Raw genomic sequence first — 114008 nt, 5'->3', positions numbered from 1 at the left:
GTGCCCTTAACAACACGGTGCAATATCAATTGACCGGAGAAGGCGCGCGTGGCGATGACGGCCACTTCTATTACTTCTTGAACGAGCCGTTGCTCGACGAGGTCCGGTACCGTGTGCAACAAGCGGATTCCGGCAACGAAGTCGAAGCGATGACGGAGACGGAGCTCGAGTCTTATATGCTCGACCCGTCCGGCATCACATACGAAGCCCAATAAAAAAATGGTTTGCCCTCAGCGGGGCAAACCATTTTTTAGGTGCGTTCCATTGCGACAGTGAACGAATACGCATCGCCGCGGAACAAAGAACGACTGTATTCGAACATGTCGCCGTTCTCGAGATACGTCCGTTGGTCGATCAATAGGACGGGCGCGTTCGGGGAGATGGTCAACAGCTTCGCTTCAACAGGTCCGGCGCTTCGGGCTTCGAGCGTCTGTGTCGCGTTTTTCAAACGCAGGCCGGACTGTTCGGCGAACTCATAAATCGAGCCGACGGCATCCGTCTCGGTCAGTTCGGGCAACAAGGCGACCGGGATATAGGCGGTCTCTAAAGCGAGTACGTCCTCGTCGGCGAGTCGGAGACGCTTCATCTCATAGACCGGCGTACTGGCTGCGACATTCAATTTTTGCGCGATTTTATTCGAGGCCGGAATCGTGTCGAATGACAATAGACGGCTGAACGGACGCATGCCCCGGTGCTTGATTTCTTCTGAAAAACTCGTCAAACCGGACAACGCCATCGTGATCTTTTTACTGGCGACGAACGTACCACGTCCTTTTTGACGGCTCAAATAACCGGCGTTGACGAGGTTCGTGATCGCCTGGCGCACCGTCATCCGGCTGACGTTATACCGCTCCGAGTATTCCCGTTCAGACGGGATCGATTCGCCGGGTTGGAGCTCACCAGCATCTATTTGTTGCTTTAAATAAGCTTCGATTTGATAATAAATAGGTAGCGGGGACTTTTTATCAATCTGTAACATACATATCGCTCCTGACCTAAGGGTAAGTGTTACTTATTATAGACCAAATCAGACTAGTTGTCTGAACATATCATGCAGAAAAGGTGGCGACCAATATGAACTCATGGCAATTTGAAACGAAGGTGACAGCGCAGCGGGAAGATGAGCGGGGCACGTGGATCGCACTTGCAGAAACACATTTTTACGCGGAAGGTGGTGGACAACCGGCCGATACAGGGACGATTAGCGGACAAGCCGTTTTAGATGTACAACGTGACGACTCGACCGTGTGGCACCTCGTCAACGAGCCAATCGACGAAGCAACGGTAGTGATCGGTCAAATCGACGCAGCGACACGTCACGACCACTCGATCCAACATACGGCGCAACACGTGCTGACGGCCTTGCTTGAAGACCGATACGGTATCGAGACGCTCAGTTTTGGGATCAGTGCTGACGATTCATCGATCGAGATCGCGGCCGAATCGTTCGATTGGGAGTTAATCGAAACGTTAGAACGTGACGTTCAGCAGATCATCTTCGACAACCGACCGATTCACATTTTTGAATTACAGGATGACGAAGTCGAACATGACCGGTTACGTAAAGCGACGGATCGCACCGGCACGATTCGGATCGTCGAAATCGATGGACTCGATTATAACGCTTGCGGAGGGACGCATGTGTCGACGACCGGCCAGCTCGGGATCATTAAAGTGACCTCGATGAAAAAAGTACGGGGGAACGTTCGTTTGACGTATGTCGCAGGGATGCGGGCACTAACGGTCATCCAATCTTCGCGCACTGCGCTACGGGCGATCCATCAAACGTTGTCGACGACGAACGAGACGGTCGCGGCCCGTGTCGCCGAAGAGCGGACGGCGCGACTCGAACGTGAAAAAGAAGTGAAGGTGCTCGAGGCCCGGGTCGCCAAGGCAAAAGTCGCAGCATTCTTACAAGAGGACAATTACGTCATCACACACGTCGGCAAGACCGAGGCGGAGACGCTCACGACGATGATCGTCGAACGGATCGCGGCGACCGGACGGATTGCCGTCGGTGCCAATCATACCGGACAAAAACTGTTACTCATGCATGACGGGACGCATGACATCGCCATCGGCAAGTTTTTAAAACGGACGTTAGACGACCTTGGCATCGGTCGGGGCGGTGGCAGTCATAAACAAGCCCAAGCCCGCTTCGAATCGATCGTCGACCTAGAACGGGCCACGGCAGAAGTCGTCAAACGGCTACAGGAAGGAGTGGTGTCATGTTGACGATTGAACACGGCAACGACACGTCGCTCATCGAACGAGCCCGTTCCGTACGGGAGGTTGTCTTTATCGGCGAGCAAGGGATTGACCCGGCGCTCGAATATGACGACCTCGATCCAGTCTGTATCCATTTTGTCGGGATGATAGACGGGGAGCCCGTGACGACGGCACGGATGCGACCGATCGGAGACGGTGTCGGCAAAGTCGAACGCGTCGCCACGCTCGCATCGGCGAGAGGGAACGGATATGCGAAAAAGCTGATGCTCGAAATCGAGGATGTGGCGCGCGAGAGCGGGCTGCATGAGTTGAAGCTCGGCGCTCAACTGACGGCGCTCCCGTTCTATGAACGGCTCGACTATACGACGTTCGGTGACGAGTTTTTAGACGCCGATATCCCGCATCGGATGATGAAGAAGTCGTGGTGATTATTTTTAGAAAGTTTCTTTTTTTCTAAAAAAAGGTTGGCAAGCCGGGAAGCATTTGTTATAACTAAAACTAACAACTGACAGATAGAGGTTGCGAATGACATGAGTAAGCTTGATTGAAACGGACGCATTCCGGATCGAGCCGAAAGGGGAAATTCGCCGAAGTCAACGTTCGCATGCGTACGAACGAAGGCTGGGGTAGTCGTGAACAACGCCTACACTGCCATGGATGAAATGCCATGGAGCGCTATCTACGGAACGATTTTTTAATCGTTTTTCAACTGCGCGTACAAGCGGCAGACCGTAGGGAGAGTGCTTCCTACCGGTCTGCCGCTTTTTCTGTTGGTCGACATCATGAAAGTGGGGAACCTGATGACAACCGTACTAAAATTTGGAGGAAGTTCTGTTGCCACAATCGAACAGATTCAGGCAATTTCTGAATATTTACAGACACGAGTCGTCGCTGGCGAGAAACTCGTCGTCGTCGTCTCCGCGATGGGGAAAACGACCGATTCGCTCCTGTCACTCGCAAAACAAATTACAGAGCGTCCGATGATTCGTGAGCTCGACCGCTTGCTCGCCGTCGGAGAAGAACAGACAATCAGTCTACTCAGCATCGCCTTGAACTCACGAGGCGTCGCCGCCATCTCGCTCACGGGGCAACAGGCCGGGATCGACACGATGGGCATTCACACGAAAAGTAAAATCAAAGCGATCCGGAAAGAAGTGTTGGAAGAAAGGCTTAGAACGAATGACGTCGTCATCGTTGCCGGCTTCCAAGGCGTCAACGAGTTCGGGGATGTGACGACGCTCGGACGCGGTGGTTCGGATACGACAGCCGTAGCACTTGCCGCTGTCCTCAGTAAACGTTGTGAGATTTATACGGATGTCGCCGGTGTCTATACGGCCGACCCGCGTATCCATAAAACGGCACGGCGCCTAGATACCGTCTCGTATGACGAGATGATGGAAATGAGCGCGCTCGGATCTAAAGTGATGGAAATGCGTAGCGTCGAGCTGGCCAAAAAATATGATGTGAACATTTTTGTAGGGAAGACGCTATCGAGCGAAGGAGGAACATGGATCATGGATATGACACAGGCGATGGAACAAAAAGCGGTGACGAGCGTGAGCGTCGTGAAAAACGTGCTCAGCGTCTCGATCAAACATATTCCGCATTCAGTGGCAGGGGTTGCCGATATTTTCGAGAAGTTGTCACAGCGTCACGTCAATATCGACATGATCAGTCAGACAGCGTTCGACGGTGAAGTGTTCCTGTCGTTCACTTGTCCACTTGACGAGGAGGCGTTCCTCGAAGAAGCGCTCGCCGAACTGACGGAGGCGTTCCCACAAATTAAAATCGACCGTCATACCGAACATGCGAAAATCTCGGTCGTCGGCATCGGCATGCGCGACGCGACCGGTGTCGCAGCCGGATTGTTCGCCACGTTCCGTGAGAGCGGAATCCCGTTCTATCAAGTCACAACTTCAGAGATCAGCATCTCTTACACGATTAACGATCAAGACGTTGAAGCGGCGGTCGCGGCCATCGCGGAGCGTTTCCATTTATAAGGGGGAGTTACCATGTACAACGTTGCCGTCATCGGTGCTACAGGCGCCGTCGGTCAAAAAATGATCGACGTGCTCACAGAATATGAGTTTCCAATCAACGAACTATTACTATACGCGTCAGCCCGCTCGGCTGGGAAAACAGTCGAAGTGAACGGTCGCGCCGTCGTCATCCGTGAACTGTCGGACGCGATTTACGCAGACGCGATCGACATCGCCTTGTTCTCGGCCGGTGGTAGCATCAGTGAACAGTATGCACCGCGTTTAAGTGAACAAGGGGTCATCGTCATCGATAACTCGAGCGCGTTCCGGATGCAAGCAGGAATCCCGCTCGTCGTACCAGAAGTGAACCGAGTCGAACTGGGCCCGGACAAGATGCTCATCGCCAATCCGAACTGCTCGACGATCCAATCGGTCGTCGCCCTCGCACCGCTCGCAGAAGTGTACGGATTGACACGCGTCGCCTATACGTCTTACCAAGCCGTCTCCGGTTCGGGACAAAAAGGCATCGAAGACCTCGAACGGGGCGCCCGCGGTGAAGAGCCGCAAAACTACCCGTATCCAATCTACGATAACGTGCTGCCGCATATCGATGTCTTCCTCGAGAACGGCTACACGAAAGAAGAACAAAAGATGATCGACGAGACACGCAAAATTTTGAACGCACCAGAATTAGGTGTGACGGCGACGTGTGTCCGCGTCCCGGTCCGTAACAGCCACGCCGTCTCGATCACGGTCACGCTCGATCGTGAAGCGACGCTCGCGGAAGTGAAGGCGGTCCTCAGTGACGCGCCAGGCGTGGTCCTCATGGACAACCCGGGCGAACTCGTCTACCCGACACCACTCGATGCGAACGGGACGGACGAAGTGTACGTCGGTCGCGTACGTCGCGACGAGTCGCAACCGAACACGTTCCATCTCTGGTGTGTCGCCGATAACGTTCGCAAAGGGGCGGCAGCGAACGCCGTTCAAATCGCCCAGTGCATGATCGGGCAAGTCGCTACGAAATAAGGGGGAAATCATATGTTCACAGGAGTCGCTACAGCACTCGCTACACCGTTCCAAACGGACGGTCAGTTAAATCTAACAGCGTGGGAAGCATTGATTGAAGATCAAATCAAAGAAGGCGTCAGCGGTCTTGTCGTCGGGGGGACGACAGGCGAAGGGATGACGATCACGGACGAAGAGTTCGAGACGCTCCTCACGAAGGCGATCGAAGTCGCCGCCGGTCGTGCCGTCATCATCGCCGGGACAGGATCGAACAATACGGCGTTAAGTATCACGAAGACGAAACGGGCGGCAGAACTTGGTGCCGAGATGGCGATGGTCGTCACGCCTTACTATAATAAGTCGACCCAAGCGGGGTTGATCGCCCACTTCACGGCGATCGCCGACGCGTCACCTATTCCACTCATGCTCTACAATGTCCCGTCACGGACAGGCGTCGCCCTCGATCCGGCAACGGTCGGTGAACTCGCCGAACACCCACAGATTGCTGCGTTGAAAGAAGCGAGCGGGGACATCTCGGTGATGGCGCAGATGATGGCCCACTTGCCGGAAGGTTTCCCGGTCTACTGCGGAAACGACGACCAAATCCTGCCGTACATGGCATGGGGCGCCCAAGGTGTCGTCTCGGTGCTCTCGAACGTGTATCCGGGAGCGACGGTCGCGCTCGCCGAAGCGCTTCTCGCCGGAGATTTAGAGACGGCCCGCACATGGCAGATCCGCTTGCTTCCAGTCATCGATGAACTGTTCGCCGAAGTGAACCCGATCCCGGTCAAGGCGGCGTTAAACGCACGCGGCTTCGAATTTGGCTCGCCGCGCCTCCCGCTCGTTCCGATGAGCGCGACGGCCGAGGCACGTCTGTTGTCGGCGATGGAGCAGTTTAATGAGGTGAGACAGTGAACTTGTTAATTCACGGATACGGCGCGATGGGGCAGATCGTTGAAGAAGTCGCGCTCGCTCAAAACTTGAACGTCGCGGCCATCGTCTCACCGGCGGGCGGGGATCATCCCGTTTCACTGAAAGAAGTTGACGCCGCGATCGACGTCGTCATCGACTTCTCGAACCCGGCGCTGCTAGATGACGTGCTCGCGTTCGGGAAAGACAAGCAAATCCCGCTCGTCATCGCAACGACGGGCTTCTCGGAAGCGGAACTGGCAAAGATCGAGGACGCATCGAAACAGATCCCAATCTTTCAGTCGTATAACACGTCTTACGGGATTGCACTGTTGAAGCAGTTGCTTGACCAGCTCGTGCCGCTCACGCTTGGTTATGATATCGAAGTGATCGAAGCGCATCACCGTAAAAAAGTCGACGCGCCGAGCGGGACGGCTGAACTGCTCGCCCGTGCCATCGAGGCGAAGCGGGACGTGACGCCGGTGTACGAACGTGCGTCACACCGTGAGGCGAGAGGTGCCGACGAACTCGGCATGCACTCGGTTCGCGGCGGTACGATCTTCGGTGAGCATACGGTGCTCTTCGCCGGAGACGATGAAATGCTTGAATTAAAACATACGGCCTTGTCGAAACGCGTCTTCGCGAACGGGGCACTCGCTGCGGCGGCGACAATTCTCGACCGCCCGGCCGGATTATACAATTTAACGAACCTATACGAGGAGGCCACTCATGTTACTCACAAACGCTTATGAAATCGCACAATACATTAAAGATGCCAAGAAAGAAACGCCAGTCAAATTGTACGTCAACGGTCAGTTGGCAGGTCTAACAATCGAAGAAGCAAAAGCATTCGGAACAGACGAGTCGAAATTATTCCTCACGACGGCTGAACGTGCGGCTGCTTTCCTTGAAGCGAACGCGTCAGTCATAACCGACTCGCACCTCGAGTTCGACCGCCGCAACAGCGCCGTGCCGATGCTTGACACGACGAAGTTGAACGCCCGCATCGAACCAGGTTCGTTCATCCGTGACCACGTTCAAATCGGCAACAACGTCGTCGTCATGATGGGGGCGGTCATCAATATCGGCGCCGTCATCGGTGACGGGTCGATGGTCGATATGAACGCCGTCATCGGCGCCCGCGGCACACTCGGTAAAAACGTCCACCTTGGCGCTGGCGCCGTCGTCGCAGGTGTCCTCGAGCCGCCTTCAAAAGATCCGGTCATCATCGAAGACGGGGTCATGATCGGTGCAAACGCGGTCATCTTAGAAGGTGTCCGTGTCGGCGAGAATGCGGTCGTCGCAGCAGGAAGTGTCGTCACAGTCGACGTCCCGGCAGGAAGTGTCGTCGCCGGCACGCCAGCCCGCGTCATCAAGCAAAAAGATGAAAAAACAGCAGAAAAAACACAACTAGTGGATGACTTACGCTCCCTGTAACGTATAATAGACAGAAAATATCAAAAGTGAATGGGAGAGTTGAACAATGGAACAATATGGACAATGGATGTGGAAAGACGGGGCTTGGATCGAACCGAGTGACGCGAACACGAGTATCATGACGCACGCGATCCACTACGGTAGCGGGTTCTTCGAAGGAATTCGGGCGTATCACACAGAGGAAGGTCCAGCCATCTTCCGACTCCGTGAACACTTGGAGCGACTCGTTCGTTCGTGTGCTTACTATCACGTCGAACTACCGTACACGGTCGACGAGCTCGAACAAGCGACGATCGAATTGATCGAACGCAACGGCTTTGAAGCGTGTTACATCCGTCCATTCGTTTTCCTCGGCACACCTTGGCAGGCACTCATGCCGACGCAGGAAACGAAAGTACACGTTGCCATCTCATGCTGGCCGCTCGGCGAATATTTCAGCAAGACGGTCGGTATCCGGGCGAAAGTCGCGTCATACCGCCGTGTCTCGTCGACGATGATGCCGATGCAAGCGAAAGCGGCAGCCAACTATATGAACTCGCAACTCCTTAAAGGAGAAGCGGTCCGAGACGGGTATGACGAAGCGATCGCCCTCGACATGAACGGAAACGTCAGCGAGGCGAGCGTCGCCAACATCTTCCTCGTCAAAGGCAATAAAATCTTCACACCGTCACTCGACTGTTCTGTCCTCGACGGCATCACGCGTCAAACGGTCATCGATCTTGCCCGTGAAGAAGGGTTCGAGGTCATTGAGCGCCATATCGGACGTGACGAATTGTATGTAGCAGATGAGATCTTCTTAACGGGTACAGCAGCTGAAGTGACGAGTGTCATCGAAGTCGACAATATCTCGATCGGCGGCGGGGTTCAGACGGTCGCAACGACTATGCTCGCCCGTTACCGCGAGACCGTGACGGGACAAATCCCGGCACACCGCGATTGGATTACGTTCGTCAAAGAAGCAGTCAAAGAATAAAGGAGCAATGTGTATGGGAGTCACAATTGACTTAAACGCGATTCGCGAGAACAAACGTCGGATCGAGGCACTCGGCCGACCGGTGTTTGCCGTCGTGAAAAACAACGCCTATAACTTAGGGATGGAGCCAGTTGTGACGACATTGTACGCAGAAGGGGTGCGTCACTTCATGGTGACGACGCTCGACGAGGGGAGCGAGGTCCGGGTGCATGCGCCCGAGGCGAACGTCCTCGTCATGAACCCCGTTTACGAGTGGTCGGCCGTGCATCGTGACGGTTTAGACGTCGCCATCGGTTCGTACGATTGGCTCGTCTCACAACGCCATGAGCTCGACGGCGTCCGTCTTCATTTGAAGCTCGACGTCGGCATGAACCGGTTCGGTGCGAAGACGTTCGAAGAAGCGCTCGCCATCTTAGCGTTCTGCCAAGATGAAAAGCTCGACCTCGTCGGTTTATGCACACACTTTCCGCTCGCCGACGCCGATAACGCCGAAATCGAGCACAGCGTCCATGTCGAACGGTTTGCCGACTGGTCGACGCGTCTGATCGAACGGCATTCGTTTGAAGTCGTCCATGCCGCCAACAGCGCGGCGACGCTTCAAGCCGATCCGCGTCTCGGGCACTGCACGCACGTCCGGGTCGGAATCTTTCTCTATGGCTACTCATCGGTCGAGGCGGTCGATTGGCTCGTCCCGGCGTTTCATTGGGAGACGGAAGTCGTTGCCGTGCACGACATCGAGGCCGGCGCACACGTCGGCTACGGGACGGGCTACACGGCACCGTCGAAAGAGCGGATCGCCGTATTGTCAGTCGGATATGGCGATGGCTTGATGCGGGCCCGCCGGCATTTGCCGGTCCACATTAATGGACGGGCGTTCCCGTTCGTCAGCAATATTTTCATGAGCCACAGCTTCCTCCGTGTCGACGAGACGGTTCAAATCGGTGACCGGGTCGAGCTGTACGGTAATGAGACGAAGATCGATGACGTGACCCGGACCGGGCACGCCAACAACTCGGAACAACTATGCGCACGCTCATGGCGTGTCCCGCATCGCTTTGAAGGAGGCATTTTATGTACACCAGCAACCAATCCGTTTGTATGATCGAGGGCGTATCCGTCCAAGAACTTCAAGCGACGTACGGGACACCGCTCTATATCATGAGCGAGCCAGAACTTGAAACTCGGCTCGGGCTCGTCCGGAGCGCATTTTTAGATAAGTATCCGAACACGTACGCGCTCTATGCGTCAAAGGCGATGTCGATCGCGGCCGTGTATGAGAAAGTCATGACGGCGGGCTTGAGCATCGACGTCGTCTCACGCGGTGAGATGTTCGTCGCGCTCCATGCCGGTGTCCCAGCTGACCGGATTCACGTTCACGGGTCAAATAAGACGGTGCAAGACATCTCGTTCGCGCTCGAGAACGGCATCAGCCATTTCACGATCGACAACATGCGTGAGATCGGTCTGCTCTCGGGTCTCGCCGTAAAGCATGATGTCGATGTCGACGTCTTGCTCCGCATCGTCCCGCAAGTCGTCGGAGGCGCCCACGAGGCGATCCAGACGGGTGGGGTCGATACGAAGTTCGGTTTCCCGACGCATGACGACACGTATCTCGAAGCGGTCCGGGAAACACTCGCGGCGGAACGTCTTCATCTGAAAGGGATCCATTGTCACGTCGGGTCACAGATTCAAGAACCGACGCTGTTCATCAATACGGTCAAGACGATGGTCAACTTCATCGAGACGATTCGTCGGGAGACCGGCTTTACGGCTGATGTGTTGAACATCGGCGGTGGCTTCGGCGTCGCCTATCTCGAGACGGACGACCCGCTCGACTTTGCCGCTACGATGACGCAAGTGATGGATACGCTCGTTTCAGAAGTGGAGCGATTCGGTCTACCGCTCCCGAAAATTGGCATCGAGCCGGGACGTTGGCTCGTCGCCAACGCCGGTGCGACGCTGTATGAAGTCGGGACGGTCAAAGACGTGAGCGGTGTCCGCACATACGTCTCGGTCGACGGCGGCATGACAGACAACATCCGCCCTGCCCTCTATGATGCCGAATATGACGTCATTGCGGCGACGCGGATGGATGAAGCGAAGACGCTTGAAGCGAAGATCGTCGGGGCATGCTGCGAGTCGGGAGACATCATCTCGAACCGTTCGCTCATCCCGCCGGTCGAAGCCGGGGATCTTCTCCTCGTCAAAGCGACAGGCGCCTATAACTTCTCGATGGCGAGCAACTATAACCAAATGCTCCGCCCGGCCGTCGTGTTCGTGAAAGACGGGACACATCGTCTCGTCGTCCGCAGACAGACACTCGAAGACTTGGTCGCGTGTGAAGTGATTGGACAATCGACATAATTTTGTAGGTAGATAAAGAAAAGGGGTTCAGTCATAAACACGACTGAACCCCTTTTCGTATGAACGACCGATGCGACTTTATCGAGTCGATCTATCAGGTTAATCTAGTTGTGCGTTGACTTCCGCTTCATAACGATCAACGAGCTCGTTGTTGTCGTCTGTCTGGTACTTCTTTTCCAACTCAAGTTTCAACTTTAGCCAAATCGTATTCTTTTCATAAAGGTCTCGATCGAACTGATGATTTAGTTGTTGCAGCGACAAGCCGAGGGCGCTCGCGTAGGCGAGATGACTCGGTAAATCACTCCGGTCCGGTCCTTGTTGAATGTAACGGTCAATTTCTTCTTCCGTTACGTGAATGTTGTACTGCTCTTTTGCGACCATTTTCCATGCGATGTCATGCTTCATCGCTTCCGTTGAGAGCGTGATGACTTGTTCATCCGTCAAGTCGGTTTCATAATACAGTTTCTCTTGGGACAATGTCCGAATTACCCACTTTCGAAGCGGTTCCTCAACGTCGAACTTGTTTGCTTCGGTGATGACGTCGTCAAACAGTGCTTTATAATCGTCGAACGTGAAATCGTCTACGATTTGGCGTTGTTCTTCTTCGCTCTTCATGTCAATCGTCAAAGGTGACGATGTCGCGGATTGACATGCTGTTGTAAAGATGACGAGCGAGAGCGTACATAATAGAAACGATTTGAGTGGGGTCACGGTGATCCTCTCCTTATCTGCATCGTCTTCAAACATAGTACAAGTTTCAATCAAAAGAACAATCTAGTCATTTCTATATACGGGACGATGAGCTATCAAGTTCCCATGCTTTTCGGTCAAATTGCTACACGTGAGAACCGTTTTCACTTATGATGAAAAAGACTACATCAGGGGAAGTGATTTCTAATGGAGAAGACAGTCGGACAACAGTTGATCGAGTCGCGGCGGACGATTCGGATGTTTGTAGAGGAACCGCTTGATACGGCATTGCTGTATCAGTTGCTGACATCGGCCCACCAAGCGCCGTTTCATAACAAAGTCGAGCCGTGGAATCTTTATTTGTTCAATGGAGACGGGAAAGGCGTGTTGTTAGACGCGCTCGAACCGGCGTTTCAAGACGGTCCTGAGGCCAAGCGAGAGAAGATTACCGGACGGATCCGCAACGCGGCGGCGTGTGTGTACGTGACGACGAAGCCGTTTGAGACGGAGAAAGGGCAAAAGGATGCACTGCTCGCGACGGCGACGTTCATCCAGAACTTCCATTTGCTCTGTGCCGAGCAAAACATCGGGCTCGTCTGGCGGACGGGCGGTATCTTCGAAGACGCTCGCCTGCAGGAGATGATCGGGGCGGACGGGGAGACGTTCGTCGGTCTGCTCCAACTCGGACGATTTGAAGACGTTCCGCCGACGAAGGCGCGGCAGTCGCTTGATGCGTGTTTGACGATCTTCGAGTGAACATGAAAAAGCTCGAGCACGGCGTGGCCGCACTCGAGCTGGATGTATAAACAGGCTGAGACGTTTAAAAACGTCTCAGTTTATTTTTTGAGCTTGCCAGCAAGCCAGTTTTGAATGACATTCGTCGGAATCATGGTAATTATTTTCCCCCAGTTTGAGTTTCTTCTTCTATGTCATTATCCGATTGCATTCGTTCCCAAACCTCTCGATGTGTACCTTTTAGCGTATCATCGAACGAATCATCGATGTGAAGGCAATAGCTCGGGTTAATGGACGAGGCGTACAGGTCTAACATGAGTTGTGCATGGTTTGGATACATACAATTGGCCCCTTTCAACACGTCGGCTTGACTACATCCTCAGTATACAAGGGAAACATGAAGAAAAATCGGGGTAATCGTTAACAATTTATGAATCTTGTAAACGCTTTCACAAACTTTGTGTCGGTGTTAACGGTTCACACGTGTTCAAATACTGCTCGGCCCGCTTCGCATACTTGTTGACGGTCCGTTCCATGATGAAGCGGTCTTCGTCATTGAGCGGACGGACGACTTTGGCTGGGACGCCCATGACCATGACACCTTCCGGAATTTGCATATTCGGTGTGACGAGGGCGCCGGCGGCAACGAACGAGCCTTTCCCGACTTTGGCACCGTCAAGCACGGTCGCATGCATCCCGATGAGACAGCCTTCCTCGATCTCACACCCGTGAATCATCGCCATGTGACCGATCGAGACACGGTCATGGATGATTGTCGGTGATCCTTCGTATTGATGGATCATCGACCCGTCTTGAATATTGACGTAAGCGCCGATCTGGATCGGACCCTCGTCTCCACGGATGACGGTGTTGAACCAGACGCCGGAATGGGCTCCGATCGTGACGTCACCGATGACGTGGGCGCCAGGCGCGACGAATACCGTCTCGTCGACTTGTGGGATCAGGTCTCCTAATTTGTATTGCATATGTGTAACCCCTTTCAATTAGATATGCTTTCATTGTCGCACAACTACAAAAAGAAATTGCGCCCGAAAGATTATTCTTGATAAGATAGGTAAAATACGTTGCAAAAGGAGACAGACAGATGGAAAAACAATATTTGATCGACATTGCCGCCAAGAAAAAGAAAGCGGCGGTCGTCTTTAAGGACGTAGCGGTCATCGACGTCTATAGCCGCGAGACGATTCGCACCGATGTCGCCATCGACTCGGGCTATATCGTCGCCATCGGGGAAGGTTACGAAGGGGAGACGGAATATCATGACCCATCTTGGACGCTCGCTCCGTCATTCATCGACTCACACGTTCACATCGAGTCGTCGATGGTGCCTCCGCATGAGTTTGCGAAAGCGGTCCTGCCGCTCGGTGTGACGACCGTCATCGCCGACCCGCACGAGATCGCGAACGTCAACGGTGCGCTCGGGATCGAATATATGCTTGCCGATGCGAACGGGTTGCCGCTCGACGTCCGGATGATGCTCCCGAGCTGCGTCCCGGCGACGCCGTTCGAACATGCGGGCGCCAAACTGTACGCCGAAGACCTTGCGCCATTTTTAGGAGACCCAGGGGTGCATGGTCTCGGGGAAGTGATGGATTATCCATCGGTCGAAGCCGGAAGCGAGGACATGCTCCAAAAAATCGCACAAACGGAACTCGCGGGAAAAGTCGTCGATGGTCACGCGTCAGGTCTCAATCCTGATCAGTTAAACGTGTACCGGACAGCTGGCATCATGACCGACCACGAATGTACGACGGCAGAAGAGGCGATTGAGCGGGTCCGTCGTGGCTTTTACGTCCAGATTCGCGAAGGCTCGGTCGCGCGGAACGTCGAGAAAGTGAGTCGGGCCATCACCGAAAGTAATGCCCACCGCTTCTTGTTCTGTACGGACGACAAGCACCTCGATGATCTCGTGGCAGAAGGTGGTATCGACTATAACATCCGCATGGCAATCCGTCAGGGCGTCAAGCCGGAGACAGCATACGCCATCGCCAGCCTTCATGCGGCCGAAGCATACGGCTTGAAAGACGTCGGTGCGATCGCGCCGGGCAAGAAAGCGAACTTTGTTATCTTGTCAGACGTCGAATCGGTTAACATCGAAACCGTCTACGTCGATGGTGAAGTAGTCGCTCGAGCGGGGAAAGCCACGTTCGAGGCCGAAGGAATTGAAGTGCCGAAGCCGATGAAAGGTGAGCTCAAACTCCCGGACCTGACAACTGACTCGTTCCGCCTGCCGATCAAGGAAGAAGCGGTCGACGTGATTCAAGTGTTGCCGAACAGCCTGTTGACGAAGCGTGTCCGCCACGTCTTCAATCCGGATGAATCGGGCGCTGATCTTAACGAGGACATCGTGACGCTTGCCGTCATCGAACGGCATCATGGGACGGGCCATATGGCGCTCGCACCGGTGACGGGCTTCGGACTCAAACGTGGTGCGCTCGCAGCGACGGTCGCCCACGACAGCCATAACCTTGTCATCGCCGGTGTCAGCCCGGAAGACATGTTACTGGCTGCAGAGACGCTCGAGAAGGTCGGTGGCGGTGTCGTCGCCGTCTCGGAAGGGGAAGTGCTTGCTGTCTTGCCGCTCGAGATTGGGGGGCTCATGACGAGGCGTCCGTATCATGAAGTCGCAGACGTGCTCGAACAGCTGAACGACGCACTTGACGTCGTCGGGGCTCACCGTCACTTCAACCCGTATTTGACGATGTCGTTCCTGGCGCTTCCCGTCATTCCCGACTTGAAATTGACGGACATGGGACTGTTTGATGTGACGACGTTCTCATTTATCGAAAATTGACTCGGTCTAACGTATGATTTTCGTAAAGACCAACCCGAAACGATTGAATGCGTGCGCTTAAGTTGATATAGTTACAACAAGTTTCATCGGTACAAATTGAAAGGGGGGATATAACAGATGGAACAAGTTGCTTACAACCGGTCGTATGATGAACATGAGGATTTGATCAATTCTGTGTATCGTGCCTTCAAGGACCGATGTGAAGAATTGCCTAGCGAGACGCAGACGAAGCGACGGTTGCGCCGTCTTATTTTATTGACGATCAAAGATCATACGTCATCGCATGCCGAACGGTTCGTGCTTTATCATTTCTTTAGTGATTTCTTTAAAGCCGTTGAGTCAAACGACCAAGCCGCGCTCGCTGTATTAAAACAAATCGTCCGTGACTAAAAAAACTATTGATATGTTACTGTAACCTATGATAATTTAGACGTAACTTTAAATGAATATTCGTGCTATCGATGAGGTAGAGGTGCGATGCTGATGAGTAAGTAGTCCGAGGATGACAACGGTGAAGACTACAGAAAGGCAGAATCGCCGAAGTGTAAAGTCATGTCTCTGACTTTATGCTGGGCTGACGGGAAACACCCGTCAGACTGCCATACATATATTACGTATGGAGCGCTCCAAGTCGGCTAAGAAAGACGGAACATCCAGCGAGGGTGTCGGCTTTGTTGCCGATGCCCTCGCTTTGCGTTTTTTTAAGCATTGGGGGGCCTCATCTCAAACAGAAGAGGAGGAAATCAGCATGGTAGATTATTCAACATCGGTACTTTCGTTAGTACCGGCACTACTCGCCATCATTATGGCGATCACAACAAGGAAAGTCATTCCGTCACTCGGTGTCGGGATCATCGCAGGGGTCTTGCTCCTTCATAGCTTCAATCCGCTTGAATCGATTCAGTACTTATGGTCGAACGTCATCGCCTTGTTCTGGGCAGATGGGGCCATAAATGAATGGAACGTGCTCTTGATCGCGTTCTTGCTCTTGCTTGGTATTTTATCGTCAATCATCCAAACATCGGGCGGTGCTCGTGCGTTCGGTGAATGGGCGGCTTCTAACGTCAAAACGGCGCGCGGCGCGCGCCTCGTCTCGTTCGGTCTTGGAATCTTGATTTTCATTGATGACTATTTCAACAGTCTCGCCGTCGGAAATGTCAGCCGTCCGCTTACGGACCGGAAAAACGTTTCGCGTGCGAAGTTGGCTTACATCATTGACTCAACTGCCGCACCTGTCTGTGTCATCAGTCCGCTGTCAAGTTGGGGCGCTTATATCATCGCCATTATCGCAGGCATCTTAGCGAAGTACTCGATTGATAGTTACTCATCGTTCTCAGCGTTCATTCAAATTATCCCGATGAACTTTTATGCGGTGTTCGCGTTGATGTTGACAGCGTATGTCGCTTTCACAGGGCTTGCCATCGGACCGATGCGGACGCACGAGCTACGCGCGCTTCAAGGCGAGCTCTACGACGTGTCGAAAGGTGCGCCGATGGGAATGAGTGAAGACATTAAGGAGCATGATGGCGGGAAAGTCCGCGACTTGATCGTCCCAATCATCGTCTTGATCATCGCGACCGTCTCGGCCATGCTTTACACAGGTGGACAAGCGCTTGCTGCTGACGGTCAAAGCTTCTCGCTGCTCGGAGCGTTCGAATCGACGGACGTGACGCGTTCACTCGTTGCCGGTGCGGTCATCAGTTTGATCGTGGCGTTCTTGCTCCTCGTCGGTCGCAAGATTCCAGCTGTGGACTACGGTCATGCAGCGTGGGCCGGTATCCGGGCCATGTGGCCAGCCGTACTCATCTTGCTGTTCGCTTGGACGATCATTGCCGTCATCGGGGATATGAGAACTGGTGATTACTTGGCAAGCTTCGTCACAGATACGATCGCGGCGTCATACTTGCCGCTCATCTTGTTCGCGATCGCCGGTCTCATGGCGTTCTCAACAGGTACGAGCTGGGGGACGTTCGGTCTCATGCTACCAATCGGTGCTGATTTGATCATGGCAGTCGACCCAGAGCTGTTGCTCCCGACACTTGCCGCTGTGCTCGCAGGTGCCGTGTTCGGTGACCACTGTTCACCGATCTCGGATACGACGATCCTCAGTTCGACGGGTGCCGGGTCGCACCACATCGACCACGTGTTGACACAACTCCCGTACGCGTTGATCGCGGCAGGAGTGTCGGCGGTCGGTTACTTGGTTCTTGGGATCACAAGCTCGATGTGGATTGGATTCTTCGCGGCGTTTGCGACGTTCGTCGTCGCGCTGATCGTCGCTCAAGTCATCTCGAAGCGCGGCCAAGTGCCGGCAGAGATGCGTGCTGAGCGTGAAGCGTAAACAGCTCGTCCAACAATCCGAAAAGATGTGTGTCACGTGATTCGTGACACACATCTTTTTTGTATGGAATATAAAAACAAATCCTGCCGCTATGCGACAGGATTTGTTTTTTAGTTAACGTCCAACCACTTGAAGCTAGCGTCAGCTCCGAACGGATGGCGGTACATGTTTTGAATGTTTGAGCGTTCGAGGTAAGCTTCACCTTTTTGGTAGATCGGTGCGATCGCGAAGTCGTCTTCGAGCAGGATGCGTTCAGCTTCTTGCATCGTCTCCCAACGCTTCATTTGATCAGCTTCTTTCTTCGCACTTTGGATCAACTGATCGTACTCATCGTTCGAGTATGCCATCCGGTTGAACGGACCGTCTGTGATCCACATGTCGAGGTACGTCATTGGATCCTGATAGTCAGGGCCCCAGCCGGCAGCAGAGATATCATAGTCGCCTGCACCTTCAAGCTCGAGGAAGTTTTTGAACGGCTGTTGTTTGATGTTAAGCGTGAGTCCAGGCAAGTTCTTCTCGAGTTCACCTTTGATGTACTCGTTGACTTTCTTGAACGCTTCTTCATCACGTGAGAGGAACTCGAGTTCGATCGTCTCGACGCCGAGCTCGGCAAGTCCTTTATCCCAGGCAGCTTTCGCTTCGTCGACGTTGTAGCTTTGAAGATCAGGATACTTCTCGCGGAAGTCAGCTCCGTCTTCCGTGAACGTGAAGTCTTTAGCGACGATGAAGTTGGCCGGCTGTGAACCGTCTGTCAAGATGACGTCAGTCACGCCTTGCTTGTCGAAACCTTTCGCCAACGCTTCACGAATATTCACGTTTTGGAGTGCTTCATTCTTTTGGTTGAAACGAAGGAAGTTGATCCGTGCGTCAGCACGTGTTTTAAACTCTTCTGCTTCTTGGAATTGTGGAACGAATTCAGAAGATAAGAGTGTATAGTCGACTTCACCTGACTCGAACAAGTTGACGCCGGTCGCGACTTCTTTGACGACTTTGACGTTGATCGTGTCCATCTTGACGTTTTCAGCATCCCAGTAATCCGGGTTCTTTTTATAAACCCAACCTTCGTTGTCTTGCCAGCTATCAAGTACGTATGGGCCGTTGTAGAGCGTTTTATCGACGGCCGTCGCGAACGACTCGCCTTGTTCTTCGACGAACTCTTGTTTTTGCGGCATGTACGTCGGGAATCCTGTCAACCCGAGGAAGTATGGAGCCGGTGCTTCCAATTGAACTTCAAGCGTCTTCTCATCGACTGCTTTCGCACCGAGTGAATCGAGTTCAGCTTCGCCGCCGAGGATTTTGTTGGCGTTCTTCAAGTCTTGAAGGATGTATGCGTACTCTGCACCCGTTTCAGGGTTGAGGGCACGTTTCCAAGAGTAAACGAAGTCTTCAGCCGTTACTGGTGAGCCGTCTGACCAGTTGGCGTCACGTAATTTAAATGTGTATGTAAGACCGTCTTCCGAAATCTCGACGTCCTCAGCGATACCTGGTACTGGTTGGTTGTTCTCATCAAGACGATACAGTCCCTCGAAGACGTTGTTCGTCACGATGATCGATGTCGAGTCGGTCGTGAGTGTCGGGTCAAGCTGTGGCAAATCAGTTGCCGAAACGAGCGTGACTTCTTTTTTCGCGTCACTTGATGACGATCCATCCGACGAATCTGTTGCCTCTTCTCCACCGCCACACGCTGCTGTAGCAAGCAAAGCGACACCCGATAAAGCTAACCATTTTTTATTCCGCATTGTCTTACCTCCCGAAAATTCTGATTGTTTCGAATATATTGCAATTAAACTACAAACAGAATGAATGCGCAATAAAATTTTTTAAATTATCCGAAAATATAAACATTACTGAAACAACTATCTAAACGTTCCTTTATTCAGTAGAATGAGAAAATCATCGGATGTTTATACACTATGTGTGTATAGTTATTCGATAAAAGTTGAGTGTTTTTTGGAGGTTTTTAAATGAAGTCACAATCAGCCGGAATCGGCTTTTTCGGGCTCGCTGCCATGGTCGTCGGGACGATGATTGGCGGAGGAGCTTTTAACTTACCAGGCGCGATGGCCCAAGGTGCCGGGGTCGGATCAGTGATGATCGGCTGGACCATCACTGGGGTCGGTATGATTATGCTGGCGTTCGTATTCCAATTTTTAGCGGATTCACGTCCTGAACTTGAAGGTGGGATTTATGCCTACGCCAAAGAAGGGTTTGGGAAATTCGTCGGATTCAATAGCGGCTGGGGTTATTGGATGTCCGCCTGGATCGGGACGGTAGCGAACATCACGCTGATCTTTAGCACGCTCAGTTACTTTTTCCCGATTTTTTCAGCAGAGCATCGATTGTTCCGGTTAGTGATGAGCGCGTTTTTGATTTGGGGGCTGTTCTGGCTCATCTCTCGAGGGATGAAGGAGGCGGCGCTCTTGAACATCGTCACGACGATCGCGAAGCTCGTCCCGATCTTCTTGTTCATCGTGCTCATTTTGTTTGCGTTCCAGATTGAGACGTTCCAAATCGATGTTTGGGGCGAGTCAGGTTTCAGTTGGTCGCACGTGTTTCCCCAAGTGAAATCGACGATGCTCGTGACGCTTTGGGCGTTTGTCGGCATTGAAGGCGCGGTCGTCTTATCGTCGCGGGCGCGCAATAAGCGCGATGTCGGGCGGGCGACGGTAATCGGCCTCATCGGGACGCTGTTGATTTACATGATGATTTCAATCTTCTCCTTCGGCGTCATGACGCAAGAACAACTCACGGCGCTCCCGGAACCGTCGATGGCGTACGTGCTCGAAGCGGTCGTCGGTCCGCTCGGTGCGACGATCATCAATATCGGTCTGCTCGTGTCGCTCGCTGGGGCGTTGCTCGGGTGGACGATATTGGCGACAGAGATCTCCTACGTGGCGAGCCGGGACGGTGTCTTCCCGAAATTGTTCAATCGGCTCAATCGAAATGATACGCCGGTGAGCGCCTTGTTCATCACGCAAGCGTTCACGCAAGCAGTCACGGTCATCGCCTTGTTCTCGGAACAGACGTACTTGGTGCTCTCGAGCATCGCCGGTATCGCCGCGCTCGTGCCTTACTTATTCTCGGCTTTGTTCGGCTGGAAAGAGGCACGGCGGACTGGTGTTCGGAAAATGGTCCTCGTTTCGAGTGTCGCCTCGCTCTACGCGGCATGGTTACTCTATGCATCCGGGATTGAATACATGCTCATCGCAATGATTTTGTATGCGCCGGGAATCTTCGTTTTCATGCTCGCAGAACGGGAGCAAGGACGGAAGTTCCTAAGCGGGATCCAGTATGCGATTGCTACTGTCATCATCCTCGCGGCGACTTATGGTGTGTACGGACTATGGACGGCTGCGATTAGCCTCTAATCAAAAGAAGCACCGGTCGTCGAGATGACGGCCGGTGCTGTTTTATGTCTCGTTATTCGTGAGCAACCGGACGACTTGGTCGGGTGCCATTGGTTTGGCATATAAAAATCCTTGGAACGAGTCGCAATCGGTCTCTTTTAAATGGTCGAGCATGATTTGGTCTTCGACGCCTTCGGCGACGACGTGAAGGTTCAAACTCTTGCCGAGGTGGACGATGACGTCGAGCAAGTGAGACTTCGACGTCAACCAGTCGTCGAGGAACACTTTGTCGATCTTCAGCTCGTCGACCGGGAACGATTTCAAGTATTGAAGCGACGAGAAGCCGGTTCCAAAGTCGTCGATCGACAGGCGGTAATCGAGCCGTTTGATTTGATTCATCCGAGCGATGGTTTCCTCCGTCTGTTGCATGACGAGACTTTCCGTGATCTCGAGGATGACGTCGGACGGGTTCAAGTCGAGTTGTTGCTTGATATTTCGGAGCGTGTTGATGAAACTCTCGCTGCGGAACTGATTCGGTGAAATATTGACCGCCATCGATAGAGGATGATTGACGAGCGGTTGCCACGCCTTCAGTTGCTTGGTGGCCTCAAGAATGACCCAGTTGTTGATCGGGACGATCAGCGCCATCTCTTCAGCGAGCGGGATGAACTCCGAAGGCGGGATTTGCCCGAGTTGGTCGTGGTGCCAGCGCAGTAACGCCTCAAATCCAATCAGCTTATCCGTTTTCAAGTCGAACTTCGGTTGGTATTCGAGATAAAAGTGTTTTTCTTCGAGCGCTTGGTACAGCGCTTTTTCGATATGGATTTGTCTTGAGAACGCATCGTCCATGTCCTTCGTGACGAATTGGATCGTCCCGACACCGATGCGCTTGCCTTTGAACAAAGCGCTCTCGGCCCGGGTGTACAGCTCGTCCAACGAATTAGTGGCCGACGGATAGAACACGCAACCAATCGAGATTGATAACATGATCGAATGATGGTAAATCCGGAACGGTCGTTGCAGTTCGTGTTGCAGTTGACGAAGCAGCTGGAACACTTCTTCTTTTGATTGTTCAAAGAAAAGAATACCGTACAAGCCGCCCGAAGGATGGAACATGACACTCGACTGGGGCAGGAAGCGTTCAGCCCGGTCTTTAATTTGGAGCAACAGTTCATTGCCGACGCGTGAACCGAACGACTCGTTGATAATTTTGAACCGATCGATATCGAAGAGGGCGACGTGCAACAACCCGTTATGTTCTTTCACGTCAGTAAGTGAGTGCGCATATTGGCGCAAGAGCCCTTTTTTATTTAACAGTCCGGTCAAATCGTTGTGATAGGCGAGGTAGTTCACTTCTTGTTCGAGACGTTTCTTATCAGACACGTCGAAACCAAACGCCGTGTATTGGGCGATTTCGCCGTCTTCACTTAAAATCGGTACAATCGTCAAGTTGAGCCAGCAGATGTTCGTCACATGTCGTTGCGATCGAATCGGCATCTCGCCGTTCCAAATTTGATCGGTCGTGAGCGCTTGACGCACCACACCTGCAATCGGATCATCTTCAAAGGATGGGTGAATGAGTTCAAACCAGTTACGACCGATGAATTGTTGGTCAGGTGCCCCGATCAAGTCGCACAACAGCGGATTGATCTCGGTGATCTCGCCACGAGCGTTGGCTGCCAAATAATAAGTCGAATGCTCGATCATCGCTTGGAAGTGGTGGAGCAGGTTGAACTGCTCGGTGCTGATGAGCGGACCGAAGCCTTTCGGTAGGAAGGCTAAAAAATAGCCGTTGACGTCGTTGATCGAAAAAGTTTGTAAGTAAGCGGTCGCATAGACGACCGAGCCATTTTTATGTTTAAACGCCGTCAACGCCGTCGTCGAGAATGGATATTGAAGGAGCAATGGTGACCACGTTTCAAGCGCCTGCTCTAAATGTTGGACGACGGGTAATGCGTGGTGAAGTACCTCGTCACGCTCCCAACCGAACAGCGTCTCCGCTTGTTCGTTCCAAAGAAGGACGGTGCCGTCAAAATCGATGTAACAGCATGGGATCGATAGGGCATCGATGAACGTATCAATCGGCAAATCACGCAATGAAGTCACACAAATTCCTCCAATCTACATCAAATAAGTCATACTATACGTTCAGTGTACCTTATTTTCCCAACTCAAGGAACGGGCAAGTTCGTCGTTGTCAAAAGAAAGACGGTCATCATATACTGAAGGTGTAAGGTAGTTCTTTTCATAAGGGGGAAATCAAATGTCAAAAACACAAGAAGTGATTGAATTGACAGAGAAATTCGGGGCGCACAATTATCATCCGCTTCCAATCGTCATCTCGGAGGCGAAGGGGATTTGGGTGACGGATCCGGAAGGAAATCGTTACATGGATATGTTGAGTGCGTATTCGGCTGTCAACCAGGGGCATTGTCATCCGAAAATCATTCAAGCGTTAAAAGATCAGGCTGACAAGATCACGTTGACGTCACGTGCTTTCTACAACGATCAGCTAGGTCGCTTCTACAAAAAAGTGGCAGCGCTTACAAATAAAGAAATGGTGTTACCGATGAACACCGGTGCCGAAGCGGTCGAGACCGCGGTCAAGGCATCACGGCGCTGGGCCTATGAGGTCAAACAAATTCCGGGGCAAGCCGAGATTATCGTCTGCACCGGCAACTTCCATGGACGGACGATGGCGGCTGTGTCGATGTCGACAGAAGCGGACTATCAGCGCGGTTTCGGACCGCTCCTCCCAGGCTTTAAAGTCGTGCCGTACGGAGACATCGACGCGTTCGAGGCCGCGATCACGGAGAACACGGCGGCGTTCATCGTTGAACCGATTCAAGGGGAAGCGGGTATCATCATCCCGCCGGCGGGTTACTTGAAGCGGGCGGCTGAATTGTGTAAGGCGAACAACGTGTTGTTCATCGCAGATGAGATTCAGTCAGGTCTTGGCCGCTCTGGAAAATGGTTCGCAATCGAATGGGAAGGCGTCGATCCCGATATGTATATCCTCGGAAAAGCACTCGGTGGCGGTGTCTTCCCGGTATCGTGCGTGGCTGCTAACGAAAGCGTCCTCCAAGTGTTCAATCCAGGATCGCACGGGTCGACGTTCGGGGGGAACCCGCTCGCGGCGGCGGTATCGATTGCTGCGCTCGAGGTGCTTGAAGAAGAACAGCTTCCGGAGCGTTCGCTCGAACTCGGGACGTACTTTATGGACCGTTTAAAGTCAATCGACAACCCGCGCATTAAAGAAGTCCGGGGCCGCGGCCTATTCATCGGGATCGAGTTGACGGAAGCGGCTCGTCCTTATTGTGAGGCGCTTAAAGAGCGGGGCTTGCTCTGCAAGGAGACGCACGAGACGGTCATTCGACTCGCGCCACCGCTTGTCATTACGAAAGAAGAACTCGATGAGGCGTTCACGGCAATCGAGGCTGTATTCGCACCGACTCCTATTTCATAATGCGGGAGGGCTTGTTATAATTTGAGAAGAAATGCAGACACCTGCCGGGCGATGTTTTCGCGGCAGGTGTCTTTTCGTAAGGAGGAACGGTCGTGCTCTACGTTTACGTTGGTTTAGCAGGAGCGCTTGGAGCGCTAGCAAGGTATGGGGTCGGTATAGGGATGCATACGTTGTGGACAGGTACATTTCCGCTAGGGACGCTCACCGTCAACTTGATCGGCAGTTTTCTACTCGGTTGGCTCACCCATTACTTGTTTCAGACCGGAAAGTTCTCACCGATGGTCATTACGGCGGTCGGTACAGGGTTTATCGGTTCGTTCACGACGTTCTCGACGTTCAGTGTCGAGACGATTGTGATGATCGAGTCAGGGAACCTGGTCGGAGCGCTCACCTATGTGACACTGAGCATCGTCCTCGGTCTGTTCAGCTCGTGGTTAGGCTATAAACTAGGAAGAAGACGATTCCGGCGTTTTGTGAAGCGAGAGGGGGAGGCGTGATGACTGTTGTGACAGTAATGATCGGTGCCTTTTTCGGGGCGATGGCCCGCTTCGGGATTGGTCAGCTCGTTAAAGTATGGACGACATCGGTCTTTCCTTGGGCGACTTTGTTCGTGAACGTGACCGGATCGTTTTGGCTCGGATATTTGTATGCGGCCCCTGTACCTTCGGTGGTGGGATTCGGAATCGGCGTCGGCTTCCTCGGTTCGTTCACGACGTTCTCGACGTTCAAACTTGAAGTGATGCGGTTCGTGACGAAAGATTGGGTTCGCTTTGGTTTATACTTACTGGCGACGTATGTCTTCGGTTTAATTGCCGCCTACCTCGGCTACCAATTTGGACAATAAACAATCCCTCGGAAATCCGAGGGATTGTTTATTGTTCAGCGAGTTGAAGCTTTTCAGCACATGATGCGCATGTGTTTTCATAAGACTCACACTGCTCATCCATATGTTGTCCGCATTCTTGACACGTCTTATCTGGTAATTTCCGATAAAATTCGACTGACGATTCGAGTCGGCTTGCCCATTCATTCATATAAAGCGCCTCCTTTAAGTATGCGTGCGTTTGTTAAGTTGTATTCATTGTATTATAACAGTTGTGTTTAAGTCAATTATAATCTATAACAGATTTTTCTGTTTGGATTTGCTAAAATGAAATTATACGAAATGAGGTGACACGGATGAAGGCACCACAATGCGAAACAATCGCCATCCAAAGTGAAGACGTGGCTGTATTGCAACAGGCACTTGTGCGATTGGATGCGAACCGAGTCAGTCGGTTGTTTAAGGCGTTCGCTGATCCGACGAGACTGAAAGTGCTGTACGTCTTGACGCTCGAGCAAGAATTATGTGTCTGTGACGTCGCCGCCGTGATCGGACACTCGAACGCGACCGCGTCTCATCATTTACGGACGCTCCTCGATCAAGGGCTCGTAAAATATCGTAAAGATGGGAAAGTTGTTTATTACTCATTAGATGACGAGCACGTTCGCCTTCTCGTCGAAATCGCGATGGCGCACAGTGCCGAACAGCAATCAGGTCTTTGAGAAGTGTCTACTGCGACAACACAGTAGACACTTTTTTATATTGTAATCTCTTCCAATCAGCGTTACGATATATTCAAATAAACGTTTGAATGAAGTAGGAGGAAGAGCGATGGAATCACGTGACGTCTTACCAGTCGAAGGTATAACTTGTACAAATTGTGCGGCGAAGATCGAGAAAAGCGTCTCGGAGCAGACCGGTGTCGCATCCTGTCAAATCGACTTTGCGACGAGCCGGATGATCATCGAATGGATTGACCCGTCCGAGCGTGAAACAGCGCTCCGTTCAATTGAAGAGACGATGGGGCGGATTGAACCTGGCGCGCATTTCGTGAAAACTGATCAAATCGAGCAAGCATCGAACCACCTGTTGTGGCGCTTTGGTATCGCCCTCAGCCTGCTTGTGATCGCTCTCTTGACTGAATCACTGCCGTTATACGTTGTTGCTTATGCGGTCGCCGGCTATGATGTCGTCTATGCGGCAGCACGAAACGTATGGCATCGCGAATGGTTCGATGAGAAGTTTTTAATGACGATTGCGACGATTGGAGCGTTCGCAATTCGAGAATATCCGGAAGCGGTCGCCGTAATGCTATTTTATCAACTCGGCGAATACTTCCAAGGACGAGCCGTCCATGCGTCGCGTCGGTCGATCCAGTCATTATTGAATATGAAACCGACGATGGCACGTGTGCTCGGTTCGGACGGTGAGTTCGAACGGCGTCCTGAAGATGTGACAATCGGCTCGGTCATCATCGTCCGTGCCGGCGAACAAGTTCCGATGGACGGGAGCGTCGTGGTTGGATCGAGTTCACTCGATACGGCATCATTGACGGGCGAATCGGTTCCTCGTCAAGTCGGACCGAACGATGAAGTGCTCGCCGGAATGGTCAATTTAGAAGGGCGGCTTGAAGTGCGCGTCAAACGATCTGCGACGGAGTCGAGCTTGCAAAAAATGATTGCGCTTGTCGAACAGGCAAGCTCGAACAAAGCGAAGACAGAGCAGATGATCACACGCTTAGCCAGAGTGTATACGCCGATTGTCGTCGTTTTAGCAGCAATCGTTGCGTTCATCCCACCTCTTTTCGTTGGGAATTTAGAGGAGTGGGTGTATCGCGCCTTAATTTTCCTCGTCATCAGTTGCCCGTGCGCACTCGTCATTTCAATTCCGTTAGGTTATTTCGGCGGGATCGGGGCTGGTTCTAAACGAGGGATTTTGGTCAAAGGCGGCGAGTATTTAGACGTGCTCGCCGAAGTGAAGACGGTCATCTTTGACAAGACAGGAACGCTCACGACCGGTCGCTTTGAAGTGACGGACGTGACGACGAGCGGAGACGTGACGGAAGCGGAGTTGTTAACGCTCGCTGCCCGTGTTGAGATGGCATCGACGCATCCGCTGGCAAAAGCAATCGTCACGAAGGCGAGCAAGACGACCGCGTTTGCGAATATTACCGAAGACCCGGGCTACGGTCTGACAGCGACAGATAGCACGGATACAATCTATGTCGGAAGTGCCCGTTTCATGAGGAAGTTAGGACATTCGATTCAAGATGAACAAATGGGCACAAGCGTCCACGTCATGAGAAATGACCGCTGGCTCGGGCGGATTGAACTGATGGATACGGTGAAAGAGGATGCCGCAGCAGCCATTGCCGCGCTAAAACGTCTCGGCTATCGGACGGTCATGTTGACAGGGGACCGGGATGAAGTTGCGACGTCGGTCGGTTTGAAAATCGGAATCGATGAAGTGAAAAGTGAGTTACTTCCCCATCAGAAAGTCGAGGAAGTGGAGAAGTTGGCCGCGCGAGGGAAAGTCGCGTTCGTAGGCGACGGTTTGAACGATGCGGCAGCGCTGGCCCGTGCGGACGTCGGACTCGTCATGGGTGGAATCGGGAGCGATGCCGCAGTGACGGCGGCAGATCTTGTGCTCATGAATGACGCACCGAGCGATGTCGTTGCGGCCATTGAGCTAAGTCAGCGGACGAAGCGGATCGTGTGGCAAAATATTGTCCTCGCATTCGGGATGAAAGCGCTGTTCCTCCTGCTCGGCGTACTCGGACTCGCATCGATGTGGGAAGCGGTGTTCGCAGACGTCGGCGTCGCGTTGCTCGCCATCGGCAATGCGACTCGCTTGATCCGTTCCAACTAAAAAAACTTCAAGCGAGCTTGAAGTTTGGTGAATGCTTGAGACCGATCAGTTGTGATCGGTCTTTTTTTGACGTGTTTTGAAAATCATGAACATGAGGATGATGAGGACCGCTACGAGTAAGAAAACGATGGAGTACAGTGCTTGAATGACGATATCGATTTGATTTTGAGTGGATACGAGCTCTTTCCGGATATCGTTATATTGCATCTGTTTCAAAGCTCTTAAATCTTCTAGTATCGTCTGCCGTTGATCGGTCATCGACTCGGCCGTCGCCGTCGCTTGTTCGATGTCACCGTTCTCATACATGACGAGGACGCGGTCGGCTTCTTGTTCCCAAATGCCGTCTCGATGCAGTAAGTCGAGGAACGAACTTGGCGTTCTCGGATCACTCGTGATAGATTCCTTCAACTCTTTCGTACGTTGGGACATGCTGTAATAAGCTTCTAAAAAGCGGCGGTCTTCGTAGGCAAGGAGACCGCGGATAGCGTTGGCACGTTCGATATTGTAGTACATGATTTCTTCAATTGCTTCATATGAATCGAATCGTTGCTCGTGAATGGTATCGATTTGGTCAGTCGTATTTCGCAGTTGAACGATGAAACTGGCGATGACGAGGACGATTAATACGGACAATGAGGCGAGCAGCAACAGCCACTTTCGTTGGGACATGTTCATCTCTCCTTTATGAAGATAATCGTACAATATTTTTCGGGTTTCAGCATAAAATATTTTTTTGGAAAAGGAAAAACCGGGTAAAGAGTTAAATACATAGTATGGCGTTTCTTGTTATCGCTTACAATGGACAATGGAACGATTTCATTCATAAGGAGAGTAAATATGCCAGAGAACTCGTCGTTAAACAAGTTACATCAGGTCTTAAAAACAAAACGGACCAATCTTCAATATGAAATCCCGACCTTGTGGAACCGGATGCGATTTCCGGCAGAACCGGTGCGCGACGGTGTCGAGCGGGTGAACCCGTACGACTTTTTAATCGATACGATTGAACGAGGCATTCTTCCGCACGCTGTCAACGGGCGTGATTATCGTCAGTCGGTCGCACAAGCGGACGGGCACCTCGAGACAGGGGGAGACTGGATTAAGCGCTCCTCGGTTTACTCGATGCAAGTCCGGACCTCGACGTCGTGGGATCATGACGGGTCAGGCTACGTCGAGATGGACAACTCTCAAGGCATGAAAGATACCGGCACGTTCGTGAAAACGCTGGCTCTGTTGCCGCACTTGTTATACATGGGGATCGACACGTTATTTTTATTGCCGATTTCGCAGCACAGTCATAAAAATAAGAAAGGTGAGTTCGGTTCCCCATACGCTGTCCAAGATTTCTTTGCCATCGACGAAGAACTAAAAGAGACATTGACAGGGGACGGGTTGACGATCGAGGAAGAGTTCGCCGCTTTCGTCGAGGCGTGTCATATGGTGGGCATTCGTGTCGTCATCGATGTTATTCCTCGCACGTGCGCCCGCGATAACCGTCTCATTTTAGAAAATCCGGAATGGTTCTACTGGATCCCGGTTGCGGAACTCGATTACTATCACCCGCCTCACGTCCCGGGAATCGGAGAAAACGTGAAGCCTGAGTATGCATTCCTGCCGATGATCTATGGATCTGAAGACGTTTGGCACCATCTCCGCCGCTTCTCGATGGCGCCTAATCTCGTCGATGCTGCCAAGTGGGAGACGGTGAAAGCTTACTTGGTCGAACATCCGGACGAAAACTTGCTTGCCGTCATCGAGCGTGAGTTCGGTTTGACGACCGCTCCGGCGTTCTCGGACTGTATCAACGATCCGCAACCGCCGTGGTCGGACGTCACGTACTTCCGCCTGTTCCTCGATCATCCGACAGCCGCTGCCCCTTATGTCGGCGAGGCTGGTCTGGCCCCATATATTTTGTTCGACTCGATCAAGTCGAACCAGTTCCGGGGTGACGAGATCAACGAACCGCTCTGGACGATGTTAGCCGACATCATTCCGCATTATCAACGCGAATATGGGATTGACGGTGCACGAATCGACATGGGACACGCTTTGCCAGTCGATCTCGCCCAGCGCATCTTGACAGAGCCGCGTCAACTCGATTCGAACTTCAGTTTCATCGCCGAAGAATTGATTGAAGTCGGGGCTTTTGCGGCGCGTGACGCCGGCTACAATATGATCATCGGATACGGATTCTATAAAGAGCCGCGTTTTGACACGCATGACACCCATCAATTCATCTACGACTCACGTTTCTTGCCGTTGCCGGTATTTGCGGCTGGTGAGACAGCCGATACACGCCGGATTGCGACACGAGACGGTGGACGCCAGGCGAGTCGCTTGCTCACCGTACTGAACGGCTTCATGCCGAACGGGGTGCCATTGACGAACTCGGGGCTTGAACTGTATGAGACGCAGCCGATGAATACCGGTCTCGATTGCCGACCGGAAGAGGCGTATCAGTTGTTCCCGACCGATCCATATTTCGGGAAACTTGCTTTCTTCGACGCGTATCAGTTCCATTGGGATCATCCCGAGCGGACTGAAATGGTCGAACTTATGCATCAAGTGGCAGAAGTTCGCCGCCGTTGGCTCGATGTTCTCGTCGACCCGAGTCACTTCGAACCGCTCACGATGACGGATAGGGGGGCACCGTTCATCGGTCTGGCTTGGTTACGGGCAGATACGAACGAGACGTTGCTCATCGTCGCCAACACGAATATGCAAGAGCACCTGCAAGGGAAGGTGCCGCTCGATGGGGTGCGTCGCCGGAACTGGAACGCGAGTCGTTTCGCCGAGATGGTGTACTCACCGAACTCATGGCCGTACGCCGAGCATTCGTTCGACGACAACTGGGACCTTTGGGTCGATTTGATGCCGGGCGAAGTTAAAATATATGAAATGAAATAAGCAACGCCTCGGATCCGTAAGTGGACCCGAGGCGTTTGTCTGTTCAAGCGTTTTGTTTCATGTAATAGATGACGAACTCGTCGAGCGGCATCGGTTTCGCGTAACGATACCCTTGCATCGAGTTGCAACCGATCCGACGAAGGAACGTCTCTTGGTATTCGGTCTCGACGCCTTCAGCGACGAGAGCCATCCCAAGTTGTCGTGCCATGGCGACGATGGTCGCGGTCACGGTTTGATACTCGCGATTTTCTTCTAGCTGCATCGTGAACTCCCGCGGGATCTTTAACTCGTCAATCGGATAGCGGACGAGATAGGCGAGTGAGCTGTAGCCGGTCCCGAAATCGTCGATCGATAGTTTGATACCGAGTGCCTTTAACTCGAGAATTCGATTTAAGACGCGGTCCGACTGGTGCGCCGCGACCGTTTCGGTCAACTCGAAGTTCAAGCGGCTCGGTTCGATCGGGAAGCGTTCGAACAACGTCGTCAAATAATCGATCAAGTGTTCATCGAACAATTGCCGGACCGACAAGTTGACCGATAGTTTTGGCAAATCGATGTCGCCTTGTTCAAACGCGTACATCAGTTGGAACGTCTCATGAATCATCCAACGACCGAGGTCATGAATATGACCGGTCTCTTCGGCAATCGGAATGAATTCGCTCGGCGGGATGAACTTGCCGTCGCGTTGCCAACGCATGAGTGCCTCGGCGCCGATGATCGCCTTCGTCGAGGCATCGACCTGTGGCTGGAGATAAAGTGAGATTTCACCTTTCTCGAGTGCCATATCAAGTCCTTCCATCAACAATTTTCGTTCTTCTTTGTCGACGCGAAGCGCAGGAGCGAAGATGACGGTCTCATCGCGTCCTTTGTCTTTTGCCTTATACATGGCCAAATCGGCGTTCGATAAGAGGTGCTTCAGCGTCGTGCCGTGCTCCGGATAACGGACGATTCCGATTGAAGCATGAATTTCGACGAGGTTACCGGCCATGAAATAAGGGGGACGATAAACGAGACGACGTAAACGTTCAACGAGAATTTCATCATCATTGTGTTCGGCGACGACGATGAATTCATCGCCCCCAAGTCGTCCGGCGTATTCGTTTGGCAACAAGGCGCTGCGTAGACGTTTACCGATGTGCTGTAGCAACTGATCACCCATATGATGGCCGAACTGGTCATTGATTTCTTTGAACCCGTCGAGGTCGGAGAACATGAGTGTGAACGGTCGGCCGTCCGTGATCAGGCGCTCGATCTGTTCTTGAAGCGCGTAACGGTTATGCAGCCCGGTCAAGCTATCATGGTTAGCCTGATAAAGGATCTGTTCTTGTTGGACGATCATTTGCGTGATGTCTTTGACGATGGCATAGATGCCTTCGACTTCCCCATCAATGATCATCGGGATGTTCATCAATTGCCAAACGCGTGCCGAACCATCTTCTGTCACGACATTGACGTCTAATGTTTGTGGACGTCCGTTCGTAAGGTCACGTAACACGTTCGTATAGGCGGATCGATCCGTTTGTTCGATGATATCTAAAATATTTGATCCGATGAGCGTCTCGGTGTCATGACCGAGGACAGAGCTCCCTGCTTCGTTGACGGACAACACTTCGCCGTCAAGGTCGAACAAAAAGATGGGCTCTGCGTGATACGCGAACAGCGAGCGGTACTGTTGTTCACGGAGTTCGAGCTCGTGGGCTTTCGTCGTGACCGCGACTTCGAGGTCTGTATTGACGGTATGTAAGCGATGGCTAATGAGTGCGTTCTGCTTAGCAACAACGAATTGACGGATGAGCAACAGCAACACCGCGTTCGCAATCATCGAGTCGATGATCGAGGTACCGAGCAGACGGTCCGATGCGAGCATGTACAACATGACAATCGTACTATAGATGACGTAATCAAGCACAGAATCATGGGCGAGGACGTCTTCTGTCGATTCATCAAACAAATAACTGATTGAAATGATGAGAATGCTGATGACTTGAAGCAAATGGAGGAGCTCATGGCCGATACCGGTGAACAACTGCAGCTCATTGATGATCGAGGCGGTTGTAAAACCGAGAATCCCGATGAGGAGCATCACGCGGAAGCCTTGCCCGGATGTCACGATGCGATTCAAATATAAGAAACCGAGGACCATGTAAAGGCTGATGAGCACCATCTGTTCTTCAAAGCCGTTCAAATTCGTGACATACTGGCCGCCGTTCTTTGTGTAAAAGAAGATATGCAACGCACCGACAATCAAAAAGCTGAGCAGTGCGAACACATCAAACGTACGCAACTTCAACGTTCTAATTTCAATCGATTGGGTGATGACGATGAGGGCCATGATCAAATAAAAGAAGTTTTGAATGAACAGCATCATGTCAATCGACATCGCCGTGGTAAAGCGGTGTGCCACCAAATAGGCGATGAAACAGACGTTGCCAGCGCTAATGAGAAGATAGATATAGCGGCGCATCCCGTGATGGCGCAATACGGCACGCCCGCTTACCACGGTGGCGACGAGTGCGATGATCATAAAGTAGACGAACAAGCTCGTCTCCCTTAAGGCATAAGGGCTGAATAAGATAACGAATAGACCGATAAAAAACGTCCCGACGAGAAGCGCGGGGACTGATTGGCGCAAAGTGTGGCTAGACAACTTATGCACCTCCTTCTGTATATGTCTCTGAGGCTCATCCTTATTATCGGACCGTTCGGGTATTTATTACACAAAAAAATCGACAGCACGATGCTGTCGATCAAAGTGTATACGAATGTTCTTTAAAGTTACCGACAATCGAGTCGATTTCTGAGACAGTGACGAACGCCTCGGAATCAATGTCTGAGACGATTTGACGCAACTTTGGAATCTCATTGTTTTGAACGACGACGTATAGCATTTTTTTCGCGTCGTTCGAATAGCCGCCGGTCGCGTCCATGATGGTGACTCCACGCTTCAAGTTTTGTTTGATGACCAAGTTGATCTCATCCGCTTTTTTACAGATGATGAAACACTGTTTTTGGGCGGAGAAGAAGCGATGGATCGTCAACAGCGTCCGCGACCGGACAAAACTGAGGACGAGTGCGTACATGACCGCTTTAATATCGAACGTGATGAACACGAGAATGTAGACGATAATGTCTTGGGTCAAAAAGATTTTCGGGAGCGATAAGTTGCGGTTGTTCATGAAGATGACTTTCCCCAAAATATCGAGCCCGCCTGTCGACGCCCCGGCAAATAACAAAAGTGCCAAACCGAGTCCTGAGACGATACCGCTGAAGACGGCCGCGACGAGCGGATCGTCGAGCGGCGTCGGTGGAATGAGGACAGGCAGCGCATCGATTAAAATCGATGACAATATGACGACGAGTCCTGTCATGAGAATGAATCGTCTCCCGAGATATTTGATCCCGATGATGAAGAGCGGGATATTTAGCACTAGCTGGGTGAGTCCGATTGGTGTGCCGAACAGCTCGTTGACGATGAGCGTGATCCCGACAATCCCACCGGATCCGATTTCATTCGGTTTGAGTAACAGACCGACAAAGATAGATTGTAGGATTGTTCCGGCGATGATAAACAAGACAGTCTCGACGGCAATCCGTTTACGTGATTTTGCGTACATATGAGTGGCTAAGGCGCCATACGCCTCCTTTGAATGAACTCATGCAAGCGTACTCCGATGACGCCGGAATTTCAAGCCTTGAACGATTATAACTCGTTATGGAAACGGTCGATATCACTCGCTAGCTGTTCGTGGACGTAGTCGATGACTTGAGCGTCGTCAAACAGTCCGAGCGGGGCGTCGTCCGGGATTGCGTCGAACGGTGAGACGAAATAGAGCACGGCCGCGACGAGAGCGTGTTGCTTGTCGGGCTGCATCTCGAACTGGGCGTTGTAGACGGCACGTAGCATATTGAGCAGTTGTTTCATTTGGAAGTATAGTGTGAGTTCCTCTTCCCGTTCGATGTCGCTGATTTCGTTTGAGGCGACGTCGACCGTGACTTTTGCTAGGGCGAGTTCTCCTTGGACTAATAAGTCACCTAGCTTTTCGTTCTCGGTGAATTCGGTTTGGGCGTTGTTTAAAAAGTGTGAATAAGTCGTTTTCCAATCTGACATGTTTTTCTCCTCCTTCTCTCTACAACTACTAATATGCCCGTTTTTGCGATTTGGTTGCAACTTTTCCGAAAATTTAAGAAAATAGAAGTAAGTGAAAAAGGAGGAACTGTACATATGTTTACTGTAACTTTACCGACCGAGGCAGAATTTGCCCGCTATGCCGAGCTTGCTGTCAAAAAAGGTGTCAACATTCAACCGGGTCAACAGCTCGAAGTCCGAGCCGATATTAGCCAAGCACCGCTCGTCCGCCAAATCGTGAAAGCGGCCTACGCGGCCGGAGCGAAACAAGTGTACGTCAACTGGAGTGATGAAGAGACGACGAAAGTGCGTTACTTCAACGCACCGACTGAAGCGTTCAAGGAGTTCCCAGAGTGGCTCAAAGCACGATTCGAGCAACTCGCGGAAGAGAAGACGGCATTCTTGTCGATCGTCAGCGACGATCCCGACGCGCTGAACGGTGTCGAATCATCACGCATCGCCGACTCGAACCGGGCGTCTGGTGTCGCGCTCGCGAAATGGCGTAAGTATGTCATGAGTGATAATGTCAGCTGGTCAATCGTGGCCGGGGCATCTGAAGCATGGGCGAAAAAAGTATTCCCAGACCGTGAAGATGCGGTTCCAGCCCTGTGGAGAGCGATTTTCGCAGCGACACGAATGGACCAAGACGATGTCGTTGCCGCCTGGGACGAGCACGATCAAGCGTTGCGCTCACGGGCGCAGCTGTTGACGGACAAGAAATACGCGAAACTTCACTACAAAGCACCAGGCACGGAATTGACGATCGGTCTTCCGAAGAAGCACGTCTTCCTCGGCGGCGGTGGTCCGAACATGGACGGCGTCGACTTCATCGCCAACATGCCGACGGAGGAAGTATTCACGCTCGCCGATAAAGATGCGGTCGAAGGACACGTGTCGAGCACGAAGCCGCTCAGCTACAGCGGGAACTTGATCGACGGGTTCACGCTTTGGTTCGAAGGCGGAAAAGTCGTGAAAGCGGAAGCGAAACAAGGGCAGGCAGCACTCGATGAACTGTTGAACCTTGATGAAGGGGCACGCCGCATCGGAGAAGTCGCGCTCGTGCCGGACGATTCGCCGATCTCGAACTCGGGACTCCTCTTCTACAACACGTTGTTCGATGAGAACGCATCGTGCCACTTGGCGCTCGGACGTGCCTACTCGACATGCCTTGAAGGCGGACCAACGATGTCGCCCGAAGAACTCGCTGAGAATGGCGCGAACGACTCGATGACACACGTCGACTTCATGATCGGTTCGGCCGAAATGAATATCGACGGTGAGCTCGAGGACGGAACACGCGAAGCCATCATGCGTGATGGGAACTGGGTCATCTAATAGAAAAAGATAGTTGAAAAGACGCAAAGGCGACCGCCTTTGCGTCTTTTCATGTCATGAGAGTTCATACAGAAATGCGAGCGCGTTCGGCAACCGCCGTCGCCATGCAATCTCGTTGTGGACCGCCTCGGGCTCGACTTCGTAGCGGAAGGCGACGCCGGTCCGAGTGATCGTCTCGATGAGTCTCGCATTTGTGTATAAGTAGTCCTCGGGCGTGATCGGTCCACTCGTCTCGTTCGTGCCGATATCCATATAGAGTCGGGCGGACAGGTCGGCTTGTTTCAGTTCGCGAATGAGCGAGTCGAGGTTGGCCCAGGCGGCCGTTGACAGCGAACCGACACGACGGATTGCCGGGTAAGTCGCCATCATGTAGAGCGAGATGACGCCACCCATCGAACTGCCCATCACGCCGACGTCATCCGGATCGGTCGCATAGCGTGCGTCAATCCACGGCTTCAGCTCCTGCATGAGCCAGTCGGCATAGAGGCGCCCCTTGCCGCCGAGTGTCGGTCGGGTCTTAGCGAGTTCAGGTCCGATGCGCTTGTATAGCATCTCGTCCTCATAAAATGAGTACTCATCGTATCGGTCGAGCCAATCGGGGGCGCTCGCGATGGCGACGACCAGGAGCGGCAGTTGCAAATCGTCGAGATGACGGTCGATCGCCCACCCTTCCCCGATTGTCGCGGTTTTGCCGTCGAAGACGTTTTGGCCGTCATGCATATAGAGCACGGGCAACGCCTCGTCGGTACGAACGAAGTCGGGGCGGTAGACGCGGACGATTCGTTTTCGACCACGTATCGTCTCGGTCGGCAAGGTGAAACTAAACTGTTCGATCATACAATCATTCCTTCCTCTGACGGTCTCTTCTCATTTTGGCGTTGTCCGTACAAAAACTCAATCCGGAAGTTTGACTACCTACCGTTCGTTAGGTAAAGTGAGGGGAGATGAAAGGGGTAGATCGCATATGACCACGAAACAACGGATTGAACAAGCTGCCAGACGCCGGTTCGCACTCGAAGGATATGAAGGACTGTCTTTGGCGGCGCTCGCCGAAGATGTCGGGATTAAGAAAGCATCTTTATATGCGCACATCGAAGGAAAAGAACAGCTGTTCAAACAAGTCGTCGAACAGATGGCCGAGCGTTACCAGCACGCTTGGGAACAAGCGCGGGACGCGTCAAATGAGGCGGCACCGCTCGAACGGATCGAGGCAATCGTTGAAGCGTTGATTCATTTCTTCGAAGAAGAAGAGACGTGGATGTTGACGAAGCGAATGCTGCTCGTACCGCCTCCTGAGCTGCGCGTCTTCATCGAGACGACGATCGGGTCGGTCGAGACCGAGCTCCAGGCGTTTGAGAAAGAGCAGTTCCGTTTGGCGATGGAGCGTGGCGATTTACCGGAACAATCGCTCGACGACGTATATGACGCATACTATTGCTTTTTGGACGGGGCATTGCTTTCGCTCTTTTCGTTTGCAACGAATCGAGCGCAACGACAGCATGCGGCATTTAAAATTTTCAAGAAAGGAGTCGGGTGGACATGAAAAAGGAACAAATGGCTTGGTTGTGGCTCGTGCTCGCCGGACTTCTTGAAATTGTTTGGGCGACGACGATGAAATTGTCGAACGGGCTTACCGTATTAGGACCGACCGTCGTGACCATCGTGTTATTGATTGTCAGTTTTGGCTTGTTGGCGATGTCGTTCCGTGTGTTGCCAGCTGGCACCGGGTACGCCGTTTTTACGGGTATCGGTGCTGTCGGGACGGTCATCGTTGGAAATATTTTGTTTGATGAGACGATGACGGGAATGAAGCTGTTGTTTATCGCGACGCTCCTCATCGGGGTGGTCGGTTTGAAGCAAGTGACAGGAGGTGAGTCGGCATGAGTTGGACATTTTTAATCGGGGCTGGGCTCGCTGAGATGCTTGCTGTTTTCTTCATGGGAAAATCAAAAGGCTATCAGATTTTAAAATGGTCGCTTCTTTCGATCACGACGTTTGCACTAAGTTTTTATTTATTGTCACGTTCGCTCGAGACGTTGCCACTCGGGCTCGCCTACTCGATTTGGGTCGGAATCGGCGCGGCGGGTGGAGTGATTCTCGGTATGTTGTACTTGAACGAGTCAAGGGATCGCTGGCGTATCTTCTTTTTAATTCTCATTATCGGGAGCGTTATCGGGTTGAAAGTCGTGGCGTGAATAGGATTGAAATGAGATAGAAACGGGAATTGAATAGTTCAGACTGTGAAAGAAAGGGGCGGGAAAGATGAATCTTGTCGAGTTGCAATCAGAACGTCTACGGCTTGAACCTTATACGATCTCCGATTTCTATTTCGTAAAATCGTTACTCCAAGATCCGCGGGTGATGCGCTTCATCAGTCCGGACGGCAAGCCATATACGGATGAACAGACAATCGAATGGTTCGAGAGACAGTTGGCCCGCTATACGACGGGCCGACAGACCGGACTCCTCAAGCTGATGACACATCAAAGCGATGAGCCGATCGGCCATGCCGGGACGCTCTTGCATGAACTTGATGGCAACATCGAGCTCGAGGTCGGTTATTGGCTGGCACCGAAGCACTGGCACATGGGCTACGGTCGGGAAGCGGCCGCACGTCTTATGCGGCATGCGTTCGAGGACGGCGAGAAAGACATCATCTCGCTCATTCACCCGGACAACGTGCCGTCACAGCGAGTCGCCAAAGCGAATGGGTTGCATTGGGACCGTGACACCGAACACGGAGGCATGATCGTGTCCGTATATGCCGGCGATTTGGAACGTCTATGTCGTCACATGAAACGGGAAGAAATGACACGGTAAAAAAAATAAAAAAAGTTTTAAAAAACAGTTGCCAAGGCATTAGTTTCTTGATATATTAATAGTGTCCTAAAGAGAGGACACGACCTGATTCTGTAGCTCAGCTGGGAGAGCGCTACCTTGACAGGGTAGAGGTCGCTGGTTCGAGCCCAGTCAGAATCACTTGGGTGCCAAACCCGATGCGAAACCCATAGGAACGTGGGTTTCCGCGCAGCCACTTCTTACGAGAAGTGGCTTTTTTTGTGTATTCTTTTAATTGACAGCCCACATAAACAGTTGGTATATTCCTCTCAATACATACAGAAACGGGGAATTACACGATGGTATTAACCGGAACAATCGTCAATGCGGCCTTGATCGTGGTCGGCACATTACTCGGGTTGTTGTTTCACCGAATCCCCGAGCGGATGAAAGAGACGGTCACGGCTGCCATCGGTCTCGCCGTCGTCGTGCTTGGCGTACAGATGGGCTTGAAAAGTGAGAATTTTTTAATCGTCATCGGCAGTCTCGTTATCGGAGCCGCACTCGGCGAATGGTGGAAGCTCGACGAGAAGCTGAACGAGATCGGCTATCAGTTGGAACGGCGTCTCGGTGGGAAAAGTAAGTCGAGCATCGCGGAAGGCTTCATCACGGCGACGCTCATCTTTGTGATCGGGGCGATGGCCGTCATCGGGGCGCTCGACAGCGGCCTGCGCGGGGACCATGACGTCCTCTATACAAAAGGGTTGATTGACGGTTTCACGGCGCTCGTGCTCAGTTCGACGCTCGGCATCGGCGTCATGTTCTCGGCCGTGCCGGTCTTGTTGTACCAAGGGGCAATCGCGTTGCTCGCCATCCAGATCATGAAGTTTATTCCGGAGTCGCTCATGGATGACTTTATTTTGGAGATGACGGCGACCGGCGGCGTCATGATCGTCGCCATCGGGTTAAACCTGGTCGGAATTACTCGGATTCGTGTCGCCAACTTGCTGCCCGGTATTTTGATGGTCGCGATCATTGTCACCACGTTACATATCCTCCAATGAAAAACGGACTAGCGCATTTTTTCGCGCTAATCCGTTTTTTTGTGGGCTGTGACTGGTTGATCAGGATGTAGTGCTTCCGCAATGATTTTATCCCAGTCTGCTGCGTCACAGGATGTCGTACAAGTCGGTGCGATTTCGCACGTGGCGCATTTACCAGCTTTTGCTTTACGGGTGTAGCGATGGAGCGAATAAGCGGCGTACCCGAATACGGCAAGACCGATCAATACATCAAATAAGGACATGTGATTTCCTCCTTGTTAAGCCAATCCGAACAGACGACCGATTTGATAGATCATCAGTGATACGACGTACGCAACACCAAGCCCATAAAGGCTAGCGACCCACGTCAACTTGGCACTTCCCACCTCGCGCCGAATGACGGCGACGGTCGCTAGACAAGGGACGTACAAGAGGACGAACGCCATGAAGCTATATGCGCTCAACGGCGTAAACACGGGAAGCAACGAAGCAGACAAGTCAGATTCACTGACCGCATAAATGATCGCCATCGTCGATACGACGACTTCTTTCGCCAAAAAACCTGTGATGAGCGAAGCACCGGCCTGCCACGTCCCGAAACCGAGTGGAACCAACAACGTCGCAACGACCCCGCCGATCATAGCGAGAAAACTCTCATTCATCGGGACGTCCATTCCGGCTGGACCGGAATAGGCGAGTAACCAAATGAAGACGGAACCGCCAAAGATGAACGTACCTGCTTTTCGGACGAACCCTTTCGCCTTTTGCCACGTGCTGCGCCAAAGCGTCAATCCTTGGGGGACACGGTATGGAGGCTGTTCGACGATAAAGAGGCTGTTCCGATCTTCCGCCGCTAATACGGACGTGAATATTTTCGCGGCAATCAACGCCAGGACGATCCCGAGTATATAGAGCGATAAGACGACGAGCGCTTGGTTTGATGCGAAAAAACTGGCAGCGAAGACGGCATAAATCGGTAGACGCGCCGAGCACGACATGAACGGCGAAATAAAAATCGTGACGAGCCGCTCCCGTTCTTCCTCGACCGTCCGTGCCGCCATAATACCTGGGACGTTACAACCAAATCCAATGATCATCGGAATGAAACTTTTCCCGTTCAGTCCGACGAGTTGCATAAATCGGTCCATGACAATGGCGACACGCGCCATATAGCCAGAGTCCTCTAAAAACGAGATAAAGAAAAAGAGCACGAAAATCTGTGGGACGAAGACGAGGACACCGCCGACACCGGCAATCACCCCATCAATCAGCAACGCCTGGATGAAAGAAGAGGTCCCGAGCAGTTGTAACAACGAGCTCGTTCCGGACGTGACCGGACCCGACAGAAATCCATCCAACAGATCGGACAACGGGGCACCGATCCAGTTGAACGTGATGTGGAATAAGGCGTAAAGTACTGTAAAGAAAATGGGTAAGCCCCAGATCGGATGTGTCACGACGGCATCGATGCGGTCGGTGACCGTGGCTTGTTGTGCGCCTTGCTGATCGACGACGTGATGGCGAACGTCTTTCGTCCAGTCGCGTCTGCGTTCTGTAATGTGAGCGTGGGCGAAGCGTCCGAGTTTCACTTCTAACGCTTTACGAATTTCATGGACGGTTGGCGACGACGATTCGAGCTGTTCTGAAATGACGCGATTTCCGGCCAAGTATTGAATGGCGACCCAGCGATCGCGCTCACCAAGTCCCGTCGCTTCAAGAATTTGTTGAATCGCCTGTTCGGTCTCTTCCCCGTAATCGAGTATGAACGGCTCGCGTGGGGTCGTTCGCAGGGAGGACAGGAGGACTTCACAGCCGGCGCCGGTGCGCGCTGTGATCGGAAACACGTCCGCGTCCAAACGTTCTCTCAAGCGCTCTAAATTGATGTGGATGCCTCGTCCTTTGGCAACATCGACCATGTTCAAGCCGATTTGAAGCGGGCGGCCCATTTCGAGCAGTTGGAGCGTTAATTGTAAGTTACGTTCGAACTGCGAGGCATCGATGATATTGATCATCCCATCGAACGGTTCCTGCAACAGGAATCGCGAGACGATTGCTTCGTCAGCCGATAGCGGGTCTAAATCATAGACACCGGGCAAGTCGATCAACTGTCCGATGTTTCCATGCAGCTGCCCGATTTTCTGTTCGATCGTGACACCTGCCCAGTTACCGACGTGGGCGAAGGAACCGGTCAATCGGTTAAATAGAGACGTTTTTCCGGTGTTCGGGTTTCCGATTAAGGCAATCCGTTGCGTCATGGGACGATCACCCCGATCTGTTCAGCGTCACAGCGACGGATGGCAATCATTTGTTGATGTTCGATTTGTTCAATCGTGAGCGGTCCGGAAAAGATGGCCCGACGCTTAATTCGGACGGAGCAACCTTCATAAAACCCTAAGGCGATCATGCGACGCCGCAAGCGGTCATCAATTCTCGTTAAATCGGATATGAGCACTGGTTGATGTAGCGGCATGGCAAGTAATGAACTCATTAAGATCTCTCCATTTTAGTCAAATGATAATTCTTCTCATTTGGTAGCATAACACGTTCTTTACTATCGGGAAGCAAGATTATTTGTGGATTTTATGACTTCTAAAAAATAGTAGTGCGAGAATTAAAAAAACCGCCCGATAGAAGTCAGAACTTAACGTTCGACTTCTATCGGGCGGTTCAAGTACTTACGTTCTTTCAATCGTTGCGTCGATAGGATCATGATCTTCTTTCGCGCTCTCGCGGAGCGCAGACGACATCACGTCAGACAAGTCACGTGAGCGGAGCACGCCGACACCGCGGTCGGTCGGTCCATCAGGTGCGGCGACGTCTGCGATCAGCTCATCGGTCGGACGTGTCTCATGCAACAATAACTCGGCTGATCCTTTCATCGCTTGAGCGACGATTTGGCGGGCCGTGTCTTCATCAAACCCGGCTTCTGTCAGCACCGGGGTCATCGAACCGACGATCTCGTAAAAGAACGCAGGACTGCATCCGGCCGCCGCCATGAAAGCCGACATCGTTTTCGCGTCCGTGACGGCCGTCCGACCGACACGGTTGAACAGTGCCGTCGCCGTCTCGCGGTCGGTCGCATCTGTCTCAGGTCCGAACCAGAGTCCGGTCATCCCGGTTTGATGGGCGACCGGAGTGTTCGGCATCGCGCAGATGGCTGGGATGCCGGCTGCTTCTTCAAGCTCGCTCGGCTCGATATGCGCCGCAACGGATACGAGCAGCGGTGTTTTCCACGTCTGTGATTGAGCGTAAGCTAAGACGCCGTCTGGTTGCATCGCGAGCACGACGATGTCGTAAGCGTTGACGTCTTCTGTTTCGACGATCTGTACGCCGAGTTCATCTCGCAACTGCTCTAGACGTGTAAGGTCGCTCCGGTTCGTCATCGTAACCTGTTCAGGGGAGAGCCCGGAAGCGATCCAGCCTCGGACGAGTGCCTCGCTCATCGATCCTGCTCCTACCATTAATATGTTCATTTCCGTCACCTCTTCATTCATTTGATTCGGTCGTATATATGTTGCCTATCATAACAAATGTTCGAACAATTATCGCCTGCCACGCTTGAATTGTAAAAGAAAGGAAAAAAACTCGTCGTTTTGTAACGAGAATCGACGAAGCGCTGCAGATGACAATTCACCCAGTCCGGGCTATCATTGCAGTAATCTGACTGAGCGAGGCGATTGAAATGAAACGAGTATTAGTACGTGGGATTCAAGGATACCAGCGCTTTATTTCCCCTTTAAAGCCCCCGACGTGCCGATTTTATCCGAGCTGTTCGCACTACGGGATTGAGGCGATTGAGAAGCATGGCGCTGTCAAAGGCGGGTATTTGACGACGCGGCGCCTGTTGCGATGCCAACCGTTTCATTCGGGCGGACTTGACTATGTGCCGGACGATTTTGATTGGAAAGCCCCTCTGCAACGCGAAAAGCCACCGTCACAGCGAGACGTCTAACCGACGGCTCGCTGTTTTAGATACAGAACGTTTACTCGCGTCTTTGTTTTAGTACAATACTTTTGACAACGTTCCGAGTATTCTGAAAAAATAGAGGTGTATTTATTACATACGGGGAAAGGGGATTACAGCATGAGTCAATCGTTCAGCGAACTAATCGGTACGATTTCAGACTTTGTGTGGGGACCGCCGCTGTTAATTTTGCTTGTGGGGACAGGCGTTTATTTGACGGTGCGTCTCGGGGGGCTTCAAATCACGAAGTTGCCTTACGCGTTGAAACTCGCGTTCTCTAAAAATCAAGACAAGACGTCAAGAGGAGATATTAGCCACTTCCAAGCGCTCATGACAGCGCTCGCGGCGACCGTCGGTACGGGGAATATCGTCGGTGTCGCGACTGCGGTCGTCCTCGGGGGACCAGGCGCGATTGTTTGGATGTGGGTATCGGGCTTCTTCGGGATGGCAACAAAGTACGCCGAAGCCGTGCTCGCCGTCAAGTACCGAGTGACGGACGAACGTGGTCAAATGGCCGGAGGACCGATGTATTATTTGGAACGGGGCTTGAAGCAACGCTGGCTCGCAGTCGCGTTTGCAGCGTTCGCCTCACTAGCCGCGTTCGGGATCGGGAACGGGGTTCAAACGAACTCGGTCGCGTTGGCGCTCAACTCGACATTCGACGTCCCACTGTACGTGTCGGGCATCTTAATTATGATTTTTACGGGCGCCGTCATTCTCGGCGGAGTCAAAACCATCGGTCGTGTAGTCAGTTACTTTGTTCCAGTCATGATCGTCTTTTATTTAGGAAGCGGTCTCTTGATCATGATCATGAACTACACACTCATCCCCGATGCGATCGCGCTCATCTTCAGCAGCACGTTTAGCGCCGAAGCGATTGGCGGCGGAGCCATCGGGGCAGCCATCCGGTACGGGGTTGCGCGCGGCGTCTTCTCGAACGAAGCTGGTCTTGGCTCGGCTCCAATCGCAGCGGCCGCGGCCAAGACGGACATGCCAGGTCGTCAAGGCCTCGTCTCGATGACGCAGGTGTTTCTTGATACGTTGATCGTCTGTTCGGTCACCGGGATCACGCTCGTCATGGGCGGTCAAATCGGTTCTGGCCTCGAAGGGGTCGAGTTGACGACGGCGACGTTCGAGCAGTTCCTCGGGCCGTTCGGCAGTTATGTCGTCACAATCGGTCTTGTCATGTTCGCCTACTCGAAGGTGCTCGGTTGGTCGTATTATGGTGAGCGATCGATTCATTACTTGTTCGGTCAAAAGTCGATCATCCCGTATCGGATCGCATTCGTACTCGTCGCCGGACTCGGGGCGATGACGACGAACTTGAACATGGTATGGGCACTGTCTGACGTCTTCAACGGCTTGATGGCCATCCCGAACTTGATCGGGCTCTTGTTCTTGTCGGGCGTCGTCATCGCCGAAACGAAGCGTTTTAATCAGCAGTTAGCAATCGAGAACCGAAGTCGAAAAGCATCGTAACGAACGAACGCCGCCATTCTTAATCGGATGGCGGCGTTTTACGTTTGTTCTTAATCTCCTCGACTCGTGCTTGCTGCAAATGATTGAATACTTGTGTGATGAATCCGACCATGATGCCGACGCCGGTGATGACGTAACCGATCGTGAACACTTTGCCGATATCGGTCGTCGGGACGAAATCACCGTAGCCGATCGTCGTGAGCGTGATGACGCTGAAATAGAGGGCGTCTAACCAACGCATATCTTCAAAACGGGAGTAAAACAGCGTACCTGACAAAATCGTGAGGAATGCTAGACTGAACAGAACTTGAAATTCAGGTTCTTTCAACCCACGCCATATTCCACGAAACATGCGACGGAACGTCAAAATGAATGAGAGCATACGGCCCCCTCCCTTCCTATGTAAGTTTGTTCGGTAGAAGCGAGGTAACATCCTTTATAACCATAAAATGAGTCGACGAATTCGTCGACTCATTTTGTATGAAGTGTCAATCGTTTCGTGATCGGTTGGATCGTGATGTCCATGTCGACCATCCGGTTGTCGCGTTTTGGTTCATCCGCTCGCTCGACGCGCCACGCGAGGTCATGCAACTCGTTTAACGAAGTGGCGATGTCGTAGAACGACAGGCTCGTATTGCCGTTCAATTGATATAGACCCGGACCGCGCTTCGTCAATATCTCGAACAATGCGTCGGCCGTGTCTTCTAAAAAGGAGCACGATGGATACCAGTGGGTGCTCGCATTGATGACACCGTGCTGGTTCATTTCATTTGTAAAATAGTCCATCATATTATTCGAACCGGCAGCTTCGCCGATTTGCCAGCCGAGTCGGACGATTTGTGCACCAGGGTTGGTCCGAGCGATTGCTTCTTCGCAGGCGCGTTTGTAGGTGCCGTACTCGTCCGTCGCGTCAGGTGGTGTGTCCGGCGTGATCGGACCGGTCACATTGTCTGAGAATACTGAGACCGTGCTCGTGAACAAGAACGGGATGTTGTATTCTCCGCAAAGGCGGGCCAACGTTTCAGCCCATTCAACCGATCCCATACCGATATGAAGAAAATAATGAGGACGCACCGATTCAATAAATTCACGCATCGCCGCCTCGTCTGAAGTCGAGACTTTTGTTCTGTCCCAAGCGACAGGTTCGATCCCATGTCGTTGTATCGTTTTGGCGACGACCGGTGCGACTGTACCGTTCATGCCCGTTAAAATAGCTTTCATTAAAAATTCCTCCCTTCTGTTTCTATCATCCCACACTTCTAGATGTGACAAACCAACAGTTTCTAGCTTTATGCTAGACTAATTGGTGGAGGAGATAAATGATGAACATTCGACAGGCACAGTCAAACGAAAGTGGAGCAATCGCACCGCTCGTTTACGCAGCGATTCATGACATCGCGTATTCATTGACGGGGACGACAGACCAAAAGCAAGTGCTCGAACGCTTAGCGATGTGGATTGGTCGGCCGAACAACCGGTTAAGTCATGAAAACATTTGGGTGGCAGACATAGATGGCGTTATCGCAGGTATTATTATCGCCTATGAGGGCAAGCGCGCGATTGAGTTGGATGAGCCGATTAAGCAATGGCTCATCGAGCATGGACAGCCTGGGCAAATTGACGTGGAGACGGAAGGAGACGTTTTGTATATCGATTCCGTGGCCGTCGACTCAGAATTTGGAGGACGCGGCATCGGTACGAACTTGATCCAGCGAGTGGTCGAACATGCTCGCGAAACGAACATCCCGGCCGTCACACTCAACGTCGACCAAGGCAATCCGGCGGCCGCTCGTCTGTACGAACGTCTTGGCTTCCGCAAACATAAAGAGATTGAGATTTCAGGAGGGCGTTTCGATTATATGACGTTTGACTTGTGAAATATGGACCGAAGTCTGAGTCTCGGTCTTGAAACCGATGCAAAACCCGAGCTTCTCGGATATACTAAGTGCTTGAAACGAATCAGATATAAAAGGAGATCGATTATGGAGTGGAAAAATATCCTGCGCGGTATCGCGATGGGGACGAGTGACTTGATTCCTGGCGTCAGCGGGGGGACAATCGCAGTCATTTTAGGGATTTACGATCGATTGATCGAAGCGATCAGCGGTCTGTTCAGTCGACACTGGAAGAAGCATGTTGCGTTTTTGATTCCTTTAGGCATCGGGATGGCGGCCGCAATTTTAGGATTGAGCCGTTTAATTGAATTTTTATTGCTAGAATACTATGCACCGACACAGTTCTTTTTCATCGGCTTGATTCTTGGGATCATCCCGCTGTTGATGTTTGAATTTAAATCGCGTGCGACGATGCGTCCCGTGCACATCGTGGCGATGGTGATCGGAGCGATTCTAGTAGCAAGTATGGCAATCATCAAACCGGCCGATACGGCCATCATTACTGAACTGTCGACCGGCACGGCGCTGTTGTTGTTCTTCTCGGGTTGGCTCGGCAGTATGGCGATGTTGCTCCCGGGGATCAGCGGTTCGTTCGTCTTGCTCTTGATCGGCGTGTACCCGACGGTCATCAGCGCCTTGTCGAACTTGAACGTGCTCATTATCGGGATCGTCGGACTCGGTGTAGCCGTCGGGTTTATCGTCAGCAGTAAAGTGATCCGTTATTTGCTCGGGAATTTCCCGGGCATGACGTTCTCGGTCATCTTAGGACTCGTCATCGGGTCCCTCGCCGTCGTCTTCCCGGGTCTTCCGGAGACGGCGACGATGTGGGTCTTGAGCGTTGTTTCGTTCGTTGCCGGTTTTTTGATCGTCCGACTGCTCGGTCGATTTTCCGTATAAAAAATGCGATCCTGTCATTTGCTGACAGGATCGCATTTTTGTTGGGTCGAGGTTATCAATTCGTGTTTTTCGACGCTTGTTCAATAAATGAACGGAATCAATCGTTTTCGTGATTTCGCCCAAGTTTGATAGGCGCTGCCGAAGTGTGACGTCAACATCTGTTCTTCGATATGGATGCGCCAAAGCAAGGCGATCCCCATGGCGAACGTACCGACGAGCGCGACGCCCCAATGACTGAAATAGAGCGAAAATCCGAACGTGATAAATAATAGCCCGGTATAGAGCGGATGGCGCAAAAAGCGGTACGGTCCAGAGCTGACGATCTCATCAGCAGGACGGACGACGACGTGACGGGTGAATTGATGACGCAAATGCGCGATTCCCCAGTAACGAAGTGAAACACCGGCTATGTAACACCCGAGCCCGAGCCAACGGACTAGGAGCGGTTGGCGTGTTTCAGTGAAAATAGATAAACCGATCGAGACGGCGAACACGGTGACCATAATAAGTGAGACGATGTAAAAGCTCATGTGCTCACTGTTGCCATCGGTCGGTTCATCACGATTACGGTATCGCCTCATTTCATACAGCCATGCGGCCGATACGAGGATAAACAAACCATCGAGCCAATCCATAGTGTTTCCCCCTTTCTTCAATATCTTCCACTCATTACCCGCCTCTTCCTGCTGAAAAACGCCTCGCAATGTGCAAGGCGCTCCGTTTTCTTCATACTAACGAGAACTAGCAACGAGATCAGCACTCGAAGGGTCGAGCGCTTCACGTTGAATCTCATCTTTTATAAGTTGGTAGGTGAGGCACATCGGTTTTTCGGTCCGTGGGTCTCGTCCGATGATGGCATCGATGTGAAAGACTTGTCTAAGGACAAGTGGACAAATGACTTCCTCGGCGGAGCCCGTCGCAAGCACTTCTCCGTCTTTCATGGCGACGATATGGTCGGCAAAGCGGGCGGCCTGGTTCAAGTCGTGGAGGACCATGACGATCGTCCGGCCCTGCTCACGGTTCAACGTTTCGAGTAGTTCGAGCACTTCGAGCTGATGCGCGAGGTCGAGATACGTCGTCGGCTCATCTAAAAAAATCAAGTCTGTCTCTTGGGCGAGCGCCATCGCAATCCACACACGCTGGCGTTGTCCGCCTGAAAGGGCGTCGACGCTTCGGTCTTTGAACTCGAGCGTGCCGGTCACGTCAAGCGCCCAATCAATCACTTCATGGTCATGTTTCGATAAACGACCAAACCCGGATTGATAAGGGAAGCGACCGTACGAGACGAGTTCTCCCACTGTCAAGCCACCAGCGCCTTCAGGTGTTTGCGACAAAATCGCCATTTTTTGGGCGATTTCTTTCGTATTGCATTTAGCGATGTCCGCTCCGTCTAAATAGACCGAACCGTTAGACGGGGACAGAATCCGAGTCATGGCTTTCAAGAGTGTCGATTTCCCACAACCGTTAGGGCCAATGATGGTTGTGATTTGACGGTCCGGGATCGACAAACTCAATTGCTTCACAATTGTTTTGCCGCCGTAACCGACCTCGATATCTGCCGTATGGATCCGTGACATGTGGATTCCCCTCTCCTCGTAACATTAGTTTTGATAATGATTCTCAATGTAACGTCAACTATAGCAGTCTAAATGAAAAGCTGTCAACGAATGTTTTGATATCAAAATAGATTGTCTGAACTAAAATTTCGATGTATATTAAATGAGAATGATAATCAGTGACGGTAAATGTTTAAGGAGGATGGAACGGATGAGCGAACAGGACGTGTACGACATAACAATTATTGGTGGCGGTCCGGCGGGATTGTATGCCGCTTTTTATAGCGGGTTGCGCGGGATGAAGACGAAGTTGATTGAATTTCAACCGCATCTCGGTGGTAAGATCCATGTCTATCCGGAGAAGATGATATGGGACATCGGTGGCGTCACCCCGACGACGGGTGCCCGCCTCATCGAACAATTGATTGAGCAAGGTCTCACGTTCGATCCGACCGTCGTGCTTGGCGAGAAAGTAGAATCGATGGCGAAAAATCACACTGGTCATTTCGTGCTCGATACAACAAACGGCCGGCACGTGTCAAAGACGGTCATCGTCGCGACGGGGAGCGGTATTTTACAACCTCAAAAAATTGAGATCAGCGGGGCGGAGCGGTTCGAAGTCTCGAACCTTCATTATACGGTTAAGTCGTTGATGCGTTTTAAAGGGAAGACGGTATTGATTTCCGGTGGCGGCAACAGCGCCATCGATTGGGCGAACGAACTTGAGCCGATTGCAGAGCGCGTGATTTTGACGTATCGAAAAGAAGCGCTCAAAGGGCATGAATCGCAAGTCGACAAGCTCCTCTGCGGCCGAGTCGACTGTCGCCTTCATACAACGATCGAGGATTTGATTTCCAATGATGGCACGACGATCCATGCCGTCAAGCTCATCGATTGCGGGACCGGGGCAAGTGAATTGGTCGAGGTCGATGAAGTGGTCATCAACCACGGCTACGAACAGGACTCGGCTCTCCTCAACGACAGCGAGTTAAAAGTCGAGATGGTGGATGGGTTCTATGTGAACGGGAACGCGAGCAGCGAATCGTCAGTACCTGGACTTTATGCAGCGGGCGATATTTTGACGCATGAAGGCAAGGTGCATCTGATTGCGGGAGCGTTCCAAGATGCGGCTAACGCAGTCAACCGGGCCAAGACGTTCATCGATCCGGACGCGACGAAGTCGGCGATGGTGTCGTCGCACAACGAACGGTTGAAGGCGAAAAATCGTGATATCATCGAGCGGACAATAATGAAGCAGTGAGAGACATCCCTCACTGCTTCATTATCGGATAATCACATAGTTCGACGATGACCCCGCCCGAGTGGCGTGGGTCCATATAGATGAGGCGTCGGCCTTTTGCCGTCGTTCGGAGCGTATCTTCTAAAAACGTGATGCCGTCGCGTTTCAAAGCGGCAATCGATGCTTCTAAATCATCGACCCGATAGGCGATATGGTGAACGCCTTTGCCGCGTGCTTTCATGAATCGGGCGATCGGGCTCGTCGAACTTGTCGGCAAGAGCAACTCGATCACGTCTTCACCGACGTGAATCACGGCGAGCTCGGTTTCGACACCGGCTGCCGTATTCGTATAACGATCGACAAGTTTTCCTTGTAACACGTTTGTGTAAAACGAGATCGCTTCGTCTAAGTCGCGAACAGCGATCCCGGTGTGGTCAATTTGCATACTAATCCCTCCTCTTGCTCTAGTTTGCCGAAACTTGAACAAAATGTCACTTCACAACGTTTTAGCAAAATCCGATATAGTAGAAGAGGGAGGGACGGCGACATGAACGGAAAGATCACTCTTGGATTGATTAGCGCGTTCGCGCTGGTATCATTTGTGTTTGGACTCTCACTTGCGACGTTTGTCGATTATCAGATCAATGAGGAGCAAGTCGTTCTCGAACGACTGACGACCCAAAAAAAAATCGGCCCGGCAGAAATCCTTTCGACCGAAGTGGATTTTCATTTGAACGGTTCGAATTATGCGCTTCGCTTCACGGATGAACCTCACATCACGTATTGGTTCAGTGTCGCGGACCGTGAAATTCAATTCGATCGGATTGAATCGTTAGACCGACGTGATATCGGACTTCGAACCGTGCTGTTCGAAGAGATGCCACCCTTAGCAATCGAATCGGCAAACGCTGCTGAATGAAGAAAAGACGCCAAACGAACGAATCCTTTCCGTGAAAAGGACGTGACGTTTAGCGTCTTTTTTTAATTGAGTGGAAACGATGGCGCGGAAGGCGCCACTTCTTTAATCATCGTATAGGCTCCTGCTTGGGTTGGCGATCCACCTTGTCGGATCAAAGCGTATCGTAGCTCTGGTTGGAGTGAAGTCAACGTGACCCGAATTTGTTCAAGCGACCTGAACCGGAAATAAAATTCTTGCTGAATAAAAGACACAGCCTCTTGAATCAATTCATCGCTACCTGACACGTGGAGTTCATATACGTCCAGTCGTCCAGATCCAATTCTTGATCGCATGATGCCGACGATTTTCCCTTTTAATTTAAGGGAATGGAAAACTTCCTGACGATGTTCATGCTCGAGCAGTCGTGATGCAGTCAGCGGCAACACATCAGTCAGCATATGCGCATATTGATTTCGGTAGGCGAGCCAGCTAGAGTGTGTCGCAAAATAATCAACGTGAAGCGACCAGTTCTCGTATGTATATTTTTGGAAAGGGATGAGCGGCAATGTGTAAGTGACGGTCTCGTGATACGGATTAAAACCGAGCACTTCAAACATTCGACGCTTATCTTGGTCGTGGTCTTGTTTGACGTGCAACAGCAACGTTGTGTCATGTATACTGTTTCGACGTATCTCACGAATCAGTCGGTCGAGCAAACCTCGGAAGACATAGCGGTCCCGATACGCCTCGTGCGTGAGCCGGATCATCTGGTCCGTTGCATAATCGCTATAGTCGGAGGCAATTGCTGCGACGGGAACATCTCCTTGCCAGGCCGTATGGACATATTGGTGTGGTCGGATGGCGAGGATGTGAGGCGACTCGCCCGGGTTGTACAATTGGTGAAGCAGTGAACGTTTTTTAGGTTGGATTTGGCGACACTCCGCGAATATAAGCGTCCGTTTCATGAGGAATCCTTCTTTCTTCTAAAATAATCACTACCCTTAAATTGTAAGGGCTACCAATTGAAAAATGTCGTGTTCATTTTATGAACATTCATCATGTTTGATTACTGTTTTGACACGTGAAAAGTCAGATTTTTAAAGGGGGATGGTGAGGGAAATGGCTTTAGAATGAGCATTTTATCGAGGGGTAATCCGTGTCGGAACGAGGAAGTTTAGAGCAACGAAGGGGCTGTGAGATTTGTTAAACTTTTCCGGTGGGAAGAGGAGAAACGAATGGGTCGAAGCGAGAGAGACGTGCTATACTGTCAGTGAGAAAAAACGACAGGAGTATGATATGCGATACGTAATAAGTTTATGGTTGGCGCTGCTATTGGTCGGTGTCCCGGCCACGGCTCTTGCCGAGACTGAACCGATTGTAGTCCATGACAATGTCATCGTTGAAGAACAGGTCGAGTTATACGAAGGCTTCCGGTCACCAAATGAGATGGTGTTTATTTTCGTTTTAATTGTTTTGTTGTCAGTGATCGGGTTGGGCATTATTAACGCGATTGAATAACGTGAAAACGTTCACAAAACTGCAATAACTATCCCGGAAGCGGTTTCAAATATCTTTTATACTAGGTATGTAGGACGGAAGTTCTGCACCAACTTCCACTCCTCTTTTCAGATGAACACCCCTCGTTCATATCATGTTTTGGAGTCAACCGACGCCGTCGGTTGACTCCCTTTTTTTAAAATTGGATGCGTTTCTCTTTGGCTAGCCGGCGAAGTCGTTTCGTTTCATCAGAATGTCCACGGCTCTCGAGCATATTGACATACACTTTGAACGGTTCTGAACGGTGTGAGAAGAAGGGGATGTACTCAGAAAACAACTTCCGTTCAGCTTCTGACAATTGTCCGCGTTCAACGAGGAGTTCGAGTTCAAGCATTTTAAGTGCTTGATAGTCCTCAAGTGCGCTGTCATCGGACGTGGCTTTGGCAAGTGTCCGTTCACAAAGTGTGATGATGCGTTGATGGAATAAATTCCATTCAAACGAAGTGTAGGGTTGCTCGAGAAGTGTAGAGAGTAAGTCGACCCGTGTCGAGTCAACATCTTTTGGGACGTGGAGCGCCGTGTACAAAGAACGATCGATCCACACGTCGGAGGTGGGGGCGTCGAGTTGATAGTAATGAATCAATTGAGTGAGCATCGTGGTTTGCGAGAGTTTCAGCAGTCGAAACGGGTCACTTGTTGAAAATAGGGGCTCTTCCCCTGCCGAAGAGGACAAGAGTAAAAACATTTCCTCATACATCGTCCGTGCCTCTGCTTCATCTTCGGCGTAATACGATAAGTCACGAATGATTTTCTTGGCGTGTATATACCAATTCTTTTGATCGCGTTCGCTCATGATTTGATTTGGCAGCAAGTAGAGGTGATCGTAAGCCAATTCTACGAAGCGTTCAGCGAGGATTACTGTCTGCGAGAGCGAATGTCGCTCGTCTGACGATTTTTGTTCTTTGTAACGAGTGAACTGACTAATCATGTAATCCATATCTTTTTCTTCGATAACGGCTTTAGGGGTGTTTCGGTACATTTCGACGACTAAATCGCGAAGAGTCGTCTCTCCGTACTGTTCAAGTAACATGCGGAGCTTCCCGATGCGCATTAGCTCTCCCTCCCTTCAAAGGACATCGAACGGGCTGCCATGTCTCATTTATAGGCAGACACCGATTATTATTCCTTTCCCGCTTTTCATTTAAAACAATCCTCGCGTCTCATGCTTAAGACGGATTTTTGCGCTAACCGTTGTCAGAATAGAGTTTGTCGATGATAATGTAGGAAAATCTAAACTATAGAGGTACATCATATGAATGACGATCAACAACTCTCACGTGTCGAACGACGCAGACGTGAATTAGAACGCGAGCGGCTAGAAGAACTGTCTCGCGATGAACAAGTGAATCCGGTCGAGGCGGAAGACGAAGTGATTCGCCCTTCAGCAGAGTCGAAGCAAGCGGAAGGACAAGACCATCCGTTTTTAGATCGTTCCGATGAAAAACGGACCGAGACGAACAATAATCGAAAACGGAAGGTTCAAGTACCTAAACTGAAGATGCCGTTCGGGAAAAAAGCGAAGCGCCAAAAGCGTGACGACAAGCGAGAACCACGCTCGCGTGACACGAGAGCGCATGAACCGAAGCAACAAAGCAGCGTACCACCGAAACAAAAGCCGCAAAAAGACAAGCGCAAGCGCCGAAGTTGGAAAGGAAAGCTCTTGCTTGTCCTGCTGCTCCTCGTGATTGGGGTCGGTTATATGGCATCAAACCCAGTTACGTTCTTAGTCATGGGCAGTGACGCCCGTGTCGGCGAATCGGTGTCCGGTTCCCGAACGGATTCGCTCCAGCTGATGGAGTTCGTCCCACGTTCACGGACCGTCCAAAACGTATCGATTCCACGAGATACGTATACGGCGATCCCGTGTGAACCTGAGCGCGAAGGCGATAAGATTACCCACGCCTTCGCTTATGGGGGCGCGGAGTGTACGGTCGGTGCCGTCGAAGGATTGACCGAAGCTTCGGTCGACGGTCAAGTCGTCATCACGTTCGAGACGTTTATGGAATTGATTGACGTCGTCGGTGGAGTGAATATCACGGCCACCCATTCGTTCAGCGAAAAAGGGTTTAATCAAACGTATGAATATACGGAAGGCGTATCGTATTCGATGGATGGGGATATGGCGCTCGCCTACGCGCGACATCGTAAATCGGATACAGACGGTGCCCGTTCAAGTCGCCAAACCGAGGTCATGTCGGCAGTGGCCGACAAGTTGGTCAGTCCGGCCGGATGGTCGAAGATCCCGGCCACGTACAGCTTTATGAAAGATGAGATGGGACTTGAGATGAATCCACTACAAATGGCGTCGATCGGACTCACGATGATGCTTCAACCCGAAGTGAATAAACTTCAAGTCGACGGACAAGATGCTTACATTGACGACATCTACTATTACCAACCGAATGAAGAGAGCGTCCAATCGATTCGTGATGCGCTCGACTTAACGATGTGGGGAACTGTGAGATAATTTTGCGAAACGGGTTTGATTCCGTACGGAAAGAGGAATTTTAATCAAATGAACTACTCTTTTGAGGAGGGAAATTTGAATGAAAGTTTTAGTCATTGGAGCAACAGGAAAGATCGGTAGACGTGTCTTGAAAAGTTTAGCGAAAACGCATCAAGTGACCGCTTTAATTCGTTATCCTGAACTGCAAGCAGAGTACGAGAAAATGGGTGCGCGTGTGCTCACCGTCGATGTTGAAAAAGAGCTCGATAAAAAGATTCACGAGGCGACCTCAGGACAAGACGCCGTCATCGTCGCTGCGACAGCAGGTGCTGAAGGAACGAGCAAAGAAATTGAACTGCTTGACCGGAACGTCGCGATGAAAGCGATTGATGCCGCTAAAAAAGAGCGCGTCCGTCACGTGGTCTTACTAAGCGCATACGGTGCCGATCGACCAGACGCCGGCCCGAAAGAACATTACAACTTCTTGTCTGCGAATAATGCGGCCGATGAGTATATCGAACATAGCGGCTTGAACTACACGATCATTTGCCCAGTGGCAATTATAGATGGACCTGGAAAAGGGTCGATCGAAGCTTCAGAAGACTTAAGTGACGCCTCAGGCGCCACGATTTCCGAGACGGACGTCGCGACAGTCATTGCTGCCTCGCTCGATAATCGTGGCTTGTACGGACGTCGGATTGAAATTAGATCAGGAAGTACACCGATCAACGATGCACTCGATTTTGATAGTCGAGGCGAAGCCGCGACAGCTGGAAGAACGACACTTCGTCGACCACAGCGATGACCGAAAAAATGAAGGAGAAGGTGTCTTGATGGAACGAAAATTGTACAAAGATCCGTCTGACCAAATGATAGCAGGCGTTTGCTCGGGGCTCGGGAAGTACCTCGGAGTAGACGTGACGTTGATGCGGATCATCTTCGTCGTTCTCGCCTTATTCGGCGGACCGGGCTTGTTAATTTATATCGTGCTCGCGATTGTCATGAAAAAACCGCCTTCAGAGTATGAGGCGGAACAAGAAAGCCGCTTCTAACGAAAACGTGCTGACCAATGCGGTCAGCACGTTTTTTCATTCCGTATAGAGCGTGTAAGTCGCTTCGAACGTTTCGTTCGGTGCGAGCAACTGCATATCTTCTTTTTGACGGATGTCTTTACGATGTCCTTTATAATCGGCATGACCGAACCAAGGTTCGAGGCAGGCGAACGGGGCGTCAGACTGAGGCGGTGACCAAATCCCGAAATGGGTGAATGTCGGGCACTCCATGACGATGGCGCGACCGCTCGGTTGGTGGCGTAGTGCGGCATACTCGATATTTTCGAAAATCAAAGCGTCTTGGTCGAACAAGTGATGCGAGAGCGGGATGTAGCGACGTTCGCCGAGCGGTTGATAGGCGCCGGTCAAATAAGGACCCTCTAACAATAAGCGATCAAGTGAGCGCGTCTCACCGAAATCGATTGTATACTCTTCGAACACCCCGCCCGCGAACGGGATATTGAAGGCAGGGTGTCCGCCGATGCTGAACGGTAACACCTCGTCGCCGTCGTTTCGGACGCGGTATGTCACGTTCAATTCCTCACCGATCAGTCGATAATCCACGTGAAGTTCGAACGGGAACGGATAGTGTTTCCTTGTCTCGACCGAGTCACGGAGAACGAAGCGGACGTGTGTATCAGACGATTCTGCGACTTCGAACGTCTCATCGCGAGCGAATCCGTGTTGGCTCATCGTATACGTCAAGCCATCATATAAGTAACGGTCATCCAACAACCGTCCGACGAACGGGAATAAAATCGGGGCTTGTCGTCCCCAATACGTAGGGTCGCCTTGCCAGAGTAGCTCGGTCCCGTCTACTTTCCAACTCGTCATTTCCGCGCCTTGCGCTTTCAAAGTGACACTGACTTTTTCATTGTGAAGTTGCACGATAGTTCCGCTCCTTTGAGTGAATGTGATAAGTTAAGTTTAGAAATGAATAGGACAGAGAACAAGGGGTAAATAATGCGATTTCATAAACTGGCTATTGGATTGATTATGGCGGGACTGATCGCCGGTCTGGGCTATAAAGGGTATGACGAATACAAGGCGAGTCAAGCGAGCGAACAGACTGAACGTGTCGCGACGGACGACACGGTTCTCGGTGGTCTCGAGATCGGTCAACGCGCGCCCGCCTTCGAACTGGAGACAATCGAAGGGGAAACGTTGGCACTTGATGCGTACGCAGGACAGCAAGTCGTCTTAAACTTCTGGGCATCGTGGTGCCCGCCTTGCCGAGAAGAACTGCCGGAATTGATCGAGTTCGGCGAAGAAACCGGGATTCCGGTGCTCGGGGTGAACGTCACGAAAAATGAGCGACGCGGCAGACAAGACGTCGAGGCGTTTTTGAAAGAAGTCCCGGTCAGCTTCCCGGTATTATTGGACGAAGCAGGGACGGTGGAGAAGACGTACCGCGTCGTCGCTTTGCCGACAACGTATGTCGTCGGTCCGGACGGTGTGATCACAGCCAAACAAGTCGGTCCGGTCGACTTTAACTGGTTACGCGAACAGACAAAATGAACGTACAAAGACAGACTGGAAGAGAACCGGTCTGTCTTTGTTTACTTTTTATAATGTTGTTTGATGAGCGCATCGAAATTCGGTGTCATGTCTTCTTCAAGATAATAATGGTGGTTATCTCGAATAATCGTATCGCCAACCCGTGCTTCTGATGGCAAGAATCGTCGTGGGATAAAACTTGAGCCGTTGTTCCAACGTAACACAGCGTATTTCCCTTCGACTCGCACCAACGTGCCATATTTGATCATGCCTCTTCCTCCTCAGCGAACAGCTTTCTGTCTCTTTTATTCTTATAGAGTGTATTCCCACATTCCATAAAACCTACACATATTTGAATGTTGCTACACAAACGAAGGAGAAGTAAACAACGAGCAGCAATTGTGAAGAAAGTTTGAAGAAAACGCTTTCTTTTTGAAATGTTTTCTTCTATAATGAAGGCACGGGGTGATTATGACGAATTTGTGAACAATGGGGGTATGGTCAATGTTTTCATCAGCTATGATCGGATTGCTCGCTCTTACCGGAGTGACGATTTATGGGATTGACCGTATGTTCACGGTCCGTTCAGAACGCATCACAAAGAAATAGGTTTACATAGGGGGATCGCAACGTCTTGGGGAGACGTTGCGATTTTTTTGCGTCAATAGTCGCGTTGGCGTGCCTCGCGCTCATGCTCTTTTTGTTCGACATGTTTTCGATTGCGTTCGTGAACCCGGTTAAAAAAGGCGTGCTCAGGCCAAAGTGGGGACCAGACGCGTTCTTCAGGCAAAGCGAGGATATATTCTTCGGCAGCGCTGAGTCGTTCGATCATCTTACTGCGGTCATCGCATAGGTCGCCGTGGCCCGGGATGAGCCAACGGATCTCGTGTTCGTAGACGGCGGATTGAAGTTTTTGAAGCGATTCGAGATACGCTTCCGCGTCGTGCTCGATGAACGGTGGTTCGATGTTCGATCCGTAATCACCGCACACGAGCAGACGCAACGGTTCGACGATGAGTGACATATGGGTCGCTTCATGTCCTGGCGTCAAGTAGAACGTGATCGGAGTAGCACCGAGCTCGACCGTACTGTCTTCGGAGATGATGATGTCGACGACCGGCTTTTGAATCGGGCGGTCGATGTAATACTGTTCGTAGAACGTTTTAATCTCTTCAAGTTGGGCGCTGGCGTCTGTTTCGACGAACACTTTTGAAGCAATCACGGTCGCATCAGGGAAAGCGTAAGCGCCGATGATATGGTCATAGTGCTGGTGCGTATAAATGACGTACAATTTCTTACCTTGTCGCTTCAACTCGATATCGCGACGGATGGTCGCAACTTCTTCTGGCAACCAGTTCGGGTCGATTAAGATGAGGCTGTCTTCAGTGTCGATCAAAGTCGATGTGGTTCGCATTAAAGCACTCTCATAAACGGTAAATGGCTGTAGGCGGACTTGAATCATGGTGATCCCTCCTTCATATCTCCAATTCTTTTCCCGAATCGGTCTCATTTAAGCTTGACGTCCAAAAACAAAAGAGCAGGAAGTCGAATGACCTCCTGCTCGTTACATGGTGTGCACCATGTGGTTATGTGTGCGAGTTAAGCCTCGCGAATATGTCGGAAATTGGAGCGGGTGAAGAGAATCGAACTCTCGTCATCAGCTTGGAAGGCTGAGGTTTTACCATTAAACTACACCCGCATATTCAAGTATGAAATTTAAAATTGGAGCGGGTGAAGAGAATCGAACTCTCGTCATCAGCTTGGAAGGCTGAGGTTTTACCATTAAACTACACCCGCGAAACACTTAACGTTACGGTAATATAATAGCACACGATTTAACCTTTGCAAACCCTTTTTCGAAAAAACATTAGTTGTGGCGGATAGGTGGTCTTGCTAAGATAATAGAAGAGGGGAGTGGGACGGGCATGAGCGAACGAAAATCTTATTTGAAGATGATGAGTGAAGGGTTTCGCATGATGAACCAGGCGAAACAAGTCGAACAAACTGTAACGCTCCGTCAATGGACGTTCTCGGTGCGGCATGAGTCGATGTGGCATGTGATTTTACGGACTGACCGGCTAAAATGGGTCAGTTCACCGACCGAGACGTTGGTCATCGAGCCGATGTTCGTTCAAATCGGAGCGTTGCATCTCACGCGCCACGTTGAAACGAACGAGGTACGTTTGAAAATCGAGGAAGAATGGGGAATTGAAAGTAAGATCGTCTGCGACGATCAAGAGTGGGAACGATTCGTCGAAGCGCTCAAACAATTGAAGGGGGAGTAGTCGTGAGTCGAGAACGACTGTATCGGATTGAAGCGGAAGCCCGTGGCAGCGCTTGGCGGGCCCGCGTATTGACCGGCATCCAACGGTTCCGCTTTTTTAAAGGGGAACTGCTCGCACCGACTGAACGACCCTATGTCGTCTTGAGCATCTCCCAAGACGCGGGGGCGTTACCCGATTTGATTGAGACGGATATGGGCGTCTTGCTCATCCATGAACGAATCGGACCCATCTTTATGAATTTATGTCCGTACGACATCCAGCTCGTCCGGGTTGAACTGCATACGAGTACCGGCAAGACCGACCACTATTGCGCGCTCAACGTCTTACGCCGATTTGAGATCGAGCACCTCGAGGATTCCGGTGAATATCGTCCGTTAAGCGAGGATCGTCTCTACTTTCTGTCCCGACAAACGGTTCGGATGGATTTATGCGGACATATGATCGCCCAAGATCGAAACAGCCAACGCCTTTACGTGACGGAGCGGCTCAAATATGCGCTGCAAGCCAAAATGGTCACCGGCCTGACATTCAAGAAAACGAAGGAGCAATTAGCATGAAAGAATACGAAATCGACGGGTGGCTTCGTTTATCCTACCCAGAGCACTATGAATACAATGAAGAAGAGGATCACGTCAGCTTCTATTCGGTGGAGGAAGATGCGCAAGGCACGCTTCAAATGTCTATCTATGAAGCAGAGGAGGCCCAGGCCCCTGAAGATGCGGCGCTGCAAGAACTGAATACCTTTTTAGGGGAGTTCCCGATCGACATTAAAGTCGCACCGAGCGTGACGGATCAATCGGGCGGCATGACGACGGCTTACGCGAGCGGGATTGAAGACGACATGTATTTGGACGTCTGGTCGCTCACGGACGGGAAGCGCCTGTTGTTTTTGACGTACGTCGCCGACAAGAAGACGGATGAAAAGTTAGAAATCGAAGCAATCGTCGATTCCATCGAATGGACATGAAAAGAGACACGAAGCCAAGTTGGCTCGTGTCTCTTGTTCGTTATTGGAACTTTGGTACGTCGAAGTGAACTGTGTACGAATTAAGTTGGCTATACACGTTATTGATTCGATGGGTTTGTTTTAAAGCCCAACCGATATCAGTCGCATATTGATGCACACCCGGTCGGTCTGGGTTGAAACGCATCTTATAAAGTGTATTTTGTTTATAGGTTGGGTGATTGATGTATTGTTCGCTAATCCATCTAGCACCATCTTTAATTGCAATCTCTGGTGTGAACCACTTCTGCTCGAACGCGAATTTCGCGCCTAAAACAACGGGATTGCTATCTGAAGCTCGGATGCCGTACATATTGTAGACTGTAGCCGCAACAGGACGTTCAGGATAGATGCGTGTACCGCTATTATTAATTAATGCGTTGCCGTCTTTATCGACAGGAACCCCTTTAGATAAAAGTGATGAACCATACCCTGTTTCGTGTGTAGCGTGGGCAAGCAAATAGACTTCATTTACATTATATTGTTTTCCCGAGTCGATGAAGAGTTGTCCTTTATCGGTTAACGTTCCGCTCAACCTGCCGTTGTTATTGAGGACTTTATTCAACATCGGGGCAGTCGTTCCTGCATTCTTCGTCAAGTCGAGGAATTGATAAAATCCACCTGAACCAACTGTGAAATGATCAGGGTTTGTAAACGCATCAATTTCAGACAACGAAGCGTGACGCCAAACATGATCGTAAATACGAACGTTATGTCCGCCTGGTCGGTAGTACGGACCGATTAAATAGTAATTTCCGACTTGCCCCGTAATACGGACTGTTTCACCAGGGTTAATATGTCCGTATACATGTGAATTCAGATTATCTAAACTAAGAAGTTTTGCTTCTCCGACAACGGAAGAGGCCGGAACGTATCCGATCATTGGACCATAAGAAACTTTGTACCACGTCGAGATGCCGCTCGGACGCTCCATATATTGAAGAAGAGCGCCGCTTGGGATTGTCGCCAACACTTCGGCGTTATTGCTTGATGGATTTTTTTGCAAGTTAATCGATCGAACTGTTTGAAGAGGTGTATGAGTGATCACACCAGTAGACCCGGTGACTTTTACCCACGAACGTGGTAAGTAAGTCGCTTTCGTTTTATTCGCGTCTGTCAGCCCGGAATTGGCGGCTTGGCGTTCGGCCATCCCGCGAACTGTCATTGGATAGTCTGTATACGATACAATGCGTTGGATACCAGTAGCTGGCGGTGTCGTCGTAACGGGTGCCGTATAACTCAAATGGATATAGCCGCCGACGAAACTTCCGCTCGTCAAGATGCCCCATTCCGTATTCAAGACAGGTTTCACTTTTACAATCGTGCCATGGATAAGGGTGCCGATGGCGGCATTTCCAGTCCCAGGAGTCGGCCGGACGTTCAGTGGCGTACCGCTTGAGATGACTTGTACTTCAAGCTCAGGTCCGTATTGTTCGGTCGAAGTCGACGGGGCTGTGAGCGAGAAGTTACGTGCTGCGACATACCCAGTCGTATTTGCGTAACGAACTTTAAACCATGAGCCCGTCGCGCCGTGCGCCGACAGCTGGTCGACTTTTGCACCGACCGGGATCGTTTGAAGGATGTTGCCGCTCGTCGAAGTCGAAGAGTACATCGTCGCCGTCTGTTTAGCGTAGTAAGGTGTGACCGGTTCCGCGACTTGTGACTCAGATAAGTTTCGCATCGGTACGTAACCTGTCAACGAGCCGGCTGCGACTTTCGCCCAAGACCCGGTCGTACCGTGTGTCGAGATCAATTTAACGCTTGTCGCGATTTGAAGTGTGCCGACTACTTTTCCTGAAGTTGACATCGAACTGAAAAGACTTGATTTTGTTTTGACATACATCGTTGTCGGTTCGACTGTCACGAGCGGCTGCAAGTTCCGTTTCGCGACATAGCCCGTCTTCCCGCTATATGTCACTTTGGCCCACGATCCGGTCGTGCCGTGCTCCGAGAGGAACGTTACTTTCGCACCTTTCGGGATCGCAATTAGGGTTGGGGACGTTGAAATCATCGAGCTATGCATCGTCGTGTTTGTTGTCGTACTATGCGTCGGGTTCGCTTGGGGTGCCACGGTTTCGCCTCCTACTTGAGAGAAGTAGCGTTGAGCCACATAGCCAGTTTTCCCGCCGTATGTGACTTTGAACCATGATCCAGTCGCGCCGTGCGTCGATATGTAAGTGACGGTCGCACCTTTTGGAATCGTTGTAACGATTGAAGCGCTCGTTGTCATCGCCGAGCGCATATTGACGGTCGCATTAGCTGTATACGTTTTGGTTGTTGCCGCTTTCGTGACGGTAGACTTCAACGTTAAGTACGAGGAAGAAACGTATCGCTTTTGACCTTGAAACTCGATTTGGGCCCAGTTGTTGCTTGTCGAATAAACTTGTACAGCAGTTCCTTTCGTCAACTTGCCGACAATCGCTGACGAAGTCGACGTAGAGGACCGGACGTTCAAAATGGAGGTATTCACCGTGCCTTCGTATGTTGCTGCATATGACTCGGTCGGTCCGATCATGCTCAATACTGTGCTAGAGATGAGGACGGCCGCGCTCAGTCGTGTAATAGTTGGTTTCAATGTGTTACCCCTTTCATTCCATATACTTGAATCTATAAGTGTTCTTCGTAGTGCGCGGTCTAAGTATAGCGCACTTAAAAAATGGAAAGAAGATGAAAAATTTCAAAAAAGGTAAATGAATTAGAAAGTCGTTGGTTTAAAATGTAAAAATAAAAAAACCTCCATTTAATAGGAGGTTTTTCCATGTCTTAGCTTAAAGGTTGCGCAAGAGCCAACCGCTTATATCGGTCCACACTTCGTCGCGTTGCCGTTCGCGGAGCACTTCGTGACGCGCGTTGTCGTAAGACAGCACCGTCAGCTCGACTTCCGCTGCCTGATAGTTTCGAACAATCCCTTTCAACCCTTCCCCGTCGTGTACGACCGGGTCGTCCGTTCCGGCGACGAAGAGGATCGGGAGCGTCTTCGGATGTTCATGGATACGGGCGAGGGATGTGACCTCTAGCGAAGCGCTAGCTACTTCATATAAGTAACCGAGTGTCGGGATACCGCCGCAGTCCGGGTCGCTGCGGTAAGAGGCCACTTCTTCCGGGACGCTAGAAATCCAATCGTTCTCCGTCTTGGTTGGGAAGAATTTTAAATTGTAGCGCCCGAACAAGAGGCGTTCGAACAGGCGAGAATGGTAATCGCTCCCTTTCATACGAATTGCCGACCCGATGGCGTAAAGCCCGAGCCGGCCGACGAAACCAGAGCCAGGGGGCGGTGAAATGGCGACGATGCCGGCTAGGTTATGACCCATGATTTGACCGAGACGACGGACGAGCAAAGAACCGAAACTATGTCCGATTACAAACGTCGGCAAATCATTTTGATAGTGACCGATCAATGCGACAGCGTCTTCGACCATTTGGTTAAATCCTTCTTTTGGAAGTAAGTGAGCGTATGTGGATTGAGCACGCGCTGATTTTCCAGCTCCGCGAAGGTCGCAAACAAAAACGTTAAATCCAGTTGTTGCCATAAAGTCGGCGAATTCGACATACCTGCCGTGATGTTCGAGCATGCCGTGAAACAAGAAACAATTTCCAATCGGGTTCGTTGCCGGGACATGCAATACGTGCGTGCGGTACCCGTCTGCGTACGTGTGCTCAATGACGTCCAAAGTCATCCCTCCGTTGTCGTGTGGATTAAAACAATCCGATGGCCTTACCTGTCTCGTCGATGCCCATGTTGAGAGCGGCTGGATGTTTTGGCAGTCCTGGCATCGTCAAGACGTTACCCGTCAAAGCGACGAGGAAGCCGGCACCGACCGACGGTTTCAACTCGCGTACGGTTACCGTGAATCCTTGAACGTATCCGAGTTTTGTCGGATCGTCGGATAGTGAGAACGGTGTTTTGGCCATACAGATCGGCAAATCGTCCCATCCGTTCGCTTTGATTTGAGCCATTTGCTTTTTCGCCGTAGCGGTGAACGTGACGCCGGCCGCTCCGTAAACTTCTCGGGCAATCGTCGTAATCTTCTGTTCGATCGAATCGGTCAGCTCGTAAAGAGGTGTGAGCATGGCTTCGTTCGACTCGACTGTCTCGATGACGGCCTCGGCAAGTGCTTGTCCGCCTTGTCCGCCGCTCGCCCAAACTTCGCTGAGGGCGACGCGGATTTGATGCGTTTCGCACCAGTCGAGCACAGTGTCGAGCTCTGCGATCGAATCTGAATTAAAGCGGTTCAAGGCAACGATGGTTGGCAAACCGAGCTTTGTCATCGTGTCGACATGTTTGGCGAGCAACTCCATGCCTTTTGTGACGGCCTCGACGTTTTCGATGTGGAGTTGGTCTTTGGCGACACCACCATGCATCTTCAACGCGCGGACTGTCGCCACGAGGACGACCGCATCAGGACTTAAGTTGCCGATACGCGATTTAATATGACAGAACTTCTCGGCGCCAAGATCAGCTCCGAAGCCGGCCTCGGTGACGACGTATTCGCCGAGCTTCAAGGCAGTCTTTGTCGCGATGAGCGAGTTACAGCCGTGAGCGATGTTCGCGAACGGGCCGCCGTGGACGAGAGCCGGGGTCTGTTCAAGTGTTTGGACCAAGTTTGGCTTGAACGCCTCTTTCAGTAAGAGTGTGGCCGCACCGGCCGCACCAATCTGTTCAGCCGTGACGGGTTCATTATCGAAGTCGTAGGCGACGACGATCCGCTTGATACGCGCCTCTAGATCGGCGAGCGAATCGGCGAGGCAAAGGATCGCCATAATTTCTGAGGCGACGGTGATGTCAAAACCGTCTTCGCGCGGGACACCGTGTGCGGCTCCGCCAAGTCCGACCGTCACGTGGCGAAGGGCACGGTCGTTCAAGTCGAGGACGCGCTTCCAGACGATTTTCCGAACGTCGATTTTTAGGTCGTTGCCTTGATGAAGGTGATTGTCTAGCATGGCGCTGATCGTGTTGTGGGCTGACGTGATAGCGTGCATGTCACCCGTGAAGTGGAGGTTGATGTCTTCCATCGGCAAGACTTGGCTGAATCCGCCGCCGGCCGCTCCGCCTTTTAGCCCCATCGTCGGGCCGAGTGACGGCTCGCGGAGACAGACGATCGCTTGTTTATCGAGTCGGTTCAACGCTTGACCGAGTCCGACGGTGACCGTCGATTTTCCTTCTCCGGCGGGCGTCGGATTGATGGCTGTGACGAGGACGAGCTTGCCGTCTGCTCGGGTCTTCACTTGTTCGAGCAAATCGAACGACAGTTTTGCTTTGTATTTCCCGTATAGGTCGAGATCATCTTCTTGTAGGCCGAGCTTTTCAGCAATTTGCTTGATGGGGAGCATGTCCGCTTGTTGGGCGATCGCTAAGTCAGATAACGGTTTGATTGTCGTCATGTATAAATTCCCTCCACTTTCGAACGTTTTACTAGTATTATGTTTGGTTCATTCGTGATTCGACCCATAATTCGGATCGTTTCTCTAATATAAACTGGCTCGTTCGTATTGTCATTGACTTTATCATAACGCATCAGTTCTGCAAATTCACTAATTGAGTTCAATATATTCCACCCATTCCGTCAAATGTATCCGTTTTCATTTCATTTCATTGCAGGTAAATTGATAGTGGAGGCGATGAAGATGATTGAAACACCGAAGCGAAGCAAACAGAGACGGAATTGGAAGAAGCCGGCAAGCTTTATCGCATTTGTCGGTCCGGCCTTTTTGGCGTTCGTGGCCATTGTACTCATCCCGTTCTTTAACGGGATCTATTACAGTTTCACGGACTGGAACGGGGTGACCGGTCAGTTGAACTTTGTCGGATGGGATAACTATCATCGACTCTTGTTCGAGGACGCCCAGTTCCGTTCGTCGTTTTGGATCACGACGAAATACACGATCGTGGCCGTCATCATGACGAACATCGTCGGCTTTTCATTGGCGCTGTTGTTGACGATGAATATTAAGACGCGAAATATATTGCGAACGGTCTTCTTTATGCCGAACTTGATCGGCGGACTCATCCTTGGTTTCATCTGGCAATTCATTTACGTGAAAGGATTCGAGTCAATCGGATCATTGACCGGTTGGAGCCTGTTCGAGCTGCCGTGGCTCGGCGACGCCCAGACAGCGTTTTGGGGAATCGTCATCGTCGCGATCTGGCAAGGAGGGGGCTACGTGATGGTCATCTATATCGCGGCGCTGCAAAACGTGCCGACGGATTTGCTCGAAGCGGCCCGGATCGACGGGGCGAACCGGTTGAAAATGTTGCGTCATATCACGCTCCCGATGATCATGCCATCGATTACGATCTGTCTGTTCTTGACGATCTCCTGGTCGTTCAAAGTATTCGATACGAACTTGTCGCTCACGAACGGAGGACCGTTCAAATCGACTGAGATGCTCGCCTTGAACATTTATACAGAGTCGTTCGTGAACAACAATTACGGTCTCGGCTCGGCGAAAGCGGTCATCTTCTTCCTTGTCGTCGCGGCGATCACCGTCACCCAAGTGTATTTGACGAAAAAACGGGAGGTGCAGGCATGACGACGGAAAAAATTGAACAGTTCGAACCAAAAATCGATCAGACGCCGAGACGGCAGTTGCCGCAAAATCCGCTGCGGACGAGCGGGTATACGACCGGCCTTGGCCTCATCGAATTGGTCGCTATTTTACTAGGACTTTTGTATCTCGTCCCGTTTTATTACGTCATCGTCAACTCGTTCAAGTCGATCGCTGAGATTTATACGAACACGTCCGCACTGCCGAGCGTCTGGCTCGGCTCGAACTATACGGAAGCGTGGGAGGCGATGAACTATGGCCGCGTCTTTTTGAACTCGCTTTTGATCACGGCCGGCGCGAACATCGTCATCGTCATCTTCACGTCGATGGCGGCATGGAAGCTCGTCCGGACGAAACATTGGATCTCGACCGTCATCTTCTTCTTGTTCGTCGCGGCGATGGTCATCCCGTTCCAATCGATCATGATTCCGCTCGTAAAAGTATCGAGCGTGCTCGGTCTATTGAACAGTCATTGGGGACTGATGGTCATGTATCTCGGGTTCGGGTCAGGTATTTCGGTGTTCTTATATCATGGCTTCATGAAATCGATCCCGGAAGAGATCGAAGAGGCGGCCATCATCGACGGTTGCTCGACATGGGGGCTGTTCTGGCGGATCGTGTTCCCGCTCTTGAAACCGATCACGGTGACGATCGTCATCTTGAACAGCCTATGGATTTGGAACGATTTTCTGTTACCTTCACTTGTCCTCCGAGACATTGAACTGCGGACGATCCCGCTCGCGACGTTCTATTTCTTCGGACAATATACGAAACAATGGGATTTGGCACTCGCTGGTTTAGTTCTTGGGATCGTTCCGCTTCTCATCTTCTTCTTTGGTATGCAACAGCATATCATCAAAGGGATTACGAGCGGCTCGATCAAATAACCCTTCCCAAGGGATCTCCCTCGTCCGCTACACGGGGGAGAATTTTTTTTTTTAGAAAAGCTGTTGACATTCGTCTGAATATTTATAATAATGAGTTCAATTCAATTGTGAACGACATTGAAAGGACGAGTACACAGAAGACGTAAGCAAAGCGAGCCGGGGAAGGTGAGAGCCCGGACTGAAATCTCTGTCGAAGAACCTCCTGGAGTCGCTACCCGAACGCTTTGCAAGTAGACGTAGCCGGACCGTTCCCCGTTATCGGAACTACGAGATGTTCGTCTCGAAAAAGTGAGTAGATTCGTCTACTAATTTGGGTGGCACCGCGGAGCTTGAAGCCTTCCGTCCCATAGTCCATGGGATTGGAGGGCTTTTTTCTATTGCTCCGTCCCAAATCCCACAATTGGAGGAAGACAAAATGACAAAGACAGCAACAAGCATGATGAAGGAAAAACAACAGGCAATCACGGCGGTAAAGGCAATGTTCGAGGACAAGTTCAGCACGGCGCTAGGTCTCACGCAAGTACAGGCACCGTTGTTCGTCACATCGGCGAGCGGAGTCAACGATCACTTGAACGGCGTCGAGCGTATCATTCAGTTCGACACACAATATCCGGGACATGAGCTTGAAATCGTCCAGTCGCTTGCGAAATGGAAACGCGAAGCGCTCGGCCGGTACGGGTTCAAAGTTGGCGAAGGGTTGTATACACAAATGCGTGCGATCCGCCGCGACGAAGAACTCGACGCGACACACTCGCTTCATGTCGATCAATGGGACTGGGAACGCGTCATCGCCCGGGAACACCGGACGACCGACTATTTGAAAGCGACCGTCGAATCGATTTATGCGGCCTTGCTTGAAACGGAACGGTCGGTCGAGTCGGCATACGCGATCGAAGCGATTCTCCCTGAGTCGATTCACTTCTTGACGAGCCAAGAGCTAGAAGACCTGTATCCGACGCTGACGCCAAAAGAACGAGAACATGCGATTTGTAAAGAGCATGGCGCGGTCTTCCTCTCACAAATCGGAGGCGCGCTCGCCTCAGGAGAGAAACATGATGGCCGAGCGGCTGACTATGACGACTGGTCGCTCAACGGCGATATTCTCGTCTGGCATCCAGAACTCGAGACGGCGTTCGAACTGTCGTCGATGGGGATCCGTGTCGATGAGACAGCACTCGCTGAGCAGTTGGTGACAGCCGACGCGGAAGAGAAGCGGAAGTATCCGTTCCATCAAGCCGTGCTCGAAGGACGTCTCCCACTTACGGTCGGAGGCGGAATCGGCCAGTCACGTGTCGCCATGTATCTGCTCCGGGCCCGTCATATCGGTGAAGTCCAATCGTCGGTCTGGCCGAGCGAGATGGTCGCGGCGTGCGAAGAAGCTGGAATTAGCCTGTTGTAATTATATAGAAGCAAATGAGCCAGGACTTTCTTACGAGAAAGTCCTGGTTTTCTGTACAACATTTTCCACCCTACACGTCAATTTTGACACCTACATAATGGAAGCGTTTTCATTTAAAGTAAGGGTGTACTGATTGGATCGATTATTTTAGTCGACTTACACACCGAGGGAGGAAGCAAGATGAAACGCAAATGGAGATTATCGACAGCTGTGATGACGGCTGGCATGGTATTGACGCTCGCTGCCTGCGGGGGCGGATCGCTCACAGAAGGGGAAGGGTCGGCTGACGGGAACGCGGATAGCGGTGATTCAAAAGATGTGACGTTGAACGTCTTCCAATTTAAAGCCGAAATCGCTAAAGACCTTGAGGCGATGGCGAAAGAATATGAAGAAGAGACGGGAGTCAAAGTGACCGTTCAAACGGTCGGCGGCGGAGCCGACTACGGTGCCGCGCTCAAATCGCAATTCGCATCTGGCAATGAACCGGATATCTTTAACAACGGTGGCTTCACGGAAGCACAGACGTGGAAAGATAAGTTGGAAGATTTGTCGGATGAAAAGTGGGTCGGTGATTTGACGGAAGTGGCCAAAGAACCGATGACGATGGACGGGAAACTGTACGGTATGCCGATGAACCTTGAAGGCTACGGTTTCATCTACAATAAGGAGCTGTTTGAGAAAGCGGGCATCAGTGAACTGCCGAAGACGCTGTCTGAATTGACGGATGCGGCTGAAAAGTTGGACAAGGCGGGCATCACCCCGTTCTCGGTCGGCTACGCGGAGTTTTGGATTCTCGGCATCCACTTGCTCAACATCCCGATGGCACAACAAGATGATCCCGATGCGTTCATCCAAGCGCTCAACGACAACAAAGAGAAGTTCGAAGACAATGAGCAGTTCCAACAGTTCTTGAAACTGTTCGACCTGACCATCAAATACGGCAACAAGAACCCGCTCACGACGGACTACAACACGCAAGTCACACAGTTCGCCCAAGGCGAGACAGCGATGCTCCAGCAGGGCAACTGGGCCCAACAGATGATTCTCGACGTGAATCCGGACATCGAGATGGGCTTCGTACCGATTCCGATCAATGATGATAAAGAGAAGATGGACCGCTTGCCGGTCGGCGTCCCGAATAACTGGGTCGTCAACAAAAACTCACAATATAAAGAAGAAGCGAAAGACTTCCTCGAGTGGATGGCGACGTCAGACACAGGGAAAGACTACATGGTCAACAAGTTCAAGTTCATCCCGGCCTTCAAGTCGATCGAAGCGAACGACCTCGGACCACTCGCTGACGATATCCTTGCCTATTCGAACGAAGGCAAGACGATCTCATGGAACTGGTTCAAGTATCCGGACGGCGCGGTCAACGAGTATGGTGCCTTGATGCAAGCGTACGTCGGCGGTCAGAAGACCGGTGACGAGATGCTCCAAGACTTCACAAAAGTATGGATGGATAAAGCTAAATAAAAAAAACACAAGCAGCGAACTGACCCCTTCGCCGCTTGTGTTTTTTTTATGAAGAAACTGTCACAGGAATCCCATAAAAAAAACACACATACCCCCCTGGGTTTTCGTACAATATGTTTTGTAAGCGATTGATCAAGAGGAGGGGTTATGAGACAACTAAAACTTGGATTGCTCATCAGCTTGTTGTTCGCAGCCCCGTCTGTCCACGCGGAGTCCGATTTAGTGACGCTTGACGAACCGATCGTGGTCCGTTCGAATGAGACGTTTGACGGTGCGGGGAAACGCTTCGTCAGCTGCAATGAACCGGCGTTTCTGTTAGAAGGGACCGGGGCGGTGCTCGAGAATGTTTTGGTCGAACAGTGCCGGCAGACGGACGTGGCTGCCATACAAGTCTCAGGGCTTGGCCATCAGTTGATCGATGTGACCGTCGAAGCGTCCGGGACCGGTATCGTAGTGGAAGACAGCTACGGGGTAAGGCTCGTCCGTCCCGTCATCTCGGGGTCTAATCAACACGAGGGCATCTCGCTATTGAACAGCGAAGCGGCTTTGATCAAAGGGGCGGTCATCGACCGAGTCCGTGACGGGATCTACATCGAGAACGGGTCGGGTCACCAGCTGATTCGACCGAGCGTTGCCGATGCTAGATACGGTGTCCATCTCATGTTTCCGACAGACGTGTCGATCAATTTGCCGAACCTCCGGCGCAACGGAGCAGGTGCGATGATCATGGGGACAGAGCGCGTCGTCATCGAGAACGGACAAATCTATGACCAAGTCGGCGCGACGGCGACCGGGATCATGTTGTTTGAAGCAGTCGAGACGACGTTGCGTGCCAACGCGATCTTCGGCAATCGGATCGGGATTTATGCGGAAAAATCGGAGTGGACGACGATTCATGACAACGGTGTGAACGGCAATGATGTAGGACTGCGCTTGAAGTCGGCGAACGGGATGACGATGGCAGGGAACGACTTGACCGGCAATCGGTATCCGGTCGTCTCGTTTGAGTCGACAGACAATGTGATTCAAGGAAACGATTGGGGCGGACAGACGCTCGATTTGACACGCGACGGGTTCAGTGAGATCCAGTTTCGGGCCGACCCGTACTTGTTTTTATTGGCCGATTCATATGAAGCGTTCGAGTTGCTGTACGGTGCCCCGGGGCTAACCGTGCTTGAACGTGTGCTCCGTAGCCCGGACGAGGTCACACTCACGGACGCAGGGCCAATTGTGTCCGCGTTTCGCATCGAGTGGAACGGGTCGTTCGGAGCGGTCGCTTTAACCGGAATGATGGTTTTACTATGGATATTTGGGAGGAAACGATATGACTACGTATAAGAAAATGGCAGGACTATTCGCCGCATCAAGTTTGACGCTCGCACTTGGGGCGTGTTCGAGCGCTGCGGCGGAACCGTTCGATATCGAATGGGGCGAGACCGAGTGTGAAGTGTGCAAGATGAAAGTGATGGATAAACAATTCGCTGCCGAAGCGATCATGGACAACGGGAAAGGCTATGCGTTCGACGATATCGGTTGTTTGATGCGTGACTGGTACCCTGAGCAAACGGAAGAGGACATCGCGGCGATGTATGTGAAAGACTACAACACGATGGACTGGGTCGATTTAGATGAAGGTACGTTTGTCTATAATAAAGAAGCGAAAACGCCGATGGCTTATAACATCGTCTCGTTCGCAAAAGCAGCGGACGCGGAGACGTATGCCGAAGAGAATGGCGGCATGGTGATGGATTTAGACGACTTGAAAGAACATACGTGGGAGCGCGGCGAGATGAACGGTCATAAAAAAATGAACTCGGACGACGATGGCGAAGCGAGCGACATGAGTGACGCGCACGATGCGGATGAGTCATCTGACGGTCACGGGCAGTAAGCGATGTTATGGCGGATCGAATGGTCCCGTACGCTGCGTCAGAAAGAAAGTTACGTCTTCTTGCTTGCTTGGGTACTGACACTCGTCTTGCTGGGTGGTCTCGGCCAAGCGATCCCGGTGGCGACGGCGTATACGAACGTCAGCGCGACACTCGTCACGGTGATTGGGCTCGTGTTACCGCTCCTCGTCATGTTGACGACGGCACTGCAGTGGGGCAATGAGCGTGAATCAAAGCGGATGCGACTCGTCTCGACGTTCACGGTGTCGATGCGCCGCGTGGTCTGGATGCGTTACAGCGCATTCCTGGCGACGCAAGGACTCATCATCACGCTTGCGTTCGCGCTCGCCTCGTTCCTTGTTTCGATGCCGCTCGAGACGTGGTTCGTCCTATGGGTGTATGCGTTCGGCCTCACCACGTACGGTGCCGCGATCGGCACGTTCATCGGCGTCGTCGGACGGACGAGGCTTCGAGCTGTGCTCCTCTCGTTCATCGTCTGGGTCGTCCTCGTTTTACTTTGGCCGACGCTCCTCGTGGCAACGATTGCTTGGCTGCCTTACGGGTCGCAAGCGAGTGCGATGGTCGGGCTGCTGTTTTTGAACGGATTTGAGCTACTGCGCGTCTGGGTGAGCTCGGTCTTGTCGGCACCTGACCTGTTTGGGGCCGTCTATGAAACGTTTATCGGCTGGCTCGGCGACCCACTCGGTAGTTTGACCGTCAGCATCGCAATCTTGAGTGTCGTGTTTGTGTTGTGGTTCGGGACAGCTTGGTTACTTCGACAGGAGGGACGACATGATTCAGCTTGAACAGGTCGGTAAACGCTATGGCGATGTATGGTCGCTCCATCCGCTTGACGGAGCGATTGCCGACGGTCGGGTCGTCGCCTTATGCGGAAGCAACGGGGCTGGGAAATCGACGCTACTGAATATGATGAACGGTACGCTCTCACCGAGTGTCGGTCATGTCTCGTTGAACGGGGAGACGCGTGACCGTCGAAAATCGTATAATCAATCGTTTGGTTATATGCCTGATGATTTCGCATTCGATCCGTCGTGGACCGTCGGTGAGACGTTTTCGTATTACGCGTTGCTTCAAGGAGTCAAACCGGATGCGTCTCTATTGAACCGTGTCGGGCTTGACGCCAAGACCCGGCAACAGGTCGGGATGTTGTCGAAAGGGATGCGGCAACGTCTCCTGCTCGCTCAAGCGTTGGTCACGAAACCTGACATTCTACTGCTAGACGAGCCGACGAACGGTCTCGACCCGACGTGGATGCATGTATTGGGCCGACTGTTGCGGGAAGAGGCCGACCGTGGGACGACGATCGTGTTCTCGACACACCAGCTCGATGTGGCGGCGAGGCTTGCTGACGAAGTGTGGATGCTTGATTCCGGCCGACTGGCCGGACGTGTCCTCGTTCAAGATGAACAGGCCGCTTACGCCGAAATTAAAAACTTCTTTTTCGAACCGGAAGTTGAGGCTTGTCAAACAGACGCCGCTCGCACAAAATAATAGACAGTTGAAGTGGTGGTCGGAGCCTTCCGGCGCCACTATTTTTGTGGGGAGATGGAACAGATGAGAAAGAATGTTACGGTCGCACTACTGCTTGCGACTTTTTTGGCAGCGATTGAAGGGACGGTCGTCTCGGTCGCGACGCCGGTCATTGCGAGCGAGTTGAATGGCGCGGCGCTCGTTAGTTGGGTATTTGCCGCCTTCTTACTATTTACCGCGGTGTCGACACCGATTTACGGGAAAGTCGCCGACTTGTTCGGTCGAAAGCGTGTCCTCTTGTTTGGGATCGGGCTGTTCACACTCGCCTCGCTCTTGTGCGGTCTAGCGACATCGATGGAGCAGTTGATCGTGTTTCGGGCGCTGCAAGGTCTTGGTGCCGGTGCGGTCCTGCCGATCTCGATGACGATTATCGGGGACTTGTATAAGTATGAAGAGCGCGGCAAAATCCAAGGGATTTTAAGCGCGGTGTGGGGCGTGTCCGGTGTACTCGGACCGGTCATCGGAGGATTTTTGGTCGAGACGTTGTCTTGGCGCTACGTGTTCTTGTTGAACGTTCCGTTTGCGCTCTTATCGTTCATCATGATCGTCACATTTTATAAAGAGACGGTCGCTGAGACGACCGAACGGATCGATATAAAAGGGGCACTCCTGTTCGCTGGGGGGACGACCGCATTCTTGTACGCCTTGATCACGTTCAGTGAAACGAACATCTTGACGTTACCGGTCGTCGTCAGCGGTCTATTCAGTCTTGTGTTGCTCGTCAGCTTCTTCATGTCAGAGCGCCGGGCCAAGACACCACTCCTGCCGCTCGAGCTGTTGAAGCAGCCGATTATCGCGTCCATCAACGGGGCCGTCTTCTTTGCTGCTTGGGTGCTCGTCTCGATGTCAGCCTACATCCCGATTTGGGCGCAGGCTGTACTTGGTAAATCGGCGACAGAGGCGGGCTTCATGCTCATGCCGCTCTCGGTCGCATGGACGTTCACGTCGATTATCGGCGGACGGACGCTCGGAGCGGCATCACCGCGACGACGGGCTGTCTTCGGGATGGGCCTGCTCTTGATTGGGACGGTCATCTTGACGCTGATGACTCCATCGAGTTCGGACGTCTGGGTGTACCTCGCCGTCGCCATCATCGGCGTCGGATTCGGTTTGTCACAACCGATGTTCATCGTCGTGTTGCAGACGGTCGTGTCATACCGTCAGCGCGGGACAGCGACAGCGGCGAACTCGTTTTTAAGTACGGTCGGACAGACGCTCGGAGTCGCGGTGTTCGGGGCGATGTTCAACTTTATCGTCTTGAGCGGATTCCGGAACGACGAAACGTTGAGCGGTGCCTCGCTCGAATCGTTCTTCAACCAGGCGGCGAGTGCCACGCTTGACGAGGGTGTTCGCCTGCAAGGTGAGCAGTTGATCGCCTCGGGACTGAACAGTGTCTTCGTCGGAGCGGCACTCGCGGCGTTCATCGCCTTGCTCATCGCGCTTCGGTTACCGGCCCGCCCACCCGAACCTTCACGCGACGCCTAAAAGCGCGGTATGATGGGGGAAAGGAGGCGGTTACGTTGAAACGATGGTTACTCATGTTGTCACTCGTCTTTGTTGCCGGTTGTGCGTCTGATCCGGCGGACGATGCGGTCCAAGAAGAGGAAACCCCGATCGAACAACCGGCTGAATCGACGGAAGGGGCGCCGAACGAAGATGACGCGTTATCGGTTGGGGCGAACGAATCGATTGCGCGACAGCTCGACGTCCCATGGTCGATTACACGAACCGAGGACGGTTGGCTCGTTTCAGAGCGCGGGGGAACGATTGCTGTCATTGATGCTGACGGTAACGTCTCGCGTCAACCGGTCGAACTGACTGAAGATGTGCTTGAAATCGGGGAAGGCGGACTACTCGGTCTTGCTCTCGCGGATGACTTTGCGACGTCGCGACAGCTGTACGCCTATCATACGTACGGGACACCTGGGGATGTGCGGAACAGGGTCGTCGAATTGACGTGGGACGGAGAACGATTTGAAGAGACGGACATCGTCTTGGAAGACATACCCGGAGCGCAGTTTCATAACGGCGGACGCTTATTACTCGACGGTGACGTGATTTGGGTCACGACCGGAGACGCACTCGTCCCAGACCTCGCTCAAGATGAGACATCGATTGCCGGGAAAATCCTGCGCGTGCCGTTGTCCGGCGAAGGGGACCCGGTCGATTGGATTTATTCGTCCGGCCATCGGAATCCGCAAGGGTTGACCGTCATCGAAGACGTGCTCTATGCGAGCGAACATGGGGCGTCCGGTCATGACGAAGTGAACATCATCGAGCCAGGAAACAATTACGGGTGGCCGATCATCGAGGCCGATGAGACGGAAGACGGTCTCGAGACGCCTTGGTTTGAGGTCGGAGGAACGTCATGGGCGCCATCTGGCATCGTTGCCGACGATCAGTACGTCTATATGGCGACGTTGCGTGGGAATCGTTTGGTCGCGATCGACCGTGAGACGCGCGAAGTCGTTCCGCTCGTCGAGAATCAAGGTCGCATCCGTGACGTCTGGTTAGAAGATGATCGCCTGTATTACATCACGAACAATACGGACGGCCGTGGAAATCCAGGAGCGGAAGACGATCAACTGTTCGTGCTCGAATTACGTTAGAAACTGACATTTCGTCAGTTTCTATTTTTTTGTTGTTTTACGTGTGAGATTCCGTATAATAAAGACGGTAATTGGAAAATGAAGGAGTTAATGACATGAATCATTCAAAATTGGTACATAAGCACGAACAATTGTATTTCGGACTGCTTGTCGCGATGAGCATCCTGACAATTATTGTCGGAATCGTCTTGACGATTGCCTCACTCGGTATCTTCCTGTGGATCATCGGGCTAATCGTCTCGCTGTCGATGTTCGCACACTGGATTCAAATCGGCTATATTCGGACGAACGGGGTCAAAGTGACGGAGCGACAATTCGCCGACCTGCATGAGATGTATCAGCGCGTCGGACAAGGGATGGGTATCCGTTTGTTGCCAGACGTCTATATTTTACAGGCGGGCGGGGTCTTGAACGCGTTCGCGACCCGATTCTTCCAAAAGAATATGATCATCTTGTATTCGGACGTCGTGGAACTGTCGCGGAACGGTCAGACGAAAGAAGTCGAGTTCGTCATCGCGCATGAACTCGCGCACATCCGCCGCAATCACGTCCAAAAACAGTGGCTCGTCTTGCTCGGGAATATCGTTCCATTTTTAGGGACAGCGTATTCACGCGCTTGCGAATATACGTGCGACCGGATGGCCGCGCATTATATTCAAGACGAAGCGGCTTCAAAACGAGCGCTCACCATCCTCGCCGTCGGCGGAAAGCTCGCCAAAGAAGTGAACGAGTTCGACTATTTATATGAAGCAAGCCGTGAGAACGGGTTCATCGCCAAATATAGCGAACTGATTTCGACGCATCCGACATTGCCGAAACGGATCGCTGCTATCGCCACGCAAGCCGGTGAGGCGAACGTGCCGATGTTCAAGACGGCTGGTTATGTCAAAGCCTCAATCATCGGAACGATTGTCGTCACCGTGCTCGTCAACGGGGCCATCATCGCGTGGCTCGTCATGAGTGACGGGTTCACGGGCCTTGCCGCTTCACCGTTCAGCGAAGGATTCGCCGGTGAAATGGCTGAGGAGCCGCTCCAAGAATTGGCGTACGACAATGCCAGTTATGATGCGGTGGAAGAAGAGGTGATGAACGGAGCGGATGTGAACATGCAAGATGATTACGGGGACACGCCGCTCCATAATTTCCTTTATAGTGAGAACGTCGATGTAGAAACAATCACGTTATTACTTGATAGCGGGGCAGACGTATCGCTTGAAAACGAAGACGGAATGACGCCGGGTGAATTAGCAGCAAATATGGACCATTCCGACGAAGTGATTCAATTGATCAATTCATACGAGTGATAAGAAAGACTTGAGGCATCCTTTTTGGGGCTCAAGTCTTTTTTTACAACATGATTGCAAACGCTTGCATGACCCGTGATATAATCTTCAAGAGGAGGGGTGTCGGTGAGGAGCATCCGTACGAAATTGACTGGGATGATCGCATTGACGATCATCGTTCCGGTTATTTTAGCGACCGTCATATCATTTTGGTACGTCAAAGACCGGGAACGAGAGCGCGGTCTCGAGCTCACGGACTGGTCACTCGAGCGCGGGACGTTGCAGATCGAACGCTACATCTCTGACTTGAGCCGCCTGCCAACGAGCCTATACGCCAATCGGGACGTCCTCGACATTCTTGAATACGGTCCCGGGCTGTCACTCGAGCAGACGGAGCTTGAAGTTCGGCGGGCACTCCTTGGTATGTACTTATCACGGGAGGACGTCGCACAGATTCAATTGCTCATGCTTGAGGACATGGACTCGTTCGCCGCTTATAAAATGAAAGTGTCACCACGTTCGAAAAAACAACCGAGTGCGATTCAACAACAATTGCTGAAGTATGAAGAGAGCCGTGTCTTGCTCGAGGCGTCGCATCCGCTCGTCCCATACCACGACTTTGGACCGATTGTCTCGGCAGAAGAGGTCGTGACGCTCCATTTCCGGCTCGACAAGATCGAGACGGATAAACCGCTCGCGATCCTCTCGATCGATATACCGGAAGACGTGTTTGTCGGACAACTCGCGTCGTTGCAAAACAATCCGGAGGAAAGCCTTTGGTTCATCGGCGGGAACAATCAAGTGTTTGCCAAGCTTGGGGACGAGTACATCCCGGACACGGTGGCGGCGAAGTCGATGTCGGTCGACGGGAAACATCATCGGATCATTAAATCGTTCGAGTTTGAGAATCAAACGTTTTATGTCGGGAAATCGATTCCGGACCGGTTGTTGATTGAACCGGCATCCCGGACGTCATTCATTATCTTCGTCGTCGGGATGGTTTCGCTCGTGTTAGCGTTGATCGGTGCGACATACGCATCGATGCGTTTGACGACGCCGATTAAAACGCTCACGTCAAACATTTGGCGAATCGAGCAAGGGGACATGACCGTCTCGTTCGATTCCCTGGGAAATGACGAGTTCGGTGTGCTCGGCCGCCAATTTAAACGGATGATCGAACGGATCGATGACTTGATTCAGCGCGAATATCGGTTGGCACTCGAAAATCGGACGAACGAACTGCGCGCCCTGCAGGCGCAAACGAACCCACACTTTTTATTCAATGCGCTACAGTCGATCGGGACGCTCGCCCTAAAAGGGGATGGTAAAACGGTTTATCGCTTAATCACACAGTTATCCTCGATGATGCGGTACACGATGCACCCGGCCGAGTCGATGGTGACGCTCAAGCGCGAAGTCGAGCATCTCAATTCGTACGTTCGGCTCCAACAGGTCCGTTTCCCCGATCAGTTCGACGTCGAGGTCGACGTCCCGGACGCGTTGCTCGACTTGATCGTTCCGAAGATGATCCTCCAACCGCTCGCTGAGAACTTTTTCAAACATGGGTTTGAGCGGGACGGGGCGACGGCGGCCAATCGGTTCTGCTTAAACATCCGTCAAACGGGAGCCGACCTCATCATCCGTTGTGAGAACAGCGGGCGAGCGATCTCGGACTTTGAGCTGAACGCCCTGCAACAACGGATCGAACGGTCGACAGGACCGATTCATGGTGCGGAAGGCACCGGTTTAAAGAACATTCGCGATCGACTCATGTTAAACTATAATCGGGAGGCTGAGTTTATGTTGGCTACACCAGAGACCGGCGGATTCCGCATAGTCATGCGTTTCCCGGCCGTGAAGGAGGCGGGTGCGTCATGACGAAAGTATTGATCGTCGACGATGAGTCGCCAGTACGGGAAGCGGTCAAATTGCTTGGGGAGTGGGAACGTCTCGGCGTCACGAAAGTGTTCGAAGCGAGCGACGGCGAAGAAGCGAAACGGATTATCACGAAAGAGCGCCCGGCCTTGGTTTTATCGGATATTCAAATGCCGCGTTGCAACGGGATTGAGTTGATGGAATGGGTGCATCAAGAGGTGGAGTCGGTAAAGCTGATCGTGTTGACCGGGTACGATGAGTATTCGTATATGCGGCGCGCGATTCAGCTCGGCAGCTTCGATTACTTGCTGAAACCGATTGATCCGGACGTGTTGAACGATACGCTCGAACGTGCCCTCGCAGACGTCTGCCCAGCCGAGGAGGACCCAATCTTCCAAATCGGTGCGTTTATCGAGCGTCATTATGCGGAACAGCTCAGCTTGCAAGGGATGAGCGAGCGCTTTTACTTGAGCCGCGAATACATATCGCGTCGTTTTAAGCAGCAGTATGGCGTCAACTTATCCGAGTACTTGTTGTCGATCCGCATGCTCGAGGCCAAGCGTCTCCTTGAAACAAGTAGACAACGTATTTATGAAGTCGCCCAAGCGGTTGGTTTTTCGGACGACAAATACTTCCGAAAAGTCTTTAAAAAACAAGTTGGTGTTACCCCGAACGAATATCGGGAAGACTACCAACGACAACTTTAAAGGAGGAATTTTATCATGAGTGTACACATTGGGGCAAAAGAAGGACAAATCGCAGAAACGGTATTACTTCCAGGAGATCCGTTGCGCGCGAAATACATCGCTGAGACGTTCTTAGAGGATGTCGAACTGTATAACGAAGTGCGTGGCATGTACGGTTTCACGGGTACGTATAAAGGCAAACGCATCTCTGTTCAAGGGACAGGTATGGGTGTGCCGTCGATGTCGATTTACGTCAACGAATTGATCATGTCGTACGGTGCTAAAAACTTGATTCGTGTCGGTACAGCCGGCGGGATTCAAGAAGACGTCAAAGTGCGTGACGTTGTCATCGCGATGAGCGCATCGAGTGAGATGGGACAAAACCGTGTCCGGTTCGATGGCATGGACTACGCACCGACAGCGACGTTCGACCTCCTACATCGTGCGTATATGAACGCGGAGAAAGCGGGCATCCCGGTCAAAGTCGGTCAAATCTTCACGGCCGACCAGTTCTACCAAGATGACTTCCACCACTTCAAAAAGTGGGCGGACTTCGGTTGCCTCGCAATCGAGATGGAAGCAGCCGGCCTTTACACGCTCGCGGCGAAACATAAAGTCAACGCCTTGACGATCCTCACGATCTCTGACCACTTGTTAACGGGTGAAGAGACGACATCAGAAGAACGTCAATCGACGTTCGACGAGATGATTCGTGTCGCCCTCGACACAGCAGTCGAAGTGACAAACTAAATCATAAGTCCCTACAGACGCAACGTTTGTAGGGACTTTTTGTGTCAGTGTGCCAACGTGTCTATACAAAGCGGAACCGGCAAGCTAGACTGAAGCTGAAAACTCAGTGTCCGTGGAGGTGCTGAGCTAAGGAGAGAATTCCGTGAATAAACCATCCGCTTTTGTGATTTATAGTATCGTCTTTTTTGCGTTTTTTGATCTGTTTGCCCAACTTCCCGTCATGAGCACGTTCGCGACCTCAGTCGGTGCGACGCCGTTCATCGCCGGTGTCGTCATTGCCATCTATTCATTGTCTAACACGTTCGGGAACATTTTGTCTGGCGTTTGGACGGACAAGTTCGGCCCGTTCCGAATCTTACTCGTCGGTCTAGTGTTATCAAGTGCGAGTCTGCTCATGTATCGCCTTGTCGATGATGCTTCGATGTTATTGGTGGTGCGTGTCGTTCACGGATTCGTGGCCGGCTTGATTGTACCGGCTGCGTTTACGCTATCCGCGAACTTGACCGCGGCCAATCGACAAGGGAAGAAAGTGGCGCTCACCGGGAGCTTCGTCGGGTTGGCGGCGATTCTAGGACCAGCGTTTAGCGGCATCATGGCCAGCCGCACATCGGTCCCGGTTGTATTTACGTACGTGGCGGCGTATGGCGTGCTTGTGGCTTTGCTTGCCCTCGTCGTGTTGAAGCGGTTGCGATTCGCTGGGAAACATGAGGACCGGCGCGAAGCGGTTGGCTCGAAAACGCTAGAGCGTGACGTCGTCAAAGCGTATGTCGGTGCGTTTTTATTGATGTTCTCGCAAGGAGCGCTCGCTTATTTATTACCGCTTTACGTGCAAGCGCTCGGTTACGACTCACGGCTCAGCGGGATGTTGCTCAGCACGTTTGGCGTTGCTGCCGTCCTTGTGTTCGTCTTGCCGACGAACCGTATCTTCGACCGGTTCGAGCCGGCGCGCTTGGCTGCGCTCGGGATCGGCATTCTTGGGGTTAGTCAAATTCTGATTGGTTTGTCGGGTAGCGCAAATCTGCTCTATCTCGTGCTCGGCTGTTATGGCATCGGCTTCGCTATTTTGTTCCCGGCCATCAACACGATGTTGATCAAAGCGACGAACAGTGCCAATCGCGGCAAATCATACGGCTACTTCTATGCGTTCTTCTCGCTCGGTACGGTCGTGGGCTCGGCTCTCTTAGGGTGGCTGTCCGTCTCGTTAACGCAGAAATTCACGCTAACCGGGATTGTTTTGCTGCTAGCGGGCCTGCTTTTGATTGTGATCGAGCAGACAAGGAAACGTGTCGTTTCAAACAAGACCGGGTGAGACGGGCACGTATCAAGCAGCAACGGTTGAACGTTCAAAATGGTCGGGTCTGATTGGATAGTGATAAGATGAAGACAGCGTTATCACTCAAAGGGAGGCAGATTTATGCTCGCACCAATCGAACAGTTGACGATCGAAGAGCTCATCAGTAAGCAACGTCGTTTCTTTAAGACGCAAGCGACCAAATCGCTCGCATTCCGTCTCAGTATGTTGACGTTTTTGAAAGAATCGATCAAACATCACGAAGCAGAGATTATCGAAGCGTTAAAAACAGATTTAAATAAATCAGAGCTCGATGCGTTCACGACGGAGATCGGCTTTATTTACGACGAGATCAGTCGGACGAATCGAGAGTTGAAGCGTTGGATGCGCCCGAAACGTGTCCGCGGTGCAGCGATCCACCTCGGGACACAAAGTGAGGTCATATTTGAACCGCGCGGTACCGTTCTGATCATCGCTCCTTGGAATTATCCGTTCCAATTGGCAATCGCACCGCTCATCGGAGCAATCGCGGCCGGGAACACGGCTGTCGTGAAACCGTCGGAATTGACGCCGAACGTGGCCCAAGTGATGACGAAAGTGCTCGAACGGGCGTTCACCGATCGTTACGTCGTCAGTATCGAAGGGGATAAAGACGTCGCTCAAGCTCTACTCGAACAAAAATGGGATCACATCTTCTTCACCGGTTCGACCCCGGTCGGAAAAATCGTCATGGAGGCTGCGGCCAAGCAATTGACGCCGGTCACACTTGAACTCGGTGGGAAGTCACCGGCCATCGTCCATGAAGATGCCAATATTAACATTGCGGCGAAACGAATCGCATGGGGGAAATGGATGAACGCCGGGCAGACGTGTGTCGCCCCGGACTACGTGCTCGTCCACGAATCGAAACGTGATGCGTTTCTTGAAGCGATCAAGCGGGAAGCGTTCACAATGTTTGGGAACGGAATCGGGACAGAACGGTTCACCCGGATCGTCAGCGAGTCTCATTTTGATCGGTTGACGAGTTATTTGAGTCAAGGAGACGTCTTCTTCGGGGGAGCGACGGAGCGGGAAAGCTTGAAAATCGCCCCGACCGTCATGACGGATATTCATGATGGGGCGGCTGTTATGAAAGACGAGATTTTCGGACCGATTTTGCCGGTGCTGACGTATCGTCAACTCGATGAGGCGATCGAGTTTGTGTCCGACCGTCCGCATCCGCTCGCGCTCTATCTGTTCACGGAAACGAAAGCTGTCGAACAGACGGTGCTCAAGCATCTGACATTCGGCGGCGGTTGTGTCAACGATGTCCTCATGCATTTGACGAACCCGAACTTGCCATTTGGCGGTGTCGGGGAGAGTGGGATGGGGGCTTATCACGGACGCTATAGCTTTGAGGCGTTCAGCCATGCCAAATCAATCTTACGCAACACGACAAAATTTGATGTGCCGATTCGTTATCCAAACTTTAAAGGTGCTGAGAAGCTGATCCGTCTCGTCTATCGCTGAGACTGATCTGAGACTGTAGACTTTCTACAGTCTTTTTTTTATGAGAACGATTTGAAAAATAGAAGATTGTTTGAAATGTCACATACTTTTGTGATCAGGGTGCTCACGCTACTGTATAATAAAGCCATAAATGAAACGTACGAGACATTCCAGGCACGAATGAATTGTGGAGGGAGCAGACGAATATGTCTACGAAATGTGGGACGACCGAACCGAACAGCTTTATCTTTTCAGCGGAGACGAAACAGTTATTGCTCGAAATGATGACACCTCAAGACTACCCGAAGGCTAGCATCGTCTGTTGGGAAGGTGAGAAGTGTGATAAATTCTTTTATTTGAAGAGCGGATCTGTCAAATTCACAAAGATCACGAAAAAAGGGAATCCGATCGTCATGTTCTTATATGGCGCCGACGATTTTTTTGGTGAGTTTGATATCGTCGACACGTTCCCGAGTTCTTACAGCATCGAGACGACGGAAGAAAGTGTCATTGGCGTTATTTCAAAGAAAGACATCGAGACCATCATGCAGCAAGACGCCAAATTTGCCGGTGACGTGCTGCGCTGGACGTCGATGATGCGTAAGCATTCAGAGATGAAACTGCGTGATTTGCTATTGTACGGAAAGCCGGGAGCGCTCGCTTCGACGTTGCTTCGGATGGCGGCCATGCACGGCGTGGAGGAAGATGACGCGGTCGTCATCTCACGACATCCTTCCGATGGGGAGCTCGGTCAACTGATCGGGGCACCGCGTGAGACCGTCAACCGGATGATGAACCAGTGGCGAAAAGAAGGCGTCCTGACAACGACGGGAAACTCGATCGTCTTGCATGATATCGATTTCTTAAAAGAGCTGTGCCACTGTGAAGGCTGTCCGGCCGGGATTTGCCGATTATAACGAGGAACCGTCTCTTAGAGAGGCGGTTTTTTGTCGTCTTGATTTGGTCAATTGTGAATTTTATGTGTGGAAACTACGCAAAAATGATGTGATTGTCACTTTTGGAGTGATAAAAGTCACATATTAAGTCGGGGTGAATTTCATACAATGAAAGAGGAAATCATAGCGAAAGGGGTCCTTCACGTGGATAAGAACGGTGGACAAGAACCGAATCTGAAAGGCACGTTTACATCGGTCATGATCGTCGCGGGTGTCATCATCGCCATGTGGTCGTCGGTCTTTTATTTATTTGTTACACGATAACGTCAAAAGGAGAAAACAAACATGCATATTCATAAGCTTGAAAAATATTGGTTGATCTTTGGCATCGTTCTATTAGGCGTGTTTTTGACAGTGCTCGGCATTTCGGCGTTTGCGGCCGGCAACCAGCCCGCATCGGACGCCGATTTGATCGACCCGGCGAAAGTGCATCAGACGGCGCCGTTCGATAAACCTGGACTTAATAAAATTGGTGATAACGAATACGAACTCGTCATGGTCGCGCAGGCGTTCACGTTCACACCGGGTAACGTTGAAATCCCGAAAGGTGCGAAAGTGACGTTTCTCGTCACGTCACCGGACGTCGTCCACGGTTTCCAGTTGACGGGAACACCGGTCAACATGATGGTCGTACCGGGACATATCAACTCGCTCACGTATACGTTTGAAGAAGCGGGCGAATTTTTAATCCTCTGTAACGAATATTGCGGTACGGGACATCACATGATGTCGACAAAAATTAAGGTGGTGGACTAAATGAACGACGTAGCCTCAAAACTGAAACAGTGGGAAATGGAGCGCGGCGTGCCGGTGCCGAGCATCGGTGTGAAAGAAGCGCGCCTCGCCTATGCCCACGTTGTCGTCTCGGTACTCGCCGTCTTGATTGGAGCGATTGCGGGACTCATGCAGACGCTCATTCGTACAGGAATCATTCCGGAAGTATTCGGTTACTATCAATTGTTGACGGCCCACGGTATCATGCTCGGTCTCGTCTTTACGACGATGTTTATCATCGGCTTACTTTACGCGCTGCTCGCCAAGTCGTTCGGACGGTTTGAATCGTTCCCGACACGTGTTGCTTGGCTCGGTTTTTGGATGATCATCGCCGGGGCGGTACTCGTGACGATCATGGTGCTCGCCAATAAAGCGACTGTACTTTACACGTTCTACGCTCCGCTCATGGCCGACCCGATCTTCTATGTCGGTCTCGTTCTCTTCGTCGTCGGTACATGGTTCTCGGCGTTCGCGATGTTCCGCATGTATGCGGACTATAAACGGGAACACCCTGGCGTCCATCCGCCACTCCCAGCGTACATGAGTATCATGACGATGTTGCTCTGGGTCATCGCGACACTCGGTGTTGCCGGGACGATTTTGTTCCAACTGCTCCCGCTCTCGCTCGGATGGAAAGACACGGTCGGGATTGAACTGAGCCGGACGTTGTTCTGGTACTTCGGTCACCCGCTCGTTTACTTCTGGCTCATGCCGGCCTATATCGTCTGGTATACGGTCGTGCCGAAAGTCATCGGTGGGAAGATCTTCTCGGACGCGCTCGCGCGGATGGCGTTCTTGTTGTTCCTCTTGTTCTCGTTCCCGGTCGGTTTCCACCACCAGTTGACAGAGCCGGGGATTGATCCGTTTTGGAAGTTTGTCCAAGTCATCTTGACGTTCCTCGTCGTCATTCCGTCGTTCATGACGGCGTTCTCGCTGTTCGCGACGTTCGAGCTGCGGGGACGCGCTCTCGGAGCACGCGGTCTGTTCGGTTGGGTCAAAAAGATGCCGTACGGCGATGTGCGTTTCCTCGCCCCGTTCGTCGGGATGTTGTTCTTCATTCCGGCTGGTGCCGGCGGTATCATCAACGCGTCGCACCAATTGAACGCGATGGTCCATAACACGCTTTGGGTCACCGGTCACTTCCATATCACGGTCGGAACGGCCGTCGCCTTGACGTTCTTTGGAACCGCCTATTGGCTCGTACCGGTACTACGCGGACGTACACTCACGAAATCAATGAACCGTCTCGGTTTGATTCAGACGGGGACGTGGGCGTTCGGGATGTCGATCATGTCGTATGCCATGCACATCTCAGGCCTTCAAGGTAACCCGCGCCGGACCGGTCCGGCGACGTATTTCTCAGACGCGTTGACGCGTGAATGGATCCCGTACCATATGGCGATGGCAATCGGCGGGACAATCCTTCTCGTCTCGGTGCTCATCTTCGTCTATTCGATGTTCAACTTGTCATTCCTCGCACCAAAAGGCGAGGAAGAGTTCCCACTCGCGGAAACGGAAGAGGCGGCGATGGAGACGCCACGGTTCTTCGAGAACTGGAAGCTCTGGATCACGGTCACGTTCGTCTTGATCGCATTCGCCTACACGGTTCCGATTTGGCACTTGATTGAAAGCGCGCCTCCGGGAGCGAAAGGTTGGGTGCTCTGGTAAACTGAAGTCAGCCTCTAGGGCTGACTTTTTTGATTTGGGGGAGAACGTATGGAGACGTTACAGGAAGTGATTCGTGAAGCATACGCTAACCGTGTCCACGACCGGCCGTTCGTCGTCGCAATCGACGGCTTGAGCGGGGCGGGGAAGACGACGCTCGTCGAACAATTGAGTGGTATCGCGCCGAAAGAACTGCTTCTACATATTGATGACTTCATCGTCGAACGGGCCCGGCGCTATGAGACGGGGCAGCCTGAGGCGGTGGAATACTATGCGCTCCAATGGGACGTCGATCTGCTCGTGAAGATGTTGTTCGAGCCGTTGTCCCGAGGTGAGACGCGTCTGACGTTGCCATACTATGAGCGAGACGAAGACACGATTGTCATGCGGACGATCGATGTGGCTCCGAATGCGCTCGTGTTGGTTGAAGGCATCTTCTTATTGCGGGACGAGTGGCGGTCGTATTTCGACTACATCGTTTATGTCGACTGCAAACGAGAGACGCGTTACAAGCGTGTGCTCAATCGCGATACGTACATCGGGGACATGGCGAAACGGCTCGCCAAATATGAGCGCCGCTACTGGCCGGGTGAAGCGCACTACATCAAGACGGTCAATCCAGTGATACGAGCCGACTATATCGTCCGCTCATCAAATTGACGCATCCTAATCAATGAGGATGCGTCTTTTGTTTTGGATTGTTTTGGGAAATTATTATTGACAGTCAAGTGTATTACAGTAATAATACAGTCAGATAGTGTATTAGTCGCATCATACACTTAGAGAGGTGACAACATGATCATTCAATTTAACACGAGGTCTCCCGTCTACATCCAAGTCGTCGACTACTTCAAAAAGAAGATGGCGCTAGGCGAGTTGAAGGCGGGCGAAGAGATGCCGTCGCGACGAGAGCTCGCGACCGAACTGAAAATCAATCCGAACACCGTCCAAAAGGCGTTCAAGGAAATGGAGGAACAGCAATTGATCACGACCGAACGCAATCGTCCAAGTCGGGTGACGACGGACGACCACGTATTAAAACGAATTCGGACCGAACTCGTCGATGAGGCGGTCGCTGTCTTCGTAGAATCGATTCAAGAGCTCGACGTCACGATGGACGAGCTCGTCAGCAAAATCAAACGGCAATACGGGGAGGGGAATCTCGATGATCGAGGTACTGGGAGTTAAGAAGCGTTACCGCAAAAAACAAGTCATCGAAGATGTGTCGTTCACGGCCAACAAAGGCGAGATCACATGCCTCATCGGTCTGAACGGGACCGGGAAGTCGACGATTTTAAAAGGCATCATGGGGCTGACTCCGTTTGACCAAGGCAACGTTTTGATTGACGGCAAGCCGATCGATTTGAACAACGTCGCGTTCGTACCGGACCATTCGACGTTCCCGATCCACTTTTCGATCGAGCAGTGCGAAGCGTTCATGCGCGACTTTTATCCGAAGTTCGACACGAAGTTGTTCGCCCGTCTCGTCGACGAGTTCAAACTGTTTCCGGAAGATAAGTTGAGCGAACTGTCGAAAGGGACGCTCGCGAAAGTCAATTTGGCGCTCGGCATCGCCCAAGACCCAGATTACTTGCTGCTCGACGAACCGTTCTCAGGTATTGATGTGTTCTCGAAAGAACAGATTGTCGAGCTGTTCTCGAGCGACATCATGGAAGATCGCGGTGTCTTGATCACGACGCATGAGATTGACGACATCGAGTATTTGGTCGACAAGGCCGTCATGTTGAACAGGGGACGGATCGTCCGTGAATTCGACGTCGAGGACGTCCGCTTCATTCACGGGAAATCGATCGTTGACGTCATGAGAGAGGAGTATGGCGCATGAAATTGTTAAAACTACTCGGATGGGAAGTCGAGCGGGCGACGAAACCGTATCTCATCTTGATCACGCTTCTCGTCGTCACCCAATTTGCTTGGCTCGGCTTCTTCTTATGGAGCGAGACGAATATGTATGAGACGATTCGACGCACCGGGACACCGGATTACGTCTTAACGTTTGCCAATTATCTTGGAGGGACGCCGTTCATTTTGTCGATCGGCGTTGCGATTGCGGCGATGCTCCTCTATAGCTTTTGGATTTGGTATCGTGACTTTCAGGGACGCGGCACGTTCATGATACGACTATTGATGATGCCGCAACAACGGATGCTCGTCTTCGCTGCGAAGCTCGCAACGATGATGTTGATGGTGCTCGGGCTATTATCGGTCCAATGGATTGCCCTTAAGCTTCAGTACATAGCATTCACCGGGTGGTTCGATTCACAGATGATTTCGGTGGGTGGATCGTTCGAGCAAGCGATTCGCTTCGATGGGGCTCTCTCGCCGATGTATCCCGCGTCTTTCATCAATTTCCTGATTCATCAAGTGCTCATCGTGCTTGTCATTTTGTTCATCTTCGCATTCGTGTTGATTGAGCGGAGTCTATGGCAACGCACATTATGGTCACCAATTATTGCGATATTGATGCTCGGGGCGTTGATTTCCGTTCCTGTGACGGCGTTCTTCTTCCTAGAAAGTCGATTGTTCATGGACGAGATGATGGTTGTAGTTGGGCTCGGTCTGATGGGATGGATGAGTGCAACGGTATGGTTAGGTCGTCGCTATTTGACGAAAAAACTAAGTGTGTGAGGTGAGTGTATGAAGCGTGTGTGGAATGTGGCAGCGCTCGGCGCTGTCGTCATTATCGGACTCGGGACTTTTGCTTTCGATATGAGGGACACGAAAGCAGAATGGGACTTGGCGGTCACGACGAATCCTGAGGTTTGGAAAGATCAAACGGTGAACTTGTACTACAACACGGAAGAAGGCGAGAAAGAACGGTTCGAAGTGACGACCGACCAGAGTCAGGTGACGACTGATTTGAATTATATCGAACAGGCGTTAGCGTATGACGACGAGGTCGACTCGTCAGTGCGCGACTTTTATCGCCAACTCTCAGGCCTAAGTTTCGTGCAATCGATTCAGACGCCTGACGGTTATATCGGGGTCGGGCAGGACGGGAATAAAGAGATTGCAGTGTTTCGCTTGAACGGTCAGGACGTGACCAAACAGCTCTTTGGGACAGACGTTAGTGGTGCGTCTGAACTCATGGATAGTCCTTGGGCCGGCCTGTTCGTTCGTGAAGGAAACGTCCATGTCATTTATCGCGACGGTTACGGGGAAAATGCAGAAACGAAAATCGCTAGGTTCGATGAGGACGCCAAACAAATCATGATTGAAAGCTTGGGGTTGAAAGATGAGGGGATTTCGTCCGTGACAGGAACTTCTTGGGCGTTCAGACCGTATGTGATGACGATTGACGCGGACAATCGGTTCATCCCGGTCAGTGTGACCGAACAGACATCGGTTACAGAAGGTGGAGAAACGTATTGGAGTGAGCAAGAAAAAATCGGGATTTATGCGTATGACGTGGAAACGAAGCAAGTGGTCGAATTGACGCCGGACGGTGACATGTGGAATGCGACCGTTTACGAAGATCGATTGATTGCTTTGCAAGAAGAGGGGACTGAACTCGTCGTCGACTTGAAAACGGGTAAATCATCGACGCGTCAAGTCATCGATGGTTCGGTCGGCACGACTTCATACGTCGGAGACCGACTGTATCATGCCCGTCCGATAAAAGAGGGCGCCGTCATCGATGTATATGAAGATGGAAAATCCATAGCGAGCGCCGTCGTGAAAGCGACGAACGATGAGGCGAAAGCATTGTTATCCAATACGGAGTATTATGTGGAATAACAAATAAACCGAGAGGCGGCTGCCTCTCGGTTATTTCGTTGGCTTCGGGATGATGACCCCTTCTTCTAAATCAAGCAACATATCGATCAGTTCCGCACAAAACTCAGGGAATTGATCGAGGAATGCACCTGGACCGACCTCATCCGTAAAGTCGATGTACAGGTCCGCTACGTTGCCAGCCATCTTCGCTGGAAGTGCGAGGAAGGCCGACCCGAAGCGCCAGCTGCCACGGATGTCGAGCAGCTTGCCGAGCATGACGTCGCCTGGTTCGCGTACTTCCGGAAGCATTACCTTGTACGTCTCTTTCGTCTCCCAATCACGTAAGCCGTCTTCGGTCACTTCAAACACAGAGCACCGGGGGACGGCGAGACCACGCAAGGCGTGATAAAGGGCGGGTGACATATCGGCTTTATGGTCCGCCAAATAGCGGCCGTGCGGTGTCATCCCGTCCTCATCCGTCTCAAAGAAGACGGCCCAATCGATGAACAAATCACGGAACAGTTCGGCGTCTTTCAAGTGCCACGTGCCTTCCGAAGCGATCTCTTGGATGTAGTTCGTCCATTGCGTGCTGCGTGCGAGTGCCGCTTGCTCGTATAACTTTTTCAGTTCGGCCAGCAATTCGGACTCTTCGACGAGCAAAGGGAAGGGAATTACTTTCCGGTCTTTTTTCATCGCCGTGGTCCTCGCTTGTCTGCAGGACGTTTGACGACCGGCGGTTTGTCTTCGATCCGTTTCTCGATGACTTCGCCACGGTAAATCTCAAGCTCTTTCAATTCGACACCGAGCTGGCGGGCGAACGATTTTAAGTGCGTCAAATCTTCCGGAGTCACGATCGACAGGACCGTACCGGCCGCGTTACCGCGAGCGGTCCGTCCTGAGCGGTGGATGAAGTCATCGGTCGATTCAGGTAAATCGAAATGGACGACGTGCGTCACTTCATCGATGTCGAGTCCGCGCGCTGCGAGACCCGTCGTGATGAGGAGCGGATATTCGCCTTTACGGAATTCGCGGAGCGTCTCGACGCGGGCACGTTTCCCTTTCAAGCTATCGAGCATACGGTAGTTCACTTTCATCTTATCGAGCTCACCTTTGAGCGGCGGTAAGAACGAGCGGTTGTTGATGAAGGCGAGCACTTTGACACCGTCGACGTGTGATAGGCGACGAAGCAATTCTGGCTTATAGCGACGTGTCGTCAACATATAGCCGTACGTCACTTGAGCACTGACAGTCCGTTCGACCTTCACGTGAACCGGTTCTTTCAAGAACGGGGCAGCCCAGGCTTGGAGCGTATCCGTCAACGTCGCCGAAACGAGTGAGATTTGATGCTCGTGCGCCGTATGGTTGATGATGCGCTCAGCCGCTTCCGTCAATCCGCTGTCGATGATTTGATCGGCTTCATCGAGCACAATCGTATGCGTTTCGTGCAGTTTAAGTTTTTTCTTCTCGATCAATTCAACGAGACGTCCTGGTGTCCCGACGATCAAATGCGGTTTTTTCTTCAAGCGATCGATTTGGCGCTTCAGTTCGACGCCACCGATGAACGAGGCGATCCGAACGTCACCTTTTTCGGTGAAACGTTGCGCCACCGTTTGGATCTGCATGACGAGTTCGCGCGTTGGTGCGACGATGACGACTTGGATGCGATCGTTCGAGGCATCGATTTTTTCAATAGCGGGTAAAAGATAAGCGAGTGTCTTACCTGTTCCTGTCGGTGCTTCGATCGTGACGTCTTTTCCTTCTAAAAGGGGCGGGAACGCTTCCGCTTGGACCGGCATCGGTTCGTTAAAGCCAAGGCGTTTCCAGGCTTCGTTAATGAATGGTTTTGTAAAGTTCATATCAGTTCTCCTTATCGTTGGGCAAAAACAAAGGAAGCATAAGCGCTCCCTGGTTCAAATATAGCGAACATGTTCCGTGTCTTGGTCAATTGATGAACGGAGCGTCTGTGTGTACACTTGTCCGTCCTCGACGAGTTTGATGTGCACGTCGATGTGCTCAGGCGAGGCTTCGACACCTTCGACCGTGAAGCCTTGATACACGCGGTATTCCAATTCTTTGAGCAATTTTGCATAGGCGTTTAGTTCTGGATACGTCGTCGCGACGTCGATTGGGCGTGACACGAGTGCGACCATTAAATGGTCACGGAAATCAATGAAATCTTCATTCTCGATATCGTCATCAAAGCGAATCCAAAAGCCTTTTTCTTCAAATTCTGTGATAAATCCGTCGCGCTTGTCTCCAGCCTCTTCGACTTTAAGGGAGATGCGGTCACCGGCTTTTAAGTTATGCTCGGCTGTTAATGGTTCATACGTCATGGGAAGAACCCCTTCCTCTTCTACAATGTTCTGCTTCCATTGTGCTCGATATAAGGCAAAAATTCAAGTTCTATCCCGAACCTGTGAGTTAAGTCACTACAAAAACTGTATGATTTTTCACAACTCCTTAAAAATAATACAGGATTCACAAGAACGTTAACGGATAGGGATTCGTCTGTTTCTATGTAAGTTAAAAAATGACTATAACAGATAAAATAGCGCTTACAAAAACGGCATAACACCAATGTTCATGAGATTGTTACAACTTTCACAAGAATGTAAAACATATTGTTCACGTTTTCACGTACACTCATATTATAAGGAATCAGGCAGTTATCTCAACTATGAGGAGTGACCATAATGGCAACTGAAATTAAATCAGCCTGGTCAGGATTTGTTCCTGGGCAGTGGACGAACGAAGTGAATGTCGGTGAATTTATCCGCTTGAACCGCCACGAGTATACAGGGGATGACCGTTTCTTAGTCGGACCGACAGAGGCGACGAATCGTCTTTGGGGACAAGTGATGGAATTGACGAAAGAAGAACGGGAACGCGGGGGCGTTTGGGACGTCGATCAAAACACGCCGTCGACAATCATCTCACACGGACCTGGGTACTTAAATAAAGACCTTGAAAAAGTCGTCGGTGTCCAAACGGACGAACCGTTCAAACGCTCGATTCATCCGAACGGCGGCATTCGCATGGTCGACGCCGCGCTCGAGTCATACGGCTTCGAACCAAATCCTGAAATCACAAAAATCTATTCAGACATTCGTAAAACACACAACCAAGGTGTTTTCGATGCCTACACACCAGAGATGCGGGCAGCACGTAAGTCAGGGATCATCACAGGTCTCCCAGACGCATACGGACGTGGCCGGATCATCGGTGACTACCGTCGCGTTGCCTTGTACGGTTTAGACTTCTTGATTGCCGAGCGTAAAAAAGATTTGGCGAACAATGGCGGTTTCCTCTCGGAAGCAGACATTCGGACGCGGGAAGAGATGTCTGAACAGCTTCGTGCCCTTCAAGAATTGAAACAACTCGGCGCTGCTTACGGATTCGACCTCGGTCGCCCGGCTGAAACGACGCAAGAAGCCTATCAATGGGTATATCTCGCTTACCTTGCAGCTGTCAAAGAACAAAACGGTGCGGCGATGTCTCTCGGACGCGTATCGACATTCCTTGACGTGTACGCTGAGCGTGACATGGCGGCGGGCCGTTTGACAGAGTCAGACGTCCAAGAAATCGTCGATCACTTCATCATGAAACTCCGCATCGTCAAATTCTTGCGGACGCCTGACTATAACGAATTGTTCTCTGGAGATCCAACGTGGGTCACGGAATCAATCGGTGGGATGAGTGAGGATGGCCGTTCGAACGTCACGAAGAGCTCGTTCCGTTTCCTTCACTCGCTCACAAACCTCGGCCCGGCACCAGAACCGAACTTGACGGTACTTTGGTCGACGAAATTACCGGAAGGATTCAAACAATATTGCGCGAAGATGTCGATTGAGACGTCGGCGATCCAATACGAGAACGACGATCTCATGCTTCCAGAGTTTGGTGACGATTACGGCATCGCCTGCTGTGTGTCACCGATGAAGATCGGCAAACAGATGCAGTTCTTCGGTGCCCGTGCCAATATGGCGAAAGCACTCCTCTACAGCATGAACGGTGGACGCGATGAGAAGAGCGGCGATCAAATTGCTCCGGCTTGGGACATGAACACAGAAGACGTCCTCACGTACGATAAAGTGTACGCTGACTTCGACCGGACGCTCGACTGGCTCGCGGAGCTTTACGTCAACACACTCAACGTCATTCACTTCATGCACGATAAATACGCGTACGAACGGATTGAAATGGCGCTCCACGACCCTGAAATCTTACGGACGATGGCTTGTGGTATCGCTGGCCTTTCGGTGACGGCCGACAGCTTGTCAGCAATCAAATATGCGACGGTCAAACCGGTCCGGAATGAATTCGGCATCGCCGTCGACTTTGAAACAGAAGGCGACTTCCCGAAATTCGGAAACAACGATGACCGTGTCGACGCGATCGCTGTCGAACTCGTAGAATCGTTCATGGAAAAAGTCCGGAAACACAAAACGTACCGCGACGCGCTTCATACGCAGTCGGTCTTGACGATCACGTCGAACGTCGTCTACGGCAAGAAAACAGGGAATACGCCGGACGGCCGTCGTGCTGGTGAGCCGTTCGCACCGGGTGCGAACCCGATGCACGGCCGCGATACGAAAGGAGCGGCAGCGTCGCTCTCGTCAGTCGCTAAACTTCCGTTCGAACACGCGCAAGACGGTATCTCATACACGTTCTCGATCGTACCGAAAGCACTCGGTAAAGAAGACGTCGCACGTGAACTTAACTTGGCGGCACTTCTTGACGGCTATATGGGTGGCGAGCACAAAGGTCACCACTTGAACGTCAACGTCTTCAACCGTGAGACGTTGCTCGACGCCATGGAACATCCAGAAGAGTATCCGCAGCTCACGATCCGCGTATCAGGTTACGCCGTCAACTTCATCAAGTTGACACGCGAGCAACAGATCGACGTCATCAACCGGACGTTCCACGGTTCATTATAAGTAAAGGCTTGGCGGCCTTCGCTTGAAGGCCGCTCATTCGTTAGGAGGTCATCTCGATGACAATGGGATATGTACACTCGGTCGAATCGTTTGGAACCGTTGACGGCCCGGGAATTCGTTTTATCGTCTTTTTGCAAGGTTGTGCGCTTCGCTGCTTGTATTGCCACAACGCTGATACGTGGGATTTTAAAAAGAATAACCATCGTTCGGCCGAGGACGTCATTCAAGAAGCGCTCAGCTATCGTCCGTTCATGGAAGCATCAAAAGGCGGCATTACAATTTCAGGGGGCGATCCGCTCGCGCAGCCAGAGTTTTTAGAAGCGCTGTTGCGTGAAGCGAAAAAACACGGGCTCCACACGACGCTCGATACGTCGGGTGCACTCCGTCCCCCTAACCTTGACGCCATCTTAGACCACACCGACCTCGTCTTGCTCGATATTAAACACATCGATGACGACATGTGCAAGAAACTGACAGGACGGAGCAACGCCAACACGCTCGCGCTTGCTGAACACTTATCCGAGCGCGGAACGAAAATGTGGATTCGCCACGTCCTTGTCCCGGAATGGACGCTGGATGAAGGGGCGCTCCGGCGCACGGCGGCGTTCATTCAAAAACTCGACCACGTCGAGAAAGTCGAAATCTTGCCGTATCATGAGATGGGCGTCTATAAATGGGAGGCGCTCGGCCTCGACTATCCGTTAAAAGGCATCAAACCACCGACGGCGGAAGAAGTCGAATGGGCGGAAGGAATCTTGCAAGGTACGGTATAAAAAAACTGCGCAGCCTCTCTTGAGGACTGCGCAGTTTTTCATGTTATAGCCGCTTATCACGTACGTGGCGGCGGATAGCGTCCTCGTCGAGCGGACGGTTGGCAACACCGGTCTCGACAGCGGTCTTCGCGACAGCGATTGCGACGGTCGGTGCGACCCGCTCGTCGAACGGACTCGGGATGACGATGCCGTTCGCGAGGTCTTCTTCTGTCAATAAGTCGGCGATCGCATGGACGGCCGCTTCTTTCATCTCTTCGTTGATCTCTGACGCCCGGACGTCGAGCGCCCCACGGAAAATACCGGGGAAGGCGAGGACGTTGTTCACTTGGTTGGCGAAGTCCGAGCGACCGGTCGCGACGATGCGGGCACCAGCGGAAGTCGCGAGATCCGGCATAATCTCCGGCACCGGGTTCGCGAGGGCGAAGATGATCGAATCTGTGGCCATCGAGCGGACCATGTCCTCGGTGACGGCACCTGCGGCCGAAACACCGATGAAGACGTCTGCCCCCTCGAGCACGTCTGAGAGTGTGCCGACGTGGAGCTTCCGGTTCGTCGCCTTGGCGATCTGGTCTTTGAACGGGTTCATGCCGTCGGCGCGTCCTTCATAGATCGCACCTTTCGTATCACAGATGACGAGGTCCTCTACGCCGAAGCGCTTGAGCAGCTTGGCGATGGCGATGCCGGCGGCCCCGGCTCCGTTCATGACGACGCGAAGTTCAGGCATCGCTTTGTCGACTAGACGGAGTGCGTTGACAAGGCCGGCCAAGACGACGATGGCCGTCCCGTGTTGATCGTCATGGAAGACCGGGATCGGGAGCGTCTGCTTCAACCGGGCCTCGATTTCAAAACATTCGGGTGCCTTGATGTCTTCTAAGTTGACGGCGCCGAACGTCGGGGCGAGCAGTTCGACCGTCCGCACGATTTCATCGACGTTGTGTGTGTCTAAACAAATCGGGAACGCATCGACCCCGGCGAAACTTTTGAACAGGACGGCCTTGCCTTCCATGACCGGGAGGGCGGCTTCCGGACCGATGTTGCCGAGCCCGAGTACGGCGCTTCCGTCCGAGACGACGGCGACCGTGTTGGCGCGCAACGTATATTCATAGGACAGCTCTTTATTTTCAGCGATGCGGCGGCACGGTTCGGCGACGCCCGGTGAGTAGGCGAGGCTGAGCGCTTCTGTCGTGTCGACGTCGACTTTCGGTGTCGTCTCCAATTTACCGTGGTGCAAAGCATGCATCTCGAGTGCGCGTTCGTTCAATGTTTTCATAACTCTCTCCCTGTGTGCGTACGATTTTTGTCTGTCACAATCGACTACATTGTATCGAAGAAACCGCTTACTTTCGAGCGTTTTACCTGCTATGGACGCAATTATTTCTGAACGATTGTTCATATATGTGGAATTGGTCTTAACATTTGGTGCTAATCATAAACGAAAACAAAAAGAGTCGCGGATATTCCGCAACTCCTTTGATTTCATGCTCTCGTCTTGCGCTGTTTCTTTTCTGCTAGTCGTGCCGCTTCGGCTTGGCGTTTTTCAGCGTAACGCAGCTCGCGTTCGAGTTTGACGTAACTCGCATACCGTTTTTTATCGAGCGCACCGGTCGCAATCGCGTCGCGAACGGCACAACCGGGTTCGGCTTGATGCGAGCAGTCACGGAACCGGCATCGTTCTGACAACTCCTCGATATCGCTGAACGTGTCGTCGAGATGATCGGCGCCGTCCCAAAGACCGAACTCACGCATGCCGGGCGTGTCGATGATGAAGAAGTCGTCGACGCGGAACAGTTCGCGATGCGTCGTCGTATGCTTGCCGCGCTCGTCGCTTTCGCGGACGGCTTGCGTCTCGGCGAGTGTTTTCCCGGCAAGCGCGTTTGTCAGCGTCGATTTCCCTACGCCGGACGAACCGACGAGGACGAGCGTGCTCCCGCTCGGCAGTGCAGTTCGCAATGCCTCGACCCCGTCGCCGGTGATCGAGCTGACCGGGAAGACGTCAATGCCTGGCGTCGTCAGTTGGATGTCTTGAACGAGTGGGGCCACATCAGTTACTTGATCAGCCTTCGTTAAGACGATAAGCGGTATCGCCCCCGTCTCCCAGGCGGCGAGCGAGTAACGCTCGAGCCGGCGCAGGTTGAAGTCGTGACCGACCGCCATCGTGATTAAAATATAGTCGACGTTCGCGCAGATCAGTTGTTCGCGCGTCTCGTTGCCGGCGGCTGTCCGTGAAAGAACAGTCCGTCGTTCAAGGAGACGTCGAACCGTACCTTGACCGTGCTCGCGAACCGTGAACTCGACGAAGTCGCCGATGACCGGATAGTCGCGCTCGCTCATCGCCTCGTGGCGAAATTTGCCCGATATCCCGCATGTGAAAGCAGCGTCCTCTGTCGTTACCGTGTACATATGTTGGAACTGTGCTGTGACGCGTCCCGTTGTTGTGTGATCCAAATCGAATCCTCCTTTTAGTTGTGGAGGACAACTGCCCTCCTGTTGGCTGACAAGGTGTATACGGCTGTTTGTAAGGTGCTCATAAAACATCATCCTTTCATTGTTCGATACATTCAATGTACCACATTTTCTGATAACGCTATCATCTCAGTCTACAGACCGAGGGAAAACAAGCCTTCCGCTCGTCGCCATCTTTTAAATGGCGTATTATGATAAGAGTGTACTTAATGAGGAGGGATGACAGATGAATCGCCAAGTGAAGCAAGTGTTGTTCATCGTGGCGGCAATCTCTCTAGTTCTCGTCCTAATCGGCTTTTTACCAAATATGATCATGTTTGGTTTGGGGGCGCTCTTAGCACTTTGGGCTGGAGTCAGATTCATGGCCGTGACGCATGTCGGCGCAAAAATCGGTTACGGCTTGCTCGCTGTGATCGGGATCATCACGATTTTGTCGAATATTTGGGCGTTAATCGGAATTGTGGTGGCATGGATGTTGTTTAAAGGGTATATGATGTATGCCAACCAAAAGCGGGACGTTGAGATTTTAAATGCGGACGGGTCGCGTGCTAGTCGTAGCAGCTTCCAATCGTTCGATCAAGTCTGGCAAAAGTTTGTAAACCGTCGCTAAGTTTTTAGAAGGAGGATTTTATGATGAAGACACCATTTGATCAGTTTCGTGATTTAGCTAACGAGTTGACGAAAGAATTTTCAAAAGAAATGAAAAAGTATCAAGATAAAGAGGCGCCACGCTCAAGCGGGGAAGCCGAATTGAACCGCCACATCCGCGGTGCTGAAAAAGAGGCGTTGTCGGTCGAACGTCTCGTCGAACGTCAGAAGGCGTTGCTCGGCGAACTCGCGACGAAGCGTGACGATGCCAAATTGATGGCTGACAAGCGCTACGAACAGACAGAGCTCGCGAAACAAGCCGGCGAAGAGAAACTGGCTGAACGCGCCGCTCTCGAGTCAAAACATTACGGTGAACAGTATCGCTACTTCGAAGGCTTGCTTGACGAAGGCGGTCGTGAACTTGACGCCCTTGAGCGCCGTGCCCTCGAGATGCGCCTCAAACTCGACGAGATGCAAAACAAACGTTACGAGTTTGCGATGCGTGAGAACCTTGATTTGTTGAAAGGTGCGCTCGATCAAATCTTCGGAGCGGACACATCGAAGTCGCATCCGTTCACAGAAGAAGAGAAGAAAGACGCAACGAAGGAAGAACCTGCGGCCGAAGAAAAAACCGACGCGGCGGACGAAGATGATTTCGAAGCAAAATTAAAAGAACTTGAGCGTCGCTTTAAACAAGACTGACGCACTGGTTCAGCGATGGTCCAGAGTATTTTCGGGCCATCGCTTCTTTGCTTCATTGTACATATCGTTAGGGAGGGGGAAGCAGAGTGGAACGTTGGAACACACGCCAAATCATCGGCTTCATAATTATTTTATTTGCCATCGGACTATTTATCGACATCGTGACGGGTGGGAACAGCGTCCTCTTCAGCATGATTGTGCCGCTCTTATTGCTTTATATCGGGCGTCGCTTCAGCCGGAAAGGAAATCAGCCGGTTAGTTATATCTTTTATGGAATTGGCGGCGTGATGCTCGTCGGACTCATCTTTTCTTCGGCCGCGTTCGGGTTCGTCTTATCAGGATTATTACTCATGTTCGGGTACCGTTTGTATAAAAATCGACCGCTTGAGTCGAATCGGTTCCGGTCGCATATCCGTCAAGAACAGGCGTTTTCGTTCGGGACGAAAGAGTCGGGCCATTACGTCTTGCAAGACACGAATGAATTCTTTTTGCTACGCGACGTCGAGATGGATTTATCGCGCGCCATCATTCCGGAAGGGGAGACGTTCTTGCTCTTGAACGGACTCGCCGGGGATATCCGTATCCTCATCCCAGCCGGTTACGATTACTCGATCGACGCCTCAATCGGTTTTGGCAAGATCCAAGTCGATGAATCGAACTATTCACCGGTGTTCAACCGCCGTTTTTATACGGCGTCTGATGAGTACCAAGCGGCGACGCGAAAAGTCCGGATTCACATTGTGCTCATGAGCGGAAGCGTCGAGGTGATGACCGTATGAAGAAAGATTCTTACCCAAGGACGGTCGTCTGGCACCAGTTATTCAGTAGTCTACTGACGGCGTTATTCGTGACGATTGCATTTCTAATAGGTGACTCGACTTCACTCCGAGATTTATTTACACGTGAAGCAGGGTTGCCTTTCGGTGTGTCTATCGTTGTCATCGCCGTTTTGATCGGTAGCATATTCGGAGTTGGTTCTTACTTTTACTTGCGCCGGGATTTCCGTGAAGTGGCGATTGCCCTATGGAAGCTCGAGAATCAAAAAGAGATCACGTTCCGGCCGTTATCGCCGTACCGCGACACGCTCGAACGGATTGTCCGCATCAGCAAACAACGTACGGAGATGATCGAAGTCGCCAAACGGGTCGGCGATCGGCCGGTCAGTGTCGAAGAGGCACGAAGCGAGGCGGTCGTCGAAGAACGTCGTCGTGTCGCCCGTGAGCTGCACGACTCGGTCAGTCAACAGCTATACGCGATCTCGATGATGACGACAGCGGTCAAGCAGACGATCGAATCGAAACCGGAACTCGCCGCTAAACAGATCGGTCAAGTCGAAGTCATGGCACAGACCGCCCAGGCCGAGATGCGTTCGCTCTTGTTGCAGCTTCGTCCCGTCGAGCTAGAAGGGATGACCTTGAAGACGGGGATTGAACGTCTGTTAGAAGAACTGTCCCGCAAGCAATCGACCGAGCTCATCTGGCGTCTCGAGGAAGTGAAATTGTCACGCCATACGGAAAATGAGTTGTTCCGCATCGTTCAAGAAGCGATCAGCAATACGCTCAGGCATGCCAAGGCGAAGCGGCTCGAAATCGAAATGCGGACCGTTCAACAGACGGTCATCTTGAAAATAAATGACGACGGGATCGGTTTTAACGTCGAGGATACACAAGTCGCCTCATATGGCTTACAATCGATAAGAGAGAGAACGGCCGAAGTCGGCGGGACGTTACGTCTCGTCAGCGTGCCTGGAGTCGGTACACAAATCGAAGTGCGTGTGAAACAACAAGTGGAGGGGTTAGAATGATTCGAGTCGTATTGATTGATGATCATGAAATGGTCCGGGCCGGTGTCTCGGCATTTCTGTCGACGCAGCCGGACATTGAAGTAGTCGGGGAAGCGTCGGACGGGGCGACCGGAGCGGAGCTCGCCATCGCTGAAAAACCGGACGTCGTCTTGATGGACCTCGTGATGGAACCTGTGGACGGAGTCGAGTCGACGAAGCGTATTAAAGCGAGCTGGAAAGATGCGAAAATCTTAGTCGTGACGAGCTTTTTGGACGATGAAAAAGTGTATCCGGTCATCGAGGCCGGTGCGATGAGTTATGTCTTGAAGACGGCGAACGCGAATGAAATCGCCGACGCGATCCGTCAGACGGCAGCCGGTAATCCGGTCATGGCCGCACAAGTGACCGGCAAGATGCTCGAACGTCTGCGGCACCCGGAGACGACCCTTCATGAAAGTTTGACGGCGCGGGAACGCGAGATTTTGCAACTGATGGCCGAAGGCAAGGCGAACCAAGTCATCGCCGATGAATTATACATTTCGTTGAAGACGGTGAAGACGCACGTCTCGAACATTTTGACGAAGCTTGACGTCTATGACCGGACGCAAGCGGTCGTCTATGCGTTTCAACATAATTTAGTGGACAAATAATCACTCGGACGGGAGGGAACGGGATGATTCCAACGATTGAAACGGAACGACTGCAGTTACGGCAGTTACAATCGACCGATGCGGAGCAGTTACACACGATTTTTTCAAACGTCGACGTGTTGCGCCATTATGGGATGGAGCCGCATCAATCGCTTGAGCAGACGGAACAAATGCTATTCGGGATGCTAGAAGGGATTGCCGACGGATCGATCATGCGCTGGGGCATTATGAGGAAAGGTCACCCTGAGTTGATGGGGACGATCGGATTCCACAATCGCGCCCCGCGCCATCGACGTGCCGAAATCGGTTATGAGATCCATCCGCGTTATTGGCGGAACGGCTACGCGACAGAGGCATTGCAGGCGGCATTGACGTTTGCTGCGTGTTCCGCAGATATCGAGCGAGTCGGGGCTATCGTCTATCCTGAAAATATCCCTTCGCAGCAACTGTTAGAACGCAACGGTTTCATTCGTGAAGGAACGCTGCGCCACTATATGCGCCAAGGCAATCAAACATACGACGTGTACGTATACGGCTACATAGCGAAAAAAGACGGATCACAATGTTAAATTGTGATCCGTCTTTTTTTTATTTTTTCTGAGCTTGAATTTGTTCATCGATTTCAGACAAGTACTCCCAGCGCTCCATTTTTTCTTCGAGTGTTTGCTTGAGGGTACTGATTTCATCGTAAAGATCGTTCACTTTCCCGAGATCGCTACCGGCATCGGCGAGTCGCGCTTCTGCGGCTTCGATTTTCTGTTCGGTTATAGCGATCTCTTCCTCGATCGTCTCCCACTCTTTTTGTTCTTTAAAAGTGAACTTGACGACGTCGGCTTTGGCGCGTTCTTTCTTGTCTTTCGGTTCTTTTTTAAGCTGCCGTGCCTCGTCTTGCAGCTCGGCCAGATAGTCGCTATATTCGGCGTGATAGACGTTGATTGTCCCCTCTTCGAAGGCGATCAGTTGCTCGGCGATACGGTCAAGGAAGTAACGGTCGTGACTGACGGCGATGACGGTTCCTGGGAACGACTCTAAGTAGTCCTCTAAAACCGACAACGTTTCCGTATCGAGATCGTTCGTCGGCTCATCTAAGAACAAGACATTCGGCTCATCCATCAAAATCCGCAGCAACACAAGACGACGCTTCTCGCCACCGGACAGTTTACTGATCGGTTTATATTGGGCGTCCGGTGTGAACAAGAAACGCTCGAGCATTTGACCGGCGGTGATCGTCTCGCCGTCCGGTGTGTAGATGACTTGGGCGATCCGTTCGATCTCGTCGATGACCCGTCGCGTCGTATCGTCAAATTCGACTTGTTGACCGTAGTAACCGATGTGAACCGTCTCACCGTGGACGACCGTGCCTGACGTCGGTTCGATGCGACCGGCGAGCAAGTTCATGAGCGTCGTCTTGCCGCTCCCGTTCGGTCCAACGATGCCGTATCGTTCCCGGCGTCCGAACAGCCAGCTGAAATCGTGAATGAGCGGCGTGTCCGCATACTGGAACGATAACTTTTCGACTTCGATGACTTTTTTTCCGAGCCGGCGTGAACCGACCGATACGTCGAGCGCATCGTCTTCGGCGAGTGCCTCTTGCTGCTTTAAGCCCTCGACACGTTGAATCCGAGCTTTCTGTTTCGTCGTCCGAGCTTTGGCACCGCGGCGTAGCCAAGCGAGCTCGCGTCGCAAGATGTTTTGCCGCTTTTGTTCCATCGACTGAGAGCGGGCTTTGCGCTCGGCTCGTTTCTCGAGGAACAGTTCATAGTTCCCGTCATAAAAGTAAGACGTGCCGTCGGCAATCTCGAGAATATGGTTCGTCACCCGGTTCAAGAAATAACGGTCGTGGGTGATGAGCAAGATCGCGCCTCGGTAGTCCGCGAGAACCGTCTCGAGCCAAGCAATCGTATCGGCGTCGAGTTCGTTCGTCGGCTCGTCGAGTAAGAGCAAGTCGGCTTCGTCGAGCAAGGCCGCAGCGAGCGCGACCCGTTTTTGTTGGCCCCCGGAGAGGGAACTGATCTCGGCCGACACGTCAGGTAACCCAAGCCGATTCAAGATCGACTTCAGCTTCGCTTCCGTTTCCCAAGCGTCAGCGGCATCGACCGCTTGCTGTGCTTTCATGAAACGTTCGAGCCATTGCTCGCTCGATGGGTTCGCCTCGAGTGCTTGGCGAGCGAGCTCGTATTGTTTTAACGCCATGACGGATGGGGTGTTGCTTGTGAACAAGGCGTCTAAAATTGTCTGACCGGGAGCGAAATCAACGGTTTGCGTCAAATAACGAATCCGATAGTCGTTCGGATGTTGCATCGTGCCTTTGTCGGCTGTTTCGACGCCGGCAATGATTTTTAAGAACGTCGATTTCCCAGAACCGTTGACGCCGATGACGCCAATCCGGTTACCGGGATGAATCGTCATCGTGACGTCGTCAAACAAGACTTTGTCGGCGAACTCTTTACGGATGCCTTCGATTGTTAATAAACTCATTTGGAACCTCCTTCAACGACTTGGCGAATCATCGCTTCTACTTTCGCTGTCAATTCTTTATTCGAGACGTCAGCCGGGTCGATAGCCGGTAAAAACGTCACATCGACGATACCCGGTCTAATCCGGTTTTTCATTTCGAGCAGGTGATGGCTGCCGTTGATCGCCACCGGAACGATTTTTGCTCCGCTCGACGTAGCGAGCGTCAGGCTGCCGGCTTTAAACTCTTTCATCGGCCCACCTTTTGAACGAGTGCCTTCCGGGAAGATGATGATGGACTGTCCGGATTGGATCGTCTCGACACCGGCACGGATCGCTTTGACGGATTGGCGGCGGTCACTGCGATCGATAAAGATGCAACCCATCAATTCCATCCAACCCGCGATCATCGGAATTTTTTTGACTTCGATTTTTGAGATGAACGCTTTCGGGTGCTTTGTCGCCGTGATCATAATCGGGATGTCGAAGTTTCCTTGGTGGTTGGCGACGTAGACGACCGGTTCGTTCGGAATATGTTCTTGTCCGTGCACACGGACTCGGACTCCGGCCACTTTCAATAAGAAGCCGGCCCAGTTGTAGGCGATTTTTTGAACGTAATCGTATCGTGCCGGTACGTCGAGTCGTTTTGCTTTCGGATAAAACGGAAGCAAGACGGGCAAGACGGCGAAGAACGAGAAAAACCAAATGGCGGTGCGTAACATAGTATCAATCTCCTTTTCAAAATAGAGCCAAACAGCAAGAAAGAGTCTTCTTCTCACACAGAGAATCTGACTCTTAGACATGAATCTTTATTCCCAGAAGCGAGAATCGGTTTCCTCTTCTTCTTCCTCGAGTTCGAACGTAATTCGTTTATTCACCGGGTCAACGACAAAGTAGGCACCGTCTTGCTCGATGCTCTTAAACTGCATCACGTGATCACTGCCAATTTCTAAGGTTAGGCGGATTCGATTGTCGTCATCGACGAGCAAAATGCCGTCTTCTTTCAGCCACAGCTCCATGACGGGTGAATAGCGTAACAGCCATTCGTTCGATAAAGGGATTTCATTCATTCGTGTTTGTGCCTCCTACGGTCCAAGTCCGTTGTGCTCTTCTATCTAGAATAGAATACCAAAAGTGGCGTGGGAACACGAGCGTTATGTAGAGCGTTTGCGTGAACTGGAGTGCATGCGAGCGACGATGCGAGCGATGCGCTTTTGATTGCGTCGTTCTTTCAGGAGCACGTTCATTTGTGCGATAAGCTGTTTAAATGAAGATAGACCCATGGCGAGCAGTGCCGCGAACAAGAATGTGCCGATCGGATCTTTGAAAAAACCGGTTTGGAGCGAGACGGACAAACCGACGACTGAAAGAATCGTGGTGAGAAAATAAAATAGCATGAGTGACTCTCCCTTCCCAGATGATTCAATTGAAAAAACCGAACGTATTTCTCGTTCGACAAGTGAGCAAAAAATTCCTTTTTTTGTCGAACAAAACAAAAAAACGCCTTCTGACGAGCGAGAGGGCGCTTACTCTTGAACCATCGTGACGGAAGACGACACGTTCGTATCGACACCGTTTGAGAATATGAAACTCAGCGAAGCGAGAAGAGCGAAGAATGCAATCAAAAGGCCCTTCATGAAGCGTTTCGCAAATGAGCGAGATTGAACATCAAACATTTTATTTCCCCCGTTCGGACATTGCTGAAACCTGATTTATAAACAACACTCCTTTAATAATAACGTTTTCAAAAAGTGGATACTAGATGGAAAAACATTGTTCACAAAATTGTCACAAAGTCCTGTCTGATACTCGGTCGATTTAGAAGCTTAACAGTTAGGTGGTTCATTGTCCTGTTCACAAATTGGACACAATTGACCTGAAGCAGGAAAAGGAACGTGATATGATTAAGAACGTGTGTAGGTAGGTATACTGACAGTAATAAGATGAAAAAGGATGTGTATAGAATGGTATTACGTGCAGGAGATGTAGTCGATCTAGTTGCGGAACGTTCAGCCGATTTTGGCGTATTTATTGGGAACGGCCGTGAAGAGGTATTACTTCATCGAAAAGAACAAACAGAAGAAGTCACAGTCGGTCAAACGGTGCGTGTCTTCCTATATCATGACTCGGAAGGGCGTCTCGCTTCGACGATGACGATTCCGAACGTATCGTTTGATGAATATGAATGGTTTGAGGTGACAGGCGTTCGCTACAATACGGGCGTGTTCGTCAACATTGGCATTCAAAAGGACGTGCTCGTCTCGCTCGACGACCTCCCTGAAAACCGGACATATTGGCCAAAAGAAGGCGATAAGCTATGCGTCCGTCTCAAGTACGATCAAAAAGGCCGTCTGCTCGGAGAACCGGCTCATTATGCGTATTTGAACTTGCTCGCCCGTCCCGCCAAAGAAGAGTGGGGCAATCAAGACGTTCAAGCGGTCGTCGTCAACAAACGTGATGTCGGTGTCAACGTCTGGGTCGAGAATGAATCACTCGGTTTCTTACATGAAGCAGAGATGACGCGATGGCCGCGTCTCGGCGAACAGTTAGCAGTACGTGTGACGCAAGTGAAACAAGACGGTACCGTTCTTGTATCGATGAAACCACGGGCGTACGAAGCGATCGACCCGGATGCGGAAAGCATTCGCTCTTACATCGAAGAACGTGGCGGTGAAATGCCTTACGGCGACAAGACAGCCCCGGACGTGATCGACCGTGAGTTTGGCATGAGCAAGGCGGCCTTCAAACGGGCGCTCGGGAAGCTCTTGAAAGAAAAGCAAGTTGAAAAACTCGACAACGGGTATAAATTGAAATAAGATTACTCATGTACAGGTGGCCGAAAAAAGTTTTAGAATGTATTTCTTTCATTTTAGAAACAAATGCGGTATAGTAATAAGAGTTGACTACGAGGAAACATTTAAAGAACGTCTGCAGAACTAACCTCAGACGTTTTTTGCATGAACAAAGGAGAATATAATTTGACAAAATTTCAAGATTTACAGTTAAGTGATGCATTAGTAAAAGGTGTACTCAAAATGGGCTTCGAGGAAGCGACACCGATCCAAGCTGAAACAATTCCAATCGCACTCACAGGAGTGGACGTATTAGGTCAAGCACAAACAGGTACAGGGAAAACAGCAGCTTTCGGTATTCCGACAATTGAGCGAATCGACACAAAGGCGCGTCAAGTCCAAGCACTTGTTCTTGCACCGACACGTGAACTTGCGATTCAAGTTGCAGAAGAATTGAACAAAATCGGGGAAGCGAAGCGTGTATACGCACTTCCTGTATATGGTGGTCAACAAATCGACCGTCAAATCCGCGGCTTGAAAAAGAACCCGCAAATCGTCGTTGCGACACCTGGACGTCTCATGGACCACATGAAACGCAAGACGATCAAACTCGATGAGATCCAAACAGTGATCTTGGATGAGGCGGATGAAATGCTCAACATGGGCTTCGTTGAAGATATCGAGATGATTTTGAAAGGCCTTCCGGCTGAACGTCAAACGCTTCTCTTCTCAGCGACAATGCCACCGCAAATCAAGAAGATTGCTGAGCGCTTCATGAAGTCGCCAACGATCATCAAAGTAAAAGCGAAGGAAATGACAGTTGAAAACATCAACCAACAGTTCCTCGAATTGCGTGAAAACCAAAAATTCGATACGCTTTGCCGTTTGATCGACATCGACTCACCAGAACTCAGCATCATCTTCGCTCGTACGAAGAAACGTGTTGACGAAGTTACAGAAGCACTCATCAAACGTGGTTACACGGCTGATGGCCTTCACGGTGACTTGACGCAATCAAAACGTGACCAAGTCATCCGTCGTTTCAAAAACGGCACGATCGACATCTTGGTCGCAACAGATGTAGCGGCGCGTGGACTTGATATCACAGGTGTCACACACGTTTACAACTTTGACGTCCCACAAGATCCGGAAAGCTACGTGCACCGTATCGGACGTACAGGCCGTGCTGGTAAAACAGGTACTGCCCTTACGTTCATCACGCCACGTGAATTCGGTCAAGTGAAGTCAATCGAGCGTGTGACGAACAAGAAAATGAACCGTCGTCACGTACCGACGATCGCAGAAGTACTCGAAGGAAACCAAAAGCAATCAGCTGAAGATTTGATCGAACGCGTTCAAGCGGGCGATTTCAAAGCTTACACGCAACTTGCGACTGAGCTCCTTGAAGAGTACGAAGCAGTCGAGCTTCTCGCAGCAGCACTTCGTGGTTTGACGAAAGAGCCAGATTCAACACCTGTTGAAATCTCTTACGCAGAACCAGTTCGTGTGAAACGTCAAGGTGGACGCAACGACCGCGGTGGATACCGTGGTGGCGCACGCAGTGGTGGCGGAGACCGTCGCACTGGCGGCGGAGACCGTGGCGGACGCTCAGGCGAACGTAGCGGTGGCGGTGGATACCGTGGAAAACGCACTGGTGGGACTGACGATCGTCGTCGCTCATCAGAAGACCGTGGCCCACGTCGTCCGCGTGACTAATCGATAAAACGAAAACCGCATTTCCTTAAGTGGATTTGCGGTTTTTTTATTTGTCTCATGCTACACTGAACGAGTAGAGATTGAAGGATGAGGTGTCAACGGATGGTAGAACTAGGTTTAGGTCTCGTCATATTATTGGCGTGCGTCCTAGCATTGAAGCCGATTGTTATGCGGACAGCACGTCCGAATTTCCGATATATTCCGGTCGCCACACTTTTGTTTGGCGCGATGATTTGGTTAGTCATGGCCATCGGCGTCGGCGGGAAGATGGGAATCGGATACGGTGTGATGAGTATCGTGTATTTTATTGCTTGTTTCGGTGCCTATATGTATGTGCATACACGAGCGAGCTGAAACCGGCTCGTTTTCTTGTTTCAAAAATGAGGATGAGGTGATCTAATTGGACGCAGTGGATGTGATGATGAATCCAAATGAAGTCGAAGTGACATATGAACCGATCTTCGGGGCGGCCACGTTTCAAGTGGAAGGGTACATGGTACACGGCCATTTCAGGGGCGAGTCGCTCACCCCGTTCTTTTACGATGACGACGTACCGGTCGAGTATCAACTCGACATCGCCAAACGGATGGAACGATTGGCCGCCGAAGCGTTGCGTGACGAAAAGCAGTTCGTCACGTTCCGCTGCCGGTCGGAATGGATCCTTGAAGAAGGGGGCGAAGCATTTTTAGCACCGTTACGGGAATTGAACTTCCCGCTCCACCGGATATTTGTGACACTTCAAGGGACCGAGCTCGTTGATGTGTCTCGTCTGTCCCGCGTCGTTCAATATTATCGATCTTCTGGTGTGAGAGTCGCGCTCGACTTCGCGGAGTCGACGAGTATCGAGGACATCATGACGATTGCACCGGAGTTGTTGCTTGTCGATTTAGCAACGATGGTCGAGAAGAAGACGTTGTCGGTGACTTACCCCCAAATGCTCCAGACGATGGAATACATCGCTTCGAAACTCGGGGCCCCGCTGCTTTATAAGTCAATCGATCATCTCGGTCAGTTGCGTTACGCTTGGCAGCACGGTGGAAGTTACTACATGGGTGGCTTGTTAGGTCGTCAAGAGGATTTCCCGCCGCGTGAAGCAAAAGGAATGAGTGTGCTCACGCAAGAAGTTCCAGCGTTCTTCCTGCACGACCAAGAGCGATTGAAGCGGTTGTATGAGCTGGAATTCGAACTTCACGGAAAAGTCGCGGAGCTCGTCCAAACCGGGAAATGGTCACGGGATAAGAAGGATGAATGGCTGCTCCATATTGCCCCTAAATTAGAAGGGATGCTCGTCCGCTACTACTTGACCGACCAAACTGGCTTCCAGACGAGTGCGAACGTCTACCAAGAGCAACATGTTTGGAAAGTCGACAACACGTACCGGGGCTATAACTGGAGTTTTCGACCGTACTTTATCCGAACGATGGCGGCGATGAGCGTTCGCGGACGTGGCTATTTGTCGGAAGACTATCGCGACTTCAGCTCTAACGAAGTGACGCGGACGTTCAGTTACCCGTTGCCGGACGGCATGTTTTTGTTCGCCGATCTATCAGAAGAATACTTATACCAAAACCGATTATTAGATTGAGAGGGATTATGATGTTTGATTACGATTATGATGCGTTGCGTGAGATTGGAAGAATTGTCGCCCGGGCAAGGGATGAGATGGCTCAGGCCGTCACGCCAGGAATCACGACGAAAGAGCTCGATGCGATCGGGCAACGTATTCTTGAAGAAGAGGGAGCGGCCTCGGCGCCGATTACGATGTATGAGTTTCCGGGCTATACGTGTATCTCCATCAATGAAGTGGCTGCCCACGGAATTCCAGGTAAAGAAGTCATTAAAGACGGGGACATCGTCAATGTCGATGTGTCTGCCGTGAAAGATGGCTATTATGCAGACACGGGACGGACGGTGATTGCCGGTACACCGAAATCGCCAGAACATGTTCGCTTAGTCGAGGTCTCGCTCACGTCGCTCGAAGCAGGTCTCAGCAAAGTGAAGGCCGGTACGAAAGTGAACCAGATCGGAAAAGCGATTTACGCGGATGTCCGCAAAAATGGCTTCACTGTCATTCGAAATTTGGCAGGTCATGGACTCGGCCGCACGCTCCACGGCGAACCGGAGACGATCTCCAACTACTATAGCCGGGAAGAGAATGACATCTTGAAAGTCGGTCAAGTCATCGCGGTCGAGACGTTCGTCTCGACGAAAGACGAGATCGTCTACCAGTCAGAAGAGGACGGCTGGGCGTTATTCACACCGAACGACAGCCCCGTCTCGCAGTTTGAACACACGGTCATCGTGACCGAGGACGGCTATGAAGTGTTGACTGGCACGTTCCG

The 114008-nt window shown here is 51.7% G+C and carries 117 protein-coding genes, 3 tRNA genes, 2 riboswitches and 1 other annotated feature (2 of these 123 cut by a window edge); of the genes, 81 read left to right on the top strand and 39 right to left on the bottom strand.

Annotated features, from left to right (window positions below; all coding sequences use genetic code 11):
* Window positions 1-215: the final stretch of an LCP family protein gene (locus EVJ24_RS09980; RefSeq protein ID WP_131441181.1), read on the top strand. The gene continues 889 nt to the left of window position 1, outside the view; 215 of the gene's 1104 nt are visible here — the last part of the coding sequence; the start codon falls outside the window, past its left edge; it ends in the stop codon at window positions 213-215.
* Between the two features lie 35 nt (window positions 216-250).
* Here EVJ24_RS09980 and EVJ24_RS09975 read toward each other — a convergent pair whose 3' ends face one another.
* The gene (locus EVJ24_RS09975) at window positions 251-979 is read right to left on the bottom strand and encodes a GntR family transcriptional regulator (RefSeq protein ID WP_131441180.1); all 729 of its coding nucleotides are present in this window, start codon (window positions 977-979) and stop codon (window positions 251-253) included.
* Window positions 980-1074: 95 nt separating this feature from the next.
* Between EVJ24_RS09975 and EVJ24_RS09970 the strand changes: the two genes are divergently transcribed.
* The 10 genes from EVJ24_RS09970 to lysA all read left to right on the top strand — a co-directional run bounded on the left by EVJ24_RS09970 (window position 1075) and on the right by lysA (window position 10899).
* A complete protein-coding gene (locus EVJ24_RS09970; RefSeq protein ID WP_131441179.1) occupies window positions 1075-2235 on the top strand; it encodes an alanyl-tRNA editing protein in 1161 nt (386 codons plus the stop codon).
* The gene (locus EVJ24_RS09965) at window positions 2229-2657 is read left to right on the top strand and encodes a GNAT family N-acetyltransferase (protein WP_131441178.1); all 429 of its coding nucleotides are present in this window, start codon (window positions 2229-2231) and stop codon (window positions 2655-2657) included. The genes EVJ24_RS09970 and EVJ24_RS09965 overlap by 7 nt, the downstream gene beginning before the upstream one ends.
* A 77-nt stretch (window positions 2658-2734) precedes the next feature.
* Window positions 2735-2915: riboswitch (Lysine riboswitch) on the top strand.
* Window positions 2916-3029: 114 nt separating this feature from the next.
* On the top strand, window positions 3030-4229 hold the full coding sequence (locus EVJ24_RS09960; RefSeq protein ID WP_070328972.1) for an aspartate kinase: 1200 nt from the start codon (window positions 3030-3032) through the stop codon (window positions 4227-4229).
* 12 nt (window positions 4230-4241) lie between these two features.
* The gene (locus tag EVJ24_RS09955) at window positions 4242-5237 is read left to right on the top strand and encodes an aspartate-semialdehyde dehydrogenase (protein WP_131441177.1); all 996 of its coding nucleotides are present in this window, start codon (window positions 4242-4244) and stop codon (window positions 5235-5237) included.
* A gap of 12 nt (window positions 5238-5249) precedes the next feature.
* Window positions 5250-6131: a 4-hydroxy-tetrahydrodipicolinate synthase gene (gene dapA / locus EVJ24_RS09950; RefSeq protein ID WP_131441176.1), complete on the top strand. Its 882-nt coding sequence runs from the start codon at window positions 5250-5252 to the stop codon at window positions 6129-6131.
* On the top strand, window positions 6128-6877 hold the full coding sequence (gene dapB, locus EVJ24_RS09945; protein ID WP_131441175.1) for a 4-hydroxy-tetrahydrodipicolinate reductase: 750 nt from the start codon (window positions 6128-6130) through the stop codon (window positions 6875-6877). The genes dapA and dapB overlap by 4 nt, the downstream gene beginning before the upstream one ends.
* Window positions 6855-7562, top strand: coding sequence for a 2,3,4,5-tetrahydropyridine-2,6-dicarboxylate N-acetyltransferase (gene dapD, locus EVJ24_RS09940; RefSeq protein ID WP_070328832.1), 708 nt, complete (start codon window positions 6855-6857; stop codon window positions 7560-7562). Before dapB ends, dapD begins: the two co-directional genes overlap by 23 nt.
* A gap of 46 nt (window positions 7563-7608) precedes the next feature.
* Complete coding sequence (locus EVJ24_RS09935) at window positions 7609-8535, top strand: branched-chain amino acid transaminase (RefSeq protein ID WP_131441174.1); 927 nt, start codon at window positions 7609-7611, stop codon at window positions 8533-8535.
* Window positions 8536-8548: 13 nt separating this feature from the next.
* Complete coding sequence (gene alr / locus EVJ24_RS09930) at window positions 8549-9637, top strand: alanine racemase (protein ID WP_131441173.1); 1089 nt, start codon at window positions 8549-8551, stop codon at window positions 9635-9637.
* Window positions 9607-10899, top strand: a complete 1293-nt coding sequence (lysA, locus tag EVJ24_RS09925) for a diaminopimelate decarboxylase (RefSeq protein ID WP_236637627.1) — start codon at window positions 9607-9609, stop codon at window positions 10897-10899. The genes alr and lysA overlap by 31 nt, the downstream gene beginning before the upstream one ends.
* Window positions 10900-10998: 99 nt before the next feature.
* Here lysA and EVJ24_RS09920 read toward each other — a convergent pair whose 3' ends face one another.
* The gene (locus EVJ24_RS09920) at window positions 10999-11610 is read right to left on the bottom strand and encodes a hypothetical protein (protein ID WP_131441172.1); all 612 of its coding nucleotides are present in this window, start codon (window positions 11608-11610) and stop codon (window positions 10999-11001) included.
* Between the two features lie 186 nt (window positions 11611-11796).
* On the opposite strand from EVJ24_RS09920, the gene EVJ24_RS09915 reads away from it, so the two are divergent.
* The gene (locus tag EVJ24_RS09915; protein ID WP_070328837.1) at window positions 11797-12345 is read left to right on the top strand and encodes a nitroreductase family protein; all 549 of its coding nucleotides are present in this window, start codon (window positions 11797-11799) and stop codon (window positions 12343-12345) included.
* A gap of 428 nt (window positions 12346-12773) precedes the next feature.
* Here EVJ24_RS09915 and EVJ24_RS09905 read toward each other — a convergent pair whose 3' ends face one another.
* A complete protein-coding gene (locus tag EVJ24_RS09905) occupies window positions 12774-13310 on the bottom strand; it encodes a gamma carbonic anhydrase family protein (protein WP_070328839.1) in 537 nt (178 codons plus the stop codon).
* Window positions 13311-13429: 119 nt separating this feature from the next.
* Between EVJ24_RS09905 and ade the strand changes: the two genes are divergently transcribed.
* The 3 genes from ade (at window position 13430) to EVJ24_RS09890 (ending at window position 17480) form a co-directional block, all read left to right on the top strand.
* Window positions 13430-15139 carry an adenine deaminase gene (ade, locus tag EVJ24_RS09900; RefSeq protein ID WP_131441171.1) on the top strand — a complete coding sequence of 570 codons (1710 nt, stop codon included), beginning with the start codon at window positions 13430-13432 and terminating at the stop codon, window positions 15137-15139.
* Between the two features lie 117 nt (window positions 15140-15256).
* On the top strand, window positions 15257-15529 hold the full coding sequence (locus EVJ24_RS09895; RefSeq protein WP_070328841.1) for a hypothetical protein: 273 nt from the start codon (window positions 15257-15259) through the stop codon (window positions 15527-15529).
* 69 nt (window positions 15530-15598) lie between these two features.
* Window positions 15599-15774: riboswitch (Lysine riboswitch) on the top strand.
* A gap of 113 nt (window positions 15775-15887) precedes the next feature.
* Window positions 15888-17480: a Na+/H+ antiporter NhaC family protein gene (locus tag EVJ24_RS09890; RefSeq protein ID WP_131441170.1), complete on the top strand. Its 1593-nt coding sequence runs from the start codon at window positions 15888-15890 to the stop codon at window positions 17478-17480.
* 110 nt (window positions 17481-17590) lie between these two features.
* Here EVJ24_RS09890 and EVJ24_RS09885 read toward each other — a convergent pair whose 3' ends face one another.
* Complete coding sequence (locus EVJ24_RS09885) at window positions 17591-19219, bottom strand: peptide ABC transporter substrate-binding protein (protein WP_070328843.1); 1629 nt, start codon at window positions 19217-19219, stop codon at window positions 17591-17593.
* A 225-nt stretch (window positions 19220-19444) separates the two neighbouring features.
* Here EVJ24_RS09885 and EVJ24_RS09880 point away from each other — a divergent pair, with 225 nt between their 5' ends.
* Window positions 19445-20848, top strand: a complete 1404-nt coding sequence (locus tag EVJ24_RS09880) for a basic amino acid/polyamine antiporter (RefSeq protein WP_131441169.1) — start codon at window positions 19445-19447, stop codon at window positions 20846-20848.
* A 42-nt stretch (window positions 20849-20890) separates the two neighbouring features.
* Here the strand turns inward: EVJ24_RS09880 and EVJ24_RS09875 are convergent, their stop codons facing one another.
* Entirely contained in the window at window positions 20891-22933 is a 2043-nt protein-coding gene (locus EVJ24_RS09875; protein WP_131441168.1) for an EAL domain-containing protein, read from the bottom strand.
* 157 nt (window positions 22934-23090) lie between these two features.
* Between EVJ24_RS09875 and EVJ24_RS09870 the strand changes: the two genes are divergently transcribed.
* From EVJ24_RS09870 to EVJ24_RS09860, 3 genes are all read left to right on the top strand, one after another.
* Window positions 23091-24293 (top strand): ornithine--oxo-acid transaminase, encoded by a 1203-nt coding sequence (locus EVJ24_RS09870; RefSeq protein WP_131441167.1) that lies wholly within the window; start codon window positions 23091-23093, stop codon window positions 24291-24293.
* Window positions 24294-24385: 92 nt separating this feature from the next.
* Window positions 24386-24790 carry a fluoride efflux transporter CrcB gene (gene crcB, locus EVJ24_RS09865; RefSeq protein WP_131441166.1) on the top strand — a complete coding sequence of 135 codons (405 nt, stop codon included), beginning with the start codon at window positions 24386-24388 and terminating at the stop codon, window positions 24788-24790.
* Window positions 24790-25137 (top strand): fluoride efflux transporter FluC, encoded by a 348-nt coding sequence (locus tag EVJ24_RS09860; protein ID WP_131441165.1) that lies wholly within the window; start codon window positions 24790-24792, stop codon window positions 25135-25137. Before crcB ends, EVJ24_RS09860 begins: the two co-directional genes overlap by 1 nt.
* 28 nt (window positions 25138-25165) lie before the next feature.
* Here the strand turns inward: EVJ24_RS09860 and yhfH are convergent, their stop codons facing one another.
* Entirely contained in the window at window positions 25166-25327 is a 162-nt protein-coding gene (gene yhfH / locus EVJ24_RS09855; RefSeq protein WP_016509445.1) for a protein YhfH, read from the bottom strand.
* A gap of 145 nt (window positions 25328-25472) precedes the next feature.
* Here yhfH and EVJ24_RS09850 point away from each other — a divergent pair, with 145 nt between their 5' ends.
* Window positions 25473-25838: an ArsR/SmtB family transcription factor gene (locus EVJ24_RS09850; protein ID WP_070328849.1), complete on the top strand. Its 366-nt coding sequence runs from the start codon at window positions 25473-25475 to the stop codon at window positions 25836-25838.
* 109 nt (window positions 25839-25947) lie between these two features.
* On the top strand, window positions 25948-27984 hold the full coding sequence (locus tag EVJ24_RS09845) for a heavy metal translocating P-type ATPase (protein WP_131441164.1): 2037 nt from the start codon (window positions 25948-25950) through the stop codon (window positions 27982-27984).
* 45 nt (window positions 27985-28029) lie between these two features.
* Here the strand turns inward: EVJ24_RS09845 and EVJ24_RS09840 are convergent, their stop codons facing one another.
* On the bottom strand, window positions 28030-28653 hold the full coding sequence (locus EVJ24_RS09840; RefSeq protein WP_236637626.1) for a hypothetical protein: 624 nt from the start codon (window positions 28651-28653) through the stop codon (window positions 28030-28032).
* Between the two features lie 168 nt (window positions 28654-28821).
* On the opposite strand from EVJ24_RS09840, the gene EVJ24_RS09835 reads away from it, so the two are divergent.
* Window positions 28822-30891, top strand: a complete 2070-nt coding sequence (locus tag EVJ24_RS09835) for an alpha-amylase (protein WP_131441162.1) — start codon at window positions 28822-28824, stop codon at window positions 30889-30891.
* Window positions 30892-30934: 43 nt separating this feature from the next.
* Here the strand turns inward: EVJ24_RS09835 and EVJ24_RS09830 are convergent, their stop codons facing one another.
* From EVJ24_RS09830 to EVJ24_RS09820, 3 genes are all read right to left on the bottom strand, one after another.
* The gene (locus EVJ24_RS09830) at window positions 30935-33538 is read right to left on the bottom strand and encodes a putative bifunctional diguanylate cyclase/phosphodiesterase (protein ID WP_236637625.1); all 2604 of its coding nucleotides are present in this window, start codon (window positions 33536-33538) and stop codon (window positions 30935-30937) included.
* A 100-nt stretch (window positions 33539-33638) separates the two neighbouring features.
* Entirely contained in the window at window positions 33639-34505 is an 867-nt protein-coding gene (locus tag EVJ24_RS09825; RefSeq protein ID WP_131441161.1) for a YitT family protein, read from the bottom strand.
* Window positions 34506-34591: 86 nt separating this feature from the next.
* Window positions 34592-34999 (bottom strand): YkvA family protein, encoded by a 408-nt coding sequence (locus tag EVJ24_RS09820; protein WP_070328854.1) that lies wholly within the window; start codon window positions 34997-34999, stop codon window positions 34592-34594.
* A 114-nt stretch (window positions 35000-35113) separates the two neighbouring features.
* Between EVJ24_RS09820 and EVJ24_RS09815 the strand changes: the two genes are divergently transcribed.
* A complete protein-coding gene (locus tag EVJ24_RS09815) occupies window positions 35114-36352 on the top strand; it encodes an aminopeptidase (RefSeq protein ID WP_131441160.1) in 1239 nt (412 codons plus the stop codon).
* Between the two features lie 54 nt (window positions 36353-36406).
* On the opposite strand, the gene EVJ24_RS09810 is transcribed toward EVJ24_RS09815, so the two are convergent.
* Window positions 36407-37189, bottom strand: a complete 783-nt coding sequence (locus EVJ24_RS09810) for an alpha/beta hydrolase (RefSeq protein ID WP_131441159.1) — start codon at window positions 37187-37189, stop codon at window positions 36407-36409.
* A 127-nt stretch (window positions 37190-37316) separates the two neighbouring features.
* Between EVJ24_RS09810 and EVJ24_RS09805 the strand changes: the two genes are divergently transcribed.
* The 6 genes from EVJ24_RS09805 (at window position 37317) to EVJ24_RS09780 (ending at window position 40194) form a co-directional block, all read left to right on the top strand.
* Window positions 37317-37895 carry a TetR/AcrR family transcriptional regulator gene (locus EVJ24_RS09805; protein ID WP_131441158.1) on the top strand — a complete coding sequence of 193 codons (579 nt, stop codon included), beginning with the start codon at window positions 37317-37319 and terminating at the stop codon, window positions 37893-37895.
* 11 nt (window positions 37896-37906) lie between these two features.
* Window positions 37907-38236, top strand: coding sequence for a DMT family transporter (locus EVJ24_RS09800; RefSeq protein ID WP_236637633.1), 330 nt, complete (start codon window positions 37907-37909; stop codon window positions 38234-38236).
* Complete coding sequence (locus EVJ24_RS09795; RefSeq protein WP_070328858.1) at window positions 38233-38547, top strand: DMT family transporter; 315 nt, start codon at window positions 38233-38235, stop codon at window positions 38545-38547. The genes EVJ24_RS09800 and EVJ24_RS09795 overlap by 4 nt, the downstream gene beginning before the upstream one ends.
* 67 nt (window positions 38548-38614) lie before the next feature.
* Window positions 38615-39172: a GNAT family N-acetyltransferase gene (locus tag EVJ24_RS09790; RefSeq protein WP_131441156.1), complete on the top strand. Its 558-nt coding sequence runs from the start codon at window positions 38615-38617 to the stop codon at window positions 39170-39172.
* A gap of 86 nt (window positions 39173-39258) precedes the next feature.
* Window positions 39259-39331 (top strand) — tRNA-Val (locus EVJ24_RS09785).
* 158 nt (window positions 39332-39489) lie between these two features.
* Entirely contained in the window at window positions 39490-40194 is a 705-nt protein-coding gene (locus tag EVJ24_RS09780; protein ID WP_131441155.1) for a DUF554 domain-containing protein, read from the top strand.
* A 26-nt stretch (window positions 40195-40220) separates the two neighbouring features.
* Here EVJ24_RS09780 and EVJ24_RS09775 read toward each other — a convergent pair whose 3' ends face one another.
* The 4 genes from EVJ24_RS09775 to EVJ24_RS09760 all read right to left on the bottom strand — a co-directional run bounded on the left by EVJ24_RS09775 (window position 40221) and on the right by EVJ24_RS09760 (window position 43646).
* A complete protein-coding gene (locus EVJ24_RS09775; protein WP_131441154.1) occupies window positions 40221-40436 on the bottom strand; it encodes a FeoB-associated Cys-rich membrane protein in 216 nt (71 codons plus the stop codon).
* A gap of 15 nt (window positions 40437-40451) precedes the next feature.
* The gene (gene feoB / locus EVJ24_RS09770) at window positions 40452-42428 is read right to left on the bottom strand and encodes a ferrous iron transport protein B (RefSeq protein WP_131441153.1); all 1977 of its coding nucleotides are present in this window, start codon (window positions 42426-42428) and stop codon (window positions 40452-40454) included.
* Window positions 42425-42661: a FeoA family protein gene (locus tag EVJ24_RS09765; RefSeq protein WP_070328862.1), complete on the bottom strand. Its 237-nt coding sequence runs from the start codon at window positions 42659-42661 to the stop codon at window positions 42425-42427. The genes feoB and EVJ24_RS09765 overlap by 4 nt, the downstream gene beginning before the upstream one ends.
* Before the next feature lie 187 nt (window positions 42662-42848).
* The gene (locus tag EVJ24_RS09760; protein ID WP_236637624.1) at window positions 42849-43646 is read right to left on the bottom strand and encodes a pyrroline-5-carboxylate reductase family protein; all 798 of its coding nucleotides are present in this window, start codon (window positions 43644-43646) and stop codon (window positions 42849-42851) included.
* Window positions 43647-43855: 209 nt separating this feature from the next.
* Between EVJ24_RS09760 and yidD the strand changes: the two genes are divergently transcribed.
* Together yidD and EVJ24_RS09750 are read left to right on the top strand one after the other, a co-directional pair.
* Entirely contained in the window at window positions 43856-44125 is a 270-nt protein-coding gene (gene yidD / locus EVJ24_RS09755) for a membrane protein insertion efficiency factor YidD (protein WP_083274114.1), read from the top strand.
* 132 nt (window positions 44126-44257) lie between these two features.
* Window positions 44258-45616 carry an alanine/glycine:cation symporter family protein gene (locus EVJ24_RS09750; RefSeq protein WP_131441151.1) on the top strand — a complete coding sequence of 453 codons (1359 nt, stop codon included), beginning with the start codon at window positions 44258-44260 and terminating at the stop codon, window positions 45614-45616.
* A gap of 19 nt (window positions 45617-45635) precedes the next feature.
* On the opposite strand, the gene EVJ24_RS09745 is transcribed toward EVJ24_RS09750, so the two are convergent.
* Together EVJ24_RS09745 and EVJ24_RS09740 are read right to left on the bottom strand one after the other, a co-directional pair.
* On the bottom strand, window positions 45636-45998 hold the full coding sequence (locus EVJ24_RS09745; RefSeq protein ID WP_131441150.1) for a potassium channel family protein: 363 nt from the start codon (window positions 45996-45998) through the stop codon (window positions 45636-45638).
* Window positions 45999-46087: 89 nt separating this feature from the next.
* A complete protein-coding gene (locus EVJ24_RS09740) occupies window positions 46088-46837 on the bottom strand; it encodes a sugar nucleotide-binding protein (protein WP_131441149.1) in 750 nt (249 codons plus the stop codon).
* Window positions 46838-46938: 101 nt separating this feature from the next.
* Between EVJ24_RS09740 and EVJ24_RS09735 the strand changes: the two genes are divergently transcribed.
* Complete coding sequence (locus tag EVJ24_RS09735; RefSeq protein ID WP_236637623.1) at window positions 46939-47493, top strand: GNAT family N-acetyltransferase; 555 nt, start codon at window positions 46939-46941, stop codon at window positions 47491-47493.
* A gap of 105 nt (window positions 47494-47598) precedes the next feature.
* Window positions 47599-48408 (top strand): DUF368 domain-containing protein, encoded by an 810-nt coding sequence (locus EVJ24_RS09730; RefSeq protein WP_131441147.1) that lies wholly within the window; start codon window positions 47599-47601, stop codon window positions 48406-48408.
* Window positions 48409-48488: 80 nt separating this feature from the next.
* Here the strand turns inward: EVJ24_RS09730 and EVJ24_RS09725 are convergent, their stop codons facing one another.
* Window positions 48489-49043: a methyltransferase family protein gene (locus EVJ24_RS09725; protein WP_131441146.1), complete on the bottom strand. Its 555-nt coding sequence runs from the start codon at window positions 49041-49043 to the stop codon at window positions 48489-48491.
* 96 nt (window positions 49044-49139) lie between these two features.
* On the bottom strand, window positions 49140-49985 hold the full coding sequence (locus EVJ24_RS09720; RefSeq protein ID WP_131441145.1) for an ABC transporter ATP-binding protein: 846 nt from the start codon (window positions 49983-49985) through the stop codon (window positions 49140-49142).
* A 190-nt stretch (window positions 49986-50175) separates the two neighbouring features.
* Here EVJ24_RS09720 and EVJ24_RS09715 point away from each other — a divergent pair, with 190 nt between their 5' ends.
* Entirely contained in the window at window positions 50176-51225 is a 1050-nt protein-coding gene (locus tag EVJ24_RS09715; RefSeq protein WP_201740367.1) for an NAD(P)/FAD-dependent oxidoreductase, read from the top strand.
* Between the two features lie 10 nt (window positions 51226-51235).
* Here the strand turns inward: EVJ24_RS09715 and EVJ24_RS09710 are convergent, their stop codons facing one another.
* Window positions 51236-51649 carry a VOC family protein gene (locus EVJ24_RS09710; RefSeq protein WP_071399118.1) on the bottom strand — a complete coding sequence of 138 codons (414 nt, stop codon included), beginning with the start codon at window positions 51647-51649 and terminating at the stop codon, window positions 51236-51238.
* Window positions 51650-51751: 102 nt separating this feature from the next.
* On the opposite strand from EVJ24_RS09710, the gene EVJ24_RS09705 reads away from it, so the two are divergent.
* Window positions 51752-52123, top strand: coding sequence for a hypothetical protein (locus EVJ24_RS09705; protein WP_131441143.1), 372 nt, complete (start codon window positions 51752-51754; stop codon window positions 52121-52123).
* 62 nt (window positions 52124-52185) lie between these two features.
* Here EVJ24_RS09705 and EVJ24_RS09700 read toward each other — a convergent pair whose 3' ends face one another.
* Entirely contained in the window at window positions 52186-53067 is an 882-nt protein-coding gene (locus tag EVJ24_RS09700; RefSeq protein WP_131441142.1) for a hypothetical protein, read from the bottom strand.
* A 331-nt stretch (window positions 53068-53398) separates the two neighbouring features.
* Between EVJ24_RS09700 and EVJ24_RS09695 the strand changes: the two genes are divergently transcribed.
* Window positions 53399-53620, top strand: coding sequence for a hypothetical protein (locus EVJ24_RS09695; RefSeq protein ID WP_035385937.1), 222 nt, complete (start codon window positions 53399-53401; stop codon window positions 53618-53620).
* Window positions 53621-53795: 175 nt separating this feature from the next.
* On the opposite strand, the gene EVJ24_RS09690 is transcribed toward EVJ24_RS09695, so the two are convergent.
* Window positions 53796-54710, bottom strand: coding sequence for a hypothetical protein (locus tag EVJ24_RS09690; protein ID WP_131441141.1), 915 nt, complete (start codon window positions 54708-54710; stop codon window positions 53796-53798).
* 201 nt (window positions 54711-54911) lie between these two features.
* On the opposite strand from EVJ24_RS09690, the gene EVJ24_RS09685 reads away from it, so the two are divergent.
* The 3 genes from EVJ24_RS09685 (at window position 54912) to EVJ24_RS09675 (ending at window position 57157) form a co-directional block, all read left to right on the top strand.
* Entirely contained in the window at window positions 54912-56126 is a 1215-nt protein-coding gene (locus tag EVJ24_RS09685) for an LCP family protein (protein WP_131441140.1), read from the top strand.
* A gap of 79 nt (window positions 56127-56205) precedes the next feature.
* On the top strand, window positions 56206-56910 hold the full coding sequence (locus tag EVJ24_RS09680; protein ID WP_131441139.1) for an NAD(P)-binding oxidoreductase: 705 nt from the start codon (window positions 56206-56208) through the stop codon (window positions 56908-56910).
* A gap of 28 nt (window positions 56911-56938) precedes the next feature.
* On the top strand, window positions 56939-57157 hold the full coding sequence (locus EVJ24_RS09675) for a PspC domain-containing protein (protein WP_016508377.1): 219 nt from the start codon (window positions 56939-56941) through the stop codon (window positions 57155-57157).
* A gap of 36 nt (window positions 57158-57193) precedes the next feature.
* Here EVJ24_RS09675 and EVJ24_RS09670 read toward each other — a convergent pair whose 3' ends face one another.
* A complete protein-coding gene (locus EVJ24_RS09670) occupies window positions 57194-58045 on the bottom strand; it encodes an aldose 1-epimerase family protein (RefSeq protein WP_236637622.1) in 852 nt (283 codons plus the stop codon).
* A gap of 75 nt (window positions 58046-58120) precedes the next feature.
* On the opposite strand from EVJ24_RS09670, the gene EVJ24_RS09665 reads away from it, so the two are divergent.
* Window positions 58121-58675: a TlpA family protein disulfide reductase gene (locus EVJ24_RS09665; protein ID WP_131441137.1), complete on the top strand. Its 555-nt coding sequence runs from the start codon at window positions 58121-58123 to the stop codon at window positions 58673-58675.
* Window positions 58676-58716: 41 nt separating this feature from the next.
* On the opposite strand, the gene EVJ24_RS09660 is transcribed toward EVJ24_RS09665, so the two are convergent.
* The 4 genes from EVJ24_RS09660 to EVJ24_RS09645 form a co-directional block, all read right to left on the bottom strand.
* Window positions 58717-58923, bottom strand: coding sequence for a DUF3006 domain-containing protein (locus tag EVJ24_RS09660; RefSeq protein WP_016508383.1), 207 nt, complete (start codon window positions 58921-58923; stop codon window positions 58717-58719).
* 392 nt (window positions 58924-59315) lie between these two features.
* Window positions 59316-60116, bottom strand: a complete 801-nt coding sequence (locus EVJ24_RS09655) for an MBL fold metallo-hydrolase (RefSeq protein WP_131441136.1) — start codon at window positions 60114-60116, stop codon at window positions 59316-59318.
* A gap of 163 nt (window positions 60117-60279) precedes the next feature.
* Window positions 60280-60353 (bottom strand) — tRNA-Gly (locus tag EVJ24_RS09650).
* 24 nt (window positions 60354-60377) lie between these two features.
* A tRNA-Gly gene (locus EVJ24_RS09645) sits at window positions 60378-60451 on the bottom strand.
* 128 nt (window positions 60452-60579) lie between these two features.
* Here EVJ24_RS09645 and EVJ24_RS09640 point away from each other — a divergent pair.
* From EVJ24_RS09640 to EVJ24_RS09630, 3 genes are read left to right on the top strand one after another with little or no spacing between them, the layout of a single operon-like run.
* The gene (locus tag EVJ24_RS09640; RefSeq protein ID WP_131441135.1) at window positions 60580-60939 is read left to right on the top strand and encodes a hypothetical protein; all 360 of its coding nucleotides are present in this window, start codon (window positions 60580-60582) and stop codon (window positions 60937-60939) included.
* Between the two features lie 2 nt (window positions 60940-60941).
* On the top strand, window positions 60942-61496 hold the full coding sequence (locus EVJ24_RS09635; protein ID WP_070328879.1) for a hypothetical protein: 555 nt from the start codon (window positions 60942-60944) through the stop codon (window positions 61494-61496).
* A complete protein-coding gene (locus EVJ24_RS09630) occupies window positions 61493-61906 on the top strand; it encodes a hypothetical protein (RefSeq protein ID WP_070328880.1) in 414 nt (137 codons plus the stop codon). The genes EVJ24_RS09635 and EVJ24_RS09630 overlap by 4 nt, the downstream gene beginning before the upstream one ends.
* Window positions 61907-61946: 40 nt before the next feature.
* Here EVJ24_RS09630 and EVJ24_RS09625 read toward each other — a convergent pair whose 3' ends face one another.
* The 3 genes from EVJ24_RS09625 to EVJ24_RS09615 all read right to left on the bottom strand — a co-directional run bounded on the left by EVJ24_RS09625 (window position 61947) and on the right by EVJ24_RS09615 (window position 67324).
* Window positions 61947-64517, bottom strand: coding sequence for an SH3 domain-containing protein (locus EVJ24_RS09625; protein ID WP_131441134.1), 2571 nt, complete (start codon window positions 64515-64517; stop codon window positions 61947-61949).
* A 193-nt stretch (window positions 64518-64710) separates the two neighbouring features.
* The gene (locus EVJ24_RS09620; RefSeq protein WP_131441133.1) at window positions 64711-65613 is read right to left on the bottom strand and encodes an alpha/beta fold hydrolase; all 903 of its coding nucleotides are present in this window, start codon (window positions 65611-65613) and stop codon (window positions 64711-64713) included.
* A 25-nt stretch (window positions 65614-65638) separates the two neighbouring features.
* A complete protein-coding gene (locus EVJ24_RS09615) occupies window positions 65639-67324 on the bottom strand; it encodes a formate--tetrahydrofolate ligase (protein WP_070328882.1) in 1686 nt (561 codons plus the stop codon).
* A 243-nt stretch (window positions 67325-67567) separates the two neighbouring features.
* Between EVJ24_RS09615 and EVJ24_RS09610 the strand changes: the two genes are divergently transcribed.
* The 25 genes from EVJ24_RS09610 to EVJ24_RS09490 all read left to right on the top strand — a co-directional run bounded on the left by EVJ24_RS09610 (window position 67568) and on the right by EVJ24_RS09490 (window position 92826).
* Entirely contained in the window at window positions 67568-68473 is a 906-nt protein-coding gene (locus tag EVJ24_RS09610; protein ID WP_070328883.1) for a carbohydrate ABC transporter permease, read from the top strand.
* Complete coding sequence (locus EVJ24_RS09605) at window positions 68470-69375, top strand: carbohydrate ABC transporter permease (RefSeq protein ID WP_236637621.1); 906 nt, start codon at window positions 68470-68472, stop codon at window positions 69373-69375. The genes EVJ24_RS09610 and EVJ24_RS09605 overlap by 4 nt, the downstream gene beginning before the upstream one ends.
* Before the next feature lie 108 nt (window positions 69376-69483).
* Window positions 69484-69725, top strand: a binding site (T-box leader).
* A 65-nt stretch (window positions 69726-69790) separates the two neighbouring features.
* The gene (asnA, locus tag EVJ24_RS09600; protein WP_084813050.1) at window positions 69791-70774 is read left to right on the top strand and encodes an aspartate--ammonia ligase; all 984 of its coding nucleotides are present in this window, start codon (window positions 69791-69793) and stop codon (window positions 70772-70774) included.
* Between the two features lie 180 nt (window positions 70775-70954).
* Window positions 70955-72250, top strand: a complete 1296-nt coding sequence (locus EVJ24_RS09595; RefSeq protein ID WP_070328885.1) for an ABC transporter substrate-binding protein — start codon at window positions 70955-70957, stop codon at window positions 72248-72250.
* Between the two features lie 147 nt (window positions 72251-72397).
* A complete protein-coding gene (locus tag EVJ24_RS09590) occupies window positions 72398-73588 on the top strand; it encodes a right-handed parallel beta-helix repeat-containing protein (protein WP_131441132.1) in 1191 nt (396 codons plus the stop codon).
* Window positions 73575-74141 carry a nitrous oxide reductase accessory protein NosL gene (locus EVJ24_RS09585; protein ID WP_201740365.1) on the top strand — a complete coding sequence of 189 codons (567 nt, stop codon included), beginning with the start codon at window positions 73575-73577 and terminating at the stop codon, window positions 74139-74141. The genes EVJ24_RS09590 and EVJ24_RS09585 overlap by 14 nt, the downstream gene beginning before the upstream one ends.
* Window positions 74142-74144: 3 nt before the next feature.
* Window positions 74145-74945 carry a hypothetical protein gene (locus tag EVJ24_RS09580; RefSeq protein ID WP_131441131.1) on the top strand — a complete coding sequence of 267 codons (801 nt, stop codon included), beginning with the start codon at window positions 74145-74147 and terminating at the stop codon, window positions 74943-74945.
* On the top strand, window positions 74932-75651 hold the full coding sequence (locus EVJ24_RS09575; RefSeq protein WP_131441130.1) for an ABC transporter ATP-binding protein: 720 nt from the start codon (window positions 74932-74934) through the stop codon (window positions 75649-75651). The genes EVJ24_RS09580 and EVJ24_RS09575 overlap by 14 nt, the downstream gene beginning before the upstream one ends.
* Window positions 75652-75714: 63 nt before the next feature.
* Window positions 75715-77175 carry an MDR family MFS transporter gene (locus tag EVJ24_RS09570; RefSeq protein ID WP_131441129.1) on the top strand — a complete coding sequence of 487 codons (1461 nt, stop codon included), beginning with the start codon at window positions 75715-75717 and terminating at the stop codon, window positions 77173-77175.
* Between the two features lie 35 nt (window positions 77176-77210).
* Entirely contained in the window at window positions 77211-78299 is a 1089-nt protein-coding gene (locus EVJ24_RS09565; protein WP_236637620.1) for a PQQ-dependent sugar dehydrogenase, read from the top strand.
* 95 nt (window positions 78300-78394) lie between these two features.
* A complete protein-coding gene (locus EVJ24_RS09560; protein ID WP_131441128.1) occupies window positions 78395-79603 on the top strand; it encodes a M48 family metallopeptidase in 1209 nt (402 codons plus the stop codon).
* A 105-nt stretch (window positions 79604-79708) separates the two neighbouring features.
* Complete coding sequence (locus tag EVJ24_RS09555; protein ID WP_236637618.1) at window positions 79709-81460, top strand: sensor histidine kinase; 1752 nt, start codon at window positions 79709-79711, stop codon at window positions 81458-81460.
* A complete protein-coding gene (locus tag EVJ24_RS09550) occupies window positions 81457-82164 on the top strand; it encodes a response regulator transcription factor (protein ID WP_131441126.1) in 708 nt (235 codons plus the stop codon). Before EVJ24_RS09555 ends, EVJ24_RS09550 begins: the two co-directional genes overlap by 4 nt.
* Before the next feature lie 15 nt (window positions 82165-82179).
* Window positions 82180-82893 carry a purine-nucleoside phosphorylase gene (deoD, locus tag EVJ24_RS09545; protein WP_016508372.1) on the top strand — a complete coding sequence of 238 codons (714 nt, stop codon included), beginning with the start codon at window positions 82180-82182 and terminating at the stop codon, window positions 82891-82893.
* Window positions 82894-83035: 142 nt separating this feature from the next.
* Window positions 83036-84202, top strand: a complete 1167-nt coding sequence (locus tag EVJ24_RS09540) for an MFS transporter (protein ID WP_131441125.1) — start codon at window positions 83036-83038, stop codon at window positions 84200-84202.
* Between the two features lie 105 nt (window positions 84203-84307).
* Window positions 84308-85693 (top strand): aldehyde dehydrogenase, encoded by a 1386-nt coding sequence (locus tag EVJ24_RS09535; RefSeq protein WP_131441124.1) that lies wholly within the window; start codon window positions 84308-84310, stop codon window positions 85691-85693.
* Window positions 85694-85878: 185 nt separating this feature from the next.
* Window positions 85879-86589: a Crp/Fnr family transcriptional regulator gene (locus EVJ24_RS09530; protein WP_070328897.1), complete on the top strand. Its 711-nt coding sequence runs from the start codon at window positions 85879-85881 to the stop codon at window positions 86587-86589.
* Between the two features lie 183 nt (window positions 86590-86772).
* On the top strand, window positions 86773-86892 hold the full coding sequence (locus EVJ24_RS09525; RefSeq protein WP_233589685.1) for a cytochrome c oxidase subunit 2A: 120 nt from the start codon (window positions 86773-86775) through the stop codon (window positions 86890-86892).
* Between the two features lie 21 nt (window positions 86893-86913).
* Window positions 86914-87384 carry a cytochrome c oxidase subunit II gene (locus EVJ24_RS09520; protein WP_071399140.1) on the top strand — a complete coding sequence of 157 codons (471 nt, stop codon included), beginning with the start codon at window positions 86914-86916 and terminating at the stop codon, window positions 87382-87384.
* A complete protein-coding gene (locus EVJ24_RS09515) occupies window positions 87385-89070 on the top strand; it encodes a b(o/a)3-type cytochrome-c oxidase subunit 1 (RefSeq protein WP_070328899.1) in 1686 nt (561 codons plus the stop codon).
* Window positions 89071-89118: 48 nt separating this feature from the next.
* Window positions 89119-89727 (top strand): kinase, encoded by a 609-nt coding sequence (locus EVJ24_RS09510; protein WP_131441122.1) that lies wholly within the window; start codon window positions 89119-89121, stop codon window positions 89725-89727.
* A gap of 135 nt (window positions 89728-89862) precedes the next feature.
* Window positions 89863-90255, top strand: coding sequence for a GntR family transcriptional regulator (locus tag EVJ24_RS09505; protein ID WP_070328901.1), 393 nt, complete (start codon window positions 89863-89865; stop codon window positions 90253-90255).
* The gene (locus tag EVJ24_RS09500) at window positions 90233-90913 is read left to right on the top strand and encodes an ATP-binding cassette domain-containing protein (protein ID WP_131441121.1); all 681 of its coding nucleotides are present in this window, start codon (window positions 90233-90235) and stop codon (window positions 90911-90913) included. Before EVJ24_RS09505 ends, EVJ24_RS09500 begins: the two co-directional genes overlap by 23 nt.
* The gene (locus EVJ24_RS09495) at window positions 90910-91716 is read left to right on the top strand and encodes a hypothetical protein (RefSeq protein WP_131441120.1); all 807 of its coding nucleotides are present in this window, start codon (window positions 90910-90912) and stop codon (window positions 91714-91716) included. Before EVJ24_RS09500 ends, EVJ24_RS09495 begins: the two co-directional genes overlap by 4 nt.
* A 9-nt stretch (window positions 91717-91725) precedes the next feature.
* Window positions 91726-92826, top strand: a complete 1101-nt coding sequence (locus EVJ24_RS09490; RefSeq protein WP_131441119.1) for a hypothetical protein — start codon at window positions 91726-91728, stop codon at window positions 92824-92826.
* A gap of 30 nt (window positions 92827-92856) precedes the next feature.
* Here the strand turns inward: EVJ24_RS09490 and EVJ24_RS09485 are convergent, their stop codons facing one another.
* Genes EVJ24_RS09485 through EVJ24_RS09475 form a run of 3 tightly spaced genes read right to left on the bottom strand, consistent with a single transcriptional unit; the run spans window position 92857 to window position 95138 of the window.
* The gene (locus EVJ24_RS09485) at window positions 92857-93465 is read right to left on the bottom strand and encodes a hypothetical protein (RefSeq protein WP_236637617.1); all 609 of its coding nucleotides are present in this window, start codon (window positions 93463-93465) and stop codon (window positions 92857-92859) included.
* Between the two features lie 29 nt (window positions 93466-93494).
* Complete coding sequence (locus EVJ24_RS09480) at window positions 93495-94661, bottom strand: DEAD/DEAH box helicase (protein ID WP_131441117.1); 1167 nt, start codon at window positions 94659-94661, stop codon at window positions 93495-93497.
* A 54-nt stretch (window positions 94662-94715) separates the two neighbouring features.
* Window positions 94716-95138 carry a hypothetical protein gene (locus EVJ24_RS09475; protein ID WP_070328907.1) on the bottom strand — a complete coding sequence of 141 codons (423 nt, stop codon included), beginning with the start codon at window positions 95136-95138 and terminating at the stop codon, window positions 94716-94718.
* A gap of 360 nt (window positions 95139-95498) precedes the next feature.
* Between EVJ24_RS09475 and pflB the strand changes: the two genes are divergently transcribed.
* Together pflB and pflA are read left to right on the top strand one after the other, a co-directional pair.
* Window positions 95499-97745 carry a formate C-acetyltransferase gene (pflB, locus tag EVJ24_RS09470; RefSeq protein WP_071399148.1) on the top strand — a complete coding sequence of 749 codons (2247 nt, stop codon included), beginning with the start codon at window positions 95499-95501 and terminating at the stop codon, window positions 97743-97745.
* Between the two features lie 56 nt (window positions 97746-97801).
* On the top strand, window positions 97802-98518 hold the full coding sequence (pflA, locus tag EVJ24_RS09465; protein WP_131441116.1) for a pyruvate formate-lyase-activating protein: 717 nt from the start codon (window positions 97802-97804) through the stop codon (window positions 98516-98518).
* A 43-nt stretch (window positions 98519-98561) separates the two neighbouring features.
* Here pflA and EVJ24_RS09460 read toward each other — a convergent pair whose 3' ends face one another.
* Both EVJ24_RS09460 and rsgA read right to left on the bottom strand, forming a co-directional pair.
* Window positions 98562-99788 carry an NAD(P)-dependent malic enzyme gene (locus tag EVJ24_RS09460; protein WP_131441115.1) on the bottom strand — a complete coding sequence of 409 codons (1227 nt, stop codon included), beginning with the start codon at window positions 99786-99788 and terminating at the stop codon, window positions 98562-98564.
* Window positions 99789-99994: 206 nt separating this feature from the next.
* Window positions 99995-100963, bottom strand: a complete 969-nt coding sequence (rsgA, locus tag EVJ24_RS09455) for a ribosome small subunit-dependent GTPase A (RefSeq protein ID WP_236637616.1) — start codon at window positions 100961-100963, stop codon at window positions 99995-99997.
* 244 nt (window positions 100964-101207) lie between these two features.
* Between rsgA and EVJ24_RS09450 the strand changes: the two genes are divergently transcribed.
* From EVJ24_RS09450 to EVJ24_RS09425, 6 genes are all read left to right on the top strand, one after another.
* The gene (locus EVJ24_RS09450; RefSeq protein WP_016508398.1) at window positions 101208-101591 is read left to right on the top strand and encodes a lmo0954 family membrane protein; all 384 of its coding nucleotides are present in this window, start codon (window positions 101208-101210) and stop codon (window positions 101589-101591) included.
* Between the two features lie 23 nt (window positions 101592-101614).
* The gene (locus tag EVJ24_RS09445; RefSeq protein WP_070328911.1) at window positions 101615-102271 is read left to right on the top strand and encodes a PspA/IM30 family protein; all 657 of its coding nucleotides are present in this window, start codon (window positions 101615-101617) and stop codon (window positions 102269-102271) included.
* Window positions 102272-102357: 86 nt separating this feature from the next.
* Complete coding sequence (gene liaF / locus EVJ24_RS09440; protein ID WP_131441114.1) at window positions 102358-103050, top strand: cell wall-active antibiotics response protein LiaF; 693 nt, start codon at window positions 102358-102360, stop codon at window positions 103048-103050.
* Complete coding sequence (locus tag EVJ24_RS09435) at window positions 103047-104075, top strand: sensor histidine kinase (RefSeq protein ID WP_131441113.1); 1029 nt, start codon at window positions 103047-103049, stop codon at window positions 104073-104075. Before liaF ends, EVJ24_RS09435 begins: the two co-directional genes overlap by 4 nt.
* The gene (locus EVJ24_RS09430; protein WP_070328913.1) at window positions 104072-104704 is read left to right on the top strand and encodes a response regulator; all 633 of its coding nucleotides are present in this window, start codon (window positions 104072-104074) and stop codon (window positions 104702-104704) included. The genes EVJ24_RS09435 and EVJ24_RS09430 overlap by 4 nt, the downstream gene beginning before the upstream one ends.
* Window positions 104705-104727: 23 nt before the next feature.
* Window positions 104728-105273, top strand: coding sequence for a GNAT family N-acetyltransferase (locus EVJ24_RS09425; protein ID WP_131441112.1), 546 nt, complete (start codon window positions 104728-104730; stop codon window positions 105271-105273).
* A 19-nt stretch (window positions 105274-105292) separates the two neighbouring features.
* Here EVJ24_RS09425 and EVJ24_RS09420 read toward each other — a convergent pair whose 3' ends face one another.
* The 4 genes from EVJ24_RS09420 to EVJ24_RS09405 all read right to left on the bottom strand — a co-directional run bounded on the left by EVJ24_RS09420 (window position 105293) and on the right by EVJ24_RS09405 (window position 108555).
* Complete coding sequence (locus EVJ24_RS09420) at window positions 105293-107182, bottom strand: ABC-F family ATP-binding cassette domain-containing protein (RefSeq protein WP_131441111.1); 1890 nt, start codon at window positions 107180-107182, stop codon at window positions 105293-105295.
* Window positions 107179-107880: a lysophospholipid acyltransferase family protein gene (locus EVJ24_RS09415; protein ID WP_131441110.1), complete on the bottom strand. Its 702-nt coding sequence runs from the start codon at window positions 107878-107880 to the stop codon at window positions 107179-107181. The genes EVJ24_RS09420 and EVJ24_RS09415 overlap by 4 nt, the downstream gene beginning before the upstream one ends.
* A gap of 87 nt (window positions 107881-107967) precedes the next feature.
* On the bottom strand, window positions 107968-108228 hold the full coding sequence (locus EVJ24_RS09410; protein WP_016508370.1) for a hypothetical protein: 261 nt from the start codon (window positions 108226-108228) through the stop codon (window positions 107968-107970).
* An 84-nt stretch (window positions 108229-108312) separates the two neighbouring features.
* Window positions 108313-108555 carry a hypothetical protein gene (locus EVJ24_RS09405; protein WP_131441109.1) on the bottom strand — a complete coding sequence of 81 codons (243 nt, stop codon included), beginning with the start codon at window positions 108553-108555 and terminating at the stop codon, window positions 108313-108315.
* Between the two features lie 567 nt (window positions 108556-109122).
* On the opposite strand from EVJ24_RS09405, the gene EVJ24_RS09400 reads away from it, so the two are divergent.
* From EVJ24_RS09400 to map, 5 genes are all read left to right on the top strand, one after another.
* Window positions 109123-109974 (top strand): CvfB family protein, encoded by an 852-nt coding sequence (locus EVJ24_RS09400; protein ID WP_131441108.1) that lies wholly within the window; start codon window positions 109123-109125, stop codon window positions 109972-109974.
* Window positions 109975-110136: 162 nt separating this feature from the next.
* Window positions 110137-111666, top strand: coding sequence for a DEAD/DEAH box helicase (locus tag EVJ24_RS09395; protein ID WP_071399156.1), 1530 nt, complete (start codon window positions 110137-110139; stop codon window positions 111664-111666).
* Between the two features lie 102 nt (window positions 111667-111768).
* Window positions 111769-112020, top strand: a complete 252-nt coding sequence (locus EVJ24_RS09390; protein WP_071399157.1) for a hypothetical protein — start codon at window positions 111769-111771, stop codon at window positions 112018-112020.
* A 55-nt stretch (window positions 112021-112075) separates the two neighbouring features.
* Entirely contained in the window at window positions 112076-113251 is a 1176-nt protein-coding gene (locus EVJ24_RS09385; protein ID WP_236637632.1) for an EAL-associated domain-containing protein, read from the top strand.
* An 11-nt stretch (window positions 113252-113262) separates the two neighbouring features.
* Window positions 113263-114008 carry the 5' portion of a type I methionyl aminopeptidase gene (gene map / locus EVJ24_RS09380; RefSeq protein ID WP_131441107.1) on the top strand. 10 nt of this gene lie beyond the right edge of the window, so 746 of the gene's 756 nt are visible here — the first part of the coding sequence; it begins with the start codon at window positions 113263-113265; the stop codon falls past the right edge of the window.

Source organism: Exiguobacterium sp. SH1S21, assembly GCF_004337175.1.
Taxonomy (GTDB): Bacteria; Bacillota; Bacilli; order Exiguobacteriales; family Exiguobacteriaceae; genus Exiguobacterium; species Exiguobacterium aurantiacum_A.
This window is presented reverse-complemented; position numbering and strand designations above follow the sequence as displayed.

Excerpts from the sequence above, each read along its gene's own strand:
- EVJ24_RS09570 (WP_131441129.1), top strand. The coding sequence starts at position 75,715 with ATGAGAAAGAATGTTACGGTCGCACTACTGCTTGCGACTTTTTTGGCA.
- EVJ24_RS09480 (WP_131441117.1), bottom strand. The coding sequence starts at position 94,661 with ATGAACTTTACAAAACCATTCATTAACGAAGCCTGGAAACGCCTTGGC.
- EVJ24_RS09530 (WP_070328897.1), top strand. The coding sequence starts at position 85,879 with ATGTCTACGAAATGTGGGACGACCGAACCGAACAGCTTTATCTTTTCA.
- EVJ24_RS09445 (WP_070328911.1), top strand. The coding sequence starts at position 101,615 with ATGAAGACACCATTTGATCAGTTTCGTGATTTAGCTAACGAGTTGACG.
- EVJ24_RS09690 (WP_131441141.1), bottom strand. The coding sequence starts at position 54,710 with ATGCGCATCGGGAAGCTCCGCATGTTACTTGAACAGTACGGAGAGACG.
- EVJ24_RS09460 (WP_131441115.1), bottom strand. The coding sequence starts at position 99,788 with ATGAAAACATTGAACGAACGCGCACTCGAGATGCATGCTTTGCACCAC.
- EVJ24_RS09520 (WP_071399140.1), top strand. The coding sequence starts at position 86,914 with ATGCATATTCATAAGCTTGAAAAATATTGGTTGATCTTTGGCATCGTT.
- feoB (WP_131441153.1), bottom strand. The coding sequence starts at position 42,428 with ATGACGCAACGGATTGCCTTAATCGGAAACCCGAACACCGGAAAAACG.
- EVJ24_RS09585 (WP_201740365.1), top strand. The coding sequence starts at position 73,575 with ATGACTACGTATAAGAAAATGGCAGGACTATTCGCCGCATCAAGTTTG.
- EVJ24_RS09655 (WP_131441136.1), bottom strand. The coding sequence starts at position 60,116 with ATGATTCAAGTCCGCCTACAGCCATTTACCGTTTATGAGAGTGCTTTA.
- EVJ24_RS09450 (WP_016508398.1), top strand. The coding sequence starts at position 101,208 with ATGAATCGCCAAGTGAAGCAAGTGTTGTTCATCGTGGCGGCAATCTCT.
- EVJ24_RS09630 (WP_070328880.1), top strand. The coding sequence starts at position 61,493 with ATGAAAGAATACGAAATCGACGGGTGGCTTCGTTTATCCTACCCAGAG.
- EVJ24_RS09560 (WP_131441128.1), top strand. The coding sequence starts at position 78,395 with ATGAATCATTCAAAATTGGTACATAAGCACGAACAATTGTATTTCGGA.
- EVJ24_RS09790 (WP_131441156.1), top strand. The coding sequence starts at position 38,615 with ATGAATCTTGTCGAGTTGCAATCAGAACGTCTACGGCTTGAACCTTAT.
- pflB (WP_071399148.1), top strand. The coding sequence starts at position 95,499 with ATGGCAACTGAAATTAAATCAGCCTGGTCAGGATTTGTTCCTGGGCAG.
- EVJ24_RS09700 (WP_131441142.1), bottom strand. The coding sequence starts at position 53,067 with ATGAAACGGACGCTTATATTCGCGGAGTGTCGCCAAATCCAACCTAAA.
- yhfH (WP_016509445.1), bottom strand. The coding sequence starts at position 25,327 with ATGAATGAATGGGCAAGCCGACTCGAATCGTCAGTCGAATTTTATCGG.
- EVJ24_RS09740 (WP_131441149.1), bottom strand. The coding sequence starts at position 46,837 with ATGAAAGCTATTTTAACGGGCATGAACGGTACAGTCGCACCGGTCGTC.
- EVJ24_RS09870 (WP_131441167.1), top strand. The coding sequence starts at position 23,091 with ATGTCAAAAACACAAGAAGTGATTGAATTGACAGAGAAATTCGGGGCG.
- EVJ24_RS09505 (WP_070328901.1), top strand. The coding sequence starts at position 89,863 with ATGATCATTCAATTTAACACGAGGTCTCCCGTCTACATCCAAGTCGTC.
- EVJ24_RS09405 (WP_131441109.1), bottom strand. The coding sequence starts at position 108,555 with ATGCTATTTTATTTTCTCACCACGATTCTTTCAGTCGTCGGTTTGTCC.
- EVJ24_RS09745 (WP_131441150.1), bottom strand. The coding sequence starts at position 45,998 with ATGCTCTCATTCATTTTGACGTTCCGTCGCATGTTTCGTGGAATATGG.
- EVJ24_RS09850 (WP_070328849.1), top strand. The coding sequence starts at position 25,473 with ATGAAGGCACCACAATGCGAAACAATCGCCATCCAAAGTGAAGACGTG.
- EVJ24_RS09845 (WP_131441164.1), top strand. The coding sequence starts at position 25,948 with ATGGAATCACGTGACGTCTTACCAGTCGAAGGTATAACTTGTACAAAT.
- EVJ24_RS09820 (WP_070328854.1), bottom strand. The coding sequence starts at position 34,999 with ATGTCAGATTGGAAAACGACTTATTCACACTTTTTAAACAACGCCCAA.
- EVJ24_RS09615 (WP_070328882.1), bottom strand. The coding sequence starts at position 67,324 with ATGACGACAATCAAACCGTTATCTGACTTAGCGATCGCCCAACAAGCG.
- EVJ24_RS09490 (WP_131441119.1), top strand. The coding sequence starts at position 91,726 with ATGAAGCGTGTGTGGAATGTGGCAGCGCTCGGCGCTGTCGTCATTATC.
- EVJ24_RS09665 (WP_131441137.1), top strand. The coding sequence starts at position 58,121 with ATGCGATTTCATAAACTGGCTATTGGATTGATTATGGCGGGACTGATC.
- EVJ24_RS09640 (WP_131441135.1), top strand. The coding sequence starts at position 60,580 with ATGAGCGAACGAAAATCTTATTTGAAGATGATGAGTGAAGGGTTTCGC.
- deoD (WP_016508372.1), top strand. The coding sequence starts at position 82,180 with ATGAGTGTACACATTGGGGCAAAAGAAGGACAAATCGCAGAAACGGTA.
- EVJ24_RS09895 (WP_070328841.1), top strand. The coding sequence starts at position 15,257 with ATGGAACAAGTTGCTTACAACCGGTCGTATGATGAACATGAGGATTTG.
- EVJ24_RS09760 (WP_236637624.1), bottom strand. The coding sequence starts at position 43,646 with ATGAACATATTAATGGTAGGAGCAGGATCGATGAGCGAGGCACTCGTC.
- EVJ24_RS09430 (WP_070328913.1), top strand. The coding sequence starts at position 104,072 with ATGATTCGAGTCGTATTGATTGATGATCATGAAATGGTCCGGGCCGGT.
- EVJ24_RS09795 (WP_070328858.1), top strand. The coding sequence starts at position 38,233 with ATGAGTTGGACATTTTTAATCGGGGCTGGGCTCGCTGAGATGCTTGCT.
- EVJ24_RS09840 (WP_236637626.1), bottom strand. The coding sequence starts at position 28,653 with ATGTCCCAACGAAAGTGGCTGTTGCTGCTCGCCTCATTGTCCGTATTA.
- dapA (WP_131441176.1), top strand. The coding sequence starts at position 5,250 with ATGTTCACAGGAGTCGCTACAGCACTCGCTACACCGTTCCAAACGGAC.
- alr (WP_131441173.1), top strand. The coding sequence starts at position 8,549 with ATGGGAGTCACAATTGACTTAAACGCGATTCGCGAGAACAAACGTCGG.
- EVJ24_RS09415 (WP_131441110.1), bottom strand. The coding sequence starts at position 107,880 with ATGTTACGCACCGCCATTTGGTTTTTCTCGTTCTTCGCCGTCTTGCCC.
- EVJ24_RS09750 (WP_131441151.1), top strand. The coding sequence starts at position 44,258 with ATGAGTCAATCGTTCAGCGAACTAATCGGTACGATTTCAGACTTTGTG.
- EVJ24_RS09860 (WP_131441165.1), top strand. The coding sequence starts at position 24,790 with ATGACTGTTGTGACAGTAATGATCGGTGCCTTTTTCGGGGCGATGGCC.
- EVJ24_RS09710 (WP_071399118.1), bottom strand. The coding sequence starts at position 51,649 with ATGCAAATTGACCACACCGGGATCGCTGTTCGCGACTTAGACGAAGCG.
- EVJ24_RS09825 (WP_131441161.1), bottom strand. The coding sequence starts at position 34,505 with ATGTACGCAAAATCACGTAAACGGATTGCCGTCGAGACTGTCTTGTTT.
- EVJ24_RS09695 (WP_035385937.1), top strand. The coding sequence starts at position 53,399 with ATGCGATACGTAATAAGTTTATGGTTGGCGCTGCTATTGGTCGGTGTC.
- EVJ24_RS09515 (WP_070328899.1), top strand. The coding sequence starts at position 87,385 with ATGAACGACGTAGCCTCAAAACTGAAACAGTGGGAAATGGAGCGCGGC.
- EVJ24_RS09800 (WP_236637633.1), top strand. The coding sequence starts at position 37,907 with ATGGCTTGGTTGTGGCTCGTGCTCGCCGGACTTCTTGAAATTGTTTGG.
- EVJ24_RS09580 (WP_131441131.1), top strand. The coding sequence starts at position 74,145 with ATGTTATGGCGGATCGAATGGTCCCGTACGCTGCGTCAGAAAGAAAGT.
- EVJ24_RS09835 (WP_131441162.1), top strand. The coding sequence starts at position 28,822 with ATGCCAGAGAACTCGTCGTTAAACAAGTTACATCAGGTCTTAAAAACA.
- EVJ24_RS09500 (WP_131441121.1), top strand. The coding sequence starts at position 90,233 with ATGATCGAGGTACTGGGAGTTAAGAAGCGTTACCGCAAAAAACAAGTC.
- EVJ24_RS09960 (WP_070328972.1), top strand. The coding sequence starts at position 3,030 with ATGACAACCGTACTAAAATTTGGAGGAAGTTCTGTTGCCACAATCGAA.
- EVJ24_RS09915 (WP_070328837.1), top strand. The coding sequence starts at position 11,797 with ATGGAGAAGACAGTCGGACAACAGTTGATCGAGTCGCGGCGGACGATT.
- EVJ24_RS09885 (WP_070328843.1), bottom strand. The coding sequence starts at position 19,219 with ATGCGGAATAAAAAATGGTTAGCTTTATCGGGTGTCGCTTTGCTTGCT.
- EVJ24_RS09730 (WP_131441147.1), top strand. The coding sequence starts at position 47,599 with ATGGAGTGGAAAAATATCCTGCGCGGTATCGCGATGGGGACGAGTGAC.
- EVJ24_RS09605 (WP_236637621.1), top strand. The coding sequence starts at position 68,470 with ATGACGACGGAAAAAATTGAACAGTTCGAACCAAAAATCGATCAGACG.
- EVJ24_RS09935 (WP_131441174.1), top strand. The coding sequence starts at position 7,609 with ATGGAACAATATGGACAATGGATGTGGAAAGACGGGGCTTGGATCGAA.
- EVJ24_RS09775 (WP_131441154.1), bottom strand. The coding sequence starts at position 40,436 with ATGTCCTTATTTGATGTATTGATCGGTCTTGCCGTATTCGGGTACGCC.
- EVJ24_RS09705 (WP_131441143.1), top strand. The coding sequence starts at position 51,752 with ATGAACGGAAAGATCACTCTTGGATTGATTAGCGCGTTCGCGCTGGTA.
- EVJ24_RS09595 (WP_070328885.1), top strand. The coding sequence starts at position 70,955 with ATGAAACGCAAATGGAGATTATCGACAGCTGTGATGACGGCTGGCATG.
- EVJ24_RS09955 (WP_131441177.1), top strand. The coding sequence starts at position 4,242 with ATGTACAACGTTGCCGTCATCGGTGCTACAGGCGCCGTCGGTCAAAAA.
- EVJ24_RS09715 (WP_201740367.1), top strand. The coding sequence starts at position 50,176 with ATGAGCGAACAGGACGTGTACGACATAACAATTATTGGTGGCGGTCCG.
- EVJ24_RS09725 (WP_131441146.1), bottom strand. The coding sequence starts at position 49,043 with ATGGATTGGCTCGATGGTTTGTTTATCCTCGTATCGGCCGCATGGCTG.
- EVJ24_RS09780 (WP_131441155.1), top strand. The coding sequence starts at position 39,490 with ATGGTATTAACCGGAACAATCGTCAATGCGGCCTTGATCGTGGTCGGC.
- EVJ24_RS09410 (WP_016508370.1), bottom strand. The coding sequence starts at position 108,228 with ATGAATGAAATCCCTTTATCGAACGAATGGCTGTTACGCTATTCACCC.
- EVJ24_RS09765 (WP_070328862.1), bottom strand. The coding sequence starts at position 42,661 with ATGAGTTCATTACTTGCCATGCCGCTACATCAACCAGTGCTCATATCC.
- EVJ24_RS09495 (WP_131441120.1), top strand. The coding sequence starts at position 90,910 with ATGAAATTGTTAAAACTACTCGGATGGGAAGTCGAGCGGGCGACGAAA.
- EVJ24_RS09680 (WP_131441139.1), top strand. The coding sequence starts at position 56,206 with ATGAAAGTTTTAGTCATTGGAGCAACAGGAAAGATCGGTAGACGTGTC.
- yidD (WP_083274114.1), top strand. The coding sequence starts at position 43,856 with ATGAAACGAGTATTAGTACGTGGGATTCAAGGATACCAGCGCTTTATT.
- EVJ24_RS09420 (WP_131441111.1), bottom strand. The coding sequence starts at position 107,182 with ATGAGTTTATTAACAATCGAAGGCATCCGTAAAGAGTTCGCCGACAAA.
- EVJ24_RS09735 (WP_236637623.1), top strand. The coding sequence starts at position 46,939 with ATGAACATTCGACAGGCACAGTCAAACGAAAGTGGAGCAATCGCACCG.
- EVJ24_RS09660 (WP_016508383.1), bottom strand. The coding sequence starts at position 58,923 with ATGATCAAATATGGCACGTTGGTGCGAGTCGAAGGGAAATACGCTGTG.
- EVJ24_RS09720 (WP_131441145.1), bottom strand. The coding sequence starts at position 49,985 with ATGTCACGGATCCATACGGCAGATATCGAGGTCGGTTACGGCGGCAAA.
- dapD (WP_070328832.1), top strand. The coding sequence starts at position 6,855 with ATGTTACTCACAAACGCTTATGAAATCGCACAATACATTAAAGATGCC.
- EVJ24_RS09575 (WP_131441130.1), top strand. The coding sequence starts at position 74,932 with ATGATTCAGCTTGAACAGGTCGGTAAACGCTATGGCGATGTATGGTCG.
- EVJ24_RS09685 (WP_131441140.1), top strand. The coding sequence starts at position 54,912 with ATGAATGACGATCAACAACTCTCACGTGTCGAACGACGCAGACGTGAA.
- EVJ24_RS09550 (WP_131441126.1), top strand. The coding sequence starts at position 81,457 with ATGACGAAAGTATTGATCGTCGACGATGAGTCGCCAGTACGGGAAGCG.
- EVJ24_RS09970 (WP_131441179.1), top strand. The coding sequence starts at position 1,075 with ATGAACTCATGGCAATTTGAAACGAAGGTGACAGCGCAGCGGGAAGAT.
- EVJ24_RS09510 (WP_131441122.1), top strand. The coding sequence starts at position 89,119 with ATGGAGACGTTACAGGAAGTGATTCGTGAAGCATACGCTAACCGTGTC.
- EVJ24_RS09675 (WP_016508377.1), top strand. The coding sequence starts at position 56,939 with ATGGAACGAAAATTGTACAAAGATCCGTCTGACCAAATGATAGCAGGC.
- EVJ24_RS09805 (WP_131441158.1), top strand. The coding sequence starts at position 37,317 with ATGACCACGAAACAACGGATTGAACAAGCTGCCAGACGCCGGTTCGCA.
- EVJ24_RS09975 (WP_131441180.1), bottom strand. The coding sequence starts at position 979 with ATGTTACAGATTGATAAAAAGTCCCCGCTACCTATTTATTATCAAATC.
- asnA (WP_084813050.1), top strand. The coding sequence starts at position 69,791 with ATGACAAAGACAGCAACAAGCATGATGAAGGAAAAACAACAGGCAATC.
- EVJ24_RS09535 (WP_131441124.1), top strand. The coding sequence starts at position 84,308 with ATGCTCGCACCAATCGAACAGTTGACGATCGAAGAGCTCATCAGTAAG.
- EVJ24_RS09400 (WP_131441108.1), top strand. The coding sequence starts at position 109,123 with ATGGTATTACGTGCAGGAGATGTAGTCGATCTAGTTGCGGAACGTTCA.
- EVJ24_RS09435 (WP_131441113.1), top strand. The coding sequence starts at position 103,047 with ATGAAGAAAGATTCTTACCCAAGGACGGTCGTCTGGCACCAGTTATTC.
- EVJ24_RS09965 (WP_131441178.1), top strand. The coding sequence starts at position 2,229 with ATGTTGACGATTGAACACGGCAACGACACGTCGCTCATCGAACGAGCC.
- lysA (WP_236637627.1), top strand. The coding sequence starts at position 9,607 with ATGTACACCAGCAACCAATCCGTTTGTATGATCGAGGGCGTATCCGTC.
- EVJ24_RS09905 (WP_070328839.1), bottom strand. The coding sequence starts at position 13,310 with ATGCAATACAAATTAGGAGACCTGATCCCACAAGTCGACGAGACGGTA.
- ade (WP_131441171.1), top strand. The coding sequence starts at position 13,430 with ATGGAAAAACAATATTTGATCGACATTGCCGCCAAGAAAAAGAAAGCG.
- EVJ24_RS09590 (WP_131441132.1), top strand. The coding sequence starts at position 72,398 with ATGAGACAACTAAAACTTGGATTGCTCATCAGCTTGTTGTTCGCAGCC.
- EVJ24_RS09610 (WP_070328883.1), top strand. The coding sequence starts at position 67,568 with ATGATTGAAACACCGAAGCGAAGCAAACAGAGACGGAATTGGAAGAAG.
- pflA (WP_131441116.1), top strand. The coding sequence starts at position 97,802 with ATGACAATGGGATATGTACACTCGGTCGAATCGTTTGGAACCGTTGAC.
- EVJ24_RS09425 (WP_131441112.1), top strand. The coding sequence starts at position 104,728 with ATGATTCCAACGATTGAAACGGAACGACTGCAGTTACGGCAGTTACAA.
- EVJ24_RS09890 (WP_131441170.1), top strand. The coding sequence starts at position 15,888 with ATGGTAGATTATTCAACATCGGTACTTTCGTTAGTACCGGCACTACTC.
- EVJ24_RS09880 (WP_131441169.1), top strand. The coding sequence starts at position 19,445 with ATGAAGTCACAATCAGCCGGAATCGGCTTTTTCGGGCTCGCTGCCATG.
- EVJ24_RS09815 (WP_131441160.1), top strand. The coding sequence starts at position 35,114 with ATGTTTACTGTAACTTTACCGACCGAGGCAGAATTTGCCCGCTATGCC.
- EVJ24_RS09810 (WP_131441159.1), bottom strand. The coding sequence starts at position 37,189 with ATGATCGAACAGTTTAGTTTCACCTTGCCGACCGAGACGATACGTGGT.
- EVJ24_RS09390 (WP_071399157.1), top strand. The coding sequence starts at position 111,769 with ATGGTAGAACTAGGTTTAGGTCTCGTCATATTATTGGCGTGCGTCCTA.
- EVJ24_RS09475 (WP_070328907.1), bottom strand. The coding sequence starts at position 95,138 with ATGACGTATGAACCATTAACAGCCGAGCATAACTTAAAAGCCGGTGAC.